This window comes from Novipirellula rosea (assembly GCF_039541335.1).
Lineage (GTDB): Bacteria > Planctomycetota > Planctomycetia > Pirellulales > Pirellulaceae > Novipirellula > Novipirellula rosea.
Genome location: NZ_BAABGA010000031.1, coordinates 42,265 through 141,204, shown reverse-complemented (window position 1 = coordinate 141,204; position 98,940 = coordinate 42,265). Strand labels below are relative to the sequence as shown.

83 protein-coding genes and 1 tRNA gene are annotated in these 98,940 nt (G+C 54.3%); 49 read left to right on the top strand and 35 right to left on the bottom strand.

The window, feature by feature from the left end; all coding sequences use genetic code 11:
* Window positions 1-294: 294 nt before the first annotated feature.
* The 8 genes from ABD971_RS12680 to ABD971_RS12645 all read right to left on the bottom strand — a co-directional run bounded on the left by ABD971_RS12680 (window position 295) and on the right by ABD971_RS12645 (window position 13,073).
* On the bottom strand, window positions 295-996 hold the full coding sequence (locus ABD971_RS12680; RefSeq protein ID WP_339942975.1) for a GntR family transcriptional regulator: 702 nt from the start codon (window positions 994-996) through the stop codon (window positions 295-297).
* A gap of 851 nt (window positions 997-1,847) precedes the next feature.
* A complete protein-coding gene (locus ABD971_RS12675) occupies window positions 1,848-3,476 on the bottom strand; it encodes a sialidase family protein (protein WP_345322549.1) in 1,629 nt (542 codons plus the stop codon).
* A 125-nt stretch (window positions 3,477-3,601) separates the two neighbouring features.
* The gene (locus ABD971_RS12670; protein ID WP_345322547.1) at window positions 3,602-4,816 is read right to left on the bottom strand and encodes a DUF1559 family PulG-like putative transporter; all 1,215 of its coding nucleotides are present in this window, start codon (window positions 4,814-4,816) and stop codon (window positions 3,602-3,604) included.
* A 753-nt stretch (window positions 4,817-5,569) separates the two neighbouring features.
* Window positions 5,570-6,271 carry a GntR family transcriptional regulator gene (locus ABD971_RS12665; RefSeq protein WP_345322545.1) on the bottom strand — a complete coding sequence of 234 codons (702 nt, stop codon included), beginning with the start codon at window positions 6,269-6,271 and terminating at the stop codon, window positions 5,570-5,572.
* Between the two features lie 164 nt (window positions 6,272-6,435).
* The gene (locus ABD971_RS12660; RefSeq protein WP_345322543.1) at window positions 6,436-9,438 is read right to left on the bottom strand and encodes a CRTAC1 family protein; all 3,003 of its coding nucleotides are present in this window, start codon (window positions 9,436-9,438) and stop codon (window positions 6,436-6,438) included.
* A gap of 579 nt (window positions 9,439-10,017) precedes the next feature.
* Entirely contained in the window at window positions 10,018-10,203 is a 186-nt protein-coding gene (locus tag ABD971_RS12655; RefSeq protein WP_339942985.1) for a hypothetical protein, read from the bottom strand.
* 95 nt (window positions 10,204-10,298) lie between these two features.
* Window positions 10,299-11,471, bottom strand: coding sequence for a DUF1559 family PulG-like putative transporter (locus ABD971_RS12650; RefSeq protein ID WP_339942987.1), 1,173 nt, complete (start codon window positions 11,469-11,471; stop codon window positions 10,299-10,301).
* 900 nt (window positions 11,472-12,371) lie between these two features.
* Window positions 12,372-13,073, bottom strand: a complete 702-nt coding sequence (locus ABD971_RS12645; protein WP_345322540.1) for a GntR family transcriptional regulator — start codon at window positions 13,071-13,073, stop codon at window positions 12,372-12,374.
* A gap of 408 nt (window positions 13,074-13,481) precedes the next feature.
* Between ABD971_RS12645 and ABD971_RS12640 the strand changes: the two genes are divergently transcribed.
* Together ABD971_RS12640 and ABD971_RS12635 are read left to right on the top strand one after the other, a co-directional pair.
* Window positions 13,482-14,501, top strand: a complete 1,020-nt coding sequence (locus tag ABD971_RS12640) for a serine/threonine protein kinase (RefSeq protein WP_345322538.1) — start codon at window positions 13,482-13,484, stop codon at window positions 14,499-14,501.
* 325 nt (window positions 14,502-14,826) lie between these two features.
* Window positions 14,827-16,656: an SLC13 family permease gene (locus ABD971_RS12635; protein WP_345322536.1), complete on the top strand. Its 1,830-nt coding sequence runs from the start codon at window positions 14,827-14,829 to the stop codon at window positions 16,654-16,656.
* Here the strand turns inward: ABD971_RS12635 and ABD971_RS12630 are convergent.
* The gene (locus ABD971_RS12630; protein ID WP_345322534.1) at window positions 16,653-16,928 is read right to left on the bottom strand and encodes a hypothetical protein; all 276 of its coding nucleotides are present in this window, start codon (window positions 16,926-16,928) and stop codon (window positions 16,653-16,655) included. The two genes, ABD971_RS12635 and ABD971_RS12630, sit on opposite strands and share 4 nt — an antisense overlap.
* A 455-nt stretch (window positions 16,929-17,383) precedes the next feature.
* On the opposite strand from ABD971_RS12630, the gene ABD971_RS12625 reads away from it, so the two are divergent.
* Together ABD971_RS12625 and nhaA are read left to right on the top strand one after the other, a co-directional pair.
* Window positions 17,384-17,710: a hypothetical protein gene (locus tag ABD971_RS12625; protein WP_345322532.1), complete on the top strand. Its 327-nt coding sequence runs from the start codon at window positions 17,384-17,386 to the stop codon at window positions 17,708-17,710.
* Between the two features lie 353 nt (window positions 17,711-18,063).
* Window positions 18,064-19,386, top strand: a complete 1,323-nt coding sequence (gene nhaA, locus ABD971_RS12620) for a Na+/H+ antiporter NhaA (RefSeq protein ID WP_345322530.1) — start codon at window positions 18,064-18,066, stop codon at window positions 19,384-19,386.
* A 434-nt stretch (window positions 19,387-19,820) separates the two neighbouring features.
* Here nhaA and rnk read toward each other — a convergent pair whose 3' ends face one another.
* The 6 genes from rnk to ABD971_RS12590 all read right to left on the bottom strand — a co-directional run bounded on the left by rnk (window position 19,821) and on the right by ABD971_RS12590 (window position 24,886).
* Window positions 19,821-20,264, bottom strand: coding sequence for a nucleoside diphosphate kinase regulator (rnk, locus tag ABD971_RS12615; protein ID WP_345322528.1), 444 nt, complete (start codon window positions 20,262-20,264; stop codon window positions 19,821-19,823).
* An 87-nt stretch (window positions 20,265-20,351) separates the two neighbouring features.
* Window positions 20,352-20,771 (bottom strand): GreA/GreB family elongation factor, encoded by a 420-nt coding sequence (locus ABD971_RS12610; RefSeq protein ID WP_345322526.1) that lies wholly within the window; start codon window positions 20,769-20,771, stop codon window positions 20,352-20,354.
* A 467-nt stretch (window positions 20,772-21,238) separates the two neighbouring features.
* Complete coding sequence (locus ABD971_RS12605) at window positions 21,239-21,520, bottom strand: GreA/GreB family elongation factor (RefSeq protein WP_345322524.1); 282 nt, start codon at window positions 21,518-21,520, stop codon at window positions 21,239-21,241.
* Window positions 21,521-21,557: 37 nt separating this feature from the next.
* On the bottom strand, window positions 21,558-21,719 hold the full coding sequence (locus tag ABD971_RS12600) for a hypothetical protein (protein WP_339943006.1): 162 nt from the start codon (window positions 21,717-21,719) through the stop codon (window positions 21,558-21,560).
* A gap of 487 nt (window positions 21,720-22,206) precedes the next feature.
* Window positions 22,207-23,589 (bottom strand): sigma-54-dependent transcriptional regulator, encoded by a 1,383-nt coding sequence (locus ABD971_RS12595; protein WP_345322520.1) that lies wholly within the window; start codon window positions 23,587-23,589, stop codon window positions 22,207-22,209.
* Window positions 23,590-23,665: 76 nt separating this feature from the next.
* A complete protein-coding gene (locus ABD971_RS12590) occupies window positions 23,666-24,886 on the bottom strand; it encodes a two-component system sensor histidine kinase NtrB (RefSeq protein WP_345322518.1) in 1,221 nt (406 codons plus the stop codon).
* A gap of 408 nt (window positions 24,887-25,294) precedes the next feature.
* Here ABD971_RS12590 and ABD971_RS12585 point away from each other — a divergent pair, with 408 nt between their 5' ends.
* Entirely contained in the window at window positions 25,295-26,821 is a 1,527-nt protein-coding gene (locus tag ABD971_RS12585) for a gluzincin family metallopeptidase (RefSeq protein WP_345322516.1), read from the top strand.
* A gap of 91 nt (window positions 26,822-26,912) precedes the next feature.
* Window positions 26,913-28,709: a hypothetical protein gene (locus ABD971_RS12580; protein ID WP_345322514.1), complete on the top strand. Its 1,797-nt coding sequence runs from the start codon at window positions 26,913-26,915 to the stop codon at window positions 28,707-28,709.
* Window positions 28,710-28,810: 101 nt separating this feature from the next.
* Here the strand turns inward: ABD971_RS12580 and ABD971_RS12575 are convergent, their stop codons facing one another.
* Both ABD971_RS12575 and ABD971_RS12570 read right to left on the bottom strand, forming a co-directional pair.
* On the bottom strand, window positions 28,811-29,806 hold the full coding sequence (locus tag ABD971_RS12575) for a DUF1573 domain-containing protein (RefSeq protein WP_425571300.1): 996 nt from the start codon (window positions 29,804-29,806) through the stop codon (window positions 28,811-28,813).
* Between the two features lie 180 nt (window positions 29,807-29,986).
* On the bottom strand, window positions 29,987-30,640 hold the full coding sequence (locus ABD971_RS12570; RefSeq protein ID WP_345322554.1) for a Maf family protein: 654 nt from the start codon (window positions 30,638-30,640) through the stop codon (window positions 29,987-29,989).
* Window positions 30,641-30,911: 271 nt separating this feature from the next.
* Between ABD971_RS12570 and ABD971_RS12565 the strand changes: the two genes are divergently transcribed.
* Entirely contained in the window at window positions 30,912-31,781 is an 870-nt protein-coding gene (locus ABD971_RS12565; RefSeq protein WP_345322512.1) for a hypothetical protein, read from the top strand.
* Between the two features lie 49 nt (window positions 31,782-31,830).
* On the opposite strand, the gene ABD971_RS12560 is transcribed toward ABD971_RS12565, so the two are convergent.
* From ABD971_RS12560 to ABD971_RS12540, 5 genes are all read right to left on the bottom strand, one after another.
* The gene (locus ABD971_RS12560; protein ID WP_345322510.1) at window positions 31,831-33,288 is read right to left on the bottom strand and encodes a peptidylprolyl isomerase; all 1,458 of its coding nucleotides are present in this window, start codon (window positions 33,286-33,288) and stop codon (window positions 31,831-31,833) included.
* A 118-nt stretch (window positions 33,289-33,406) separates the two neighbouring features.
* Window positions 33,407-34,282: a hypothetical protein gene (locus ABD971_RS12555; RefSeq protein WP_345322509.1), complete on the bottom strand. Its 876-nt coding sequence runs from the start codon at window positions 34,280-34,282 to the stop codon at window positions 33,407-33,409.
* Window positions 34,283-34,347: 65 nt separating this feature from the next.
* On the bottom strand, window positions 34,348-35,976 hold the full coding sequence (locus tag ABD971_RS12550) for a di-heme oxidoredictase family protein (RefSeq protein ID WP_345322507.1): 1,629 nt from the start codon (window positions 35,974-35,976) through the stop codon (window positions 34,348-34,350).
* Window positions 35,973-37,229, bottom strand: coding sequence for a hypothetical protein (locus ABD971_RS12545; RefSeq protein WP_345322505.1), 1,257 nt, complete (start codon window positions 37,227-37,229; stop codon window positions 35,973-35,975). Before ABD971_RS12545 ends, ABD971_RS12550 begins: the two co-directional genes overlap by 4 nt.
* A gap of 230 nt (window positions 37,230-37,459) precedes the next feature.
* Entirely contained in the window at window positions 37,460-38,128 is a 669-nt protein-coding gene (locus tag ABD971_RS12540; RefSeq protein ID WP_345322503.1) for a hypothetical protein, read from the bottom strand.
* A 587-nt stretch (window positions 38,129-38,715) separates the two neighbouring features.
* Between ABD971_RS12540 and ABD971_RS12535 the strand changes: the two genes are divergently transcribed.
* From ABD971_RS12535 to ABD971_RS12465, 15 genes are all read left to right on the top strand, one after another.
* A tRNA-Pro gene (locus tag ABD971_RS12535) sits at window positions 38,716-38,789 on the top strand.
* A 273-nt stretch (window positions 38,790-39,062) separates the two neighbouring features.
* On the top strand, window positions 39,063-39,860 hold the full coding sequence (locus ABD971_RS12530; RefSeq protein WP_339943026.1) for a phosphatase PAP2 family protein: 798 nt from the start codon (window positions 39,063-39,065) through the stop codon (window positions 39,858-39,860).
* A 478-nt stretch (window positions 39,861-40,338) separates the two neighbouring features.
* On the top strand, window positions 40,339-40,857 hold the full coding sequence (locus tag ABD971_RS12525) for a response regulator (protein WP_339943028.1): 519 nt from the start codon (window positions 40,339-40,341) through the stop codon (window positions 40,855-40,857).
* Window positions 40,858-41,057: 200 nt separating this feature from the next.
* Complete coding sequence (locus ABD971_RS12520; RefSeq protein ID WP_345322500.1) at window positions 41,058-43,124, top strand: AI-2E family transporter; 2,067 nt, start codon at window positions 41,058-41,060, stop codon at window positions 43,122-43,124.
* The gene (locus ABD971_RS12515; protein WP_345322498.1) at window positions 43,114-45,873 is read left to right on the top strand and encodes a response regulator; all 2,760 of its coding nucleotides are present in this window, start codon (window positions 43,114-43,116) and stop codon (window positions 45,871-45,873) included. The genes ABD971_RS12520 and ABD971_RS12515 overlap by 11 nt, the downstream gene beginning before the upstream one ends.
* 226 nt (window positions 45,874-46,099) lie before the next feature.
* Window positions 46,100-46,462, top strand: a complete 363-nt coding sequence (locus ABD971_RS12510) for a response regulator (protein ID WP_339943033.1) — start codon at window positions 46,100-46,102, stop codon at window positions 46,460-46,462.
* A 54-nt stretch (window positions 46,463-46,516) separates the two neighbouring features.
* On the top strand, window positions 46,517-47,365 hold the full coding sequence (locus tag ABD971_RS12505; RefSeq protein ID WP_345322496.1) for a transglutaminase-like domain-containing protein: 849 nt from the start codon (window positions 46,517-46,519) through the stop codon (window positions 47,363-47,365).
* A 363-nt stretch (window positions 47,366-47,728) separates the two neighbouring features.
* Complete coding sequence (locus ABD971_RS12500; RefSeq protein ID WP_339943037.1) at window positions 47,729-48,187, top strand: CsbD family protein; 459 nt, start codon at window positions 47,729-47,731, stop codon at window positions 48,185-48,187.
* 112 nt (window positions 48,188-48,299) lie between these two features.
* Entirely contained in the window at window positions 48,300-48,533 is a 234-nt protein-coding gene (locus ABD971_RS12495) for a hypothetical protein (RefSeq protein WP_339943039.1), read from the top strand.
* A gap of 479 nt (window positions 48,534-49,012) precedes the next feature.
* Complete coding sequence (locus ABD971_RS12490) at window positions 49,013-49,639, top strand: class I SAM-dependent methyltransferase (RefSeq protein ID WP_339943040.1); 627 nt, start codon at window positions 49,013-49,015, stop codon at window positions 49,637-49,639.
* Between the two features lie 378 nt (window positions 49,640-50,017).
* A complete protein-coding gene (locus ABD971_RS12485; protein ID WP_345322493.1) occupies window positions 50,018-50,296 on the top strand; it encodes a hypothetical protein in 279 nt (92 codons plus the stop codon).
* A 264-nt stretch (window positions 50,297-50,560) separates the two neighbouring features.
* A complete protein-coding gene (locus tag ABD971_RS12480) occupies window positions 50,561-51,979 on the top strand; it encodes a DUF2254 domain-containing protein (RefSeq protein WP_345322491.1) in 1,419 nt (472 codons plus the stop codon).
* Between the two features lie 103 nt (window positions 51,980-52,082).
* Window positions 52,083-53,186 (top strand): baeRF3 domain-containing protein, encoded by a 1,104-nt coding sequence (locus ABD971_RS12475; RefSeq protein WP_345322489.1) that lies wholly within the window; start codon window positions 52,083-52,085, stop codon window positions 53,184-53,186.
* Window positions 53,187-53,237: 51 nt separating this feature from the next.
* Window positions 53,238-54,542, top strand: coding sequence for a hypothetical protein (locus ABD971_RS12470; RefSeq protein ID WP_339943047.1), 1,305 nt, complete (start codon window positions 53,238-53,240; stop codon window positions 54,540-54,542).
* A 267-nt stretch (window positions 54,543-54,809) separates the two neighbouring features.
* Window positions 54,810-55,175, top strand: a complete 366-nt coding sequence (locus ABD971_RS12465; protein WP_345322487.1) for a hypothetical protein — start codon at window positions 54,810-54,812, stop codon at window positions 55,173-55,175.
* A 73-nt stretch (window positions 55,176-55,248) separates the two neighbouring features.
* Here the strand turns inward: ABD971_RS12465 and ABD971_RS12460 are convergent, their stop codons facing one another.
* From ABD971_RS12460 to ABD971_RS12450, 3 genes are all read right to left on the bottom strand, one after another.
* Entirely contained in the window at window positions 55,249-56,100 is an 852-nt protein-coding gene (locus ABD971_RS12460; protein ID WP_345322485.1) for a cysteine peptidase family C39 domain-containing protein, read from the bottom strand.
* On the bottom strand, window positions 56,090-56,275 hold the full coding sequence (locus ABD971_RS12455; RefSeq protein WP_339943054.1) for a hypothetical protein: 186 nt from the start codon (window positions 56,273-56,275) through the stop codon (window positions 56,090-56,092). Before ABD971_RS12455 ends, ABD971_RS12460 begins: the two co-directional genes overlap by 11 nt.
* Before the next feature lie 229 nt (window positions 56,276-56,504).
* A complete protein-coding gene (locus ABD971_RS12450; RefSeq protein WP_339943056.1) occupies window positions 56,505-57,005 on the bottom strand; it encodes a YciE/YciF ferroxidase family protein in 501 nt (166 codons plus the stop codon).
* Between the two features lie 354 nt (window positions 57,006-57,359).
* Here ABD971_RS12450 and ABD971_RS12445 point away from each other — a divergent pair, with 354 nt between their 5' ends.
* From ABD971_RS12445 to ABD971_RS12410, 8 genes are all read left to right on the top strand, one after another.
* Window positions 57,360-58,631: a mechanosensitive ion channel domain-containing protein gene (locus ABD971_RS12445; protein WP_345322482.1), complete on the top strand. Its 1,272-nt coding sequence runs from the start codon at window positions 57,360-57,362 to the stop codon at window positions 58,629-58,631.
* A gap of 369 nt (window positions 58,632-59,000) precedes the next feature.
* Window positions 59,001-59,432 (top strand): CsbD family protein, encoded by a 432-nt coding sequence (locus tag ABD971_RS12440; RefSeq protein WP_339943060.1) that lies wholly within the window; start codon window positions 59,001-59,003, stop codon window positions 59,430-59,432.
* 2 nt (window positions 59,433-59,434) lie between these two features.
* Window positions 59,435-59,854, top strand: coding sequence for a hypothetical protein (locus ABD971_RS12435; RefSeq protein ID WP_345322480.1), 420 nt, complete (start codon window positions 59,435-59,437; stop codon window positions 59,852-59,854).
* Complete coding sequence (locus ABD971_RS12430; RefSeq protein WP_339943062.1) at window positions 59,851-60,051, top strand: hypothetical protein; 201 nt, start codon at window positions 59,851-59,853, stop codon at window positions 60,049-60,051. Before ABD971_RS12435 ends, ABD971_RS12430 begins: the two co-directional genes overlap by 4 nt.
* Window positions 60,052-60,056: 5 nt before the next feature.
* A complete protein-coding gene (locus ABD971_RS12425) occupies window positions 60,057-60,581 on the top strand; it encodes a phage holin family protein (protein ID WP_345322477.1) in 525 nt (174 codons plus the stop codon).
* 5 nt (window positions 60,582-60,586) lie between these two features.
* On the top strand, window positions 60,587-60,829 hold the full coding sequence (locus ABD971_RS12420) for a hypothetical protein (protein ID WP_339943067.1): 243 nt from the start codon (window positions 60,587-60,589) through the stop codon (window positions 60,827-60,829).
* Between the two features lie 39 nt (window positions 60,830-60,868).
* Window positions 60,869-61,228 (top strand): Hpt domain-containing protein, encoded by a 360-nt coding sequence (locus ABD971_RS12415; protein WP_339943069.1) that lies wholly within the window; start codon window positions 60,869-60,871, stop codon window positions 61,226-61,228.
* A gap of 9 nt (window positions 61,229-61,237) precedes the next feature.
* Complete coding sequence (locus ABD971_RS12410) at window positions 61,238-62,302, top strand: CNNM domain-containing protein (protein ID WP_345322474.1); 1,065 nt, start codon at window positions 61,238-61,240, stop codon at window positions 62,300-62,302.
* Window positions 62,303-62,377: 75 nt separating this feature from the next.
* Here the strand turns inward: ABD971_RS12410 and ABD971_RS12405 are convergent, their stop codons facing one another.
* A complete protein-coding gene (locus tag ABD971_RS12405) occupies window positions 62,378-63,064 on the bottom strand; it encodes a hypothetical protein (RefSeq protein ID WP_345322472.1) in 687 nt (228 codons plus the stop codon).
* 13 nt (window positions 63,065-63,077) lie between these two features.
* Window positions 63,078-64,205: a mechanosensitive ion channel family protein gene (locus ABD971_RS12400; protein WP_345322470.1), complete on the bottom strand. Its 1,128-nt coding sequence runs from the start codon at window positions 64,203-64,205 to the stop codon at window positions 63,078-63,080.
* A gap of 302 nt (window positions 64,206-64,507) precedes the next feature.
* Here ABD971_RS12400 and ABD971_RS12395 point away from each other — a divergent pair, with 302 nt between their 5' ends.
* The 10 genes from ABD971_RS12395 (at window position 64,508) to ABD971_RS12350 (ending at window position 73,724) form a co-directional block, all read left to right on the top strand.
* Window positions 64,508-64,675 (top strand): DUF1328 domain-containing protein, encoded by a 168-nt coding sequence (locus ABD971_RS12395; RefSeq protein WP_339943077.1) that lies wholly within the window; start codon window positions 64,508-64,510, stop codon window positions 64,673-64,675.
* A gap of 159 nt (window positions 64,676-64,834) precedes the next feature.
* A complete protein-coding gene (locus ABD971_RS12390; RefSeq protein ID WP_345322468.1) occupies window positions 64,835-66,409 on the top strand; it encodes an MBL fold metallo-hydrolase in 1,575 nt (524 codons plus the stop codon).
* Complete coding sequence (locus ABD971_RS12385; RefSeq protein WP_345322466.1) at window positions 66,406-66,963, top strand: YeeE/YedE thiosulfate transporter family protein; 558 nt, start codon at window positions 66,406-66,408, stop codon at window positions 66,961-66,963. Before ABD971_RS12390 ends, ABD971_RS12385 begins: the two co-directional genes overlap by 4 nt.
* A gap of 45 nt (window positions 66,964-67,008) precedes the next feature.
* Window positions 67,009-67,602, top strand: a complete 594-nt coding sequence (locus tag ABD971_RS12380; RefSeq protein WP_339943082.1) for a DUF6691 family protein — start codon at window positions 67,009-67,011, stop codon at window positions 67,600-67,602.
* Window positions 67,603-67,689: 87 nt separating this feature from the next.
* Window positions 67,690-68,049 (top strand): hypothetical protein, encoded by a 360-nt coding sequence (locus ABD971_RS12375; protein ID WP_339943084.1) that lies wholly within the window; start codon window positions 67,690-67,692, stop codon window positions 68,047-68,049.
* Window positions 68,050-68,097: 48 nt separating this feature from the next.
* Window positions 68,098-69,006 carry a cytochrome c oxidase subunit II gene (gene coxB, locus ABD971_RS12370; RefSeq protein ID WP_345322463.1) on the top strand — a complete coding sequence of 303 codons (909 nt, stop codon included), beginning with the start codon at window positions 68,098-68,100 and terminating at the stop codon, window positions 69,004-69,006.
* A 77-nt stretch (window positions 69,007-69,083) separates the two neighbouring features.
* Window positions 69,084-71,567, top strand: coding sequence for a cytochrome c oxidase subunit I (ctaD, locus tag ABD971_RS12365; RefSeq protein ID WP_345322552.1), 2,484 nt, complete (start codon window positions 69,084-69,086; stop codon window positions 71,565-71,567).
* Between the two features lie 113 nt (window positions 71,568-71,680).
* Window positions 71,681-71,968, top strand: coding sequence for a transmembrane prediction (locus tag ABD971_RS12360; protein WP_345322461.1), 288 nt, complete (start codon window positions 71,681-71,683; stop codon window positions 71,966-71,968).
* Window positions 71,968-72,603 carry a cytochrome c oxidase assembly protein gene (locus tag ABD971_RS12355; RefSeq protein WP_345322459.1) on the top strand — a complete coding sequence of 212 codons (636 nt, stop codon included), beginning with the start codon at window positions 71,968-71,970 and terminating at the stop codon, window positions 72,601-72,603. The genes ABD971_RS12360 and ABD971_RS12355 overlap by 1 nt, the downstream gene beginning before the upstream one ends.
* On the top strand, window positions 72,600-73,724 hold the full coding sequence (locus ABD971_RS12350) for a c-type cytochrome (RefSeq protein WP_345322457.1): 1,125 nt from the start codon (window positions 72,600-72,602) through the stop codon (window positions 73,722-73,724). The genes ABD971_RS12355 and ABD971_RS12350 overlap by 4 nt, the downstream gene beginning before the upstream one ends.
* 244 nt (window positions 73,725-73,968) lie before the next feature.
* On the opposite strand, the gene ABD971_RS12345 is transcribed toward ABD971_RS12350, so the two are convergent.
* The 3 genes from ABD971_RS12345 to ABD971_RS12335 all read right to left on the bottom strand — a co-directional run bounded on the left by ABD971_RS12345 (window position 73,969) and on the right by ABD971_RS12335 (window position 77,587).
* Complete coding sequence (locus tag ABD971_RS12345; protein ID WP_339943094.1) at window positions 73,969-74,208, bottom strand: hypothetical protein; 240 nt, start codon at window positions 74,206-74,208, stop codon at window positions 73,969-73,971.
* A 428-nt stretch (window positions 74,209-74,636) separates the two neighbouring features.
* Complete coding sequence (locus ABD971_RS12340; protein ID WP_339943096.1) at window positions 74,637-76,229, bottom strand: glycoside hydrolase family protein; 1,593 nt, start codon at window positions 76,227-76,229, stop codon at window positions 74,637-74,639.
* A gap of 245 nt (window positions 76,230-76,474) precedes the next feature.
* Window positions 76,475-77,587 carry a hypothetical protein gene (locus ABD971_RS12335; protein ID WP_345322454.1) on the bottom strand — a complete coding sequence of 371 codons (1,113 nt, stop codon included), beginning with the start codon at window positions 77,585-77,587 and terminating at the stop codon, window positions 76,475-76,477.
* An 88-nt stretch (window positions 77,588-77,675) separates the two neighbouring features.
* On the opposite strand from ABD971_RS12335, the gene ABD971_RS12330 reads away from it, so the two are divergent.
* From ABD971_RS12330 to ABD971_RS12315, 4 genes are all read left to right on the top strand, one after another.
* A complete protein-coding gene (locus ABD971_RS12330) occupies window positions 77,676-77,804 on the top strand; it encodes a hypothetical protein (protein ID WP_345322452.1) in 129 nt (42 codons plus the stop codon).
* 341 nt (window positions 77,805-78,145) lie between these two features.
* A complete protein-coding gene (locus ABD971_RS12325; RefSeq protein ID WP_345322450.1) occupies window positions 78,146-79,168 on the top strand; it encodes a hypothetical protein in 1,023 nt (340 codons plus the stop codon).
* A gap of 313 nt (window positions 79,169-79,481) precedes the next feature.
* Window positions 79,482-80,852, top strand: a complete 1,371-nt coding sequence (locus ABD971_RS12320; RefSeq protein ID WP_345322448.1) for an NAD-dependent succinate-semialdehyde dehydrogenase — start codon at window positions 79,482-79,484, stop codon at window positions 80,850-80,852.
* A gap of 121 nt (window positions 80,853-80,973) precedes the next feature.
* The gene (locus ABD971_RS12315; RefSeq protein ID WP_345322446.1) at window positions 80,974-81,999 is read left to right on the top strand and encodes an NADP-dependent oxidoreductase; all 1,026 of its coding nucleotides are present in this window, start codon (window positions 80,974-80,976) and stop codon (window positions 81,997-81,999) included.
* A gap of 167 nt (window positions 82,000-82,166) precedes the next feature.
* On the opposite strand, the gene ABD971_RS12310 is transcribed toward ABD971_RS12315, so the two are convergent.
* The 4 genes from ABD971_RS12310 to ABD971_RS12295 form a co-directional block, all read right to left on the bottom strand.
* Window positions 82,167-82,853 carry a hypothetical protein gene (locus ABD971_RS12310; protein ID WP_345322444.1) on the bottom strand — a complete coding sequence of 229 codons (687 nt, stop codon included), beginning with the start codon at window positions 82,851-82,853 and terminating at the stop codon, window positions 82,167-82,169.
* A gap of 40 nt (window positions 82,854-82,893) precedes the next feature.
* Entirely contained in the window at window positions 82,894-87,372 is a 4,479-nt protein-coding gene (locus tag ABD971_RS12305; RefSeq protein WP_345322442.1) for a chemotaxis protein CheB, read from the bottom strand.
* 211 nt (window positions 87,373-87,583) lie between these two features.
* On the bottom strand, window positions 87,584-89,869 hold the full coding sequence (locus tag ABD971_RS12300) for a CHASE3 domain-containing protein (protein ID WP_339943108.1): 2,286 nt from the start codon (window positions 89,867-89,869) through the stop codon (window positions 87,584-87,586).
* A 60-nt stretch (window positions 89,870-89,929) separates the two neighbouring features.
* Entirely contained in the window at window positions 89,930-94,189 is a 4,260-nt protein-coding gene (locus ABD971_RS12295) for a PAS domain S-box protein (RefSeq protein WP_345322441.1), read from the bottom strand.
* A gap of 389 nt (window positions 94,190-94,578) precedes the next feature.
* Between ABD971_RS12295 and ABD971_RS12290 the strand changes: the two genes are divergently transcribed.
* The 5 genes from ABD971_RS12290 (at window position 94,579) to ABD971_RS12270 (ending at window position 97,437) form a co-directional block, all read left to right on the top strand.
* Window positions 94,579-95,145 carry a type 1 glutamine amidotransferase domain-containing protein gene (locus ABD971_RS12290; RefSeq protein ID WP_345322440.1) on the top strand — a complete coding sequence of 189 codons (567 nt, stop codon included), beginning with the start codon at window positions 94,579-94,581 and terminating at the stop codon, window positions 95,143-95,145.
* A 122-nt stretch (window positions 95,146-95,267) separates the two neighbouring features.
* Window positions 95,268-95,750 (top strand): pyridoxamine 5'-phosphate oxidase family protein, encoded by a 483-nt coding sequence (locus ABD971_RS12285; RefSeq protein ID WP_339943112.1) that lies wholly within the window; start codon window positions 95,268-95,270, stop codon window positions 95,748-95,750.
* A gap of 206 nt (window positions 95,751-95,956) precedes the next feature.
* Window positions 95,957-96,604 carry a hypothetical protein gene (locus ABD971_RS12280; RefSeq protein WP_345322436.1) on the top strand — a complete coding sequence of 216 codons (648 nt, stop codon included), beginning with the start codon at window positions 95,957-95,959 and terminating at the stop codon, window positions 96,602-96,604.
* Between the two features lie 123 nt (window positions 96,605-96,727).
* Entirely contained in the window at window positions 96,728-96,952 is a 225-nt protein-coding gene (locus tag ABD971_RS12275) for a zinc ribbon domain-containing protein (RefSeq protein ID WP_345322434.1), read from the top strand.
* Entirely contained in the window at window positions 96,949-97,437 is a 489-nt protein-coding gene (locus ABD971_RS12270; RefSeq protein ID WP_345322432.1) for a DUF1269 domain-containing protein, read from the top strand. Before ABD971_RS12275 ends, ABD971_RS12270 begins: the two co-directional genes overlap by 4 nt.
* A gap of 99 nt (window positions 97,438-97,536) precedes the next feature.
* On the opposite strand, the gene ABD971_RS12265 is transcribed toward ABD971_RS12270, so the two are convergent.
* Window positions 97,537-98,940 (bottom strand): sigma-54-dependent transcriptional regulator (locus tag ABD971_RS12265; protein ID WP_345322430.1); only part of this gene is annotated, 1,404 nt, incomplete at its 5' end.

Here is a 98,940-nt window from a genome sequence, read left to right as displayed (position 1 = left end):
ATATATCAACGGCAAGAATCCTCGCCAAGAGAGCCGCATGAGTGCTAGCTTGAAAGGGCTCCCTCCGGTAGGCGTGGGGGCATCTCCTTGTATTCTTCCACGGCGAATGTCAGCACCGATGTGATGCCAGCGATCTTTCGCCAGGGATGTCAAGTTAGATTTTTCCATTAAGTGGATTTCAGCTCGACGCAGGCGTTACCCCCAGCAAAAGAGGTCCGTCAGCTTAAGAGAGCTGGCAGAAGACGCGTTTCGCACGGGTGTTGAACGCCGCGAGTCACGCTAAACGAGGCGAGACTAGATTCGGTCTCGCCGTTGCTGGTTAAGAAAGCCGATGACCGTTTTTCGGCCACGACAGATTTGATCACTCATCAGCTGTCGCGCTCGATGGGGGTCACGGTCTCGCAAAGCCTGCAGCAGCTCCGCCTTTGATTCGCACGTCTCCTGAGCGACCTCCGTCGTTAACAATCGCGGATCATATCGCTGGGCTGCAAAGACCATTGCGATTGCCCGATTATCTTTGATGACCTTGGCAAGCAACGGATTTCGCGACGCCTCGACCAACCGTTGATGAAACTGCTGCTCATCATTCATCCAACGCTCTAATTGACGTTTGTTGCTGTAACCTTTGGAAGAAACGCGAATCTGCATGGCGGTTTCTCTGGCTCGATCAAGAATGTGTGCGAGTTCATCCAGTTGATCCTCCGTAATATATTGCGCGGCTTCTGACGCGGCGCAACTTTCGAGTGCGTCACGCAGAACATAAATATTATTAAGGTCCTGGCGATCGGTTTTGCGAACATAGGCACCGGCACCGGGAACGTGTCGTACCACCCCCTCGCTGGACAACCGATTGATCGCCTCGCGAACAGGAATCACACTTACCCCGATTTCGACGGCAAGTGTCCGATTAACCAACTGTTTTCCGGGCGGAAACTCACCACTGGCGAGCTTCTCTCGAATGTAATCATACGACTTTTCAGCAAGGCTTCGGTCCACGGGTTTGCTCGCTTGCATGGCTTGGCGAAAGGGAAGACAGTTACGGTCAATAGACGCTGCACCTACGTTATAACGTAAAATAATGTGATGTCCAGCGAAATGGTGATCAGACGTCTGTTCGGGCGAGTCCAATGTCTGCGGTGTAAGGATTTGTATAGCCATTGGGGCGGCGACACCGAGGGTATTCGGGAGCGTAGGCAAAATCTCCACCTTAAGCAAACTTGCATCTCTGCTTAGGACTTTTAGAAATACCGCCAGCAGAAGTACGACAAGATTCGTGGAGAAACTGCTTAGTGATGCAAATCGACATGGGGGCTACCATCCCGATAGCATTCTCCATTGCGTTCATGTCTTTTGGCAGATTCCGTTAAGACGCCACATGAGTATTTGCGTCTCCGCGAACGCGCTCGCTGTAATTGATGAATCTCAACATTCGGCACGAACGCGCGGCGGATTGGCTTCGGTCGGCGTGATGGATGGTAATCGCCTCGGGGACGATCAAATCGCCGTGGCAGGCCGGCATGGAGATCTCAAAGTTACGGACTTGTTCCGTTGGGAAGTCGACGATTTCTTGACTAAGCCAAAGCGTCTGCGTGCGTACGTGCAGTCGCATACCACTTTGATGCGCCCCCCTGCGAAACGAACAAAGCCATTTTCCTCTTCGACGTGATCGAGTGCGAACCACATAGTAACTGCTTCGCAAGGATCGATCAGGAACTAGTCCTGGTCCATCTCCAAGCATTGCTAGAACTTGTGGGTTAGAATCTACCCATTTCTATTAGCGATGGACGCCGGGCAAGTGAAGTGCGCGGTCGCGAAGTGATTCCTAAGCCGCTAATGATTTGAGTTGATTAGCTTCCAGCTTTGTAGGCGCGGACATAGGGTTTGTTCAATCGGTCCGTCCCGTCTGTCAGTGCATCGAGCGAGAAGCGGACGAAACGGACTTCGCTGTAGCCGGGTTCGTACAAGACGCCGAAACTTCCGTCTTTCAGTATGGTCATTTCCGAGTACGCAGCGGCCCCCTTATCGATCACCTTACCAGCACTCCAGGTCGCACCGTCATCGTAGCTGATTCGGACCGCCAAGTTCTGACGTTCTTGGTTAGAGGCAGCGTTGCAGAACAGTAGCCGATTTTTGGAATAGCCATCCGCTTTGGCCGTATACTGGATGATGCTGGCGTTACAACGCGGGTCGGGTAGACTGACATCGTTGAGGCTGTCCCAGGTTTTTCCGCCATCGGATGACCTGTGTACAAGCCGTTTTCCCGGGGCGATCCGCGAATTGACCATCAGCGTGCCGTCTGACAATTCTACCACTTTGGATTCATCCCCTGGAGTGACATCTCCGAATGTTTTCCATGTCCTGCCATGATCTCGGCTGGCGAATAATGTGACGCCTTGGCCGACGCGAACGTAATTGTGGATCAACGTTCCATCGCGGGTTTGGATTCCTCGGCCCGATGTGATGAACTTGAACGCATCCTTTAACTCGGGCGGGGCGACCTGATCAGTGAAGTCATCCGGCTTTCCCCAGCTCTTTCCGTGGTCCGAGCTCTTTTGCACGTAAAAGCGAAATTCTTTGCTCGACTTATCATTATTCATAAAGTTGTAGAAACAGAAAATGTCGCCCGTGATTTCGTCGACTAGCAACGATGGGTCGCTGCAGCCTCCATCATCGGACTGATCCATTACTTCCATTGGTGTCCAAGTCTCGCCGTTGTCGGTGCTCCGACGAAACACAATGTCGATCGTACGCTGGGGAAGTAGGTCACCCGATCCAGTGCGCCGGGCATCACATGCGGCGATCAAATCACCGTTGGTCGCGGTAGCAATCGCAGGGATGCGAAACGTGTGCGTGTCTTGTGTGCCTGACACGAACAGGGACTGGCTGCCGATTAGCTTTAGCGGTTCGCTCGGCATCACATCGATCGGAATGGTTGTTGGCCGTTTTGGAACCGAAGAGTGCAACGACAGATCGTCGATCAGCAATCCTGAGCTGGACGCGGCTTCGGTGCTGAAACGAATGGCATCCGTTTTTGCGTTGCCCGTGACCGGAAGTTGGATATGTGAACGGAAACGCGCGCCCACGTCGATCACACTGTCCAGTTGTGCAACATCGCGCCATGTCCCGTCCTGCTGTACCTCGACCTTAAATGTGAACGGACCTTTGACTGTCCAGCGCTCAGCATAAAACCGGATTCCCTTGACGCCGGATAATTCTGGTGGAAGAACGAGCGTCACCGTATTGTTTGCGTCGCCAAGCATGTGCAGGCTTGTGTCGCCGCTGTGGGCAAACCGTGAGGTGATGTTTGCCGTACCGGTCGCATTGATCTCGACCGAGCCAATTTTTAACTGCTGGAACGTTGCTTGCGGTGGGCGTTCAAACGAAGTGCTGAACAGAACGTCATCGGCCGGCTCAGCACAATGCGCGGGCGCGTAAAACAGGAAAATGCACAGGCTCAGGATAAGGCAGCGGGTCATATTTATCACCGGAATATCGACGTGGTCAAAAATTTTCAACCTAGCTTGGTTGGGCGTGGGAACATTTGCGAAACCGGGCAGCGCGACAGGCCCCTGTCGCGCCACCCCGACTTGCAGATTGCAGGCTAGATCTCCTCGTTGATAATCTCTCGGCTGGCCTGCGTACCTAGACTACCCCACAACCCATAAGGACTTGCGGAGCCGGGTGGTAGCGTGGCACCATTTCCGTCGTGGGAAACCATCGCCCCTCCACCAGCTTCGATCGAATCGGTAACGAATTTAATCGCCCCGTCACCCATCAACACGTGACAACCACCTTGGTGCCGACTACTAGGTGAAAAAATTCCCCATCGGAAAATGTCAGTGGCGGTGGTGCTTGAAGTGTCGTAGACCACAGGAGCATTGGGAGGAAGAATCGTCGTAATGCCGGTAAAGATGGCTAACCCGTATGCCCATTTGTAGCCTCGCATCTCTTCGGGGCTTCCATTCGTTGGGGCAGTCGAAAGCCAAAACCTTGGTCGCTCTGGATCGATCTGCTGGTAAGCCTTTTTCGGGTCAAGGTGGTGACCATTGATGCCACTGCGTGGTTGAGTGGTGACATCTCGATCGCCCAAGTCCGTATTGAACTCGCCAGCCATAATTGTGTTGGAAAGCCCGTCTAGGACATTACGGAACTGCGGTTTGAGGCGACCGTGCGCAAAAATTCCACGCGCCGTTTTCTTCGCGTTGACATTGTTTGGCGACTGCCTACCGTGCTGATCTGTGATGCAGTTGTACTGCCAATAAAGCGAGTCGCCGAGACAGACGCCATAGTTCGTCCGGCCTTGCCCTGGCAGGCCGGTGCCTGGATCACTTGGGCAACGGAAGGAGGGAATGTTTGTCAACCAAGGTGTGTATTCGCCCTGAGCCGTGTGGTCGGCGAGTAGCATGTAAGGGCTTGGACCCATCGGAGCATACCGATCACCCGAGGCGACCTGAAACGGGTTACTGATCTGCTCCCAAAGTGCCTGCTGCTCAATGAATGGCGTGATGCCGACCAGCGCACTGAGCTGGTTCATGTTTGATCCGCCTCCGCCAGCGGTTGGTGTGTAAGTATCAGCCCAGCCCATGCTAAGCGCTCGGTAGGTACCACCCGCCTGCGCCGGCAACTGATTGTAGGCAGAATGGTAGTTGTGGAACGCTAGCCCAATCTGCTTGAAGTTGTTGCTGCAACTCATTCGCCGAGCCGCCTCGCGAGCCGCCTGCACAGCCGGGAGCAATAACCCTACTAGGACGCCGATGATGGCGATCACCACCAGCAGCTCAACTAACGTGAAACCACGATTACTTCTGACATTCATAATGCACCTCTGTAAATTGAAACTAGGAAGAAAGCGAAACATGAGAAACTGATCGTCTTAACTGAGAGCTCCAGTCGGCCCATCGATACCCGCCGGTTCAGCTTGGCCGCCGCGCGCTGCCGCATCAGGGTTTTGCTCCAGGTAGCGTTCCAGCTCGCGAGGCTCCGGTGACTGTGCGGCCTGGGTGCCACATCCCGCAGCGACTATGTAGAGGGGAAGAACAAAGAACGTTAATAGGCTCGACCGCATTGAAGAAATCCTGAGTAGGGGAGAACTGATTAGCCAATAGCAACGACGGAGATATGGCATGTTATAACATGGCATGACGCAGGGTGTGTCGACAAAATGCAAAATTTACTGTTTTATGGGGGTGAGTCCGGTAGAAGGCCTTGGGGACGGGGCGAGACGCCCGTTGAATCGCACCGTGCCTGAGAGAACTGGCAGAAGAAACACAATGAACTGGTTCGACTGTCCCGATTGGTGAGCCAAACGTACTAACGCTAGAAGCGATTAGTTTCGTCTATTCTTGTGAGCCGAGGTCGCTAGCCGCGAGCCTGTTTCCAACAACATTGACGAACCCCGCGGCTAGCGGGCTGTTGATTTAATCGAGATGCAAATCGCTGTGGTGAGCCGCGGGCCGTAAGGCACCGGGTGATGCGTGGCACCCGGCTGCTCACTCGCGAGCGGCTCATTAAATCAACAAGCCGCTTGCGCCGTCCGCTCACAAATACGGCACGAACGAAAAAAACAGCACTAGCTTCGCTCGTGCCCTTGCTGGTTAAGGAAATTAATGACAGTTTTTCGGCCGCGTTGAATTTGAAAACTCATCAACTGTCGTGCTCGTTCCGGGGCGTGGTCGCGTAAGGCTTGCAGCAACTCCGCCTTCGATTCGCACGTCTCCTGAGCGATCTTCGCCGTTAATATTCGCGGATGATAGCGTTGGGCCGCAAAGACCATTGCGATTGCCCGATTCTCTTTGACGACTTTGGCAAGTAACGGATTTCGCGACGCCTCGACCAACCGTTCGTGAAACTGCTGCTCACAATCTAACCAGCGATCCATTTGACGTTTATTGCTGTAACCATTGGAGGAATCGCGAATCTGCTTGGCGGTCTGTTTGGCTAGATCAAGAATGAACTCAAGCTCTTCCAGTTGATCCTCTGTAATATACTGCGCGGCTTCTGCCGCTGCGCAACTTTCAAGCGCATCTCGCAAAACGTAGATGTTGTTGAGATCCTGGCGATTCGTCTTGCGAACATAAGCACCCGCACCGGGGACATGTTCAACCAACCCCTCGCTGGACAACCGATTGATCGCTTCGCGAACCGGGATCACACTCACCCCGATTTCAACCGCAAGGGTTCGATTTACCAACTGTTTCCCAGGCATAAACTCACCGCTGGCGAGTTTCGCTCGAATGTAATCGTATGAAATTTCAGCAAGACTTTGATCCACTTGTATGCTCAGCAATGTTTACGGGCGAAAAGGATTTCAGCAGCAGCTAATTCATGTTAGAACATGTTATAACTAGGCCTTGCATCGTGTCCAGCGGAATGGCAGTCGGATGTCGGTCGTGGCGAGTGCTCTGCCACCCTCCGTAAGCGAGCAAATCGCTTTTGTCAGCGGATTTGGAACGATTCTCCGCTTCCTTCGACGAGCAAAATATCTTCGCCAATCAAGATGTTTCCAAAGGACTCGTGGTTCCCTGATGGCCAATCGACTTGGACATTCTGAATTTCGGTCGCAGTGCCCATTCCGATTAATAGCTGCCGTTGATTGGAACACATGTAGCCATCTCCCGCTAACAATTGAACGGTTCGTTTCTGTCCGCCGACTTCCAATGTCACGACGGCTCCGATAGCGTCTCGTTGGCCGATCGTGGCGACGAGAACGATCCCCTGCGAGGTCCCTGTGGATTCAGTGTGATTGATCGGCAGGGAAACAGGCTCGAACAAATGCGTGATCAGGCTATCAACTCGCCCATCACGATTTGCATCGAGCGTCAATAAGGCGCGGCCCACATGAGGATTCGAAAAATATTCGCCCAATTCTTTATTCACAAGCTCCTTCCAAATACCACCGGGATCCCGATGGTAGATTTGAGGTGGCATCGCCAAGGCGATTCCGTAAGGATCATCCTCCTTGACGTCGTTGACATGGCCATTGGTGATAATCAATTCTACGGTGCCGTTATTATCAAAGTCGGCCCATTCGGTACCGAATCCCATGACGTTCATGGATGATTCACCTAGCCCCAGACGATGAGAGCGATCCGACCAAATCCCAGCTGCTTCCTGTTGGTAAAACGTGTTGTGTTCGCGTGCGAAGTGGGTGAGGAAGAAGTCAATGTCCCCATCATTGTCTGGATCCCCGGCGGCGATGCCCATCGACGCCTGAGCTTTCGATGCGCCGCTGACAGCGAGGCCTCTTAAGACGGCCAGATCCGTGAAACGGAACTCTCCGTCATGATGGGCAGATGACCAGAATTGATTCGCCGACATGTCATTGGCGACGTACAGGTCCATGCCTTCGTGTTCATCAAATTGACCGACTGCGAGACCTAAACCTCGCCCGGGGCTGACCTGACCGAGCCAGCGATCAGTTGTTTCCGAAAATCTGCCGTTGGCAGCCCCCTGCCAAACACGGTCGGGTTCCGCTGCGAACAGTAGCGGTGAGCAGCTACCAATCCGGTCATTGTCAGTGCTGCTGGGGCATTGCTTTGTATAAGGGGCTTCGCTGGCGCAGTACTGAACTTCGAACAGATCGGCAAGGCCGTCGCCAGTGAGGTCGGCGATCGCAACGGAAGTGGTCCAGAATTCACCCTGCAGTCCAACTTGATCGGAAGCGTCACTGAAGGTGCCGTCACCGTTATTGCGATACAGACGGTTGCGGCCAATGTTAGCGTCGAAGACATCTGGGAATCCATCGTCATTGAAGTCGCCCACCGTGATTCCTTGCGCAAACCCGGTGTCACGCATTCCCGCAAGTTCGGTTACGTTTTTAAAATGTCCTGCTAGATTCAGATACAGCTGGTTCGGCTGCGAATTGGACTTCATCGGATCACCATCGAGCATCGCGATGGCGAGGTCAGGCCAGCCATCTAAATTGAAGTCAACCGCGGCCGCGCCTCCACCACTTGTCTGAAAGATTGCGTATCCCGTTTCCCTTGCTTCCGGCGAGACCTCGCATGTGTGAATCAAGCCTCGCTGGATTGCTTCATCCTCTAATCGGATATCGCCTTGTTTCTGCGATTGCGACATTTCGATTGTCGGACGTCGACTTGCTGTCCAGGCAACCTGCGGCAGGTCCTCAAGCTTTATTTGATTGCCGATAATCCCCTGGGGAAGCTGCCAAGGTGTATCCGCACTCAGTTTTTTGCGGATGGCGAGATAGGCCGCTTGGGCGTCGGCGGTTTTGTCATTGCTCAGGCCCAAGGCCAGACGTGCCCAGCCTTCAGCCTCCCACAGGCGCCCGAGTTTCTCCATGTTTTGAGCAACCGTGATCGCCGCACTTTGGGATTGGCAATCCCTCCAATCAAACGTATCCAACGCGTCGCTGAGTTGAGCGAATTGCTGGACACGTTGAGTGAGTCGGGCGGACGCATCGCCTCTGCCGATACGCGTCAGGTTGACGACGAGTTTTTTTAGCGTTTCGGGATCATTCGAGTCATCTCGCTGAACGGCTTCCCAGAACGCTCGCGCAGCCTGCTCGAAATTTCCCTGTTGTTCAGCCCAGATTCCGGCGACCGCCCAATAGTCTGCAGACTCTTCGATGCCCGTAGGAAGCTGATCATGCCACTGCTGAACATCATCGTTTCGATTGAGTTCGATCAATGCTCGCCCGTACAGAAGCTGCGCTGGAATAAAATCACGGTGCTGTTTAACAACGCCTTCCAATCGCTGGGCAACCTCAAGCCACTTTAGATTGGCAGCGTCCAAGCGGGCGAGTGGATAGTGATTGCGTAAGTCATCAGGGCAACGCTCCAACGTCTCCTTGCAGATCGATTCGTCCGGTTGGATGCGTCGAGGAGCCGCTAGCGCCATCAGACCTTCGGCGTTACCCTGATTGTGTTGCGCAAGCCATTTCAGTTGTTCGGTAGATACCTGCTCCATTCCTATCAATGTTCCCAATCCCGCCAAATCGAAGCGGAATTGTGGGTGCGATGGATATTGCTTGATTGCATGCTGTAAAACGGCCAAGCTCTCAAACAAACAGCCCGCGACTGTCCATTGCTGAGCCAATTTATCAAATAATTCAATGGAAGCTCGGGGATGCTTGTCGACCGCCGCTTGATAGAGGCGGGCCGATTCGTGCATCTTGCCACGGGCCGACGCGACATCGCCTGCCATTTCCAGAGCGAGAACATTGTCAGGGGTTTCAACGAGTTGCGATCGCAATTCAGTCTCTGCGGATACCCAATCTTTCGCGGCGATCGCGCGACGGGCGAGCGCAATGTGGTCGAGTCGCAATTCGCTCGCGTGTTCTTGCCTCGTCGGTGGCTGATCGACCGGAGTGTTCGACGGTCCACAACCGATGGCACTGCTGAACAGCATCGCAAACAGTATCGCGACAGCCTCGCGCACCTTCCTTGTTGGACCGTAACGATTTTCAATGAGAAGCATGTGAAAAAACGAAAACGTGAGACGAGAGCAAGATTCAGATTTTATGAGATTGTACGTCCGACCACGGTTTCAGACACCATGTATATTGCCGCTTGCGTTTTGTTTCGCACAAGGTTGTTCGATCTTGATGCCGACACAGCGGCAAGGCGGCCGAGCTCTAGGCAGGCGTGGCAGAGATGATTTTGTAAACGCAGATGAATGACGCTCGCTCTGTCGGTAGTCCGAGACTGCGGATGTGGTGCAAAATCACAGCCGTAAAGTTTGCGGTTTGGACTAACGCTGTGAAGCATTTCGCGACTCGAACGTAATGTTCGTCAAGGACGAAATGTTTGTCGAGATAAGGAAGAGAAAAAGGGGGCGCGATCGATAGTCAAACGACCGCACTCACCCTAATCTGATGCTCAGGTTGATGGCCACAGCTGCTTTCGGATAACGCTTTCGTGTCAACCGAAAGATTACAGTTATCTTGTAACTCGTCCTTAAATGTCCTAGCGACCGACGAGTCGTCATGGATCGTAGATCCATGCGACTCAAACGCAGTCTCGGAACACCGCGAACGACGAATCGCCGAGCATCAACTTACTGCTTAGTGTAGTCGACATTCTCAGGGGCTGACCCAGCCGCCTCTTTGGCTCGTTCAGCATCGACATTCACGGAAGTGGTTTCGGGCGGAGCACTCACCACGTTGTCATCTTGTCCACCGCAACCTGGCAAGAGAGCGAGGCACATCAATGTCATTGCGGTAAAAGCGAATCTGCGAATCATTGGGGGTTTCTCAGTTGATGAAAGGAACGGTTGATGAAAAAAAATGACAGGTACAGCCAATGACTGTACCTGTCTTTAAACGACTCGATTAAAGCTTAGGGAATCTCTGCATTCGTTTCCTTACAATTCTTGGTTCCCAGTGCTCCCCAGACTCCGTAAGGACTTTCTCTGCCGTTCAAGGCTTCACCGCCGGGACCCCCCGTACCTTGACAGCCTCCCGGAGGGATGATGCTTTGGTCACCCGTATCAATGGATTCAGTGACAAATCGAACGGCTCCATCGCCCATCAATACGTGGCAGCCACCTTGGTGTCGGCTGCCCGCGGTGAACCAGCCAAACGCATTGTTGGTTGGCCAAGAACGAGCCTGGCTGTAGCTATTAGGGGGTCGGATCGTATTGAAACCGGTGAAGTGAGGAAGACCGTGATGCCAGCGGTGTCCTCGTTGAAACAGAGCATTGCCTTCGATGGTAGCCGATGCACTATAGAACTGAGGCCTTTGCGGGTCGATTTTGCCCGTGTACTCAACATCGTTAGGGGCACGGCAGGGATTCACACCGTGGACCCAAGCACCGATGATTTCCCGCCGATTTGCATCAACGACCATTTCGCCTGCGGCAATCGTATTCGCGGTCCCGTCCAAAATATCGCGGAATTTGGTGACACGCCGTCCACGGAACATTCCACGGTCCCAGCGAGATTGCTTTTGGTAATCCCATTGTTGGCTTCCGGTGCGAATGGTCCCGTCGTCGTTGATGCCACAATCTTGCTCTTCGTACCCCGAATCACCGAGAGACGCGGCATAGTTGCTGTATCCAAAATTGCCAGCGACACTTTCGGTCGGATCGCTGGGGCAACGAAATCCTTTCACCTGTGTTCGCCAGGGGATGTAAGCCGTATTCCCGAGGGCCGGCCCCATGGCTGGGAACGTGCCTCCATCATTGTTGGGGTTACTGATTTGCTCCCATAACGCCTGCTGTTCGATGAACGGCAACAGGCCGACAAGCCAACTCAATTCAAAGTTGTGGTTCATGTTTGGGGTACCACCCGCATAGGTTCCACCCATTTGCATCGGGAACTGATCATAGGCAGCATGGTAATTGTGCAGCCCCAGACCAATCTGTTTGAAGTTGTTGCTGCAACTCATGCGTCGGGCCGCCTCGCGCGCCGCTTGTACGGCTGGAAGCAACAAACCAACAAGGACGCCGATGATGGCGATCACCACCAGCAACTCGACTAATGTGAAACCAGATTTATGTCTGATCTTCATAATCCACCTCTGTAAATGAAAACTAGGAAACATAAATGAACAGACGTTTGCCTGTTCTAACGCAGAAGCTTGGTCGGGCGATTTACACCCGCCGGATCTGCTTGGCGGCTAAGTACCGCCGCATCGGAGATTTTTTGCAGATAGCAATCCTGCTAGCTTGGCTCTCATCCAGCCAAGCCCCAGTTGGCCCGATTCCGGAAACGGTGCGTTCGGGCTGCCGCAGCCAGACGCAGGAGGCTAAGTGAAAGAACGGATAAGCGTAGTAGGTTCGACCGCAATGCAAACCCCTTTAGAGAGTTTCTCAACTGGCCCTCGTAACGTCAATGCTATGTCATGGTATAACACGGCATCTTTCGAGAGAGAAGAGAAAAGCTAGGATTATTTCCCTGTTTCATTGGTGGTTTGATACACCCACGAGGCCAAGCTCCGAGGAAAAACGTCTTACAGAGCACAGCGAGGCTGAATGAACCGGCTCAAAAAAAGCATCGAACTCGAGTTCGATGCCGCGAGTCACGTTAGGTAAAGCGAAACGCATGTTGCGTAAAAGCGAAATTTCGGGATAGTGGAGCTCGCGTGAGAGTTCCAAATCGTTTGGCAGACAAAACGTGGCCTGGCCCCCTGATCGCTGTAGGCGCTACCAGTGCCATCTACTGCGTGTAGCGGTACGGCGCGAGCCGTCCGGTTGCGTCGAGTGAAGCGTTTGATTTCGGCCGGGCGGTCTGCGCCGCTTCGCTACAAAAGCCCCCTGTGTAGCGCCAAAGTCGATGAGATTGGGCTAACGCCAGCGACTCAGATGTGAAGGTCTCGTCCACGTCCTTCACGGCGCAGCGAACCTGAGCGAGCGGTCAGGAGAAACACATTGAAACTTGAGCTCCCTGCTTGAGTTCAATGGTGGCGAAACTAGGATTTTGCTCGCCGCTGCTCGTTGAGAAAGTCTAGAACTGTCTTTCGGCCCCGTTGGATTTGATCGCTCATCAATTGACGTGCTCGCTTGGAGTCGCGGTCTCGCAGGGCTTGTAGCAGTTCCGCCTTCGATTGGCATGTCTGCTGGGCGACGTCGGCCGTCAATAGTCTCGGATCGTTGCGTTGGACCTCAAAGACCGTGCCGATCGCCCGATTGTCGCTAACAACTTTGGCAAGCAGCTGATTTCGCGACGCCTCGACCAACAGCTCATGAAACTGCTGCTCATCATCCATCCAGCGATCCAGCTGACGTTTGTTGCTATGGCCTTTAGATGAATCGCAAATTTGCTTGGCGGTCTCTTTGGCTCGATCAAGAATGTACTCGAGTTCTTCCAGTTGATCCTCCGTAATATACAGTGCGGCTTCCCCTGCGGCGCAACTCTCCAGTGCATCACGCAAAACGTACAGGTTGTTGAGATCTTGGCGATTTGCTTTGCGAACATAGGCACCCGCACCGGGAACGTGGTCAACCAAGCCTTCGCTGGCCAATCGATTGATCGCCTCGCGAACCGGAATCACGCTCACCCCGATTGCTTCTGCAAGCGTTCGATTCACCAACTGTTTCCCCGGCGGAAACTCACCACTGGCGAGTCTCTCTCGGATATACTCGTACGATATTTCAGCAAGACTTTGATCCACGGATGTGCTCGGTTGCGTAGTAAGGCGAACAGGAAAGACAGTGATGGGACATGGGTTCATCGATGGTTCAGCAGAGCCAACGGTGGAAACATCGCGGAGGCTTATCAAAGACAAGTTTCGGAGGTTCTTCGCAGTCCATGCTTGCCGTCGATACCCGCGGCTATCATGTTATAACATCAGACATTTTTATGTCCAACGGAAAACGGTCCGACTCCCGTTCCCGCGAGTCGGTTTGTCGGTGCTGTAGGGTTTTGCATGCCCATTTGTACGCAGTCATTCTTGTACGGCGATTTTCACGCGGCGATTGCGTGGTTGGAACGACGTTTGCCAAGCTGTTGCCGTGGCGACGATGTTTGAGATCGTAACCACTATCGTCCATTCCTATTTCCTCATCAAAGTGAGACTCAATTGCTCTCGATTTCCACCACGGACATTCATCTGCCCAGCCCCTTGCCGGTGGGGCTCTCTCGCTACGTCGATCGCAAGGAGATGGCTCGTGGCGGAAACGGCGTGTTGTATTCGGCATTCGATCAGGTCATTGGGCGAACGGTCGTGATTAAGGTGCTGCTACAAGAATACCGATTGGATCGCTCGTTTCGTCGTCGCCTGCTCCGCGAGGCGCGTGTGACCGCACAGCTCGAGCACCCGGGGACCGTTCCGGTCTATGAAATCGGCGATGACAGCGAGCTGGGCATCTATTACGTGATGAAGCGAATTTCGGGTGAGAACTTTTTCAACGTGTTGCGAGCAATCGCCAAGGGAGACAAGGAAGTGGAAGAAGCGTTTCCGCTGCGACGTCGAATCGAAATCATCGAAGCTGTGTGTCAGACGTTGGCATCGGCACATGCTCGCGGCGTGATCCATCGTGACGTCAAGCCCGAAAACATCTGGGTGGGAAACTTTGGCGAGGTCACTTTGCTGGACTGGGGCGCAGCAAAAGTATGGGGCGAACCAGCGGCGGCCTCGTTACAGGATGGGAACACGAATCAAACTCGTCGACGTGTGGTCGCCGACTCGATGAGTACCGAGTTGGTCAAGCATGACGTCGGCGACTTCGATCTGCCTAACTTGACGCCGGTTCAACAGTTGATCGGAACACCGACTTACATGTCGCCCGAACAGATCGGCAACCGAGACATCGACGACCGCTGTGACGTGTTTTCGGCAGGCGTTTGTCTGTACGAAGCGATGGCGATAGCAGAGCCTTTTCGCGGTCGTGATCAAGAGGAAACATTCGACAACATTTGTTCGCGACGACCAACGCCACCAAGCGAGCGATCGCCAAGCCGGAATATTCCCGAACTGGCCGATGAAATCTTTGCGAAGGCGACTCGAAAACAACCGTCGCACCGTTATCAAACAATGCGTGAATTCATCGACGATCTCCATCGCTTGCTGCTCGTGACCAGCACGTCAAAACAACGTTAGGTACTGTTCGGAAATAACGTCGTGATTCCAGTTTTGTTACAAATCGCGCGGGAAGTGCTTTCTCGGAAGTGGACGAGGCTACGAGTCCCGTCGTGCCCCAAAGTCGCTGGGACTCGTAGCCTCGTCCACTACATCCAAAGCTGGGACTCGTTGCCTCGTCCACTACATTCAAAGCTGGGACTCGTAGCCTCGTCCACTACATTAAAGTTCATGTCGTTCGGGTAACATCTTGAAATGACGAAGTTATTTCCGAACGGTTCCTTCACGATGGCGACAACCTGTGGTGACGCTTACGCGAATCAATCAATCTCGTTAATCTTTGGAAATGACTACTGACATTTGGATCGTGATTTGCATCTTGCTGGCGACGATCATCGCGTTCGTGCTGGACCGTTTCCGGTTGGACGTGATTGCGTTCGTCTCTTTGATGGCACTGCTGCTGACAGGGATCCTCACGCCCACCGAAGCCACCGCGGGATTTTCGAACTCGCTGGTCCTAATGATTGTCGGACTTTTCGTCGTGGGTGGTGCGATCCTAGAGTCCGGTGTCGCTGATCTTGCGGGCAGGTGGCTGGGCCGACTTGGCGGCACGTCCACGATCCGGCTAACAGTAACCGTGATGCTCGCTTGTGCGTTGTTATCGGCATTTCTTAGTTCAACGGGGACAGTCGCGGTGATGTTGCCGGTCGTTCTGAGCCTCTGTCGCCGCGCCGAAGTCTCGCCAACAAAGCTGCTGATCCCGCTCGCATTTGCCGCTTCACTCGGAGGCATGCTGACGCTGATTGGTACTCCACCGAACATGGTTGTCAATCAGGAACTACGCGATGCGGGGCTTGAAACCTTTCGGTTCTTTTCATTTGCTCCTGCCGGAATCCTGATGCTGACCCTTGGCATTGTTTTCATGGGTACGATTGGCACGCGTCTGCTGCCGAAACAGCGGAAAGATGCTGCGGATGCGACGCAAAGTCAAGGTTTCGTTTCACGTCCAGAACTCATTCACAGCTACGGCGTGGACGGACAGATTCGCGAAATCAGAATCCCGCACGGATCGACCTTCGCGGGCCGCACGTTACGCGAGCTGCAGCTTCGCACCACGTTTCACGTCAACGTGCTCGCCGTTTCCACGCCCGGTGCGCGGGGCTCGGTGGTGCGCAAATGCAACCCCGATACTCTTCTGCAACCCGGTGACACCTTGTTTATCAAGTCATCGAATGAGGAATCCACTGCGAACTTGATCCGCGAAGGCCAGATGGAATTGGTGGCTTCACCAGCGGAACTACCCAAAGAGGTTCATCTAGCGGAGCTCATCATTCCTCCGCGATCAGAATTTGTCGGACGAACGGTACGGGACGTTGATTTTTTTCGTGTGTATGGGGCGATGGTGCTCGCTTTGCAGGATCGGAACAAGCCGGTCCGCACTCGGACGTCGGACACTCCACTGGGGCCTGGCGACACATTATTGATCGCCGCCAATGCAAGTGCGTTGAAGCGGCTAAGGAAATCGCGAAACAATGTATTGCTGGTCAGCGAACAAGAGGAACAAAGAGAGTCGCCGCTTACTCCCGCTGCTCGCTGGGTCGTCGTGATCCTGATTGGGATGCTGATTGCCATGAGTGCCGGGATCGTTGCGAACGTGACTGCGGTGCTTGTCGCTGCCACGATGATGGTGATAGCCGGAGCGTTTCGTGGCTCCAACGCCTACGAAAGTATTAATTGGGAGAGCATTGTGATGATCGCATCCATCATGCCGCTCGCAACTGCGCTGGAAAAGACCGGGGCACTCGACTTGGTCGTTGGTGCGATCGTGGAAAGTCCTGGACTGACGAGTCCGAGAACGCTGTTGCTGCTGCTCTTTGCGGTCACGTCGCTGCTGAGCCAAGTCATCTCAAATACCGCGACCAGTGTGTTGATTGCTCCCCTTGCACTCGAACTGGCCCAGCAGCTTGAGATTTCTCCCTATCCTTTATTGATGGGAGTTGCTTTGGCGGCGTCGACGGCATTTTCCACGCCCGTTGCATCTCCAATCAACGCATTGGTTACTGGAGCCGGAGGCTATCGTTTTGGTGACTTTTTGAAAGTAGGCGTGCCGCTTCAACTGCTGATCCTATTTGCGACGCTCGCCATCGTGCCGTATCTGTTTCCATTCGATCTCTAATCGGTTGTTGCAAAGCGAACGGATCGTTGGCTAGCAACTCGATGACATGATTGTGGATCGTTGCTGCGGTCATCATGGCAACGCTGTGGATGCGATACCGCAAGCGAATGATGGCCATTGGCGGCAACATTCATCGATGATCCCTGTCGGTGCTGATAGACCGACGGTTTGGCAATGTCCGACGCGGTGTGTAGACAATTCCCGCCTTCGTTTTCCCAGCGTTCGTTGTCCCAGCGTTCGATCTCGTATTCGAGCATCCTATCGACGTTCATTGCAACCTCCTCGGATTGTCTAAGTCTGTGCGAAATGCGTCGCCGTTTCAGCACTTATGAGTGTCGTAACCAATCCCGCTGGCAAATCAGCAACGCAATCGGCGCACCAACGAGCCAGTCTTCGCGGTTGTTGTTCGCGGTTGTAACGACATGACGATGGCGAATGCCTCCAAACGAGTGGTCTACCTTCTGGCGTCGAGCGTAGAGAATCGCAAAAAGCGTCAACCTGAGTTGTCTTGCTGTAAACGGCGGTGACGTTTTCGAGGCAAAACAGGCTTGCTGAGCCATCAAAGGCGCTCTCAGGCTCGTTGGCGCACTCGTTGCATTGTTCTGGCCGGTAGTGAAAGTCGCTTAGCGTTCCGGTGCATGATCCCGATCCCGCCCCCCCGAAGGCCTTTCTGGAACAGCTGCTTTTGGGCACCGCTTACTAACTGGCACAACTGGAGGTATTCGCCATGCTCTTGTGGAAGACATCGCCGTCACCAACGGCCAGTGACGAATTTGTGCACCCGCCGAAATCAAGAATCCGAGCTGCACCGCGAAACGTCAACCAAGTTTCACGGACCGCCAAGCCAAGTTTCTCCACCGACTCTGAGTCGGATGTCTACCGCAGAATGGGCCATGACGAGCGGCGCTACATCTTTAAGATGGTGTTAATGATGCTGCTAATGTTCGTCTTGCCCGCAACCCTGATGCTGCTCTACCTTTTCTTCAACTCGGAAGCTTTTCATTACGACATCACTCCCAAACAGGAGTCCTCGTCATGGCTTCCCGGCAAATGAATGTGACCGATGAAGATTTCAACCGACTGGTCGAACTGTTGAAACACGAGTGACTCGGCGCGATAGCGGATTCGACAAAGAACAGAAAATCCACCGATTCATATCTTTGCCGTAATCGACCTTTTGCCGTATTCCAAGTTTGCCTTGGATCGTTTGCGGCAACTCCCGAATCGAGACGAGCTTGATCTCTCGCTTGTCACGGTGTCGGCGACAGGCAAGAGACGATCATTGCGAGATGGTAGCTCGGCAGCACGTCGCGGCACGTTTTACGTCAGGCCCTGTGCAGTGTATTGATCGCGCGGTGATACCGAGTTGCGTTACTGAATATCCGTTACTGAATAATTGAAAACTGAATGAATCACATCGAAAAACCACTACCGCTGCCACTACAACCGATCGACAAGTGGTTGCGTCCGCTGGCTCGATTCTTGCATATCGAAGCGACCAGTGGCTTCGTGCTGGTGGTCTGCACCGCGATCGCTTTGATCGCGGCTAATTCTCGCTGGGCTGCGACCTACTTAGCATTCTGGCAAACCGACATCACGCTCGGTGTCGGCGAATATGTTTTTCATCATTCACTGCACCACGTCATCAATGATGGCTTGATGGCGATCTTCTTTTTCGTGATTGGGCTTGAAGTGAAACGCGAAATCGCTCACGGGTCGCTGTCAGATTTCAAGCTGGCCTCGCTGCCGATCGCCGCTGCGATCGGCGGGATGATTGTTCCAGCGGGACTGTATCTGTCGATGCAGTACGGCGAACCAGGCATGCGTGGCTGGGGGATACCCATGGCCACGGACATCGCCTTTGTCGTTGGCTGCTTGGCGATTCTCGGCTCGCGAGTACCGCACAGTCTCAGAATCCTGCTGCTATCGCTGGCAATTGTCGATGACATCGGTGCGATACTGGTGATTGCAATAGGCTACACCGAATCACTCGACGGTCGCTTCTTGGCGCTCGCGGCCGTTGCGATTGCAGTGGTGCACGTATTCTCACGCATCGGGGTGCGTCGGTTTCCTCCCTACATTGCCGTCGGTGCCGTGGCATGGATCGCACTTCACGAATCGGGCGTGCATGCCACGCTGATTGGGGTGATCCTGGGGCTGATGACGCCCGCGAAATCAACGTTGGTGCCTGAACGGTTTCGCGAATATTTGCATGAGAAGAAGGAAGATTTTCAGGAACAACGTTGGGCCAAGCGAAGTCATCGAGCCGAAGTGGTTCAAGAAGTGCAACGACTGTCGCGCGAGACCGTCTCGCCGCTGGAGTATCTTGAAATGACGCTTCATCCTTGGACGGCTTACGTCATCATGCCGGTCTTTGCACTTGCCAATGCAGGCGTGCTCATTGAACCGGCAAACTTGAGCGATTCGGTCGCGATCGCGGTCGTGTTGGGCTTGGTCATTGGCAAGCCGATTGGAATCGTGTTGTTCAGTTGGTTGGTGATTCGTTCGGGGATGGCCAAGCTGCCTGAGGGAATCAGTTGGCCTGTACTGATTTCGGGCAGTTGTCTTGCGGGTATCGGATTCACGATGGCGTTGTTTATTGACGGGTTAGCGTTCGGAGCCGAGGGGCTGGACACCGCCAAGACCGGCGTTTTGGTCGGTTCGGCTGTGAGTGCGGTTGCAGGCGTCGGTTTACTGTTGTGGACATTGCCGAAACGATCGGCGAATTGAACGACACGCCAGTGTCGCAGTACTCGCAGACGCGAGTGGCTGGATTTGGCATGATGGAGAACATGGACTGTACACTGGTAAGAAACAACCGATTTACCGTGCCACGACGACCATCGACTCGCTCGATCTGCATGACGTGTTCCAAGCGATTTTCATCCCCGAACATTCGGCGTCCCATCAGCAACGTTTTGTGATCGCAGACAGGCGGCTTACCTCATAGGAAGAATTGGATGTAGAGGTTCTTCAGTCGCTGTGAATTTTTGTTCGCGAGGCGAGTTAGGAATGGAGCAGCGAGGCTGGATTCTGACTTAGCACTCTTCGCCGCTGCGGCTTGGACGACGATTGGTCTGCCATCGCTGCTTGTTCCGAGGCCGATGGCGATGATCCACCCGAAGCAGCGGATCAAACGATCGTAAAAGAACGCACCTCTCTAATTATTTCTGGTAGTGTTCTGGTTGATAAAGAATGCTTTCGATCTTCATGCGCCGCACGCCGATCGGGACCGGCCATGACACGCTATCTCCGACGTGATAGCCCAGGATTGCAGTTCCAATTGGCGCAAACACCGACAGCATGTTTTCTTTGGCGTTTTCGGCGTCAGGGTAGACAAGCGTAAAGACCTCGCTCTCGTTGCTGTCTAGGTCCGTGAGCTCGATGACAGAGTCCATGGTGACGACGTCACGGGGCACGTCCGCCGGGTCGACCACACTAGCGCGGTGAAGTTCCTTTAATAGATCGTAGAGGTGAGACGCACATCCAGTGATTTCCTTGATTTCACGTTGCAGCAACTGCAACAGTCGCTGGTGATCTTCGGCCGTAATGATCACTTGATGTTGGTTTTCGGCGGTGATGACGACGTGATGACTTGCGATGGACATAATCATTCGTGGAAAAAGATGGGAACTGAAATGACAGCGATGGCGGATTTCGTACAGCCCGATCAATGCAGCACGACACCATGTGTTTTAGAGATCGAACGCTCCGACTCGTTCCGGTTGAAACGACATTTTCTCGACTCGCTTTCGTGTCTCGCGATTCAAGACGTGCAGTGTCAAACTATCGCCGACGCACAGTCCGAAGATTCCTGCGCCTAGTGGTGACAGAATTGATAGTTTGCCTTCCGCGATGCAAGCCTCGTCGGGATACACCAACGTGAACGTGTCCGCCTCATCGCGATCTAGGTCGAAAAGATTGAACGTCGAATTCATCGTCACGATGTCGGGCAACATATCGCGAGAATCGACCACGGTCGCTCGCTCTAGCTTGCTTTTGAGTTCTTTCAAGTGTGTATGGTCGCTGCCGATTGCTGCAACGAAATGGCTGTCTAGTAGAGACTGTAGCCGAGCGAGGTCGGTCCGACTGACGACAATGGTGCGAGATGACATGATGGCGTACCGCGAAGAATGGTATTTGTTTTACACGTGAGAGATAGGAATAACGTTTCTAAGGGGATCGAACGGCAGCGGCGCTTAGCCGCTGCGGATCAATCATCGCCGCGAGCGTGTGGCCTGTCCACGATGCGGGACTTTGCTAGGTTGGTTACTCATTTATCAATGCCGGCGTGGTGTCGAGCCCTGGATGACGCTTCGTTCGCTGACGCATTCGCAACGAGCTTGGGCGTTTCAGTTTTGTCACGACGATCCGTCGATCGCGGCGTGCTGTATCGCTAACGGCGGCCATCAAATTCTCGTGACGAGGGACTTCGTGACGAGGGACTAAGGTGTTCAATCGACGAAGTGACTGAAATAGGCATGGGATACTCTTCAAAGGAAATGAGGACAAAATCGGATGTCGCGAAACTTGCCAAAGGAATCGGCATCAACAAAAGTCTTGGCGGCTTCCGCTGCGTGAATCAGGCTGCAACGCTTTCACGTTCGGGTTGGAACAAGATTTCTTTGACTCGCCAACGACCAACGCCGCTCGGCACTTTCCACCGCACGATGTCGCCGACTCGGTAGCCGAGGATCGCGGTTCCGAGCGGAGCCAAAACCGACAGTTTTCCCTCGGCGATGTTTGCTTCGTCAGGGGATACCAGCGTAAATATTTCACTTTCTTTGGACTTCATGTCCTGCAGGCGTTTGTGATCCGCTTTGGTGACGATGATTTGTTTTCGAGCCATGTTGATGACTTTCATCAAGAATGATTGTGAAATTGACTTGGAAGGAGCGACTCTATGCGATTGTCCGCAGCAGAATCGCAATGACAAACAACAAGATCAACGCGATCTGGCCGACCATCATTTCACGAGGCGTGTGATCGATGAATGGTTCATCAAGCCCGCACTTGTTCTCAACTTGGTCTTGGACCGGATATTCGGGAATGCGCATCAACATGACTGAACCTCCTTATGAGTGAGAAATGTAGCGAGTCACGTGACGTGGATAATCACTTAATGCAACGTTCATACCAGCAGGCCATTGTTTGCCGCCGAGTGGACATTCCGTGTGAAATTTTGGCTGTTGCGTTGCTCAATCGCGTCAAACCACGTTGCCAAAGACAATCAGAGTTGACGCACTGGAGCGGGGCGATCTGCTGATTTCAAAATATCCCGCCTTCTGCTTCGGCGACGCATGCCGCCAACGGACCAATGTTTGCATCAGGACAATTGCAAGGGTTGTTCTCTTATCACCTTGGAACGCAATTCATCCGATAACCTAACAAGGCCTGGATTATGCGAACATGTGAAGAACATACTGCCGTGCACCGACCCAGCCGCCGATGAAACGGCGCGCTTACGAGCAGTGGAACTCGCTTCAGAGAACCAAGCTAGTCTGACCCTGATCAGCGTAGTCAAACCGCTGCTTCGACTGTCCGTGATTGTTACCGATAATCGTTCGCTTCGATGCCATGTCGTTTCAGCAGTTTGTTTAATCCTTGACGCGACAGACCGGCTTGTCTTGCGGCGCTGGCGATGACACCGTTGTGTTTCTTGAGTACGGCTGTTAAGTACGCGCGGTCTGCATTGTCGATCGCTTCGTCGCGTGATATTTCCGAAAGCACGGCGACATCACTGCTGCTGGCGTCGGGCGCGCGAAGTTGTGGTGGCAAGTCGTCCACTTCGATCGTTTCGCCGCGACCCAGCGTGATCGTGCGTTCGATGACGTTGCGCAATTCACGGATATTGCCAGGCCAGCGGTAGGCTCGGAAACAATCAATCACCTCGTTCGAAAACCCGGTAATCGTGGAACTCGTCGGACGTAGTTGTTCGAGAAAGAATTCTGCCAACTTCACCACGTCGTCACCGCGATCACGAAGCGGTGCGAGCTCAATCGGAATGACAGCGAGACGATAGAACAGGTCCTGGCGGAAACGGCCCGCATCGACTTCGGTTTGTAAGTCTCGATTGGTCGCACAAATAAATCGCGTGTCGACTTTCACGGGTGTGCTTTCGCCAACCGGAGTGAAGGTTTGCTCTTGCACGGCCCGCAGCAGTTTGGCTTGAGAAGCGGCAGGCAGTTCCCCCAGTTCGTCAAAGAATGCGGTGCCGCCATCACAGTGACGAAGCAATCCTTTCTGGTCCTTGATCGCTCCGGTAAAGGAACCCTTGACGTGCCCAAACAGAACCGACTCGAACAACGCGTCGGGAATTGCGGTGCAGTCGATGATCTGAAACGCATGATCCCGGCGAGCACTTTGGTTATGGATCGCGCTGGCAACCACCTCTTTGCCGGTCCCGCTTTCGCCTGTAATCAAGACATTCGTGTTGCTCGCGGCTACTCGATTGACGATGTCCAGCAGTTCTGTCATCGCGGGGCTGTCACCAATGATTTTGGGAAACTTTCCACGCCGCTCCGTTTGGGATGCTAATTCCATTTCGGGTGTCGGTGGCGCGCTTGGATGAAGCAGTGCGCGCTGGACCGCCATGAGCAGTTCTTCAAACTTGACCGGTTTAAGCAGGTAGTCAGCGATCCCCAGCCGAACACTTTCGATGGCGGTGGGAACCGACGGCACCCCGGTGACGACAATCATTGGGATGTGCGAATACTTGCTGCGGCCCTCTTTGAGCAATTCCAATTTCAAGTTTCCGGGCATGTTCAAGTCGGACAGGATCAAGTCGAACGAGTGCTCGAGCAGCAAGCCAATCGCATCGTCAGCATTCTCGACGCAAATGCACTCGTAACCTTCCTCACGCAACAATTCCGCCGTCGTATCGCGGTACAGTGGCTCGTCGTCGGCGATCAAGATTCGTTGTTGGTTTGCCATGGGATCTTATTCAAAGTAGCGAAAATTCGCTGAGGATTTCGGGTGGTGCTAAAAACAAACGTCCTGGCGACGTTTGCTAGGGGGTGGCCGTGTCTTCACCCAGTCGTCTTGGCAAACGCACGACAAATTCGGTGCCTTTGCCCGGTTCACTTGTCACATCAATCGTTCCGTTCATCGCTTCTACGATGCCTCGCGTGACCGACAGCCCCAATCCCATGCCCTGGCCGACCGTTTCGGTTTTGGTACTAAAGAACGGGTCAAATATCTTGCTGATCAGATTCGGCGAGATTCCGTGCCCTTGATCGGTAACCGTCAAAACGGTATGCCTCGCATCTGTCCGAGCGGTAACGTCCACCTGACCGCCTACGTCGGAGGCTTGGATCGCGTTGTGAACCAAATTCAGCAGCACTTGCTTCAGTTCGCCTTCTCGCAAAACGACCTCGTCAGCAGCAAGACCCTTGGCCTCGGACGATGAAGCAAACGAGGCTGTCACTTTCACGTTCGCCTTTCGCGACATAGGAAGTGCCAGCACGATGACTTCGTCCACCGACTGCTTGAGCGAGAAGGTCGTCGCCCGCTGCTGGCTAGGACGGTAGAGCTGATACATTTGGTGAGTGATGCCGCTGATACGTTCAATTTCACCATCAATCAAGTCAAGCTTGTCGTAATGTTTCACATCAACGGGGATATGCCGCTTCAGCAGCGCAAATGCATTTCTTATACCGGCTAATGGATTGTTGATCTCATGAGCGACACCTGCCGCCAGTTCACCGAGGGCCGCGAGTTTTTCCATTTTCAAGCGATGCTGTTCCAATTCCGCAACTCGAGCGGTGCGTTCTTGCACGAGCTGCTCGAGATGCTCGTTGTGCAACCGCAATTGTTCACGCATTTGCCGCTTCTCTGAAATGTCTCGCATGCTGGCCCGAAATCCAAGCGAGTGACCATCGGAATCGGTCATTGGTTGCCAAGACACGGCTACCCAACACTTCGATCCATCACGATGAAGCGTTTCAAATTCGATATTGTTTTCCGAGCTACCGCGACCCGCTTCTGCAAAGTAGCGAGCGATTCGTTTACGATGTTCCGGCGTTATGAGCGGCAACGGATAGTCCGGCATCGCCAAACACTCCGTTGGTGTATAGCCCGTAAATCGCTCGACAGCCTCGTTCACCCATAAGACTTCCCCCTCACACGACAACCAACTTTCCCAGTCAACGGTGTGTTCGGCGATCGAACGAAAAAAATCAGCCGCGATAGGTTCGCCGCGTTTCGGGACGTTGGGGGATGATCGGTTCATGCCATGATTTTAGCTTCGTCGTCGCTGATTTCGCAGGGGGCACATTCCGTCGCCGACGCAAACGCACGTTGTCACCGAGGTTAACTTTGGGCGACGTTTCCCTGGTTGGGCATGCCCTTGTTCTGACAAATCACGCCGTTTCGAGATCGCCGCCACCGATTCTGGAAGGGGGCGACACCGATTGGCATCTCGCGTCGGGTCCGATAGTGTAAAGACCCAGTCCGCTGTCGTCATTTCACGTCGGTACCGCTGCTTGGTCGGCAGCATCGCAATTGGCATTTTGAGCACTTGTCACTGACTTCACCGTTTAACGTGAGCGGGCTTGCACCGACCCTTGACTAAGTTCGTGAGCTGGGCGGCTGACGAACGAGTTGCTTCACATTTGTACCTTCGAACAGGAAAACGCTCGTGACATTCTCAACGGATGATTTTGACTTCGTAGCCGAACATGCTCGCGACGCGATGCTGTTACAAACGATTGCTGATACGCTGGAGTGGGACGAACGGACCGGGATGCCGATCGATGGAGGTGACTATCGCGCAAATCAAGTTAGCACGCTGCGGGGGATGGTCCATCGCCGCCGGACCGATGCGAAATATGGTGAAACGCTGCAGTCGTTATCGGAAAACCTGGGCGACGAGGATCCAGCCGGTGATGTGGCCGCGACTGTCCGCGGGTTGCTGAGAAATTGGAAACGCGACCACCGGTTGCCCGAGGAACTGGTCCAGCGGACTTCGCGAGCAACGGTCAAAGGGCAACAACGCTGGGACGCCGCCCGTCGTGCTGACGATTTTAAAATGTTTCGCGACACGCTCGCCGAGATCATTGACCTGAAACGCGAAGCAGGCCAGCGGATTGCCGAAGGGACCGATCGATCGCCCTATGAAGCGTTGCTTGACGAATACGAACCCGATGCTCGAGTCAAACCGCTGAACCAAGTTTTTCAGGATCTGCGTAAGCCGCTTGTAGAACTGATTGATTCGATTCGCGAAGCGCCACGGCAACCGAACCGAAGTTTGCTGGAGCGTGATTTTGCGATTGCAGTACAACGCGATCTGAGCCGCTTTGTCGCCGAGCGTGTCGGCTTTGATTTTCAAGCAGGACGGCTGGATGAAACGTCGCATCCATTTTGTACAACGCTGGGCCCGCGAGATTGTCGAATCCTGACTCGCTACGATTTAAATTGGTTGCCAGCCGGATTGCTCGGTACGTTGCACGAAGCGGGGCATGGGATGTACGAGCAAGGGATGCGGTCGGATTGGTTTGGCTTGCCGCCCGGATCGTATTGTTCGCTAGGGATCCACGAGTCGCAATCGCGATTGTGGGAAAACCAAGTGGGACGCAGCCGACCGTTTTGGAAGTGGTTGTTTGATCGAACCCAGAAAACATTTGCCCCCACGCTGGACGATGTTTCGCTCGACGATTTTCACTTTGCGATCAACCAAATTCAGCCTTCGTTGATTCGAGTCGAAGCGGACGAGGCGACCTACAACTTGCACATCATCATTCGCTTTGATCTCGAGCAACAGCTGATCGGGGGGACGTTGTCAGTGGATGATTTACCTGCGGCGTGGGATGCACGCTACCAAAGCGACCTGGGGGTCTGTGCACCCTCACCTGCAAATGGAGTGCTTCAGGATGTCCACTGGAGTGCTGGTTTGATTGGCTATTTCCCAACGTACACGTTGGGGAATTTGGCAAGTGCCCAACTGTTTGACGCGGCCCAGGCAGAGTTAGGTGGTTTTGACGAAATGTTTGCTCGTGGCGAGTTCGAGCCATTGTTAAGTTGGCTTCGCAGTCGGATTCACGAGCGAGGTCAATGTGAGTCCGGGGACGCGTTAATATCACGCGCCACCGGGAAATCGTTGTCCGCGGACGCGTTGATCGGCTATCTGAACGGAAAGCTGCGACCGCTGTACGGCCTCGAAGCTTGATTTCTGATTTATCCGGCACTGTTTGGCCCCTGCTTTTCGCATCATTGCGGGTTACAATCAGGCGGTCTTTTAATTGAATTGGGGTTATTGAATGTTGACGTGCAATTGTCCTCGCTGTGGTGAAACGATTGGATTGCCTACCGCTGCTGTGCCTGCGGATGCGACCGCCCAGTGTCCGTGGTGTGGCGAACTTTACCCCGCGAGCGAAATCATTGAGAAGTTGCCTCCGATGGTGGAGTTAATCTCGGCGGACGGACAACCGCTGTTTCTTGAATCGGTCGGTGATGCTGCAGCGGCGTCGCCCACTCTGGCTGCCGCCCCGATCGCGGCTGCGGCCAGCGGAGCCGATTCGTTCGAATCGTCGTTCGCGTCCAACGCCCAAGCGGATCAGTTAAACGAGACTTGGGACGACAATACGGAATTGACGATCGAAGCCGATGGCGATGCCGGTTTCGATTTAGGGGGATCGCTCGACAGCGACTTGGAACACCCTGAGGACAATTTTGACGACGCCGGGCAAGATGGCGACGAAATGATGGATTTCCTTTCCAACAGTGAAGCGGAAAAGGAACCCAGTGACACTGCGGCGCCGCTGATGCCGATGAAAGTCAAATCGGTACCGGTGAACACTTACAAACGCAAAAAATCTTCGCCGATCAAAACGTTGATTGGCGTGGCGATGGGCCCGCTGGTCGCGCTTCCCTTGGCTGGCGGCATCCTGCTATGGCTTGGCAAGGCTCCGGACCTCGGGTTCTGGCCGTTTGACGGCTCGTTCAATAACGGTTCTTCGTCGCGAGTCAGTGCGGCGCCACCGATGGCCCAAAGCAATCCAGTCAACCCCCTTGGCGATGAAACGCAATTGACCGGTTCGGAAATGATGGTCCCTGCCGCCGAACCGTCGGACGAACTCGATCGCGCTCAGCAAGAACTGGCGAACTTGGGCGCTGAATCGAATCCAGCCGAATCGGCGGATGAGGCGCCGGGCGGTTTAGATATGCCGTCTCTTGGGACCTCGCTCAAACCAAGCAGCGACGATGTCGAAAACGAGCTCGCCACGGGCGAAGTCGAATACCCCGATGACATCTCCGTCAACAACGACGTGGTTTCGCAAGACGTCGTGGCGGACAAGGTGCCGATGGAAATGCCCGAGGTAGAGTTGACGGATGTGGCTGGGGAAATCGAATCCATCTCAGCGGACGACACCACAGTGGACACGCCGTCCATCGATGATCAAGCATCCGTCGTCCAAGAAGCACCCGTTGCTGAGGAGGTAATGGAACCTGCAATCGAAGAGGTGGCTGAGCCCGATACCGACGCCGCGATGGTGGCAGCAGAGCCCGCCGAAGCAGCGGAGCCCGTCGAAGCAGCGGAGCCTGTGGCCGCGGCAGAAACTGAGCCAAGCGACGAGCTTGCGTCTGCGGCAGAATCGTCCGAAGTGGAGGCTGCGGTTGCAAAGGCCAACAAATTGTTAGCGAGCTTGATGAAGTTCGAGGGGGCCGAGGGAGATCGGCGTCGTTTGTTAGCGAAGGCCTATGCCTCGGTTTCGGCCGTGGCGATTGAGTCGGATGCAGGAGACAACGCGGCGGTTCAGAAACTGTTGAACGCGTTATCCCGATCCCCGTTGGTCAAAGATCTCGGCGATGCCGCCGATCTGTGGCTGGACTATGGCAAGCGTCCCACCGACGGTGTCTTGATTATCGGGGCGCCTGCGACGAATGCATCGGGATCGGCGATTCGCATTCCGAGTTCTTCGGGGGACATACGAGAGGTATCGGTTTCCGGTTCGTCGCTGCCCGAGGCCGAGCAGGTTATCGCGTTAGGCCGTATCGTTGAGAAAAACGATGCCCGCACGGTCGAGCTGATTGCGGTCCAGGACATGAATCCCTGAACGCAAATCTAGATAGGATGTGACGAAAGTTCGGAAGCGACTTCCGCTACGCCGTTCTGTCGCAACGACCAGCTCTTAATCTTAATCCCGTCCGCACGCTCTTACTTGCTCTCGGCAAGCGTTCCGGTGACGATGCAGGAGGCCGATTTGTCGCCAGGCAGATCGGTCACGATGCGAATTTTTTGAGCGATATTGCCAGCCGTGCCGTCACCTTTGAAACGCACTTTGACGAATTGCACTTTCTTGCTGCCGACGGGAATCTCGAATTCGAAACGCTGATCGCTGCACACGATGTCTTTGATCTCAAACGGCTCGTCGCCTTTGACGATCAAGCGTTTTTCGATCACTGCGTCGGCGGGTTTGCTGCCTAGATTGACCGCGGCAGGCGACACGCTGATCGCCGAACGCACTCGGCCTGAAATGTCCATCTCGGTGGTCGGGAACGCACGGTCGTTGCTGATCAGCGTCAATCGTTCGTGAATTTCGCCTTCTTCCATCGAGTCTTTCATGCTGACTCGCATTCGGTAGCGAACGATTCCCGGCGTCAACTCGGGAGCACTCAAACGGACTTGCAAACTTTCGCAGTGGCTTCGCACGTCGCTGATTCGCCAGTTCGAATTGCCACTGTGAGTGATCACGATTTCACGTTCCGGAGCATCACCCGAGGCGAACTCGCCAAAGGCAACTTCGGGAGGATCAAAGGTGATGTCGGTGCGAATGAATCCACTGACCTTGAGCTGCGTTTCCGCATAAAACGGTTTGTCAAACACGACCGTAATCGTTGCGGACTTTTGACCGATAAACGAACTGGTGTTGAATGTCGCGACCACCGCTCCGGTTTCATGCGTCTTCAGTGTGTCTTTGGTGATCGACGGGCTGGTGCATCCACAGCTCGATCGGACGGCGGCAATGTGGACGTCTTCTTCGTATTTGTTGGTCAGCTCGAAATGGAATTCGCATTTGGTTCCGCGACCGACAGTGCGAAAGTCGTGACTGGTCTCGGCAAACATCTTGTCAGCCCAGTTCTCTGCATGGACCTTCGCAGTCGAAACGAGAGAGAAAACGACAATACTGGCGAGCAAAACAGAATAACGCACCATGACATCCAGGCCATTTGAAAGCGGAAATTGGAAACACGGGAAAGAGGCAACGCGCTTCAGTCGAATCTGAAAATCCAGATGCATCGCCACCGTCGCCCGACGTCGCTGCTTGCATCATCGGGACCGCACTAAACCCTTTATCGGGAATAAACCGCCCCTGAACCTTAGAAAGATTGGCTAGTTCGGGAAAGAAGGTCCATCTTTCTCGATTGCGATCTCAGTTGCTAGCAAGTCAAAGTCTCGAAAGACCTCCGCTAAACGCTCCATCGGCAAACCGACCACGTTGGTTTCGCTGCCGCCATCGAGGACTTCTAACCAATCATTGCCGTCCTGGAAACCGAACGCGCCTGCCTTCCCTTCCCACAGCATCGAATCGAGGTACTCGGCCAGCATTTCCTCGCTGAGGGTTTGCATTTGCAGTTCGGTGCGGACGACTTCGACGACACAGCGGTTTTGGCTGACCGACCAAACACAAAATCCGGAAAAGACGTCGTGGCGGCGACCGCTGAGTTGTCGTAGCATCGCTTCGGCATGCTCGATATCGTGAGGTTTACCCAATATTTGCCCGTAGCACGACGCCACGGTGTCGGCGGCCAGGATCAATCCGCCATCGTTCTTCGACGCCACATCGGCTGCTTTTCGATAGGCATAGCGTGCTACCAATTCGGGAGCCGTCTCGCGACTGCACATCCCACACTCCGCTTCATCGCTGGCGGGTTGCACAGTGAACGAATATCCCGCGGCCTTCAGTAGCTGCGATCGGCGAGGCGATCCGCTGGCGAGGATCAGTGATTCATCGGTCGGCAAATCGGCTCGTGGCAAACCACTCATCAGAGGCAGATTGTCTGTGAATTTCATCCGGTCCTACTGCGGGTTGGGGGGAATGACTGCAATAACGAAGCTGACTGCAATAACGAAGGCTGCCCTATCGTTTTACGGGTTCGTTGCCGGATTGGGAAGCAAGCGGCGGTTTTCTCTTGACGGTTCCGAGGCCGACTTTGTAGTGTCCGCACAGCCCTCGGAGCCCATTGGCGTAAAAAGGTCCCGATTTCAGCGCCGTGCAAAATTCCACGCCGTCCAAAAAGCGATCCGCTTGAACACCATGAACCGCCGACAGTTTTGCTCACTGATTGCCGCTAGCTCGCTAGCGTCTTCGGTTGCTGGCTGCGCGACGTGGATCGATCGTTCGACGGCGGATGCCGTGCTGAATCATACCAACAGCAATCCCTTGGCTGCGGTCAAACCGAGTTCTCAGGCGATGGTGCTGTCGGTCGATTTTCATCCGATTCAGCCCGAGGCCGTGACTGCAGACCGGGTCGCATCCATGTGGCAGTGGGTCGATGAAATGATCATCGAACCGGCGCATCGTAGCGAGCTCGCAGAGAACGGGATCCGGGTCGGCAAGGTCATTCGTCCTGACCAGTTTCGTCAACGGCTTGCCGAAATGGCCGGTCCGCGTGACGTGGTCGACGTCTTCTTGGGCGAAGCCGATGTGGCGAGCGAAGTTTCCGTCGGTTCGCGAAAGATTCCAATGCGATTGGCAAAGCGATACGAGTTGCCGCTTCGTCAACCTCGCAGCGGTGCCCATGTGACGCTGCTTCGCACGCAGGGACAAACAGTCGGACGAACACTGCAAGACCCACAATACGTGTTGGCCATCACGCCCACGCAATCCAAGACCGCCTCGCAAATTCATTTGCAGTGTCGTCCTGAGATTCAGCACGGTGTGATGCGTCAAAAATGGATCAGCAGCGATTCGGCCATGCGGATCGACAGTCGCCGTGACGCATGGTCGCTGCCTTGGCTCGATATCGATCTCGAAGGTGGCAAGGGCGATCTGTTTGTGATCGCGGCAAGTCAGCCTGCGTTTGGGCTCGGCAAAGAAATGATGTCGGGGGTTTCCGCCGACAATATCGAAGAACAAGTCGTGGTGTTGATCCAAATTGAACGGCTGGCCGAGTCGAAGTTGTAAGTCAGCTGGCTTCCTTGGCGACGCTCTGCTCTCTTGGCGATGCTATGCTTTACTGGCGATACTCAGGTTCGGGCAACTCGTCGGGGCGACGGATCACCTCGGCTTCGATGATGCGGTCCGGTGGGTAGACCACCTGCCCTTTCTTTTTCTCTTTGTGAGGATCGACTCGCCGAAGTTCGGTGAACAAGTCCATTCCCTCGATCACCCGTCCGAAGACCGTTTGTTCTTTGCTGACGGTAGGAACCGGTGTAAAGAAAATGGCAAATTGGCTACTGGCACTATCGGGGACAAAGTCGCCAGTTTCCCCTTTGGGAAGCTTGGCCATCGCCAGTGAGCCGCGGAACGCATTCCGCGCCCCGTCGCGTTGATGCTCGTCGACGATGAATTGCCCGCTGTTGCCGGATCCCGTGCCTGATTCGTCACCGGTCAGTGCCAACAGATCGTCGATCACTTGATAGAAATCAAGCCCGTCGTAGAAGCCTTGCTCGACCAATTTGATGAAGTGGGCCACCGTCGACGGCGCTTGGTCCAAAAACAATTCGATGACGATATCGCCATGCGTTGTGTTTAGTTTGACGCGAGGAAGTTCTTTCTCGGCATCCTGTTCTCGCCGTTTCTGCTCTTCGGCCCATTGCTGTTTCAGATCATCCATTTGGTAGCTGAAACGCTTGTCCAGATCGCCATAGTCTTCGGGTTTTAGGTACTCGTAGATTTTCTCGGCGGTTTCGAATTCGCCCGCACACACCGAGGATCGAGCCGCGGATTGAAAGAGGAACACTTGGTTGAAACCCAGGTCAATCAACAACGCGCTGGCACGCATGGTCGACAAAGAGTAATTCGAATGCTTGAAGCGGTGTTCAAGCATCGTTAACAGATATTGGGCGGCCTCTTGATCCGGAGCCAACAACAAATACTCGTACGCGGCATCAAAGACTTCTTCAAACAAGGCGTAGCTCTGTTCGCGTAGTTCGCGGTATCGATCAAGTGCCGCCGGAGTCTGTTCCTCGCCATTCATATACAACGTATGAACCGTTCGCATGTCGATCAGCACATTGACGAGCTGCTCTTTAGCCTGGACGTAGGTGGCCTTGGCTTGTTTGCCCTCTTCGTTCAATTCGAACGGCTTTCCATCCGGTCCCTTGCCGAGCAGATTCGCGGGCTCTCGCGTCGGGCCTTTGGAGGTCGGGCCTGTGGAGGTCGGGCCTGTGGAGGTCGGGCCTGTGGAGGTCGGGCCTGTGGAGGTCGGGCCTGTGGAGGTCGGGCCTGTGGAGGTCGGGCCTGTGGGCGTCGGGCCGTTTGACGATGCGGATTCGTCGTGATGGGAATGGGACTCCTCAGCGTGTGCATCCTCTGGGGAAGCATCATCCGGGGTGGTTGCCGCAGGGGAGGTGTCTTGGGCGGGGGAGGTGTCCTGGGCGAACGACACTGCCACAAAGGGGGCCGGCAGCGAAAGTCCCGCAACCAATCCGAGGGTCGAGAGGGTGAACAGGAAGACGCGATCAATCATCAAAGACTCAAATGGCTCAAAAACAAACGGAAAATCCACTGCACGAGTAGCTACGCAGCGGCTGCCAGATTGGATCGCGAAAAACAGCCGATTTTTAGCTGCCCGCCTGCCTCTTGGACTACGGAGTGTCGACTACGGCGGTGAATCGATAGGTGAACGCACCCAATAAGTCGCCTGCATTCCCAGTGTGGCAAGCCAAACAGTCGTTTGTAGCCAATATCGCGCCCACCATTCGCAATGTGTGGCCGCTTCGCTCGGTCTGCAACTTTGCACCTATACGTATTTGATTGATTGCGTTGGTTTCAAAATCATTGAGTGGACGTGTTTTCAGCACACCTGATGCGATTGTGTTCATCGAGGGCAGCTCTTTTTCGACATACGCGACGGGTTCATCAAATCGATCAAGACTGACAAGTTCGATGAAATCTAGTGTCCAGATTTTAGGGGACTGGGCGGCAATTTGATGCGACGAGATTTGTTGTAACTCATGATCAGCCAACGCAATTTCTGTTTGGCGGAGGGCAAAGTCCCCAGACGGTGTGTGTGGCACATCAGCGATGAAGGCCGAACTGGCGGTTTGGTCGTCACCTCGCTTTTCTTCGGATACACGCGTCCCCAAAACGCCCCATAATCCATAGGGGCTGGTTTCGAGCAAGCCCGTCTCATTGCTTGGAGGCGTTTGAGCGATAGCATCGTTTATAAAGCGAACAGCTCTTTCATCCATCAGCACGTGTGAACCACCACGATGACGCCCGTTGCCCGGCGCTTTACCGAAGCCGTCCTCATTCTGGACATGCAATTCGTAGGGAGATAACTCCTGCACCGGAACAATCGTTCCAGCCTCTGGCGTCGATTCTGGGTTAGGGATCTCAATTTCGTTCAGAGCCGGCGTTAACCGAGCGGAATCAATACCTCGCACGCTGTTGCTAAGTTGCGGTCCGTCTGTGATCGGGGGATACGAAAGTCGCAAAATCGCAGTTGCTAATAGCGACATGACTAGAAGCGTTATAAACGATCGCATCACAATACCTTTGGTTTGACCACGACGAAGCCTCTACTCTACATCGCTGGCTGCGGAACGTTGCTGGGCGCGGCGAGCGTTTCAAGGAACGCCAAAACCGCTCGGCGATCGGCCAGCGGTAGTTTCAGGAAGCGATCGCGTGTCGCAGAGGCTTCTCCCTCATGCACGGCGATCGCTTCTAGTAGCGTTTCCGCTCGCCCGTCATGCATGTAGGGAGCCGAGTCACGCACACCCCACAGCGGTGGTGTTCTCCATTCCTGATTGAAGTTTGTCGGCTCGAAAATAAGTCGAACGTACTTGGTTTCTTTGACCAGGACCTGTCTTGTTTCGCCCTCACCAAGCGACGATTCCTCGTCGTCGGATTCCAATTCGATGTACCGTTCTCGGGATGACACGTCCACAATTTTCATCCGTTCGGTTGGCTGGTACGGCGGCACGAACAGATACTGCTTATTCGTTGCAGCTCTGTTGAAGATCGGAGTGGTCGCTCCGTAGTACCCAGGCTCACCCGGCCGTGGTGGTCTGGCCACGGTCGATTCATACCGAGTCAGCGGGATGACGCGAGCAATCTTGGGCTCGGCATGATTCGGATCCAATGATTCGTATCCCATGTCATGCAAAAGCAAATCGCTATAGATTCCTTTGGCAGGGCCGAGATCTTGAAGATGACAGTGGATGCACCCGAGCGAAGCGAACACCTGTTCGCCTCGCTCGATCTGCTGTGCATGCCGCGAATTTTTGGGCGGCATCCGTGTGGGGGCCGGAAGTGCGGCAATGAAGTCCCGCATCGCCATGATCTGATTGTCGGAAACATCAATCCCAGGGTTGTTGTAGCCTGGAGTCATTGGGTCACTCGGTTGCGATTGACGTCGCGTTTTCAGTCCGACTTCGTTTGCGCAAGCCATATCAATAAACTCGGCCAAGGACCCCACGTTGGCCCGCCAACCGAACTTGCCAAATCGTCCATCGCTGAGCGTCGAAGGTCGCCCGCTGATTTCGGGATGTCGCTCTTGTATTTTGGCCTGAATCGCCAAATCACGATTGCTGACCTGATCGATCAAACCGGCTCCGAATAACGAGGTGGTGTTTCGCTGGAACAATCGAGCATCGAGCGTGATGTTCGCATCGCCATGTTGCCAATTCATCTTGATCGGGGTGGCTGAGACGTAACGAACCTCCGCAGAATTCGTGGGGCCGCCAGATTGACTGAATTCGACCGGGACTTGCGACAGCAGCGTCTTGCGTTTGAGTGCGTAGGCGTCCGAACCGCCCCGATGCGGAAGCGGCAAGGTGTTGTTGATGGTGCCATCGCTTTGAATAAAACCTGGATGCACCGATCGAACAATATCAAGCAGTTCACGATTGTCGAGCGGCTTGTTTTGCGAATGGATTCGCTCGATGGCAAGTGTCAATGCGTTGACCGAAGCATCGCCAGCACCGCCCACGCCTCCCTGGAAATGGCATCGCACACACGACGTGCTATTAAAGAGTGGCCCAAGTCCATCATTGCCCGTGATCGGGTTTCGCGGCGACCAATCTTGCTCGAACAGACCACGCCCTTGCGTGACCGAGTCGGGCTGAACCGCTTGGCAATGGAACACGCCCAGCGTGGCCATCGTAAGGATGCTAGAGAGCATCGTGATCCCGTTTCGATACAAGCGTTTCATTTTTCTTGATCCGGTTGAAGGTTGGCGAGGGAACTTGGTTTGGATCGTTGCAAGACGGATGCGAATCGCCCTGGTGAATCCGTGAGATGAACGACAAGCGGTGTCGGCTTTTGTGCGTCAACAAAGATGTAACGAGCGATGCTAGGGCGTTGGATGTCAATCGCAGGCCATTGTTGCGCCCGGCTCAGCAAGGCAAGTTGTTGCAGATCGACTTCGCGATTAGGGAACTTGGCGACCTGTGCCGCAACACGATCCCATGCTTTTGCAACGCGGCTTTGCTTGGCTTCGTTCTTGCCATCACCCTCTTCTTGAATCGGGGCCATTGCACTAGCGATCGGGGATTGAAGCAGCAGCACAAAGACGCCTTCCTTTTTGGTTGTTGCGTGATCGCTTTGGGGCGCCGCCCAATCGATCACTTCAGTGGCGTCGGCGTCGGCGTTGACCAGGGGATGGCCCCAAATCGGTTCGATTAGTTTGCGATAGTGTTGCCGGAAATCCGTATTGGCGACCAAGGGCATGATCGATTCGCACCAAGGTTGCCGTGTGCAGACGTGCTGTTCCAGCAGTCCAAGTCGCGTCGCGTCTTCGGGATCCGACAACCCAAATCGCAATTGCGATTCAGCCAAGTACGACTGTTCCAATCGCGGCACGAGACGGGCGATGCGATCCGCCGCTGCCTCGTCCGCCGGATTGTTTTCAATCTCGGTCACCGCCTGGACCATCCACTGCTGCCAACGACGCCCCACGCGGTCGGCACTTCGCTCGGCTAATTGACGGATCAATTGTTTGGGGGCTTCTTGGTGGATGCCCGCCAACGTTTGCACTTCTTCGGCGTCTTCAATCAACGTGACAAGTTCGTCGGTGTCAGGAATGCCGACACAAAACGAAAGCAACCGGTAGTCTCGATTGCAAATCGCGACGATTGCCCGCGCCGGAACGTTTCGCGATTCGCCTGCGGTCAAAGCGGAAGGGATGCCGGCGGGCAGAAATTGAGTCGTGACTCGCTCTGCGAAACCCATTCGCTGCTGAGCGAGTTCCGCGAGAGGTTCCTCGATCAACTCTCCGGCCCATCCGCCTGCATCCACATCGAACGGATCATCGTTGGTGACCAGTATCAAAATCAGCGATTTGTCGGCAGCGGATTCCGATCGAGTTTGGAACGGTTTCTCCCAGAGGATCGTCGACGAAGGGACCTCTGCCGAAGCGGCCACAGCGATGAGGCTGAGTATCGTCATCAGCAGCAGTTTTCGCATGGATGCACCAGGGGTGTGGGGCGGCTGAAACGTTTCGGCGACTCCGCTCAACCGATCAGTCTAGAGCGTGCCGAGTTCGCCCGTCAAGCAAAAGGTTTAATCGGAGCATCGGTTTTCGTGTTTTTGTCGCTGCTAAGCCGCGGGTAACTCGTTTTCATCACTCGTCAAGAGTTTTGTCGAGCGATTCCCATGAAGCCGGGCCGCTCGCGGCACGAACGCTACGAGAGCTGCTACGAACTTGTTTTGCCCGTCTGCATCGCGGTTTCGATCTTTCGAAGCAAACTGTCGATCTGTTCGTGAGTTTCCTCCGTTGTCGAGACGACCAATACACTTTCAATGGCTACAATCGTACTTGGGCCGCCGAGGACTTCCCATGTATCCGGGATGACCGTGGAGGTCACGGCGCGGATGACTTTTGCGGCCTTGTCTTTCAGCGGATCCGCTAATGCATAGACTTTTGTCACCAAATGATTTTCTGCGTGCTCCAGCGTCGTGATTTGTATGACTTCATCTTTGATCATGTAGGTCAGATCAAGTGGTCTCAGCGAAATCTTTAGTACCGTTCGCAGGCTGGCGTTTTGAAGCGAAACGCGAACGGGTTGTTGGGGCGACAATCCAATTTCTTCGAGCGCCCGAGTATCGAGCACCATCGGCGTGTTGGTTTTTTCAGACAGTAGGTGTAGGAATTCGTTGAGAGACGCTTCGTTGACGTGGATCGATGTCTTTTCTGATAACTTGCCGCGAAGTTGTTGCTCTATCGCATCCGGCCCAGTGGTCATCGAGGGCGGCGTGTCTGGCGTCGCGGCAGGTTTCGTGTCGCTGCCGAATGGATCTTGTTGAGCCTGTGCGAAGTGCATTGGCATCAATCCCAGTGGGATCAGTAGGGTGAGGATCGACATCACGCAATTTCGCGATCGTCCAAAGTACCGGGGAGCTGATGGCAGCAGTGAGACTTGCATGCGAATTTGTCCGTTCGAGGGAATGGCAAGAGAAGAGACTGGGGCCAGGATGATTGGGGCCAGGATGACGGGATCAGCTGCCCGGCGAGGCGACCGCTTGAGTCGCCGTCATGATCTCGCATGCCACGATGGCGGTCAAGCAAAATCTGTGCATCGGTTCGTTACAGAGTACTGCCATGGATTTTCGATCCGTTTTGGCAACCAACGACTTGAGCTTTCGCTGATGGTTAGAGACGCTTCCTGCTTCCCGCTGCTCGATTGGCGAACGATCGAGGGGTGGGCAAATCGGACGTCTCGTTCCGGGGTTTCCCCATTCTGCTTGCAGTGCCGGCAGGAATCTGCTGGAAACAGTGGACATGGGGTGAAAACCAATTCAAAAAATCTATGAAAAATTGGTGTTAAGTGGGGTTGCAGAAAACCGATAAAAACACGACAACCTTCGAACCTTCAAGTGGCGGGCGATGTCTCGTTTCTTGGTAAGGTATCCGGCTGCAGAAAGAGTGGTTTTGTCGCTCTTTTTACCGCACCGGGGCGTAGCTCAGCCTGGCAGAGCGCCTGGTTTGGGACCAGGAGGTCGCATGTTCGAATCATGTCGCCCCGATCAATGAGAAGCCCGTGTCTTGCAGTGCAAGACACGGGCTTTTTTTGTGGATTGCTCCACCCTGGTCGCGGGTTTTCTCGGTTTCGGCGTGCGAAAAGGCTGGCGATTGGGCTTCACGGCGTAAAAACGGCATACCCCCTTAGTCCAGAGACGGCGGATTGAGTTAGCCGTTTTGGCCAACGTTATGAAGCATTTTTTGCTCTGGCTGCTTCGGGGGGCAAGGCGTTTTCAAAAGGGCGGGCGTCCTCGCTTTTTCGACGCTCAACGCTCCAGATGGCTATTTTGGCATGCAGCATGCTGTTAGGCGGCGATATGATCCAATTGAAAATCCACGAGATGCACCGGCCCGTTTTCCGCCTCATTCGATTTTTTTGGGGACGCGAACCGATCCTCTTGCTCGCATTTTTGGCGGTCGTACTCGGTACCTGGGGATTCATCGAACTCGCCGACGAGGTGCTTGAGGGGGGGACCAATGCGTTTGATCGTTGGGCGGTTCGCAGTTTGCGCGCCGCGGATGACCTTTCGCGTCCGATCGGTCCTCCTTGGATGGCCGAGGTGGGGCGTGATTTGACAGCACTCGGAGGAATGGCGGTTCTGCTGTTGGCGATTGCATCCACGGCCGGCTTCTTGGCGATCAATCGCGTTTATCGAACGATGGGGTTCCTGTTGGTCTCGACGCTCGGGGGCATCGCCGCCAGTCTGCTGATGAAACATTTCTTTGCCCGTCCTCGTCCTGATCTCGTACCTCATCTGTCGCTCGTCTACACCAGCAGTTTTCCGAGTGGACATTCGATGATGGCTGCAGTGGTCTATCTAACGCTCGCCGTATTGGTGGTGCCGGTGCTACGTCATTTTTGGGTGCGGTTTTATGTCATCGCCGTGGCGATGGCCGTGACCGTCTTGGTTGGGTTTAGCCGCGTCTATATGGGGGTGCACTACCCGACAGACGTGCTGGCGGGTTGGGTTGCGGGTTTAGTATGGGCGTTATTGTGTTGGTTGATCTCGCGGTCGTTGAAGCTGCGTGAATCGCATCTCGCCAAGCCACCCGCTCTGCCTCCGCCAGAAGAGTAACCGCCGCATGTCGGAACGGCCGGATGAGAACAAAGCCGGTTCGGGGGCCCTCGCCCAATGCCAGCTACAGACGCCACCCGTTTAGTGCCAAAGTATTCGGCAAAGTATTCGGCATTGAACCCTCACGTGCGATCAAGGACATCGTTGCGGCCGCTGCGTCTGTGTGACGGTCGCTGATCGACGAACTGTAATCTGCCAACCGGTTGCCATACGAACGATCACACCCGTAGCACGAATTGTTTTTGTATGAATAATTCGCGAGGACTCAGGCCGCTTGGTGATGCAGCGTCGTGGGAAAATGGGCGTGTACGAAACGATTTTTAGGGATCTTCCGTAGCGAACGATCGCACATTTGGGGGGACGAACGATTGAGTCGGTCGAGGCAGCAGTCGGCGGAGGTTGGCCCGCCAATTGCTTCTAAAGACGGAATGGAAGCAGACGCCAACCAAGGCGAATTTAATATTGTGGTAAGCATTTTATGAGCAACGTCGCCGATCCTATTTCTCCTCAGTGCGTGATCGCGGATGATTTACGCGCATCCCGTGAATTGCTGCGCAGTTGGATCGCGGAGTGTGGCTACGCATGCACGACGACGGCGAATGGTGAAGACGCGTGGGACGCAGTCAAAAGGTTGCAGCCCCAGCTGATTGTCACCGATATCGAAATGCCCGTTGCCAGCGGACTGGATTTGTTGTGTTCACTGCGGCATCACCGATCCGAGCAGCTAAAATCCATCCCCGTGATCGTAATCAGCAGTCTGCAGGACGACGACATTCGATCGTTCGTACAGAGTGCTGGCGGAACGGTGTTCTTGACAAAGCCTTTGGACAAAATTCGCACTCAACAGGTCGTCCAGCGATTAGATCAGGTCGCCAGCGTTGCGAACCGCGATTTCCAGTACACGGTGCATGAGCAGCCGTGGCCGAACAAGCGGATTTCACCGACCCTTCGCCGTCTGTATCGCGAAGTCCAAGAGAACGGCCCCAAATTCAGTTGACGTCGTGACGCGATAACGGTGCCTCTGAAAAAAGCTTGTCTTCTCGGTTACTCAGAGAACCCAGCGTACTCAGAGAACCCAGCGAGCCCAGAGGATCTTGTCACCTGCATCGCCATCGTGTTGGGATGAAATCTCACTCGCTCTCTGGCCCCTTCGGGGACGCTGAAGCAGCAATCTGTCGCAGTATTGCGTAGCACGGCATGGTAAATGCGTTTGCTTGCTCGCCACGCAACTTTGCCAATTTTCTACCAGGCAGCGAGTTGCATGTTCTGCAATGTGTTCTTCTCTTCAATAGGGCATGGCGGTTGACCAACCAACGTGATCGCGAATCGGCCACCGGCCGAGTTTTCTTTAGTCTCGGCACCGTGTTGATGGTGTTAGCGTTGCTGTATTTCGGCAAACCGGTGCTCGTGCCGATCGCCTTGAGCGTGCTGTTGGCGTTCATTCTGACGCCCTTGGTCGTTGTATTGGAAAAATGGAAATTGGGGCGTTTGGCTGCAGTGTTGCTGGCCAGCGGACTTGCATTCGCGATCATTGGATTGGCGACATGGGCATTGGTGTCGCAAGTTCAGACGTTGGCGGCCGATTTGCCTAATCATCAGCACGAGATCAAGACGAAGCTCGAAGCGTTTCAGCTTCGCGAAGATTCGACGGTCAGCCGACTTTCCAACATGTTCAACGAATTGTTTCCCCAGCAAGGTGCAGTGGCGGAACTCGGATCGTCGGATGATGAGGTTGCGGTGGTTGAAGAGATCACGGCCCCGCCTCCGCAAATCGTGGTCGCAAGTGAACCCGAAAGTCCGTTCACGGCGGCCACCGAGATGTTGTTGCCAATCGTAGAGCCGATCGCCAACGCAGCGTTGGTGATTGTGTTGGTCATGTTTCTGTTGTTGCGACGCGAGGACATTCGCTACCGATTGATCTCGTTGATGGGGGATGCGGCGTTAACGGGTACCACGCGGTTGATGCGAGACACCGCCGAACGCGTTAGCAAGTATCTACTGAACTTGTTGTTAGTCAACGCGGGCTTTGGGCTTTGGTTCGGGGTGGGGTTGTATTTAATGGATGTTCCCTACGCTCCGTTGTGGGGATTTTTAACGCTCTGTTTTCGGTTTATCCCCTTTCTTGGCAGTCCCGCATCGGTATTGTTTCCGTTGTTGGTCAGCGTTGCCACGTCGACGGGATGGACGCAGCCCATTGCGGTTCTGGTGTTCTTTACCGTCAGCGAACTCGTGACCGGCAACGTGATTGAACCTGTGTTGTTCGGCAAGACCACGGGGCTTACGCCCATCGCGTTATTGGTTGCGGCCCTTTTCTGGGCGTGGGTTTGGGGGCCGGTTGGATTGTTGTTGTCGACGCCGTTGACGGTCTGTTTGGTCGTGCTCGGTCAACATTTGCCGCATCTCCGTTCGCTCAAGGTATTGCTTGCCGAGCAGCCCGTGTTGGATGCGCGTCTGCAATTCTTTCAGCGTTTGTTGGCTCAGGATTTTACTGAGGGGCGACGGGTTTACAAGCAATATGCCAACGAATTTGGTCAGGAGCGAGCGTTTGACGAAGTCTTGATCCCTGCGCTCAGTTGGACTCGGATCGAGCGAGGCAAGGATTCGATCAGCGCCGCCGAGGAACAATTCATTTGGAAGGCGACACGTGAATCCTTTGCTCTCGATGAGAGTGAGCAAGCGGATGCGACGGAGAGTGCCGCTGCGAAGGACGCCCAGCAGGTATCGTCCGAGGATCGAGGCGACGACTCGGTGACCGGTTGCGACGAGAGCGCTCTGTGCACTCCTCCGCGTCGACGTCTGTTTGGCCATCCCATTCACCATGAATCCGAAGAAATCGCGTTGGCAATGTTGTCGCGGTTGATCGACGGTGAGTGTGAAGTCGATCTCAGCACCACCAAAGAGTTGCCTTCAAAAGTGGTCGGGAAAATTAGCGAGAGCCAGCCTGATATCGTGGTGCTATCGGTGTTGCCACCAGGCGGTTTGCCCCAGTTGAAATACATGTGTAACGAGATTCGCGCGAGCCAGCCATCGGTGCCAATTGTGGTCACGTATCTCGGCAAAATAAAAGACTATGACGAGTTGTTGGTTCGCGTTCGGGAAGCGGGGGCAAGTTATCTGACCACTTCGTTAGCACAAACCAAGCATCAAATCGATGTGCTGCTCAAAGAGATGAATCAAGCGACTGTAAATAACACGACACCCGATCCTCCGAAATCGTTCGATCCCCCCAATTCCAGCATCGAAGAGGCCAGTCATGTCTCGTGATGACATTCTCGATGTCGTCTCCAAGTGGGAACGCTGGTTGGCTCCGGCGGGTCTGATTGCCGCTTTAGCGTTTTTGATCGGCACCTCATGGATGACTTATCGCAACGTGCAACGAGCCGCTGAGTCGGCGGATTGGGTGTCCCAGTCGCGGCAAGTGCTGGCGGTGACGCAGGAAATTCGTGCCGAGTTGAGCCAAGCTGAATCGGCGGGTAGAGGCTTCTTGCTTTCGGATGACGAGATCTATCGCAACCAATTTGATCGTGCGATTGCCGCAGCGGAACGGCAACAATCCAAGCTGATGCAATTAACGCTCGATAACCCGGAACAGAAAAAGCGAGTTAAATCGCTATCGAACTTGATCGAACCTAAGATCGAGCTGATGCAACAATTTGTGTTGTCCTATCAAAATCCTGAACCTGACTCGATCGCAGCGGCAGCGGTGCTCCGGGTGGGGACACAGCAAATGGCCGACATTCGCGAATTGGTTCATGAGATCGAGCAAGCCGAAGACGAGTTGCTGACGCAGCGCAGCGACGCACTGCAGAATCGTCTAGCGATCACTCGGATCTCGTTACTGCTGTCGACGCTGCTCGCGTCGTTGCTGGTGTTGGGGACCTATTATCTGCTTCGTCGACACTGGAATTTGAAGACATCGTCCGCCGATATGTCGCGACGCCATGTTCGTGAAAAGGACGAGCTGGCACGCTACAACCAACGCTTGTTGGAATCGACTGGCGAGGGCATTTACGGAATTGATACCGAAGGAATTTGCACGTTTATGAATCGTGCAGGCGCGTTGATCCTGGGTGGCAAACCGAATGACTTCTTGGGAAAAAATATGCACGATTTAGTGCATCACACTACCTCGGACGGCGATCCCTTTCCGGTTACCGAGTGTCCGATTTACAAATCGTCTCGCGTGGGCGATGGTTGCCGCGTGGATGATGAATTGTTTTGGCGACTCGACGGCAAGTCAGTGCCTGTTGAATATTCATCGTTTCCACTGAAAAATAACGATGTTGTCGAAGGGGCTGTGATCACGTTTAACGACATCACATCGCGGTTGCGGTCACGCCAAGAATTAGAGCTGGCCAAAGAGACAGCCGAAGCCGCCAATGAGTCGAAGAGCCAATTTTTGGCCAATATGAGTCACGAGCTGCGGACGCCTCTGAATGCCGTGATCATGTACAGCGAACTGTTGGCCGAAGAGGCCGAAGATCAACAGGTTCCCGATTTTATTCCTGACTTGAAACGAATTCGCTCCGCAGGAAAACATCTGCTCGAACTTGTTAACGGCGTGCTGGATCTGTCAAAAGTCGAAGCCGGGAAAATGGAATTGTTCCCCGAATCGTTCGAGGTCGCCGATGCGATCGATGAGGTCGTTTCCACGGTCGAAGCCCTCGTTGAGAAAAATCACAATCGCTTACAAGTCGAGATCGATGACGATGTTTCGACGATGGTGGGGGATGTGATGAAGCTGCGTCAAGTTCTTTACAACCTGTTGTCCAATGCAAGTAAGTTTACCGAGAACGGGCTGATCCGATTACACGTTTCGCGAGTCGCTGGCGATGACGACGACAGCAATAATCACGCTGGCAACAACATGCTGCGTTTCGAGGTGATTGATTCCGGAATCGGGATGACGCCCGAGCAAGTGTCGCAGCTGTTTCAGCCGTTCGTTCAAGTCGATGCCTCGACCACGCGAAAATATGGCGGGACGGGATTGGGGTTGGCGATCATCAAACGTTTCACCGAATTGATGTGCGGCAGCGTTGAGGTGTCGAGTGTCCAGGGCGAAGGAACAACGTTCACCGTGTCGTTGCCTGAAAACTTGAACAAGGTTGATACAGCCAAGGCGGCGGAGGAGCGTGACGAATCCGCTGCGGCAGAAACGATATCGGCACGTCGTGCCACACCGCTGGCCGAGAGTGCGAGTGTGGTCTTGGTGATCGATGATGATCCCGCGATTCGTGATATTTTAACGCGTGTGTTGGTGGCCGAAGGGATTCGCCCGGTTACTGCTGCCGATGGAGCCGAGGGTTTAGCCCGCGCCAAACAGTGCCATCCCGATTTAATCATCTTGGATGTGATGATGCCCAAGGTGGACGGGTGGTCGGTGTTGGCGTCGCTGAAAGCGGACAACGATTTGGCGGATATTCCCGTGATCATGCAGTCGGTCAAAGACGATCACGATTTGGGGTTCATGCTCGGCGCGTCCGAGTATTTGGTCAAGCCGATCGATCGACAAAAACTCGTTTCGATGCTGCGTCGCTACATGCAGAGCGACCAATCGTATGTGTTGTTGGTCGAAGACGATGAAACCACGCGGCGAGCGGTCGCCCGTACCCTGGAAGACCAAGGTTGGCGAGTGATCCAGGCCGGCAACGGCCGCGAGGCGCTGGATTGTGTGCGTGGTGAAATTCCAGCCGTGGTTTTGCTCGATTTAATGATGCCGGAAATGGATGGTTTCGAGTTTTTGGAAGTGGTGCGAGCGGATCCCCAGTGGATTTCCATTCCGGTGGTGGTGCTGACCGCGATGGAACTGACGAGCGAGGATCACGCTCGACTAAATGGCAGCGTCGAGCGGATTTTGGCAAAAGGTTCGCTGAGTCGCGGAAAGTTGTTAGACGAAGTGCGTCATTTAGTGACCCATTTGACTCGGCGACCCGCCAAGGATTCGACGGAGTCCGAGGCGACCAAGACCGAGTCGAGCAAAGAAATTGAAAAACAACAATCAACGGCGCAGTAGTTGCCTATCCCTAGTTCCCTGTCAAAAGAATGTTCTGATGGATTCAGTGGCCTGCAGGAATCGGGCGTGCAGGATCATGGCTGCAGGTTTGACGGAAGAGCTAGCCTGATCCGCGGTAACGCGATCTGCATTCCTGATGCGGAAAACGACAGAGTAGACGATATGGGGGCGAAACCTGTGACTTTGCCGGTCCGCCGCAAAACAAAATCAATAAAGGAACACACCGATGCCTCGTATTTTGATCGTTGACGACAACGACGATAACCGTGATGTCTTGAAACGTCGACTCGAGCGACGCGGCTTTGACATTGTCACTGCCACCGGCGGGAAGGATGGGATTGAACATGCCCAAGCCGATAGCCCCGACGTGATCCTGATGGATATGAATATGCCCGAGCTCGACGGTTGGGAGGCAACGAAGCAGATTCGCGAACAAGGGATCACCGTGCCGGTGATCGCATTGACTGCCCACGCGATGACGGGCGATCGCGAGCGAGCGATCGAAGCTGGGTGCACCGAATATCACACCAAGCCGGTCGAGATGGACAAATTATTGTCGCTAATAGAACACCTGTTGAGCGTTTCTTGATTCATGGCAACGGTTGCCAATTGAAATTTTGCATAAATTTATTTCTTGTATGAGATGCTTGCGATGATACGAGTGGATGTGGGAAGTGACCTCGTTTATGACGTCCGTTCTCCGAGTACCTTTCTGCTGCAGATTGCTGCCGCGACCACGGCACATCAGAGCGTTGTTTCCGAAGATCTCAGCTTTGACCCTGCGCTCAACGTCGAGCAATATCGTATTGGCGGTGAAGGCAATCGCATGCACCGGATTGTTGTCGAGCCATGCACCCTGAAAGTGAAATACCGAGCGACGGTTGAATTGACGCCCGAAGTCGATCCATCGACCGAAGTGACCGAATCCAATGTCTCGGATATGCCGCCTGATGTGCTGACCTATCTGAATCCAAGTCGGTATTGCGAGAGTGACCTATTGTTGCGTTTCGCATTTGAAGAGTTTGGCACTCTCGACCGTGGGTTCGCGCGAGTCCAGGCGGTTTGTGATTGGGTGAACCATCATCTCGATTACACGCCCGGCAGTACCAATGCGACGACGACCGCGGCCGATGTGTTGGTGCAACGAACGGGCGTGTGCCGTGACTACGCCCACTTAACCATCGCACTGTGCCGTGGCATCGGGATTCCGGCACGTTACGTTGCGGGGTATGCCGTCGATTTGCAGCCACCCGATTTCCACGGATTCGTGGAAGCTTATCTCGGTGGCCAATGGTATTTGTTTGATCCCACGAAATTGGCTCCGGTTAGCGGGTTGGTACGCATCGGCGTCGGGCGTGATGCCGCGGATGTTTCGATCGCAACCATTACCGGCAACACCAATTTGACGTCTCAAGGCGTGTGGGCAAACACCGCTGCGGACGTCCAAAAATCGCCCAACAGTGAGCAGCCGCCCGCAGTCTCGACCGCCTGAGCGACGGGCGAGCCTCGCGCGATATAGCGGGCGCGATATAGTGGGGATGTGCGGCGGACGCCCAGTTTGATTGTTTTTCACACATGCGGCTTCAATCGGCGGATCGACCGATTCGCCGCGGCAGCGGATCTCGAATGAATCTTTTTAGAATTGATTCACCCGAATTGATTTGACTGTGCCCACCCGTCCCGTTCATCGGTACGCCAATTGCATCGGTTACTGCTTTCGTCAACGACAGCGAGCTCGATGGTTTTGATGAACGTCAATCGTTTCAAACAACATCGTGGCGAAATGTTAGCAATAGCGACGGTGTTTGCTAACGCTGGATCTACAAAACACCCACTTTCTCAACACAGGTGACTCATGGTTACGAAGCAAGAAATTAGCGGCAAATGGAATTCGATTACTGGTGCAGTCAAGAAAAAGTACGGCCAGATCACGGATGACGAACTGAGTCAAGTCGAAGGCGATACGGACCAATTGATCGGGCTGATCCAACAGAAGACAGGCCAGGGACGCGAGCAGGTGGAAGCATTTCTGAGTGAGGCATGTGAAAATTGTGATTCGCAGAGTGGCCAGTTCTCGGAAATGGCATCCAACTATGCTGAAACCGCCAGTGAATCGATGCGTGAAGGTTACGAGCAAGTCGCTCGCCGAGCACGCGAAGGATACGAGCATTCCACCGAAGTGCTTTCGCAGCGACCGCTTGAATCAGTGGTGGCGGCGTTGGGAGTCGGCTTAATTACCGGGATCGCCATCGGGTTATCGATCGCAGGTCGCCGGCAACCCGAACCCACGTGGCGTGACCGCTGGTCGCGCTAGGTCCGGCCGGATTGCTCGATCGGCGATTAGCGAAACCGCGTAATCGCGAATCCTTCTATCTCGTTACCCAAACATTTTCTCACAAACAAAATCTACAAAAAGGAACTGATTCATGAACTCACCCACGATGCGTAGCGAAAAGTCGGGCCAACGTACGGGCTCGACTGCCTCTCCGACCACCCAGGCGGCTGCTGAAAAATTGCAAGAGTGCAGCACTCATTATGTCACCGAGCCAGCCAAGGATATCATGGGACGGCTTAGTGAATACGCGCACGAAAAGCCGGATGTCGCGGCGATGTGGTGCTTCGGGCTCGGTTTGATCGTAGGCTGGAAGCTGCGAGGTTAAACTTCGAATCGCTCCCCTGGGTCGTGCGGCCATCGTTGCCGCGCGACCTACTTCTTTTTTTAAACAACGCGTTAGCTCGCAGTGTCATCGACATTGGCGCTACGCGAGTGTTTTCTTGCCGACGCGTCGTGGGCTACGACGATTTCCAGCGTCGCAGCTGACTTGCGTGACGCGTCTTTCCCTTTTGCCTGATTCTGGCAACCTGCAATTTCTTGCACGCCTCACTGCGTCCCACGCCTTCATTTTCAACTCTTGATTGCGGTGGCACAACGTTTGCTTTTCGACTTGCTTTTAGTCGCATCGTGCCCATTCGTTCGGCGGTGTCCGAGGTCTTTCAACCTAGCTTCGTCCGGTTCATGGCGAATGGGGTTGGCAGCGATGGTAGGGCGTTTGATCCCCAGCGAAGGGTCGCGATCGATGAATTCCGAATCCATTTACACCCATCGAAAATACATCAGCAACCAACGCAGGATTAGCAAATGCCTCTATCAATCGGACAACCGCAGACGACTTCGTTTGCAAAGCGGGCGTTTCATGTTTTCAGGGCTTGGATGAAGCAGCCGAGCCAGGTTGCCACGATTTGTCCAAGCTCGCCCTTCTTGCTGGACAACATTGCGGATCGCGACTGTGTCCGCCGAGCTTCATCGGTGGTCGAACTTGGCCCAGGAGCCGGGGGGACCACACTGTCGCTATTGTCACAAATGCGTCCGGACGCTCGCCTGCTTGCGATTGAGAAAACCGATGCCTTCCGCGAAGCGCTGGACGAGATTGCTGATCCACGATTCACACCTCAGATCGGGGATGCGACCGATCTGCTGGCGTTGCTCGAGCAACATCAATTTGGACGCCCCGACGTGATCGTGTCGGGGGTGCCTTTCAGCGCGATTCCACCCGCAGTAGCGAAAGACCTCGTTCACGCGATTCATCAAGTGCTAAAGCCTGGGGGTGAGTTTATTGCCTATCAAGTTCGTTCGGATGTCGAACGTTTTGCACGTCCGCTGTTCGGTCCCGCCGAGACCGAGTTCATCCCGATCAATATCCCACCATTGACCGTGTTCACATGGCGAAAGATCGAATCGCCATCGATGGTACGGGACATCGCCTAGCGCCCGGTGCCAGCGCGTTTGACGCCGAGCGAGAGTTTTCTGTAGCGGAGCGGCGCGAGCCGCCCGGTAAATTTTGCACGTTTCACTCGCCGCGACCGGGCGAGTTCCAAGGCCAGGTCGCTCTTCTGTTAGCCGTCCGAGATAGGCCACAAACGTCATCCGAGCTTCGCAATCTGAATTGCAATCAACCATGTTGAGGGATGATTGAGCAGAGATGAGGTTGTTTTGCCAAGATTTGGACGAAATTGGCAATTTATTGCATGTCGGTCAAAGTTGGCACGGTGCTTGCAAATGGTGGCCTGTTAACCGGACTGTTGCTTGTCGAATCACCGTTTGTTTGTGCTGCCGGTCACCAACGAACTGTTGGATAAAAAAATCATGATCAAGAAATTTGCGAGTCTTACTGCGGCTTTGTTGATGGCGTTTGTGACCGTCGGTTGCGACGTCGATAAGACCGAAGAGGGGCGGATGCCCAACGTCGATGTGGATGTCGATGGCGACCCAGGGAAATTGCCTGCCTATGATGTCGACGGCCCCGATGTTGACGTTTCGATGGAGAAGAAGAAAGTCGACGTGCCTGACGTTGACGTCAACATGAAAGAAAAAGAAATTTCGGTTCCGGACGTCGATGTCAGCGTTCCTGACGACGAAGAATAGTCAACATCGATTGCTTCGTCGTTGATGCCGCCTGCTTCCCAGTCGGGCTTGATTGCAAGTAAGGATGCAGCGGGTTGAATCCCGAAACCTCTGACGGCGGTTTGGACGCAATAACGAATGAACGCTGACGCGTGAATCGATCGAAGGATGGATTCACGCGTCGGTTGTTTTAGGGTGTCTGCGATTTGCTGTTGCGATCGGCGGCCGGTCATCGAGGGCTCATCATCTTTTCTACCGAGGACCTATGCAGCGTGACTGCGGCTCATGAAAGCTCTCATCATCACATGGACATCACGCATTCGCGATAGCTACTGGTTTATCCCTTCGTTGTTGGCAATCGGAGCCCTTGTGTTGTCGTTCGTCACGACCGAAATGGACAACCGATTGGGATCGGAATGGTTAGAGAAGATTGGTTGGTTGTACGCAAACGAACCCGCCGGAGCCCGTGCCGTTTTGTCAACTGTCGCAGGGTCGATGATCACCGTGGCGGGAGTGACGTTTTCGATGACGATCCTGTCGATCTCCTATACAACATCGCAAGTCGGGGCGCGGCTGCTGAATAACTTTATGCGGGACCGAGGAAACCAAGTCACCTTGGGCGTGTTTATTTCGACGTTTTTATATTGTTTGATGGTGCTGCGAACCGTTCGTAACGCCGAGTCGGCGCCGCACGGTGACGCGGGGCAGCAAGAGTTAGCGTCGGCGTTTGTGCCTCATATTGCCGTGATCGTCGGGATCATGCTGGCGATCCTCAGTGTTGCGGTGTTGATCTACTTTATTCACCATATTCCCGAGAGCATTCACATCTCGAATATCGTCGCGGGGATCGGAGGCGATTTGAACCGACAAATTGACGATCAATTTCCCGCGCGTATCGGCAAGCCACACGACGATGTCACGGAGCGGCAAGTCGAGTCGAATCTTCCGAAGATGTTATATGAGACCGCAAAAACGATTCGCTCCAAAGGTTCCGGGTATGTTGAGTTTGTTGATACCGACGGCGTAATGAAAATCGCGGTCGATAACGATCTGACGATCCGCATGCGTTTTCGCGCGGGTGATTTTATCACTCCAGGCAATGTATTGATGTTGGCATCGCCGGATTCACGCGTCAGCGACGAGATTGTCGAACAATTAAGAGCAACCTTTGTATCGGGGGCTCAGCGGACTGCAAAGCAAAACCTGCGGTTCGTGTTCAACCAGCTGGTCGAAGTGGCCGAGCGAGCGCTTTCACCTGGAGTCAATGATCCTTTTACCGCCATCAATTGCATGGATTGGCTGCAATCGGCACTCGAGCATTTAGCCGAGCGTGAGATGCCTGATGCTTATCGCTACGATTCGGGCCATCAACTGCGGATCGTGGCGGAACCCGAAACGTTTAGCGATTTTGCCTCGCTCGTTTTTGATCAGCTACGGCCTTATGTCGCCGCCGATCGCAATGCTTCGATCCACATGATGGAAATGATGGCGAAGGTGGCATTGTCAACGAAATGTGATTCGCATCGCCGGTTATTGGTGCGGCACGCCGGAACGCTTCGACGCCAGTGCAAGCGAGCGTTGAACGATCAAAGTGGTATGAAACTGTTGTCGGATCGTTTTCGCTCGATGGTCTGGTTGCTTCGCGATCCACTGTATCGCCAACGCGTTCTCGATACCGGCAATTGGGTTGGCGGTCGAGCCTAGCCGATCTCGATAAACCACTGGTTTTGCCGATCTCGGCATCCCGTTTGCACGGTTGGGGTGATGACAGACTAAAACGCTCCTCACGCTAAAAAGGGAACGCCCGATGGCTATGACAACCAGCGAAACAATACTGCAAACACTGAAACCTGGTGACCTCGAAGAACTCGCCTCTATCACTGCCAAGCCATGCGTTTCGATTCTGATGCGTACCCACCGCTCGGGGCCGGACACTCAGCAAGGATCGATTCGGCTCAAGAATCTACTTAACGACGCCAGCAAAAAGCTGAAGTCGCTGGATCACGACGATGCAATTCTAGATCAAGTTAAAGAGGCGGTCAGAGTAAGCAATTTCTGGCAGCATCAAGGCGAAGGGCTCGCGATTTTCGTAACGCCGGATGAGTGTCAAATGTTTCGCTTGAATCGCGAAGTGGACGAAATCGTCCATGTCGGTGAAACATTTTTGTTGTTGCCGCTGATTCGCGAACAAGGCAACCGCGATCGCTACTTCGTGCTTTCGCTGACCTGGGATGAAGCAAAATTGTATCAGCGTCGCGGTGAGTCGCTTGAACTGATTGAAACCGATTCGCTGCCAGCCAAGTTCAACGATTTGATTTTGCCGCGAGATCCCGAGGTGAGCTTGCAAAACCGAAGTCACCAAAGTATCGGTAATGCCGGAGGGTCATCGACGGCAATGTTCCATGGCCACGGCCAGGGTGAAGACAAAATCGAAGCCGATCGTGAACATTACTTGTCATTGGTTGGCGAGGAAGTTGTCGGCGCGATGTACAACACAGGCTTGCCACTAGTCGTGGTCGCAACCGAAGAGGTCAACGGTCATCTGCGGGCGGTCAGCGACGTCAGTGTGGACGCGAAAGTAGGGGCCAGTCCGTCGCAGTGGAGCGAGGTCGAGCTTCGCGATCACGCTCACAAAGCGATCGCTCCGATATTGGGGGCGCAGCACGACAAATTCGAAGACCGGTTCGGAACCGCGGTCGCGCAGTCGAAGGGGTCCAGCGATATCGCAGACGTCTTGGACGCAGCGAAAAATGGTCGGATTGATACCGTGATGATTCGCGATGGCGCACGTGAACTGAATCGCGTCAACCAAGTCGTGATCGAAACACTGCGAAACGGCGGAGATGTTTTCAGCAAGCTGAATGATGGTTCAAGCGAGGCAGCTGAAGTTGCCGCGATCTATCGATTCTAAGTTGAAATCATTGAATCGTTTTCAACTTCACTAACCCCTTGGGTGACCCAAATGCAAAATCAACGAACGCTTGTATTCTTCTTTGCCTATCTGGCCTTGGCGATCGCGACCTTGGTCACGGTCCGTGCCGATGAACCGTCTCAGGCTCGTTCCGCCGTCCCCGATGGATCGCCTGGTCAGATTAGTGATTGGGCACTGGCGGGAGTGATCTGGAGTGACGCCAGTCTGACGGAGCGGTTGGCGATCGAAGCCGCTAAACAGGCCGAGACACCGGCACAAGCCGAAACGTTCAAAGCGATTGCTCGCCAGTCATCGCAGTTGATCGACGCATTGGAAGCATTTGGATGGCGGCATGTGGATCGCGCGACGCAGACGACGAACCGCGAGTCTGCTCGGAATCAAGAAAGCGACTCGGAATCAACATCGTTGCCAAGCCCCGAAGCGGTGGGCCAAGCGATCGCAAGTTCGCTTGATCCTGTGGTTGGAAATCAAGCGTCGATGGCGGCACAGAGGGCCGCCAGACAACGCGAGCAACGACGTGACGTCGCGGCCGGTGGTGAAGCAAGAACCGCTGCGGAGGGGCTAAAACGTTTCGATACGGAAACGCCGTCCGGTCGTGACGACCCAGGGCTTGATGATGAGCTGATTGCCCCCGCGACCCGTTTGGAAGTGGCACCCTATCGCGTTGATGATTACATCGACGAGACGGCAAGGGAGTCACGCAATCGGGCGGACGCGATCGAAGATGGTGTCGAAGGAGCGATCGCTGCCGCGGCGGGCCAGCGTGGGTTGCAGCCGCCCGCGTCCGATCGCATTAGCAAACGGGAAGTGATGACTCGCTCCGCCACATTGCCGTATGCCGAAGATTCAATCTACGACAGCAACGACTTTGACCCCGACGTGGACTACAACATCAACAACCCGCGCCCCCTGGATCCGCCCGGCACCGAAGGGGATACGTTGGGGGATCGCGATGACGATATCGATTTGGATGACCCCGCAGTGGTGGTGGACGGTGAAGACGAATTTATTGCCAACAGCGCGCGACGCAATGCGAGTAACGGAGCGGTCGCCCGCGAAACAGGTGCCCGCGAAACAGGTGCTGCACCGACCACCGCAGGACGAATCGACCTTGATCGCTACACCAGCCAGCGAATGGAGCATCTGTCGGATGCGAATTGGGTGCAGTTTCATCTCGAAGCAAACCAAGCGGTGTGGCGCCAGTTCACCAACGCAGACAACGTCGTTCGCCGAGCCAATGACGCGATGGTCAAGCTAAAAGCTGACGTCAGTGTCGCAAAACGGGCAACAGGTGACCCTCGACTGCGCGAAATTCTCGAAGCTGTCGCCGACTAGGTCTGCGTTACTCAATCAAGGTAGCGGAGCTGGCGCGAGAGTTTCGGGGCAGTCGGAAAATACAACAAAAGTCGTGACGACTTCCGCTACGACCAAGCCGGATGCTTCGCTCTGACAAAGCTCTGGCAAAGTGCTAACCCCATCATCGGCTAGCCCGCGTGGGCACCACCGATGATCACGTTCCCCAAAGGTTACCTAATCGACCTTTGTTTCCTGTTCCTCCAATCGCGACGGGGATCGTCGCAATATTCAATTCGAAAAACTGCCATGAAAATGATTACCCTTGCTGCCACCGCGGCGTTGACTGTTTGTTGCGTGGGCTGTCAAAGCGAACCGACCACACCGCGTGAAGAAGCGGAACAAGCTCAAGAGAATCTCGAGTCCGCGCGTGAGCGTGCCGCAGAACTTGTTGCGGAATCCGAAGAAGAAGCGGTCGATATCATCGCCGACGCACGCGAGGAAGCCGCGGCGGAAGTTCGCGAAGCGAAACGCGAGGCGGAATCGATTGTCCAAAACGCCGAGGAAGAGCTGACGTTGAAGCTAAATGATTTGAGTGATCCTAATGTCGTTCGCGACAAGCAAGAGCCCAAAGGCGTCGAAGACATCCAACCATCCGTGCCGGCACCTGAGTAAACCAGTCACTCGAGGAAACCATTGATTGAAAAGTCATCGATCCACGATCATGCAAAGAACGTGGATCGATGATTTATTTGACTCGCATTCCGCTGCCATGCCAGAGCACTTGCAGATCGCGTTGGTTCCATAATTCGAGTCCAACGGATGGGTCGGCGATCAGCAGGCTGCCGTCGGGACGTTTTTCCAACGCAACGACGGAATGCCCCAGTCCTGGGATCCAGCCCCATTGGTCGGCATAACGACGATCTTCGACGCCATAAGGTAGCTCGACCGCCAGCAGGACCGGCCAATCATCTTTCGCAAGCATTTCCTCATGCGTTTCATTCAGCACTTCAACCGCTTGGTTGTGTTGTTGCGAAATCAACTTCACACCGCGATACAATCCTAGCGTCGGAGTGCCACTCGAATCGGTTAGGCACAAAGGAATCATTTGCGATTCCGTAACATCGATCCCCTCGGCGCGAAACAGGGTCGCGGCGGCGGCTGGGCTACATGTGGCCCAAGACGTTTGCATCGCCACCCCGTTTTCCCAATCATCACCGCCTTGCGGTGGTGGCCGGACTGCGATTGAAAGCAGGGGCCAATTGATCGCAGCCAAGGAACTGAGGGCCAACAGTGTGGCGAGTGTTCCACGACGCCACCTAGGTGTGTTGGGTAACCGCCATGCCCATCCCGCTGCCAACGCCGCAAAAATGGCTGCAAAGTTGGTGTAGATGATCGCCGCCGAGAATGGGACAAGTTTGGCCCAGAACAGTTGGCCGGATCCATAAAACAGAAAATAGACCATCGCAAAGACGGCCAGCGTCAGGCACAGGATCGTGCGTTGCCCCTTGCTCGAATAAGCATAGGTGGCGGCAAACATTCCACATGCGATTGCGATCACCGTCATGACCGCGATCGCGACCATCAAGTCAATTGCCATTTTGATCTCGAGCCGCTTCGTTATTCTCAATCAATCGCTCGGCTGTTTCTTCGCGATACATTTGCGTCGAGGTTTCATGAGGCGGTTCGGCGGCATCGTCCGGGCTATTTTTAATCGCCTCGTCACGGGTGGGATGCGAAACACCATGGACAGTTTGGACATTTGGCGTGGTCATTGTAACAGTCAATCCTTGTGATGAAAGCTTGTGGCGAAAGTCAGATCCAGTGATGCTGACGTTCGAGTCATGAAATGGAGAGCAATGGTTGTAATCCGAGTGAGTACAACACGAAAAAGATTGAAGCAAAGGGCATGCCAGTTTTCAGCGAGACGATCGCGAGTTGGGAAACAACTCGCGAGATTCTTTGTCACGTCTGGTTGGCACGAGGGGGCGTGCTGTGCTTGAGTTAACCGATCGCGCCCAACGCCAGGAAATTGATTTTGCGTTCGGCTAGTCGCGTCAATTTTTGATCGGCGAGCCCTTCTTCGTTGAGCGTTTCTTGCAGCGTATCAGCTGCCGTTTGGCTGCCAAGCTTCTCAGCGTACGTACGCGCCGTGCCATAGCCTGCCATTTCGTAATGCTCGATCCGTTGAGCTGCAGCGATCAATGCGGCATCAAGCACTTGAGCGTCAATGTCGCTCTTGATCAATTCTTCGCCCTCTTCGATCAAGCCTTCCATTGCCGCGCACTTGTGTCCGCCTGGCTCGAAATCAAGTTCTTTAAAGATCGATTCCAAGCGAGTAACGTGAGTTTTGGTTTCTGCCAAATGATCCGCAAACGCTTGCTTCAAGTCGGCATTGCTGGCGGCTTCCTGCATTTTCGGAAGTGCTTCGACCAATTGAGTCTCCGCGCTGTACAGGTCCTTCAGCTCGTGAATGTACAGTTTGTTCAGTGAGTCAAGTTTCATGATCATGACGCCTTCTATCAGTAGGGATGTATTAACAGGTAATGGGACGCAATCCATTCGCAGCGCGTCACCGCAGAGCATGACCAAGATGAGCATATTGTGTACCGCAAGCATTTATCTCGCTCTCTCTCTCCCTGCTCGGCGGCGTAGCTTCATGCGATGCATTCCGCTGCGGGGGTGACACGGCGTGGGGTGACACGACAACGCAATGGCATGCCGAATGCAGGCCGAATGCAATGTGATCAAAGAGAATGTTGGCAAAATTGTTTTGCATCGGACCACTCCGATTGATCATTGCCGCGGGTTCGCCGTGTCGATCGCCTCTTTTCTGCTTCTCGCGTAATCCAATCCAAAATGCAAACTCATCATGTACCCAGCCGATTGATTCGCGATTTCGCACTCCTCCTGGGATTCGTCATCGTTTTCGCATCGCGGACGTTCGCTCAAGACGCCTCTTTAGTGGATGCCGACGACAAGGCTGAGTCACAGCCAACGGTCGAGGTTGAAAATGTGGTCGAGGATTCCGCGATTGCATCGCGGTTGCGGCGGATCTTCGAATCATCAGGCTGGTACAGTGATCTCGAGATCGATTCGGACAACGGCATTGTTACCGTCTCTGGCATGGCGGATACCGAGGAGCATCGCGAATGGGCGGGAAGTACGGCGCGACGAACGCAGGACGTGATCGCCGTCATCAATAAGCTGGACGTCAACAGTGCGGTCGAACTCAGTTCCAGTAAACAGGTCATCGGCGAAAGTTTAAATGAATTGTGGCGTGATCTGCTGGTGCGATCGCCTTTGTTGATCGCCGCTGCGATCGTGTTGGTGGTCACCGCGCTGTTGGCAAAATTCGTTGGTTGGTCGATTGTCCGAATTCTGACTAATCGAAAACTGCGAACGAGTTTAAAGGATTTGGTTTACCAGCTCGTTTCAATCGCGGTGTGGATCGTCGGAGTGTTAACCGCGACCGTGGTTGCGTTCCCCGGTATGACCCCATCCAAGGCGTTGACCGTATTGGGGTTGGGGTCGGTCGCGGTGGGTTTCGCCTTTAAAGACATCTTTGAAAATTTCTTCGCTGGGATTTTGATCCTATGGCGGTATCCGTTTGACCGCGGCGATTTCATCACCTGCGAAGATCTCACGGGCCGGGTCGAAAAAATCACGATTCGCAACACGTTGATCCGGCGACTCGACGGCGAATTGGCGGTCGTGCCAAACGCGAATCTGTTTAAAAGCACCGTGGACGTGTTGACCAACCAACCCCAGCGACGCGTTCGCATCATCTGTGGCGTTGCCTATGACGAGGACGTGGACAAGTCGCGTGAAGTCATTCGCAAAGCGGTTCAGGGATGTGAATCGGTCGAAGGCGTTCGCACCGTCGAGATCTTTGCCCAAGACTTTGCGAGTTCGAGCATCAATTTCGAAGTCGCATGGTGGACGGGATCCAAGCCGCTTGACATTCGTCGCAGCCGCGACGAAGTAATTGCGGCGATCAAGCGGGAACTGGATGATGCGAAAATCGAAATTCCGTTTCCATACCGCACGTTGGTCTTCAAAGACCCCGAGGCCAGGATCAGGCTCGAGGAGCAAAGTTCCGCTCAGGAGGCGACTGGACAGCGTCCTTAGAAGTAAAAACGCGAACGCTACTAAAGCAGATGCCATTTGCGGGAACGCACGTTGTCCGTTGTCCAGCAGGCTCGGGGCGTGGTCGCTGATCGCACAGCTTGGCCGGATGGGGTGCAAGTTCTGGGGGGGGCTGTTTCAAGTTCCATGTTCGGGTGGTCAGAAATCAAGCTGGATCGCTAGCGGTCGGCGAGACGGCAGTATTGTCACCGGGAACGAGTGCCGACGGTTTGGCACGTGATGTGCTTCATCTGGCCTGCTAGCTGCGAATGGGGGCGAACGGTTGCTTCGCACTTCAAGACTTTGCCGAACGGCAGGGTCAAGACGCAGATAAACAAAATACATGTGTGCTGACAATCGAGGGAGAGACTCATGCCAAATCGAGAACAACTTAGAGGTCACTGGAACGAAGTGAAGGGGCGTCTGAAAGAGCACTGGGCGCAACTGACCGAAGATGATTTGCGTCGCGCCGAAGGTTCGGCGGATCGATTGGTCGGCGTGGTCCAGCAGAAAACCGGAGCGACACGCAGCGAAGTCGAACGGTTTCTCGATAGCTTGTTCAGCAACGGCGTCCGCGACCAAGCGGCCGAAACGGTTCAGCAATACAGCGATGCCGCTCAAAAGATGGCTGCCGAGGCGAGTCAGTTTGCCAAAGAGCAAGCACAGCGTTTCGCGGCTCAATCCGGTGATTACTCAGCCAAGGTGGCCGAGCGAGTACGCACACGACCAGGCGAGACATTGGCGATCGCCTTTGGTTTGGGGATCGCTGCGGGTGCATTCTTGTTCTTGGGTCGAAAGAAATAGACATGGCCACTACGCTTGCAACCGAAAAACAGTCCGAGGCGATTCGTTCGCGGATGCGTGAGATCCGCACCGACTTGCCCTACGATGTCGATGACGCGCGGCAACGGGTCAAACAATTGTCGGATTGGCGATACCACATGTCACGTCGACCGCTGCCTATCCTGGCGGCCGCGATGGTCGTCGGTTATTGGTTGGTTCCCGCCAAGCAAAAGCAGCGAGACACGGTTGTGGTTCACCACGAAGGTGTCTCGCAGCCGAGTGCTCCCGCCAAGCGAGGCATGTTAGGCGGGATCGCCGGTGCGGTCGCGACGTTGTTGCTAAGGCAAGCGACGACGATGGCGGCGAATCACTTCACTAACGCATTTTCGTCAAAGTATCCTATCGACTCGATTCTTAAAGACAGGAGTCACCGCGTATCATGATCGCCCCTCTAGAACATCGTCGCCGCACCGAGCCGAGTGGGCTGCAGCGAGAACACATGCTGGCGATCGAGGAAGAAGAAAATCGAATTCCTCGACGTCTTCAAAACGCCATCGAAGCCCAGCCCGCGATCGCTGTTGCTACCGCGATGGCCGTCGGAGTCGTGATCGGTTGGCTCGTCAAACGAAAGAATTGGTAAATCTAATGACTGAACAATCACGCGATCAACAGTCCAGTTTCCAGCGGGTGACCGAAGACGTCCTCGACCTGTTTGAACTGCAAATGCAGTTGTTGTCGGTCGACAGCCAGGCGGCCAAACGCAAGCTTTCACAAGCTGTCGCCTGTGGCGGCATTGCGATTGCGTTGGCAGGTTCCGCCTTGACAGTGCTGATGATCGGTGGCGGCTTTTTGCTGTCAGAATTCACTGAGCTAACAGCGGGCGCTTCGTTGTTGATCGTTGGAGCGGTGTTTTTTGCAATCGTCGCACTGCTCGGCTGGATCGCGCTGAAAGCGGTCAGCGCTGCAGCGGCGGCGATGAGTGAAAGCAAGTCCGAGTTTGCTGAAAATTTGCGGTGGTTAAAGGCCACGTTGGTGTCGCCGAAAACCTCACCTCGAAACCAGATTCGGCGTGATTCGTTCTCGGACGATGATCCTGATTTACGTCGACCGTCAGCGTGGAGCGGTTCCACGCACGACTCCGACCAGCGTCCCCCGGTTTACCCAAGGTAAAATCAATGTCAAATATTCCTACTGAAAATAGCAAGTCCCCGACACGATCGGATCAGGCAAAAGAGACGGCCAGCCGGATTGCGGCCGGGGCGGGTGAGGCTGCCCAGGGTGCAGCAACGCATTACGTCAAAGAACCTGCTCAGGATGTTTTTAGCTTGGTCAAAGCGTATGCCAAGGATAATCCCGATGTCGCTGCTTGTTGGGCATTTGGAATCGGCGTCATCGTCGGATGGAAGCTGCGACCCTAAAATCTGGTTACGATCCCAAAATCAAGGCGTGAATGAATTATGTCAACATTAAGCGAAGCCGAGCGAACTCAATTTTCCGATGCCCTTGAACGTGTGGGGGGGGATGAGGAAATGTTCATCGAGCTTGCTGAAATCGTATCCGAGGATGCTCCAGGGATGCTGGCAGAACTCGAGAATCAGTTGCAATCGGACCAGCTTGGTGAGGTGGCTCAGACAGCTCATGCGCTCAAGGGGCTGCTGAGCACCTTCCAAACAGGCCCCCCGGTTGCCCAGTTACAACCCTTCATTGACGAGGCTCGTCTGGGACACACGGAATCGGCAACGATGATGTTTCGCGACCTGATGCCGTCGCTGAAATATTTGGTTGGGCAAGTCCAACAGCTCAACGACAAATACTGATTCATCCTCATGGACTATTTCCTGCTCATCACGTATTTGTGCATCGCGATTGGTTTCTCGTTTCTGTGTTCGATCGCCGAAGCCGTTCTGCTTTCAATCACACCAAGCTTCATTGCCGAGCGTCGGCAAGACAAAACGAAATCCTCGAAGCGAATCATCCAGCTCAAAGAAAATATTGATCGGCCGCTAGCGGCGATCCTCAGTCTTAATACGATCGCGCATACCGTCGGGGCGGCGGGCGTCGGGGCACAAGCGGCCAAGATCTATGGCGATCAATACCTCGGAGTGATCAGTGCGCTACTGACGCTGATGATCCTGGTGCTTAGCGAAATCATTCCCAAGACCGTGGGGGCATTGCATTGGCGCCGGCTCGCTGGCAGTGTTGCACTGCTGGTTCAAGGCTTGATCATCTTGATGTTGCCGCTGGTTTGGATGTCAGAGTTTTTAACACGATGGTTGTCAGGCAACAAGAAACAGCAACTCGTCACGCGAGCCGAGATCGCTGCTGTCGCCGAATTGGGGACTCGCGAGGGGTTGTTGAAACAGCACGAATCTCGCATCTTACGCAACCTGTTGAAGCTCGAATCGATCACGGTCGAAGACGTGATGACGCCCAGCACGGTGGTGATCTCGTTCGAAGAATCGCGGCATTTATCCGAAATGGTAGAGGAGCTAAAGACGCTGCCCGTTTCTCGGATTCCGATTTACCGAGAACGACGCGATATCGTTACGGGGTTTGTATTACGAAGTGATTTGTTGGCGTCCGTGGTTTCGGGGGACAGCGACAAGCCTTTGAGCGATTTTTCGCGTCCCATCTTGCGAATCGGCGAAGACGAAAGCATTACCGTCGCCTTTGACCATCTGCTCGATTCACGTGCCCACATCGCAATGGTGATGGACAAATTTGGCGGCGTCGAAGGATTGGTGACGCTCGAGGACATCATCGAAACGCTGTTAGGGCTCGAGATCGTCGATGAACACGATGCGACGGTCGATATGCAAGAACTCGCACGCCAACGCTGGGAAATGCGACGCGAAAAGCAAGGAATTGCAGCACCGTCGTCCCGCGAATAACCCCCGTCGTCCCGCGAATAACTCAGCGGGGCGTAAGTGATGCTGGTCGCTGCCGAGGCTGCAGACCCCGCTGGCTCAGCCAAGTTGCTCAAGCGCACTATCGAAGCGGCGATCAAACTCGGCGAACAATTCGAGGGTTTCGGGGCGTTCCAGCACCTCGGAAACGCGTTCCGCTCCACTGTCGACCTTGGGGTCGGATTGTAGATCCTCCTCTGAGGCCTCTTTTTGTCCTGCGACGCGAGTGGCAACGGTGATCGCCGCAGACTTCCATCCGTTGACGCTCGATAGGGCATCAGCCAACGCGGCACGCAGCACGCGAAAATCCATGTGGGCAAACGTGTCCTCAAACGCCAACCGCATTCGATTGGCATTTGCGGAATCGAGTGTCACGTGATCTTGTTGTAGATACCGGTCCAACGTGCGACCAAGCAGCACCGTTCTCATGATTTCAAGCGGCACACCGCGAATCGAAGTGACCATGGCGACGATTTTGCGAAGCGGAAATAACAGGATTTTCAGCGGCGCTTTCGCCAGTAACCCCAAACATCCTGTCAAGCAACCGCCACTATTGGAGTAATAGGGTTTTAGGTCACCGAGTAAATCGCTGCGGTTGTGTGCCGACAATGTACGTGATACGACGAAACGCCGACATTGATCGCGGACGATGTCATCGACGAATGGAACCGGGATAAACCGCGCGGTCGAAGATACGATTCCAGCGACCACCCATTGATGGGCCAACCAAGATGAAGATTCGGGCATCGGATAATCCTTTTTATTCGGCATGGGGGCGATCGGCGTTCATTGCCTGAGTGTCGCCGGCATCACTTGGGGACTTACTTTTGTTTTCATTGCGTTGGCTTCCAATGGGGCGAGGTTTCGGAGGGTTCTCGCCCGCGGGCCAGCCCTCACGTTGACGCGTTCGGTCACCATCGCGATCTTCGGTTTGATCGTGTAGCAACGTCACATTGGTAGGATACGGCATATCGATGCCCGCATCGTCAAGGGCTTCTTTGATATCCGAGATGACTGAATTTCCGACGCGAACGACGTTGGCACGTTCGGGAGCCGTCCACCACCGTGCTCTCAACACCACACTGCTGCCGCCAAGTTCCGTTGCGACCACATCGGGCGCCGGATCGCTTACCACGCCCTCGGCCGATTCGAGAGTTTGCAGGATGATTTTCGCTGCTTGTCGCAGATCGTCCCCATAGCCGACGCCGACGTCGTATTGTGTTCGAATCGCATCGTAGGCGGTGTTGACGACAACGGGGTTTGTATAGATCTGGCTGTTGGGAATCACCACCCGCTTGCCATCGTATGTCTTGATCAGCGTCGCTCGCGTCTCGATCGATTCGACGGTCCCTTCGTGGTCACCCGAAGCAATTTGGTCCCCGATTTTGAACGGTTCATTCAGCAGGATCAGCAAACCGGCCATAAAGTTCTGCAAAATGTCCTTAAAGGCAAATCCAATCGCAACGCCACCGATGCCAAGCGAGGTCAGCAATTTTCCTGGCGTGATCGAAGGAGCCATGATCGCGACCGCGAGGATCAGCCCTACGAAAATCAACACCCACTGAGCGACTCGCCCCATCACTCGTCCCAGATTCGCTGAGCTTTTGTCTTTCGTTGCGCGTCGGACAAACCGCCGTACTAGCTTGGCAATAAAGTAGAAAATGGCAAACACGACGACGCCAACGAGTAGGAACGGCAACCGGTCCATGAAACTGTCGACCATATTGTCAACCGTTCCCCACACCGTATCGATGCTGACGTCCACTTCGCCTGGGACGTCGTTTGGGTTAGCGACTTCATTAGCCGCTTCGGATGTTGCCGCATCCGTCGCCGCGTCGTCTTGGGGCACTGCGAGAGCGAAGGAAAGAAGATTTAAAGGAGTAGCCATTGGTTTGCCTCGCGTGTTGGTTGATTATCCATCACAAGCGGGAACGCAACTCTTATGCCTTTACTCTGCTTTGGGTTTTGCTTGCACAACGGACTCATTTCCTGGCTTGCCGCCGACCATGCTGCGTGGTGCTCAGTCAAATCTAGATCGGAACGAACGGTTTTGAGGCATTTTCAGGATTCGCTTACGTGTGGCACGAGAATCGCAATATCAATCTCCTTCGTAACGTAACCCGTGGGTGACTGTCGCCGACGGATCGATCGTATACACACACTCACTTTCTGTTTCGATTGGAGACTCCGATGTTAGGTTGGGCAATCACGTTTTTGGTAATCGCGTTGATCGCGGCGGTACTTGGTTTTGGTGGGATCGCAGGTTCAGCCGCGATGATTGCCAAAGTGCTGTTCGTCGTGTTCCTTGTGCTGTTCATTATCAGCTTGGTCATGGGACGACGTGGACCGACGGTCTAAGACGGAAACTGGCTAGCGAACGCCGCGAAATCCCAATGCCATCTACTTTGGCGCTAACCGAGTGGCTTTTGTAGCGGAGCGGCGCAAGCCGCCCGGTAAATCTCGAATGTTTTACTCGCTGCACCCGGGCGGCTTTCGCCGCACCGCTAGCCAAAGTAGATGACATTGAGCGCAAGTCGCCCGGTCGCCGCGAGTAACCGCTTCGGCAAAACACCGGGGCGGCGAAAGCCTCGCTACGGGCGGTGCTGTGTCACCACGGGTCTGTTTATCGCAGGCCTGCTTGTTGTTTTCAAAAACTCATTAATCAAAAAGGATGTCGTGATGTTTTTTCTCGAACCTCTTCTGACAGACGGTATTGCTCAGTTGTCTTACTTGGTGGGTGACACCAGCACGGGGCATGCGGCGGTAATTGACCCTCGAACCGATGTGGAAGTCTACGAAACGCTCGCTCGTAAACATGGCGTTTCGATCACGCATATTTTTGAAACCCACATTCACGCGGACTTTGTTTCAGGCAGTCGTTCGTTGGCCGAGCGAATTGGTACCGCGAAGATTTGCGTCAGCGGTGTCAGGGCGGACTACAAATTCGAAGGCGAGCCGATCAAAGATGGGCAGGAGTTTGATTTCGGTTCGTTTCGGCTGACCGCGCGGCATACACCGGGGCATACGCCAGAGCATATGTCGTTTGAACTTCGCGAATCCAAGCACGCCGAGATGCCTTGGGCGGTTTTCAGCGGAGACTCGTTGTTTGTCGGTTCGGCGGGTCGGCCCGACTTGCTAGGCGAAGCCGAGACCGAGGGGTTGGCCAAGGATCTGTACAAAACTCTTTACGACTATTACTTGAAACTCGACGATTACGTGACGATCTATCCCGGGCACGGGGCAGGGTCGGCGTGCGGAGCTGATATTGGAGACCGGATGCTCAGTACGATCGGTTATGAACGACGTACCAATAAATTCCTGCGATTTCCTGGCTTCGACGCGTTTCGGGCGTTTGTCGTTGATGATGCCCCGCCGGCACCATGGCACTATCCAATGCTAAAGAAGGTGAACGCCGCCGGTCCAGAAATTATGGATCGGTTACCTACTATCCCTGCGTTGCCGCCAAGCGAGTTCCGCAAGGTTGCACGTGAGCCGGGAGTCACGATTATCGATACGCGTTCGATGTTAGCGTTCGGCGGAGGCCATGTTCCTGGAGCGATCAATATTGGTGCCCGTCCAGAAATGTCGGCTTGGGTTGGTCAGATGTTTGATCTTGATCAGCGATTGCTATTGGTCGTGGACAACGACGATGATGTCGAATCAGTGCAGCGATTGATCGTGCGTACTGGGCACTCGCAATTTGCTGGCTATTTGGCCGGTGGCATGAAGGCTTGGGAAGTCTCGGGGTTGCCATTGCAAAAGCTCGAGCAAATCAGTGTCGAAGAGGTGCATCAAGATCAGAGCAATGGTTCTCATCTGAACTTGGTAGATGTTCGGTCTCCCGGCGAATGGGAATCAGGCCATCTGCCGGGTGCGGAGCACCACTTCATCGGTGACATGCGAGAACGAATCATGGGACTCGATAAATCGAAGCGTTACGCCACGTATTGCGCAAGCGGCTATCGAGCCAGTATTGCATCGAGTTTGATGCAGTCGCGAGGCTTTCAGCAAGTCGCCAATATTCCCGGCAGCTACGGTGCTTGGACCGCAGCGGGTTACGAGGTCGAACACGATAAAGGATCGCAGTCATGATCGGCGAATTTAGTCTGCTGGCGGCGGATCAGGTGGACGCGTTGCAGTACGCGGGGCCTGCTTGGTCGCCTTACTTGGTCGGTGCCTTGATCGGCGTTTTGTCGATGTTGACTTTCTATTTTTCGAATAAGCCGCTCGGAGCCAGCACGGCGTATGCGCGAGTGGCTGGTTTGATCGGCGAGAAAGTCGCACCGGCGCACACGCATTCGCTTGCCTTTTTCAAAAAGAAATCTCCCAAAGTGGGATGGGAAGTGATGTTGGTGTGCGGCGTGGTGGTGGGGGCCTTCGTGGCCGCATGGACAGGCAATGAATTGACCGGGCGATTGCTGCCCGCGATGTGGCAAGACCGTTTTGGCGCTGACAGCGGATTGTTGCGGATCGTGGTGGCGCTAGCAGGCGGCATGATGATGGCATTCGGAGCACGAATGGCCGGTGGATGTACCAGCGGACATGGGATTAGCGGCACGCTGCAGTTGGCGGTCGGTTCCTGGGTCTCTGCGATCTGCTTTTTCATCGGTGGGATCATCACCGCCATGTTGGTTTATGCGATTTAGTGACGGAAAGAAACCTATCCAGCGGTCCTAATGACGGAGAATATGATGGCAACCACGGTTCACCCATCGTCGGAATCGAAACTAAAAAAAGAGACAGATGCAGCCGGTGCACAGACGCTCGCCCTGGGAATGGTGTTTGGGATCGCCTTTGGCTTTCTGCTACAAAAAGGGGGCGTTGCAAAGTTCAACGTGCTGATCGGTCAGTTGTTGCTTCAAGACTTTACTGTTTTGAAAGTGATGCTGTCCGCAGTGATCGTCGGCATGATTGGGATTCATTTGCTTCACCGTGCTGGAAAAGTCGAGCTGCATATTAAACCGACGCGTTTCGCATCGAACATCCTCGGTGGTTTGCTGTTTGGTGCCGGATTCGGATTGTCTGCCTATTGTCCGGGGACCGGTGCTGCCGCACTCGGGCAAGGCAACTACGATGCGATCGCGATGATGATTGGCATGGTGGGTGGTTCGTATCTGTTTGCGGAGTGCTCGGGATGGATCGGCCGCAAGATCGATCCGATCGGTGACCGTGGAAAGTTGACGCTCCATGATTGGTTGCCGATCAACCGCACGGTCGTGGTCGTCGGCAGCGCTATCATTCTGTGCGTCGTGTTGGCGATCATCGAAACGATGACGGTCCGGTAAAGGCCATGACGGGAACGAGGGGGCAATGCGTTTCTAGGCTGGAGCCTAGGAACGAGCGGTTTACAACATTTTTTTAAGAGATGACGGATGAGCGATACAAACCCACAAATCAACGAACAACTCAACAAGCTCGCGGCGATTTGCTGCGAGCAACTCGAAGGCAACGAGCCTACAACGGCGATGGACGAAGCTTCAACCAAACCGCTGCTGAAGTCGCTATTGATGAGTGGCTTTTCACGTAAAGAGGGAGCCTCGCTACAAGTCGAGATCGAAAACCGTGTAAAAGACCGCTGTCGTGATACGTCGATGCATCGCGGCGGAGCCCTCTCGAGTATCACTGGCAAGTTACAAAAACAATTCGACGATTTGGCACGTTGGGAATCAAAGCAGCCCGGGGACGACAGCAAGGCCAAAGCGGCAAATATCAGTTCGGCAACCGACGCTTGATCGTGATTCTGCACGGGGAGAGGGATCATCGACACGCCGCAATCGACTTTGAATTCCGCAGGCCGAGCGTCTGAGGACATTGCGATTCTGTTTTACTGGATGAGTGCCGGCGCAGTTGCGATCTGGTTGATCGTGATTGGCGTTGCCGTTTACGCTATCTACCAACCAGGACGACATCATCCCCGCACCACCAAAATGTTAGTCATTGGCGGCGGCGCGGTGTTTCCCACCATCGTGTTGACCGGTCTACTTTGTGTCGCGCTGCCGATGTTACCCGAGCTGCATCGACCTGCACCGCCCGGAAGTCTGCAGATTCACGTCAGCGGAGTGCTTTGGTGGTGGCGTGTCGACTACCTGACCGCCGACGGCGATACAATCGCATCCGCCAACGAAATCCGAATCCCCGTCAATCAGCCGGTCGAATTCAAGCTGAATAGCGAAGACGTAATCCATTCGTTTTGGATCCCTTCGCTTGGTGGCAAAGTCGATATGATCCCGGGACGCCAAACGCGGTTACAGCTATACCCGACGCGGGTGGGGACTTACCGCGGCGCATGTGCCGAGTTCTGTGGCACCGCGCATGCGCAGATGAATTTTGACGTCGTTGTCATGCCTGTCGATGAATTTAACGATTGGCTGGTCGGGCAATCTGCATCAGCCAAACAACCTGTCGAACTTGATGCAATCGCAGGACAGCAACAATTCCTCAAATACGGCTGCAGTGCGTGCCATACGATTCGCGGCACTGTGGCGGAAGGAAAGGTCGGCCCCGATCTAACCCATTTTGGTAGCCGGATCAGTATCGCGGCCGGCGTGTTGAAGAACAATCCCGAGAATCTGGCTCGCTGGATCACGCAGACTCATGATGTCAAACCAGGAGCCGACATGCCGGAATTTGATTCGTTGCCTGAGCATGATTTGAGGCAGATGGTCGCTTACCTGGAGCAATTAAAATGAGCCAGGACGATCTCGCCGACGATCAATTGACCTCCGACAACCGTTCGCTAGACTACGTCCCGGTATCCGATGACGGCATGACCGCGCAAGCCAAGCGGTTGCTTGCACCGTGGCGGACGCCCACGGGGTGGCGTTATTGGTCGGCGGTGAATAATTCCGAGGTCGGATTGTGGTATACCGTCACTGCGTTCGCCTTCTTTTTGTTCGGCGGCGTGCTCGCGTTGGTGATGCGGATCCAATTAGCACTGCCCGACAACGACTGGTTAACACCCGAACAGTACAATCAGGTCTTCACGATGCACGGCAGCGTGATGATGTTTTTGTTCGCGGTGCCGATTCTCGAAGCGATTTCGATCATGTTGCTGCCGCAGATGTTGGGAGCTCGCGATTTGCCGTTTCCACGCTTGTCGGCGTACGGCTATTGGTGCTTTTTGATCGGCGGAATCTTCGTTTGCGGGTCGCTATTTTTCGGGGTGGCGCCGCGCGGCGGCTGGTTTATGTACCCACCAATGACGACCGAGTATCAATCCGGTGTCGGAGTCGATATTTGGTTGTTGGGACTGTCGTTCATCGAAGTGGCCTCGATTGCCGCGGCGGTGGAATTGATCGTCGGCGTGCTGAAGTGTCGACCGCCAGGAATGCGGCTGAATTTGATCCCGCTGTATGCCTGGTACATCCTTGTGGTCGCCGTGATGATCCTGTTTGCATTCCCACCGCTGATCGCGGGCGACTTGTTGATGGAATTGGAACGGACGCTGGATTGGCCGTTCTTTGATGCATCCCGCGGTGGTGATCCGCTATTGTGGCAACATCTGTTTTGGATCTTCGGTCACCCCGAAGTCTATATCGTGTTTCTGCCGTCGATCGCATTGGTGGCGATGATCGTGCCGACGTTTGCCCGTGTTCCGATGGCTGGCTATGGATGGATCGTATTGGCGGCGGTGGGGACCGGTTTTTTGAGTTTTGGATTGTGGGTTCACCACATGTTCACGACCGGATTGCCGGGGCTGACGATTGGGATTTTTTCCGCGGCGTCCGAAGCGGTTGCGATCCCCACGGGCATTCAAATTTTTTGCTTTATTGCCACGTTGTTGATCGGCCGGATCACGCGGTCGGTTTCGCTGCTGTTTGTGCTGGCGGGTTTGGCGACGTTTATCATCGGCGGGTTAACGGGCGTGATGGTTGCCGTGGCTCCGTTTGATTACCAGGCTCATGACACCTACTTTATCGTCGGACATCTGCATTATGTTTTGGTCGGCGGCACGATCTTTCCAATCATGGCTGGCGTTTATTACTACTATCCCCTTGTCATGGGAAAACAGTTGTCCGAACGCTACGGACGTTGGGCATTTTGGTTGACGTTGATCGGATTTAACGTCAGCTTTTTTCCAATGCATTTGACCGGGTTGTTGGGGATGCCGCGGCGAGTCTATACGTATCCCGCCGACATGGGATTTGACACGTTGAATCTAATTTCGACCGTGGGCGCATTCGTGTTGGCAGCCGGGTTTGTTGTGTTTCTGTGGGACGTGCTGCGACCGAAGAAACACGAACCGCTTGCCGCTCGAAATTGCTGGAACGCCGGAACGTTGGAATGGTTGGCCGAGGTTCCCGATCAACCATGGGGAATACGATCAATTCCAATCATCAAAAGTCGTTATCCCCTTTGGGATCAAGAGAACTTTGTTGACGACATCGACCAGGGCAAATTTTATCTGCCGGACGCCGAAGAAGGACTGCGAGAAACATTGGTGACGTCCACGATGGATGCCAAACCGATTCAATGTCTACGCGTTCCCGGACCCACGTTTCTGACCTTTTACGCGGCGTTGTTTACCGGAGGCGTGTTTATCTTTTCGACCTACCATTGGTGGACTGCGTCGGTGATCAGCGGCGTGTTGGCGCTGGCGACGGTGATCGCTTGGCTGTGGACCGGAACGGCGGTGATTCCCGAAAAATCGCACAAGGACGTGGGGTTGGGGTTAAGCTTGCCGATCTACGTATCGGGTCCGCGAGCGGTCGGATGGTGGGCGATGTTTATTACCATGCTCGGCGATATGACCGCGTTCATGTCGTTGGTGTTTGGCTACTTTTTTTATTGGACCATCCACGAAGATTTTCCTCCTCAGGATGCGGCGGGACCGGGCACGCTGTGGCCGACCGTCTCGCTTGTCGCCGCCGGGATCGCTTGGGGATCGATAGTGGCAGCTCACAAATTGAATCGAAACGACAAGGCATTCGGATTTTATCTCAGCAGCGTGATTGCGATTTTAGCGTCGCTGTGTGCCGCAATCGTACTGGGGGGAACACCCATGCTGACTCAGATGGATCCGAGCCGTCATGTTTATCCCGCCATCGTTTGCGTGTTAGTACTTTGGACCGTTGTGCACTTGTGTGTCGGAGCTCTGATGCAAGCGTACTGTGTCGCACGCCGATTGGCTGGGAAGATGACTGCTCGTTATGACGCGGACATCACCAACGTGATGTTATACTGGCATTTTTTGGCGTTGACGTCGCTGATCACGGTTGCCGTGATTGCTTGGTTCCCGTGGGTGGCGTAAGCAAAGGAGCGTATCCCGTGATTTCGAACGAGCCGACCCCTGTGCGACGCAACCATATTCTCTGGTTGGTAGTGCCCCCCGGCGTCTGGGCAGTCCACTTTTTAGCGAGTTATATGACAATCGCAATTTGGTGTGCCAAGTTTGCTGATGACAGTGCCGACGCGACCCCGGTGCGAATCGCGATTGCCGTTTATACCGTCCTCGCACTCGCGATCATCGTCGGGATAGGATTCCTGAGTTATCGGCAACACCGCAACGGGGGCAACGCACCACATGACGAGGATACCCCCGAGGACCACATTCGTTTCACTGGTCAAGCCACCTTTTTGTTATCGCTGTTAAGCGGAGTCGCGGCGATTTTCACCTCGCTGGTGGTCGTGTTTGTGGGGAGTTGTGACTGATGCAACTCGCGTGTTGGAACCTTGGTTGGATCTTTTTGGCAGCGGCATGGTTGGGGCCGCTTCCCGACTTGGCGACCGCGTCGTTTGCTGCACACATGACGCTGCATATGGCGGTGGTTGCGGTAGCGGCACCGCTGCTTGCGATTGCCATTGCGGGGAAAGCATGGGATCCAGTGATCCGGTTTCCGCGTCCCTTTTCTCCGGTTCCTGCCTCCGTGGGGGAACTGTTGATTGTGTGGGCCTGGCATGCGCCGGGACTGCATCATTGGGCTCGGCATTCCGCAGTGGGGTTTGTGATCGAACAAGGCATGTTTTTAGCCGCGGGTTTGTGGGTGTGGATGTCCGCGTTCGGCGGCACCGCCCCACGTGATCGTGGCCGCAGTGCCGCTGGGGTGATCGGACTGCTGTTAACTTCGATGCACATGACATTGCTCGGAGCTTTGTTGGTGATGTCACCACGATTGTTGTACATGCACCATGGCCGCAGCGAAATGTTGACGCCGATCATGGATCAGCATCTCGGTGGCGCTGTCATGTTGGTCGTTGGTGGGATCGCATTTCTTGCTGGTGGATTGTGGTTAACGAAAGATCTCGTGTCGCTCGGTCGACTCGAAATGGGGACGAATGAGGGATGAACAACTCACGAACAAATTGGCAACGTCTCAAAGAGCTCACGATCCTGTTGGTGGGCTTGGGCGTGATCGGCATCGTCGTATTGGTCTCGGGTGTATTTCCGATCAAAGCCAGCAGCGGACACTGGCCGATCACCGCTTGGATACTCGATTTCGCCAGTGATCGATCGGTCGATTTTCATAGTGCGGGGATCGAATCGCCGCCACTGGACGAACCGGGCATGATTCGATTAGGCGCGGCAAGCTACGACGCGAATTGCCGTTGGTGTCACGGACGCCCTGGATTGCCTGTGCCGCGTGTGCCAGCGGAGATGACGCCAGCGCCTCCCTACTTTCCCACGGCAACGTTCGATCAAGAGCCACGCGAGTTGTTTTACATCGTCAAGCATGGAATCAAGTTCGCGGGGATGCCGGCTTGGCCGTCGCGGCAGCGAGATGATGAAGTTTGGCCGCTGGTGGCGTTCTTGAAATCGTTCCCAGAAATGGACGTGGCGACCTATTTAGGCCATGTTCAGGTGTCGATGGAGACCGATTCGGCGACGAAGCAACTTGTCGCAGACGCCTGTGCGTCATGTCATGGAGCCCACGGTCACGGCCGCGCCGGAGATCGCGTTCCCGTAATCGCGGGGCAAAACCGCGAGTATCTCGAGATGACGCTCAAGGCATTTAAAACAGGGCATCGACACAGCGGGATCATGGAACCAATCGCAGCTCGGCTGGACGCAGCGGAAATTCGAAAGCTTGCGGAATACTTTTCAATACAGCCCGCACATCCGTCGGAAAGCGGTGCGGACGAGCCGTCATCGCACCCTGCGGAAGCCAAATCACGTGAATTGAATGAATCCGAACAAACGCTGTACGAACTCGGAAAATCGCTTGCCAATCATGGTGACGGACCGCAGAAGATCGCATCGTGTGTCGAATGTCACGGCCCCACCCCGATCGACCGCAGTGTCGAGTATCCTCGATTGGAAGGACAACCGGCAGCATACCTGCGTCAGCAGTTGCATCTGTTTGCCGATCAAGCTCGCGGCGGCACTGAAAATGCGGACTTAATGCATGGGATCGCCAGCAAGTTGTCCGACGAACAGATCGATGCGTTAGCGTTGTACTACTCACACTGAAAGCTTGGTTTCCGATGCTGTCAACTTGGAACGTCGATTTTTCTCGTGACCGGTAGAGGTAGCATGAATTTTGTGTAGGGACCTTCAGCCATTTTTTTGCAGTGCTTTGGTGGATGAATTATCTCATCCCGGAGGGATTTTTAGACATTAGCCGGTGGTAAACGCAGCGACACCAGCTAATACCGTTGAATTACTCACCAATGAAGGTGGCGGCCGACTGCCATGGGCAAAGGCGGGGGCTAAATCATTTGGGCGAAACGACCAAGCGATTGCGGAGCGTCATGCCACGCAGGTGCGGGCGGAGCGACTCCTGGGCAATCTGCTTCAAGACATAGGTGTCAACTCGCCCTTCGATGATAACCGCTCGGCCATCCACGATGACGCCCACCTCTCGCAGTTGCCGACGTCCGGTTTCCCGAAGTACTGCTTCCAACCGACGACCTTGCAAGCGATGTGCGGCATGAACCACCGCCGCAGGATTCAAAGTTGGTCCGCTCGTCGGGGCCGCAGAAGAAGGGTTTGCGGGGAGGCGACGAGCGGAGCTTGGCGACGAAATCATGAGCGAGCCTTTGGCGCAGAGAAGTTGGATGGGGGCAATCGGTCAAACAGCAATTTTTAGACCACGCAAATGTGATTGGCGTCGCCCAGATCTGGCTTGCACTGCTGGCACACAAATTGCCTCGCTGAAAATCGGCGTGGCTTTGTCGGATTTGATTTGACTCGGACACGAACCGTTGGCCGGTACTGCCATCGGTGTCGCGGAAACAAAAAAGAAATCCAATAATGAGGCAACCCATTGCTGGAAAAATTTGAGCCAACTAGGGTCAAAAACGCTCAGACCGTGCGTTGCTTTGCTTGCAGACTGCGCACTATTCGATCGAATAACCCAAACGACTTTTTCAGCTCAATCGCTCAGCCACTGGCGAGATGGTCATCAGTCTGGCTCGGTGAGGCTAATCGGTCGAGTTCCACTTCGGAAACGCGAACTTCAGCAGCCTCCAGATAGATGCCTAATTGGCCGGTATCGAACGTTTGGTCTGCCAGCGACAGCACGACTCGGCCATCGACAGACAATTCCAGATAGCTACCAAAAGCCAGTAGTTGGATTGATGCCTCGCTGCGTGATTTGGAATACCAAAAACCTGTTTGCAGCGATCGGAATGTCATCATGTGTTCACCGCTGCCATCGGCTCCGGTACCCCAGGCGCGAAGCTGGGCGACTCCCTTCAAAATGTCGAGCGACAGGTAATATCCGTCACGTGTTTCGGGATCTAAGCGAAAGACGATTCCACATTTACCAAGTCCTTGCATTTCCAATTTGGCCTGAAAGCGAAAACAGTCCAGGGTGCCGTCAAAGACAAACGCCTGGAAACCACTTTCACAGGCGAGGTCCAAATGACCGCCGCCGACTCGGCACACCTGAATTTGCGGGCCGACATCTTCAATCAAACTGTGGATACATCGGCAATCGATACTTTCGCGAAGGTAGTCATCGATCCCCTCGAACGTCACCGCTCGCAGCAACCCCGAATCGCTTCGCACCAAACGCTTTGGCGGCGGCATCAAGTTTTCGGCCGTCCGATCAGTCAAGTTCATCGAATAGAAATTCCAGAGCAGCCAACCGTGGTCATCACGGCACACCCGTCCGGCGTAATTGCCTTGGGCCAACAGAACGTTGTCGTGATAACTTTGCCACGGGTCGCCGATCTTTTTTGTGTGCCAGTAACGGATTTTGGCATCTTCGCGGATGCTGCCGATCAAATAATAGTCGTCGTCAAAATAGATCAAATTTGGTACTTCGACGTCATCGTAAAGACGCGGGTGGTGCAGTGCCGGTTGGGCTTCGAAATGATGCGGGGCAACCTCCTTCATCAACGCCACACAACCACGGCGGACAATCGGACCCTCCTTCACCCGACCGGCGGCTAACAACCAACCGTGTTCTCCATCGTGGTAATAGAACGGATCGCGAAAACTAACCCAGTGTCGTCCCTCGCTTAGCGAGGACTCGTAGTAGCGCGAGTCCGGTTCAAGTGGCAGACAGCTTTCCGAATCATACTCGGCATGCAGGCAATCAGCGACTTCACGCCTACTCTGCCGTACCGCTTCTTTGACTCGTGAGGGGTCTTTGGGGCCACGATGGTCCTGCCAGTGGACGGGCGATTTTTGCCAATGGTACAGATCATCGCTGACGGCCATTCCCAAACGTTGATAGCGGCCCTGATCACGCCGCGACAAACCGGTGTAGAACATCCTCCATCGCCCAGCCTGGTGCGGATCAGGCGACACATGCATCGTCCATAGCATCAGATCGTCCCAGCTGCCGGGATCACCGATGAACAAGGCGTTGCTGACGCGTCGCCAATTAATCGCGTCGGTGCTGACCGCGTGGGCGATGAAATCGTGATTGGGCAGCACCAGATGAAACAGATGGTACAGCCCGTTGTGGAATAGAATGTCGACGTCGCCAATCGTTTTCCTACTGCCATCGGTTTCGGAAAACATAATCGACTCGCTCAAACGTAAAGGATCGGTACTCGAAATCTGATAGCAAAATACTAACGCAACCGCCATCGAAATGCCACATTGATCGGAGTGTTTCTTGCAATCGCGATCGTTCCGTGGAATTGGGGCCACATGTGGCGTTTTGCGATTTGAAACCATGCCTCGGGCGGGGCAAAAAAAATGCCCCATCGAAACGATGGGGCATGTTCGCGAGGTGGAAAATCACCTCGGTCGGTTACGCAATATTAGCTCTTCGATTTCGCTTGTTTCCGCTTAATTTCGCTTTGATTTTCGCCTTCACCCAAGGTGCGGGCCATCAAAACGATTCGGTCGTTTACTTTCACAGGGACGCCTTGGACCGTTACCTTATCGCCTTGGCGAGGCGATTTTGACAATTGGTCCTTGGGACCGAGATCGACCATCATCGATTTACCGTTGTCGGTTTTGACTTTTGCCAGCAGGTGTTTTTGTCCTTGCACGGTGACCTCGCGAGTGCTGGCCACGTTGCCGGTGTATTTGCGACCATTGCGGTCAATAGTCAAGTCCGACGACTTCGTTTTCGCCTTGGTTGCGATCAAGATCGACTTGTCCCCGACCTTCATGCGGTGTCCGCTCGCCGTCAATTTGTCGCCTTGAGACAACGAGTTCGATTCTTGTTTGACCCCGAGATCGACCACGGTTGCTTTGCCATCGTTATTTTTGACAAATGCGACGATGTGGTCACGACCTCGAACGTCGACCGTTTTGATGCGGTCGATCTCGCCCGCTACTTGCTCGGTCTTGGAACTCAGGTCCTTCTGTTTACTTTGTGCTTCTGATTTCGCTTGCTGGTTTTGGTCTCCTGCGGAATCAAAACTGTAGTACGTGAACGCGTCGTAGATGCCATCATTGTCGGTGTCACGATAACGGGTATAGCTATCGTAGACGCCATCGTCGTCCGTATCTTGGTAGAGCGAAAACCAAGTCATTCCATCTTGGTTTGACTGTTGGCTCGAGCCATCGTCATAGTAGTCGTAAAACCAGCGATCATCCGACGATGCGTTGGATTCCGATGACGTGTTGGACCGATTTGTATCGTTGGCGTAACCGTAATCGCCGTAATTTGTTTCCCGGTCGTTGATGTCATCGTTGTCTTGATCTGTGCTGGATAGGTTGTCGGCGTATTCAAACGTCTCGTTATCCCACCGCCCGATCGCTTCGTCGGTTGGGTTGTAGTCGTTGCCGTCGAACCACTCGCTGACGTCATACCAAGCGTCGTCTTCGTAGAACCGAGACGCGTGTTCGTCGGCATTGGCGACTGGCATCGCACAATAACTCGCTGCGATCAAACTCGCCAATAACATTCGTTTCTTACTCATCAATGTTTCTCCTGTGAAGAAGGTTAAGGGGACGTGATCGCGAAGATCACTTCGGGACTTCCGATGCTTGGAATAAATTGCAACGATCATGCCGACCACTAGCCCGTTTGCGAGAAAAACATCGTTTTATGCCGTGAAAACGGTATCGGCAGCGAGGCGAGGCGGATTGCTTGCCGAGAGTTCCGAGAGTTCACTGCTGACCTTTCTAAAGGGATGACAGTGTCAATCGTCGCCATCGAAGGTGATTCGTCGCTGGTATCCCGGCGAAAAGATGCGGGGAATGGAAAACGTCTCGGCAAAGGGGGACGGGCAGCGAATGTGTGTGGTGCAGTTGCAAAACAGGAGGTCGTTTTGATCACCCTGGTCGGTCATTGAACAGACCCCCGCCATGATTCGAGAGATGCATTGCAGCTCGGCTCGAGATCCTCCTTCGGCACGTCATTTGCCAGCTATTTACTTCGCGACTCTTCTTCACTTTGTGACTCGTTTCTCAAGTGGAGCAGAACCAGCTCTTCATGCACTGCGAAAACGCTACCCTTCTCACTGGAGTTCAAGACAATGACAGTCCGCAAACTAGCCGCCTGCTTGCTGCCGATGCTGATGATCTCATCCGCCCCCGCGCAAAACGCCTCTGCACTCACCGATCGCGAAGCTGGCGACACGGGGTCTCGCTATGAGGATGATGCGTGGTATGACGTCAGCGAGTGGTTCGATGGCAACGACTACAATCCGACCGACGAAGCGATCGGACGGTGGGATGACGAGCGTTTTGATTTTTACGATAAACAAACCAGCTCGGACAACGATAACGACGACGAGACCGTGTCGGCCGAAGAGTTCTATGGCGACGATTTCGATGACGGCTACGCCACCTATCAAGACAATGACCGCGACGGCAATTACGAAACCATGTCGCGATACCACGATACCGATGGCGACTATCTGCACGACAGCTATGCGACCTACCGCGACGATGATGGCGACGGTATGTATGACACCTACGACTTTAGCCAGATCGCGGGGCAGAATGCGGTGCATCGAAGCAATGTTGCCCAGACGACTCAAAAAGGACTGAGCGGCAAGGCGTACAAGCTATCGGGGACCGTCGAGGAAACGAAGATGATCAAGCGGCTTGGTGCAATGAGTCTGTTGGTCAAAGCAAAGACCGACGAGGGCAAATCGATGTGGGTCGACTTCGGCGACGCTGGCACATCGCTGCAGTTGTTCGATGGCGACGCGTTCACCGCTTACGGTCCGGTTGTAAAACGAGGCGACAAGGATGTGTTGGTTGCAACCACGATCGAGCAACAAGGCAAACAACGCGAGATCAAACGTACAGGCCGTCGGTTCAGCGGAACCGTTCAATCGACTCGCAAGGCGACGGTGAAGGGAAATGAGCATTTAGTGGTGAAATTGGACACCGAAGACGGCAAAAAGCTGACCGTCGACATGGGGGATCCTGCAAATGCCAAAAATCTTAAAGAAGGTAGTCAGGTGACCGTCACTGGTGTTCCCGTTAAAGTCGGCGACCGTGTGATTTTGATCGCGGATTCGAATCAAACCAAGAAACAGAACAAATAATTGTATCTGAATCTTTGAAATGCGACCGGCTTCGGTATGCCGATCGCACCTGATAAGCGTGCCCAATTGGCAGTGATCCTCGTGCCGGTATTGAATCCGGGAACTGACGGGGACCGCAAGCGAATGGGGCACGTTTTCATTTGGGACGAGACATGTGGGACAAGGCATGCCGGCAGGCGGTTACACGAGTCCGCAGGTCCCAACCCCAAAATCGAGTTGCATGTCGACGGAGGCACACGCTCCTGCATTTCAGCATCACCGTGTGGATTGGCATCCGTACCGTGCTCTTCCCCTTTCTTTGGAGATGAAATCAATGACGATCACCAGCGTTAATCCTGCGACCAGCGAAACACTGAAAACGTTTACACCGCTGACCAAAGACCAAACGCTTGATGCGATTGGCAATGCCGACACGGCTTTTGACAGCTGGCGGAAAACTTCGTTCGCACAACGAAAAAAGGTGATGTTGAAATTTGCGAACCACCTTCGTCAGCACGCGGACGAGTATTCGCGGTTGATCACGCTGGATATGGGAAAGCGGATTTCGGAAAGCCAGGGTGAAATCGAATACTGTGCGAATATCGCCGAGTTCTACGCCAACGGTGCCGAGTCCTTTCTGGCCGACCAGCCGATGGAAGTCGAAAATACCCATGCCTATATCCAATACGCGCCGCTGGGGGTGTTGATGGGAGTGATGCCCTGGAACTTTCCGTTCTACCAAGTCGTCCGCTTCGCGACTCCGAACATCATGGCGGGCAATACTGTGATGGTGAAACACGCTAGCAACGTTCCGCAATGTGCGGAAGCAATCGCAGAGGCGTTTGCCGATTGTGGGTTACCCGACGGGGTTTATACCAACTTGTTTATCCCGTCTGAATTCGTGGAGGTGATTGTTTCAGATCCGCGAGTGCAGGGAATCTCACTTACCGGAAGCGAAAAAGCTGGAGCGGCGGTGGCTGCATTGGCTGGCAAAAATCTGAAGCGGTCCGTGTTAGAACTCGGTGGCAATGATCCATTCATCGTGCTCGAGGACGCCGATCTCGAGAAGACAGTCGAGTTGGCGGTACAAGGCCGAATGGTGAACGCAGGGCAATCGTGTGTCGCATCAAAACGCTTCATCGTGGTGGAGTCCGTCGCAGATGAATTTTTGTCGGCGTTCAAAGAAAAAATGGGTAACATGAAGATGGGGGACCCGATGGACGAAGACACCACACTCGCCCCGTTGTCCACCGAAGCGGCAGCGGTCCAGTTGCAACAGCAAGTGCAAGCATCCATTGACGCCGGAGCCACGGTGGTGCTCGGCGGAGATCGTCCAGACCGAGAGGGTGCCTTCTTTAATCCAACCATCTTGACAGGCATTACCCCCGATATGCCCACCTTCGATCAAGAGTTGTTTGGCCCCGTGGCGACTGTTTACGTGGTCAAGAACGAAGAGGAAGCGATCGAGTTGGCGAATCATTCGTCCTACGGGTTGGGAGGCAGCGTCTACACGAAGGACATCGCTCGGGCACGCCGCGTGGCCGAGCGGGTCGAGACCGGCATGATGTTTGTCAATCAGCCGACCAAATCACAAGCCGAGTTGCCCTTTGGAGGAATCAAGAATTCGGGATACGGCAGGGAGCTGTCACACCTGGGGATTCTCGAGTTTGTCAACAAAAAACTGATTCATCTGGGAAAAGATTAACACAACACACTGACGGTCGGTTCACAGCACCACTTCGCCGCCGTCATGTATCGCCGTGGCGCAATAAACCAATCAAAAGGTCGTCACAATCAACTGGTCGACCAATTAAGAGGAACAAACGATGGAAACTGAAACAGCAAAGAAGATTGAAAGCCGCCAGATCCAACTCGTCTCACGTCCGGCGGGAGTGCCAACGGTTGACAATTTTGAATTGGTCACCGTGGAATTGCCGCCGCTGGCAGATGGCGAATTTTTGGTTAGGAACGAATGGATGTCGGTTGACCCCTACATGCGAGGGCGAATGAAGGAGGGCAAAAGTTACGTGCCTCCCTTTGAGATCGGAAAGCCACTCGAGGGTGGATGCATTGGCAAGGTGGTCGAATCACGGCATGAATGTTTTTCCGTTGGCGATTACGTGCTGGGCAACAGCGGTTGGCGAGAATACTGGATTTCCAACGGCAACAGCGTTACCAAAGTCGATCCCGAGGTGGCACCGATTCAAAGCTATTTAGGAGTGCTGGGGATGACGGGGTTCACTGCTTGGGTCGGACTGAAACGGATCGCCAATCTGCAGTCGGGGAACACCGTGTTTGTATCCGCCGCCTCCGGCGCCGTGGGGTCGGTGGCGTGTCAAATCGCAAAAGCGTATCACTGTCGCGTGATCGGCAGTGCTGGGTCCGATGAAAAAATCCTCTGGCTTCGCGAGAAAGCGAATGTAGACGAGGTGATTCACTATAAAGAGACGGACGACCTTTCGGCAGCTTTGGGCTCGCTCGCTCCTGACGGAATCGACATCTACTTTGACAACGTCGGTGGCGAACACTTAGAAGCAGCAATCGAACATATGAATGATTTTGGATGCTGTGTCGAATGTGGCATGATCTCGACCTACAACGCCACGGAACCTCCGGCGGCGCCTCGCAATTTGTTCAAAGTCATCGCCAAGCGAATCCGCATGCAAGGGTTTATCGTTCGCGACCATTTTGCCGATCACGACGAATTCCTGCGTGACATGTCTGCGTGGATCCGATCGGGACAAATCGATTGGGAAGAATCGGTCACCGAAGGACTCGATCATGCACCGGAAGCTTTCATTGGGCTTTTCCATGGAAGCAATCTAGGCAAGGCGTTAGTACGAATCGGCTAAGAAACTGAAGAGGCGAAAGAGCGATGCGTGGCGAAACTCGCCATGTGTTTCGAAGTGGCGGCGAGAATGGACCGCCGATGCACGCGATGAAATGTCTTGCAGCGTTGGGCAAGGGGGCCGCGAATCTTCATTGACGCTGGTGCTTGGCTCACATCGCCTTTGGTACACTAGCGATTCAGTTCGGGCAAAATCAGAAGTTCGTCCGCATGCCGGGCGATAAATGCCTCGATCGCTGCCGCTTGACCGTTGATCGCATCATCCGCCGCCTGCTGAACTCCCGCGTCGGCGCGGTGCTTAAAAAGACTTGGCACTTTGACGAGCACGTCCAATTCGACGGTCAAAACCACGCGAGTGCCCTCAGGATCCGGTTTCGCGTCGAGCGTGGTTTGATAATGTTTCAGGCGACCGGCCGCACGTTTAGAAGCGGTGATCACGTCGATGTGATCGGGTTGGATGTCGGCATTCTGTTCCAACACCAGTTCGTTCGCTTCGAGCGTCGGGTCTTCCAACTGTACCGTCAATTCCTTGACTGCAGCAACCTCGGTCTTCGACACGCCGCGAATGGCGTTCAGTAGCGGACGGTCGTCTTGGGACGTGTCAAGCATCACGCCTTCGACCTGCTCGCCAATCAACCGCATGCCGGTGTGCCCCACGATCGCGGCGGTTGCGTTCTTGCGTACCATAATTTGACGAAACTTGGCAAAATCGCAGTCGATTACGAAACTGTGTTGCTGTTGTCCCGTCGCGAGATGTTCGATCGAGCGAAACTGCCATGCGATCAACGCAGCTAGCACAAGCACAACGGCGAGTGCGATGATGATGATCGTTCGACGCAAATGATTGGAATGACTCAACGAAGTTTACTTTTAGTATTGGACATGGGAACCGAAACACCTAGCGAGTTTCGGCAAGGTAAAATGCCACCAAATTCATCAGCTTCACCCCATCGATCGGTTTGGGAAAGTAGTCGTCACAGCCCATCGCGATACAGGCTTCGCGTTCGCCTTCCATCGCATCGGCGGTCAAAGCGATGATCGGCGTTTTGAAACCGAGTTCACGAATTTCCGCGACCGCTTCCTGTCCGGTCATGACCGGCATCTGCATGTCCATCAGGATCAAATCAAAGGGGCGTTGTTCCTTATGAGCACGCTGTGTTTCTTCGACCGCTTGCAACCCGTCTTCGACAACCGTGACATCAGCGCCGCACTTCTCAAGAAAATATTTACCAATTCGCCAAATGTCACGGCGATCGTCCGCCAATAAAACCCGCGCACTAAATTTGGGAAAAGTGCCGCGTTTGGTTTCAGCGTGTTCGGTCGCCGGTTCCTCAGACGCAAGCGTTCGAACATTGAGGGCTTGGTCGGGGGTCAGCGGCAACGTGAACGTGAAACAGCTGCCCACCCCAAGTTCGCTTTCGACGGTGATTTGGCCTCCCATTCCCTCGGCCAAGCGTTTGCTGATGCTGAGCCCTAATCCAGTGCCACCGTATCGCCGTCGCCGCGCTGCCCCTGTGTTACTAAAGGGGGTAAATAGTTCGGCCAAATGACTTTCGTGGATGCCGATTCCTGTATCGCGAACGGCGATCGCAATCGTCGCTGGCGTGGTCTCCTCGTTCATACTAATCTCGACACGAACGTGTCCTTCGTCAGTGAATTTGAGCGCATTGCTGATCAAATTCACCAGCACTTGGCGAACCCGAACCGCGTCCGCCGTGATTTCGGCGGGGCTATCGAGGCTCCAATCAAAGGTCAACGGTACACCTTCCTCCGAGGCCCGGACCTGCATCAGCTCCTGAACCTCGCCCAGCAGTTTACGGACACTCAATGTTTGCGGATGAATTTCCATCTTGCCCGATTCGATTTTGGACAAGTCAAGGATGTCGTTCAGCAGCGCCAACAGGTATTCCCCATTGCGTTTGATCGTGGTGACTTTTTCCAGCGACGGTTCGTCGTTAAGTTCCTCGCTCAGCATGTCGGCGAACCCTAGCATGGCTGTCATGGGAGTCCGCAGTTCATGGCTCATGTTGGCCATAAACGAATTCTTTGCTTCGCTTGCCGCTTTCGCTTCTTGGTTGGCGAGTTGCAACGCTTCCTGAACTTTCATGCGGTCGGTGATATCGTTTTGCACTCCGACAAAGTTCACCAAACGGTCGCGTTCATCAAACACCGGGGTGATCTGTAGATCGTTCCAGAACGGTGTGCCGTCTTTGCGGTAATTTCGCAGCGTGACGTGACAGGATTGTCCTGCGGAAATCGCCGCACGCAGTTGTGCCCGAATGTCCGGATCGCTGTCATCGCCTTGCAAGAAACGGCAATTGACGCCCACGACCTCTTCGCGGTCGTAGCCTGTTAAGTGCAGAAAACCGGGGTTGGCATAGGTGATCGGGTTGTCTTCGGCGGTGGCGTCGGTAATCACGATCCCGTTCTGTGTCGATTCGATGGCAAGATGTTGCAAACGCATCTCTAATTCAGCGGCGCGTCGATCGCTAATATCTCGAGCGTTGGCGCAGAGATAGCGTTGGTCTTCGATTTGCAGACTTGCCACACTGATCTCCATCGGAATCAGCGAACCGTCGCTAAGTTTCCAATCGGATTGGAATGGTTTTAGATGTTTGTTACCTGCGTCGGCAAACAACTTTTGGTAATCACTTTCTTCCAGATCACACTGCACATCCATCAGTGTCATCTTCAGCAGTTCGTCTCTGTCGCTGCGGAGCGTATCGCACATCGATGGATTGACGTAGTGGAATTGACCTTGCGGGTCTGCCAAAAAGACGAGGTCGCTCGCCGTTTCGGTCATGAATTTAAATCGTTCCAATTGGGCTTCCGCGGCACTCAGTGAGGTAATGTCGATCAACGTCAACACCACTCCCTGAACCTCGTTGTCCGACAGATACGGGACCGCTCGCAACAGCAATGCGTGCCCTGCTGGGTCAGACACCTTGGCTTCCAATTCCTGTTTGGTTTGCAGAACTTGGTGCAGGTCTTCAATCAAATTGTCGCGTCGCAATCGGTGCGAGAAATCTTCGATTGAACGGCCGATGTCTTGTTCCTGGATACGGAGTATTTCAGCGATTTGCGGCGTGTACCGCCGAATGCAAAAATCATGGTCCAAGAACACCACGCCAACGCGAGTCGTCGCCAACAAATTATCCATGTCCGCATTGGCTTCGGCCAATTCGACCACGCGGCGTTGATGTTCCGCGTTCACGGTGTACAGCTCTTCATTAACGCTGTGCAGTTCTTCGTTCGTGCTTTGCAGCTCTTCGTTCGAAGCGACAAGTTCTTCGTTTGCGGCTTGCAGTTCCTCGTTGGACGTTTCCATCTCTTCGATGGTAGCTTGCAAATTTTGTTGCGACTGCTGTAGTTCCGATTCCAACACCGTGACCCGGTCGCCCTGATGATCGTTTGGCGAATCAACGACGTGCTCGGCAATACGGTTCTGCCACGTCGCAGAGAGTGGTGATGCTTCCTCGGTGAACGAGATTAAGAAGTTGTCAAAACCAGAAGGCTGGTCCCGAATCGGTTCGACTGCGATGACCAATTCGGTGGCGTTTTCTTCGGCTTGCAGCGGCGAGACTTTGAATTTGACCGTCTCCTGCTTTTTTGCGGTGTGGTGCAGCGCCGCGGATAACGAAGATTTGATCCTTGGGACAATTGCATCCAGCACATGACTGCTCGGGCGTCCCGAACTGTACTGTAGGTATTTCTCGGCGCCTCCAAATACATGCAGGATTTGACCATTGTGTTCGATCAGGATGCTGCAACCCATTTTTTGATTCAGCAGGGCATCGTAGATGCCTAGCAATTTAGAATCGACACGATTGCTTTGCCGCATTGTGGGCGCGAGCGAGATGCTGGAAAACTTTTCGGTTCGCGGGGTCAACGGCAAATCGCTGCCGGGTGGCATTCGTAAATCACGGCGTTTGGAATAGATTCGCCAATGAGTGTTGATCACCTGAAATTCGTCGCTCAGGTCGCCCGGCGATTCGCTCGGACCCAAAAACAGAGTGCCGTTGGTCTTTAACGCAAAATGGAATAGGGACAGCGCTTTGGCTTGTGCCGGCGACTGCAAGTAGATCAATAGATTTCGGCAAGTCACCAAATCCATCTGAGTGAACGGCGCATCGCTGATCACATTGTGGGGAGCAAAGACGATCATCTGACGCAGTTGAGGGCTGACCTGATAACGGTCATGATCGCGGCGGAAATACTGAACGCGGCGCTCTTCGGACATGTCCGCGAGTGCATCCGCCGAGAAAATACCGCGTGCTGCGGTTTGTATCGAAGAGGGGTGGGCATCGGTAGCAAAAATTTTGATGTCGAACGTCGCATTACGTTTGCGGCGTTCTTCGTCCAACAAAATCGCGATCGAATATGCCTCCTCACCCGAGGCGCAGCCTGCGACCCAGGCACGGACCGTTTTGGTTATTGAATTGGCATCAAAAATCTTGGGAATCACCTTCTTGGCAAGCGTCTCATACGCTTCGGGGTCACGAAAAAACTGGGTGACCCCGACCAGCAGGTCACGATACAGGTCGCTTAATTCGTTCGGATGGTCCTCGATATAGGCCACATAGTCTTCGAATCGACGAATCTGCAGCATGTCGAACCGGCGTTGTAAACGACGACCGACCGTCGATGATTTGTATTGCGAGAAATCGATCCCAAATGCTTGATTGAGCAGTTGAAAGATGCGATCGATGCCGGCTAAGGATGACGTCGGAAGTTGGTCTTCGCTGAGATCATCGCGAGTGATGTCGCCTTGGACATATCGCACCAAGGCCTTGGCCATCCCACTGGGCGGCAAGACGAGATTGACCAAGCCTGTTTCTTGAGCGCTGATTGGCATCCCATCAAACTTGGCGGACGCCTGATCCTGGCTGATCACCAAGCCGCCCGATTCGTGGATGTCACGAATCCCCCGGGAACCGTCGCTGCCGGTGCCCGAAAGCACAACGGCAACCGCGTGCTGCTGTTGGTCCTTGGCCAATGAACAAAAGAATTTGTCGATCGGATGCGAAAAACTGCGTTCTGGATTTCGCTTGGTCAACCGTAGTCGTCCGCCCGAGATTTCCATCTCCATTTTTGCAGGCAGCAGATAGATCGAATCGGGCTGGACCTGAGTGCCATCTTCGACCTCAAGCACCGGAATTCCCGTTTTTCGCGAGATCAATTCGCCCATGTGGCTTTTGAAATCGGGCGAAAGATGCTGGATGACAACAAACGCCATCCCGCTGTGAGCGGGCATCTCCTGAAAAAATGACTCCAAAGCTTCCAATCCGCCCGCTGAGGCACCAATCCCGACGACGTAGCACTTTTTTGTTGGCACAGAATCGGGCTGCGGCGACAAACGAGATGAGATTTCTTCCATAACTTCAAGCGGGCAGACCGAATCGAGGCAAACTGCAAACGTGTTTCTTCTACTATCTTTTATTGCCAAGAGGAACGAGCCGAGCAACTTTTATGCCAAATAGCCGATTGGCCAACTAAGCCGCGCGGTGGCATTGAGCTACGGTCCCGATCGCAACATGGTTGTCGGGGCCACTGCGTGAACCTAACGACGACCAACCTGCCTCGGCACGTCAACTTTGTGCCTGCTGCCGTTCCGCCAGTCGTTGAAATAGCGACTGCAGCTTGGTGATGTCGACCGGTTTGATCATGTGCTCGTCGAAACCCGAGTTGTGGGCCTGTTCGCGGTCTGCGGACTGGCCATACCCGGTCATTGCAACCAAGTAAATTTTCGCGGTCGCATCCCGTTCACGCAACTTGCGAGCGAGATCGTAACCGGTCATCCCCGGCATCGAAATGTCAGAGAAAATCACGTCCGGAATCGACTCGCTCAGTTTCTCTAGAGCACTTAGTCCATCTTCGGCCACCTCGACTTCGTGTCCGAGCTTGGTCAGCAAGCGAGCCATGATGGTCCGCAGTGCTTTCATGTCTTCGACGACCAGCACCTTGAAGGGTTTTGTGACTCCGATCGGCTCGGTCGCGACATGTTTCATTGTTGTCTCGTCGGTGGGATCCGCAAGCGGGATGCGAACCGTAAACGTGCTGCCCATACCGATCCCTTCGCTATGCGCGGTCACGCTGCCGCCATGGATTTCGACCAACGTTTTCACGAGCGTCAGTCCGATTCCCAAGCCGGCATTTCCGCGCCGCAGCGAGTCATCGACTTGCGCGAACATTTGAAAAATCTCTTCAATCCGGTCGGTCGCGATGCCAATACCATTGTCCCGCACAACGATCACGGCCGAACCGCGATCGCCATCGTTTGCTTGGACCGACAACGATAGATCGATGGTGCAATCGCTGTCGCTGTATCGCGATGAGTTGTTCAGCAGATTGCACACAACTTGCGTCATTCGGGCCGGATCGGCTCGGACGAACACGTCCTGTTCACATGAATCAAGTCGTAGATGTTGATCTTTCTCGTTGATGAAAGTGCTCGAGGCTTCGACCGCGGCTTTGATCACCTCGCTCAGGTTGACCACTTCTTTGTTGAGCTGGATTTTGCCACGTCCAATCCGCGATACGTCGAGCAGATCATCGATCAAACGAATCAGTTGCTCGACTTGGCGTGCCATGGTTTGACGCAGTTCTTCGGTATCCGGTGGCAATTCGGACATTTCCATCAACTGGATTGCATTTTTGATCGGAGCGAGCGGGTTGCGAAGCTCGTGAGCCAGCGTGGCAAGAAACTCATTTTTGCGACGATCGGCTTCCGATAGTTTCGCAGCAAGTTCGGCAAGTTGATCTTGGTCGTGTTTCCGCTCGGTCAAATCCCGCATCACCTTGCTGTAACCGACAATCTTGCCATCGGTGTCTTTGACAACGCTGCTGATTCCCGAGGCCCAAAAGCGTTCGCCATCGGCCCGCATCATCCAGCGGTCATCGCTAGCACTGCCGAGCATCGCCGCCGTAGCAAACTCGGAGTCGGGAATCCCCATCGCAATCGCTTCGGGGGTAAAGATCAATTCGCGAACGTCTTTGCCAACAAAATCTGCCTCGTTAAACCCGAGCACTTTCAACACGCCGCGGTTCCACGTGGTGGCTCGACACTCGGCGTCCATGGCAAAAATCGCATAGTCTTCGATCTGTTCCAGGAACGTACGCAAGTACTGGTTCATCTTGACATTTTCAGACTCCAACCGCCCTGCGCGATCGAGTGTTTCCTGCAACCGGTTGCGCTCGACCTTCAGTGCGATGGCATATTTTTCGGCCCGATGTCGATTGTGCTGAACCAAATACAGCACGCCAACGACAAGGATCAACCCGGCGACGGTCGAGATCAGTCCCGTGGCCAGAGCCGTCCAATACGTGGTTGCCGCCGTCTGTTCTCGGAGCGCAATCGAACTTTCCTCGCTACGCCGAAATTCGGCAATTTGATCGTGGATGCTATCCATTGTTCGTTTGCCAATATTGGTGGCGACCAAGGTCTGTGCCGACTCAAATCCGGCCTGCCGCCGCAACTCTAACGTCGTCGAAAGTTCGTCGAGTTTCTGGTCGATCAAGTCCTGCAAGGGAGCGATTTTTGCATGCCGGACGGGATCCGATTCGGTGGTCGTCGCCAATTCGTGGATCAAACCATCGATTGCGGTAATCGCCTTGTAATACGGTTCAAGATACGGCTCTTGGCCAGTGATCAGAAAACCGCGTTGGCTGGTTTCGGCCGACTTTATCGTCGATTCGATGCGTTCGAGCAGCCCCAAAAGTTTGTGGGAATGACCGACCAAATCGGTGTGCGCACGCAACCGCCGCGTGTTATGAAAAGTGACGAACCCGGTGATCACCAACAAGGTGACGACTGCGGCCACGGCAAACGGTTCCGCCATCCGTTGCGGGCGGCGAATCGAATCAGGTTCCTTCACTGGGTTTCCATGCAAAATACTTCGAGCTGCAGTGCCTGCTCGAATAAGGTGCGGCATAATTTATTTCGACATTGAACCAACATAGCGGCTCACCATCTGTAACATCGTTGCTTTATGTATCGGTTTGCTGAGATAGTCGTTGCACCCCTGCTCGATACAACGACTCATGTCTCCCTGCATCGCGTCGGCGGTCAATGCGATAATAGGCGCTGAAAAACCCATCCTGCGAAGTTGCTCGGCGGTTTGGTAGCCATCGAGTTTTGGCATTTGCATGTCCAGCAGAATCAAGTCGTAGGATTCGCCCTTGCCAATCAACGCTTTGACTTTCTTGATCGCAACCTCGCCGTCTTCGGCTTCGTCAACGGTCGCTCCCGCTTTGGTTAACAATGATTTCGTCAGAAAGCGAATGTCACGGCGATCGTCTACCACCAACACCGAGCAGTCAAGCGTGATCGAAGCGATAGGTGCCTCGTCCTGGTTGGGCTGGATCATCGCCATTGGCTTGATCATGTCAACGCCTTGAATATCCCCCGTCGCGATCGTCAACGAAAAGGTGCTGCCTTGACCTTCGGTGCTGTTCACCGTGATCGTTCCGCCGAGCATTTTCGCCAGTCGTTGGCTAATCGCCAATCCGAGTCCCGTTCCGCCAAAGTGCCGCGTGACGCTCGAATCGCCCTGCGTGAATGGTTTGAACAATCGTGCCTTCTGCTCGGGTTTCATGCCGATTCCGGTGTCGATGATATCGATTCTCAATCGCCGATCGTCGGGTTGGTAGCCGATTCGCAAACGCACTTCGCCGCTGGGAGTGAACTTGATCGCGTTACCCACCAGATTGATCAGGATTTGCTTGAGCCGCTTCGGATCCGAAACGACTTCGGAGGGGATTTTTCCGACATAGTCGACGTCAAGATTCAAGCCTCCCTCGGTGGCTCGCACTTCCATGATCGAGCGGACGTCTTCGATCAACCGATTCGGCGCAAAGCGTTCTGGAGCAATATCCAGCTTGCCAGCTTCAATTTTTGACAAATCCAAGATGTCATTGATGATGTCCAGCAAAAAATCTCCGTTACGACGGATCGTACGAACGTGTTCGAGCGCCTCGGGGTGTTTGATTTGTTCTGCAATCAGATCAGTGTAGCCTAGAATCGCCGTCATCGGGGTGCGGATTTCGTGGCTCATGTTCGCCAAGAATTCACTTTTCGAATCGCTGGCGGCTTCCGCTTGAGCCCGAGCTTCTTGTAGCGAGTCCTGTAATTCACGCTGCTCGGTGATGTCCCAGATCAAACCGAGGATCCGTTTCGGTTCGCCTTTGTCGGTGAGCACTTGTTCGCCCACCCCGGCGATCCAGCGTACGGACCCATCGGGACGCAGGATGCGGAATTCTTCATCGAGACTGGCGTTGCCGTTGACCGTTTGACGCCACGCGTGGATCATCCGTGGCAGATCTTCTCGATGAACGATTTGCATCAACGTGCTGGCGTTGCGTCGGCAGTTAGGTGAAAGTCCGAGCAGGTCGTACATCGAATCTTCCCAAAACACCCCTTCTTCGCTCCATTCCCAGACCGCCATTCCTCCGGCACGCAGTGCCATCGTCAACCGTTCTTTGCCCTCGGCAAGTGCCAGTTCAGTTTGTTTCCGCTCGGTGACGTCGCGCGTGATACTGGTCACCAATTTGGCGATGCCCGCTTTGTTACGCGAGATGAGGCCTAGATTTTCCACCCAACTGGTTTTTCCGTTGTCCTCGCGGACGATCCGGCAATCAAACCGGTAAGTCGATTCGTTGCCCCGCACGGTCGAACGCAAGTGATGGGCCGCTTCCTCGCGATCATCCGGGTGAACGATCTGCAGGATGTCGTCAAAGGTGATGTCAGTGCGAGGTTCGCTCATCCCGAAAATCGATTGCAGTTCTTCGGACCATTGAATTTTCCCTGTGATTGGATTCCATTCCCACGTTCCCAAACGCCCCGCTTGGAGCGACAATTTCAAATGTTGTTCGCGTTTCCGCAGCTCTTCTTGTCCGCGTCTTACTTCGGTCACATCGCTGCCATTGGCGACAAGAAACACCACCTCGCCGTTCTGGTCGCGTGCGGGGGTGAAAATGAAGTCGGTGATTCGTTCGGTCCCATCGGGTAACCAAAACGGCAAGTCCTCGCGATAGACTTCGCCTGCCGTCGCTAAAGTCAAGCCGTCGCGGAGTTTCCGTTTCACCTCTTCATTGTTTCCCCACCAAGGGCAGTCCCAGAACAATCGATCAATCGTTTCTTCACGAGTTGCACCAAGTTGTTTCAGGGCAATCTCGTTGATGTCGGTCGTGGTTCCGTCGAGTTCAATAATGCCGGTGTAGTAATAACCGTTGTCGAACAACACTTGTAGTTTGCTCTCGGCACGTTCGTAGTCCGCGAGCAAGGCGATCAGTTTGGCTTGTTTGTCTGCCAATTGTTCGGCATTTTGCCGAACCAGGTCCTCGGCGGCCTTGCGGTCCTTGATGTCCACGCCCGACGGGATGACATAGGTGATCTTGCCATCGGCATCCCGGATCGGAGCCAACATGAAATCGATCGTCGTTCGATCATCTTTGCCAATACGAATGACGACGTCGTGGCGAATGGTTTCGCCGTTGATCGCGCGAGCGAACTCTTGTTGTAGTTGATCGGCAATGTCGTTGTCGTAGTTCCACCAATGACATTCCCAAAACGGTTTGCCGATCACGTCGTCGCGTTGCAATTGGCCTGCACGCAGCGCGGTCTGGTTGGCTTCGAGCAAGTTGCCCTCGTGATCCAAAACTCCGATGAACGCAACCGTATTATCGATGACTCGCCGGAGATGATTTTCCCGGTCCGCTAACTCGGTTTCGGCTCGGGCACGCTCGATGCGGACACAGACACGATTGGCAATATCCTGGAGCAAGTCCAATTCGTCGCGACGCCAGCGATAGGGGTGGGATTTTAGTGCCGAAACCACAAAGCGAATACGCTGTTCGGTGACGTAGGCCGAATTGCAAAACGCACCGATTTGGTACTTCCGAAAATGACTCGCAATCTTGGGGTCTTGGTCATGGTGCTGTGTATCGCCCTGATAAAATTGTTTTCCGGCAAGTAGGCTTTGTCGCTCTGCCGGAGAATGAAAACTCGTGACCAAGTGCTTGCCCAGCAGCGAGGGTTGCGAATCTCGAAGATATTCATGCACGATATCGGCATACTTTGCTTGCTCGTCAAATTCGACCAACAAACAACGCGATAGCCCGAGGTACTCGGCGGTTTGCTGCGTCGCCAATTGCATTAGCTCCGAGACCGACGAGAGCGAATTGAGCCGTGATTGCAATTCAGAAAGAAACGCCAGGTTTAACTCGGCACGCTTGCGGTCGGTGATGTCCTGTGCCGCCAAGATTGCCGTCATCGGGATCGGCGGCTGCACAGAATCATCGAACGATACTTGTTTTCGCGCGTTGATCCATCTCACTTCACCACTGGGTAACACGATGCGATGTTCAAGGTCGCAATGGCCGTCGCCGTCGGAATCCAAGCAAGCTTGAACCCGTTGGATGATTTCATCACGGTCCTCGGGATGATAGGTCCTATGGAAATCATCCCGCGTGATCACAATCGCTTTGTCGCTGATCCCATACATTGCGGCGGCTTCCGCGGTCAGCGCGACGCTGTTGCTGCGGAAATCGACACGGCCCAGCCCTAGCTTGGCCACTTCGACACCCACCGCAAGCTCTCGACGTGATTCTCGTAATTCCTGCTCGGTTCGTTTTCGTTCGGTGATGTCCGTCAGCACGACATGGCAACCCCCGATGCTGCCATCGGGATTTTTCTGCGGGACATACGTCACCTCCTTGATCCGTTTTCCGCGGACGCCTGGGAAGTTTAGTTGCAGTTCGTAGGTTTGTTGGAGTCCGTTGAATGCATCGAGCAGATAGGGTTCGATCGTCGCGAAAACTTCAGGGCCGATCACCTCGGTCACCGTCTTGCCCACGATTTGTTCAATCGGTTGCTGCCAATGCTTAGCATGCGCGGCATTGGAAAATCGGTACCGCATGTCACGATCGACAAACGCAAAGGCGGGGGGGATCGCATCGGTAATCGTCCGCAGTTGGGCCTCTCGCGTGGCGAGTTGTTCTTGACTGACATGCAGCTCTCGATTGGCCGTCTGCAGTTCCTCGTTCATCGCCTGCAGTTCTTCGTTGGAAGCCCTTAACTCCTCATTGGCCGATTCCATATCCTGGATCGACCGTTGAAGGTCGAGACGGGTCGCTTTGAGTTCACGCTGCAAATCCGCAATTACGGATTCCATGTCCGCTCGGTCGCTCTGCTTCATGGTTAATATTCTCCCGCCAAAGTTTAGCGGGTCCGTTGCAAAATGTAGAGGTCGACGCCGATCGGTGCAGACGAAATCATCCAGGTTTTGTTGCCGAATTCGTTGTCCCCATGCGGCTGGCCCGGGTGCAAATCATCCCCCCTTGGTCTCTGTCTATCGACGCCTCACTTGGGTTGGCGTGAAATCGGTCAGCCTGGTTGGTTCGCAGTCAAATTAGACCCTGTCTCGCGGTCACTTAGAGTGTATCTGCAAGGGGCCGCCAACTCTATTGGCTTGTGGTTCTACCGTTTGTCGGCATGCAATCTGCATCTCTTTTCAATTGTCCTCGACGGGGGATTTCGATTGAAAAATCGTAACTCGAATAATCGTAACTCGATACGGAGATAGAAATGAGCAAACAGACACTCAGCGGCAAGCGGATCGCGTTCCTCGCCACCGATGGTTTCGAACAAGTGGAGCTGACCAAGCCTTGGGATTCCATCAAGGACGCCGGCGCCGAAGTCGTGCTGGTCTCGCCAAAAACGGGCAAGATTCAAGGCATGAATCACGACGAGAAAGCGGACACATTCAAGGTGGACAAGGCCGTCGATTCTGTTTCGGCCGAAGACTTTGACGGACTGGTCCTGCCGGGCGGTGTTGCCAACCCCGATGCGCTTCGCATGTGCGAGGACTCGGTTAGCTTCGTCCGTGATTTCTTCAAGCAGCACAAACCGGTCGCCGCGATCTGCCACGGCCCTTGGACGTTGATCGAAGCGGACGTGGTTCGCGGTCGCCGCGTGACGTCGTGGCCGAGTCTAAAGACAGATCTCAAAAACGCTGGGGCCAATTGGGTTGACGAAGAATGTGTGTGTGACGAAGGACTCGTCACCAGTCGTAACCCGGATGACTTGCCCGCTTTCTGTGACAAGGCAATCGAAGAGTTTGCCGAAGGCAAGCACGCCGAGCAAACGGCATAGCGAATACGGGATTTTAGTCAACATTGTTAACGATGCAGTGCGTGCAGCGTGAATGATCATGCTGCACGCATTTGCATCGGAATCGAAATCATGCTTCGCAAACTAGGAATGAGATAGACCCCATGGATAAGCACGAAAAACTAATTGACCTAATTTCTGACTTTGATCACGCGATGCTGGTGACCCGCGCGGCAAACGGAGCGCTCGGCTCGCGGCCAATGGCTGTAGCACAGATCGAAGACGACGGAGATTTGTGGTTTGTCACCGATCGAAATTCCGGCAAAATCGCCGATCTGATGCTCGATGATGACGTCGCGGTGACCATGCAAGGATCCAACAAATTTGTTTCGCTGTCGGGCAAAGCCCACGCAGTGGATGATCAAGCAAAAATCGACGAGCTGTGGAACGAGGCCTGGAAAGTATGGTTTCCCGAGGGCAAATCGAGCCCATCGCTTGTACTGCTGCGAGTCGAACCGACACGCGGCGAATACTGGGATAACGCGGGAATGACCGGCTTAAAGTACCTTGTCAAAGCCGGCAAAGCCTACTTGCAGGGCGATCGGCCGGAAAAAGATGCTTCGATCAATGCATCGGTATCGATGTAGCCCGTATCGATGTCACTCTCGACTTCGCTCGAACCGCGATCCGTGTTGGAAACGACGCCTGCGATCGTTCGCTGGAACGCGGTTTGCGTCAATAAAAGGTATCTGTGAATGCAGAGTCCGCTGCGAGAGCAGGCTCTCTGCTGCTCTCGCAGCTGCCGCTCGCGTCGATTTGTTTGCCTTTTCACCCTTTTAACGAGTTCCCGATCATGTCTGTTTTACGACTAATTCCCCTCGCGCTAATCCTGTTTTTAGTCGCACCAGCTTTCGCCGACGACGGGTTGTTTGATGATGGTGCCGCGACGGCCCAAGGGGATATTTTGGAATCGAGTGGCGACTATGCCCGTGGGCTCGGTAAAGGCGCGTTGCTGCGGTCGATGTCTGCAGTGCAGTTGCAAAGAGCTCTCGAATTGCGTTTGCAAAATCGAGAGGAGAGTGTCGAACAGTATTACGAATTGCAAGAGCTGCGAGATGAGTCGCAGACGGATGCAAGGGGCGAGATTGATGACGAAAAGGCACGCCGATTGGCGAAACAGGCCGCGCCGGACCGCTTGACGGGCAACCAAATCGATCGTCAAACCGGCCAGCTCTATTGGCCCAAACCTCTCGATCATGAGGCGCTAAAGCCTTATCGAAAACCGATCGAAGAAACGTTGGCAAAACGGAGTAGCCCCGGACATACCTATCGCCGCATGGATTACTTGAAAGTCCAGCGGATGGTCGACCTGATGCGTGAATCGGTCGAGTCGATTCAAGACAAACTCGACAGCAACGAAGTGGTCGCTTTGAAAAACTATCTCGCTCAAATCGCTTACGACGCACGGTTCGATGCGGCTGATGAGCGTGTGGACTACTAAAAAGCGTGAGTTTGCAACGCGCTGGCGGAAGTTTGGTTACGTTCCCGCTGAGCTGTCATCACAAGGCCGTCATACAAAGGCCGCCATAAAACGGCCGTCATCACAAAGAAACGAGAGACAATGATGGATGCTAACACCGATCACGCACCGCTGAATCAAGTGCCGTGTCCTCATTGTGGAAAACACGTCGATGATCGCGCCGTCGCGTGTCCACGATGTGGCGAAAAGATTTATGTCGAACACCCTGCTGATATTACCCCAACGCGGCACTCGCAAGTCGACTTTCCGGGCGAGTCCAATGAGTCGCTGCAGCCCAATCCGCCCGAGATAAAGGATGACCGTCGATGAGTGAGAAGTGTTTGATCGCCGAGTTTCGCAACACGGAAAAATTTCGGACCGCAATCGAAGTGCTCGAAACGGGCGATTTCACGATGGACGAAGTCTCGATCGTGACGCATGCCGAGGATAAAAATCTTGCCGAGCTGCGGCAGGTGACCGAAGCGGATGAGAACGCGTTGTCGTCGGAAAAGACGACGGCGGCGTCCACGCTGGCGGGCGGAACCTTGGGGGCCGCACTGGGCACGATGACCATGATGGGACCGATGTTGGTCGCCGGACCGATCTTTGGCATGGCCGCCGGCGCGGTGGGCGGCAGCTTGTTAAGTGCGATCAATCGCTGGGGCGTCGAGCACGATGTTGCCGCCCAATACGAGGCAAAAGTCCGCGATGGCTCCGTGTTGATCATCGTCACCGGAGACGCGATTCGCGTTGACGAAGCGGCGGCGATGTTGCGAACGGTGCCGCCGACATCGCTCGAACAATTCGATAAATAGCACAGCTAAAAAAACAGCACAGGCTGTCTCCGGCCTGTGCTGATTTGTTTTCGTGCTGATTTGTTTTTAGTGCAGGCTCGCAGCCTGCACTACTACGGGCTAGCCGATTTGCACGTTGCTGGTCAACGAGATGTCGAACGTCGTGATTCGGTCTCGCAGTTTGCCACGCGTGATTCCCAGGATCTCGGCCGCTTGGCTTTGGTTGCCACCGGTCGATTTGAGCACTTCGGTGATCACGTACTTTTCCATGTACTGAGTCGCTTCGGCATAGACATCGGTCGATTTTTCCGCGAGCAGGCGTTTGACCAACTGTGGCAGCCCTGCGCCGTCGAGCGTCTCATTGGACACCGGGACACCACCTAGAGCGTTGTCCGCGGCTTTGATCCGCGTGATCTCTTTGGGCAGCCCGTCGGGGGTGATGACCGGCATCACTGTGTCGAGCACGCAGCGGCGAATCACCGCTCGTAATTGTCGTACGTTGCCGGGCCAATGATAGCCTTCGAATAACTCGGCCGCCTCGGGGGACAAGCCTTCCAAGTCGGGTTTGTTGAATTCCTTCTTCGCTTGCGCCATAAAGAATTGCACTAGCGCTGGTACATCGCTGAGTCGTTCGCGAAGCGGCGGCAATTCGATCGTGACCCCGTTCAAGCGATACAGCAGGTCTTCGCGATAATCGCCGTCCGCGACCATCTGTTCGAGCGGCCGGTTCGTCGCGGCGATGATGCGTACGTCGGTCGTCAATTCCTTGTTGCCACCAACCCGCTCGAACCGCTGTTCCTGCAGCACTCGCAACACCTTGGCTTGAACCGAAGGAGCCATGTCGCCGATTTCGTCCAGGAATAACGTGCCACCGTTACACTGTTCAAACTTACCGATCCGTCGCGACTCGGCGCCCGTGAACGCACCCTTTTCATGTCCAAACAATTCGCTCTCGAGCAAGTTGTCTGGAAGGGCCGCACAGTTGACCGCCAAAAAGATTTCATCACTTCGGTGACTATATTGGTACAACGCGCGAGCGACCAGCTCTTTGCCCGTTCCACTCTCACCACGGATTAAAATCGGCACGTCTTGCTTGCTAACTTTTCCGATTGCCTTAAAAACACCCAGCATGGCTGGCGATCGGCCAATGAATAGCTCGCCCGATTCACCAGGCGACTTGTCGTCGGCACTGATCGCCACCGGAACGCTGCTGATTTGACGCTGTTCGATCGCTTTTTCGATCAGATCGCGGAGCGGGTCGACCGAGAGCGGTTTGCCGATGTAATCGAACGCGCCTAGTTGCATTGCTTCAATCGCCGTGCTGCTGGCGGCCTCAACCGTCATAAAGACCACGGGGATGCGGCGATCAAATTCGCGAATCTCGCAGTAGACGGCCAATCCGTTTTGGTCCGGCAATTGAATGTCAAGCAAGACCGTGTCGAACGCGCCGGCACGTAATTTCTCGAGACCTTCCTTGGCGGTGGCGGCGGTCTCTACATCCGCAATCGTGGACAGAGCTTTTTC

Coding starts and splice junctions, on each gene's coding strand:
- ABD971_RS12285 (WP_339943112.1), top strand. CDS start 95,268: ATGGATAAGCACGAAAAACTAATTGACCTAATTTCTGACTTTGATCAC.
- ABD971_RS12335 (WP_345322454.1), bottom strand. CDS start 77,587: ATGAGTAAGAAACGAATGTTATTGGCGAGTTTGATCGCAGCGAGTTAT.
- nhaA (WP_345322530.1), top strand. CDS start 18,064: ATGAATCACATCGAAAAACCACTACCGCTGCCACTACAACCGATCGAC.
- ABD971_RS12325 (WP_345322450.1), top strand. CDS start 78,146: ATGACAGTCCGCAAACTAGCCGCCTGCTTGCTGCCGATGCTGATGATC.
- ABD971_RS12495 (WP_339943039.1), top strand. CDS start 48,300: ATGAACTCACCCACGATGCGTAGCGAAAAGTCGGGCCAACGTACGGGC.
- ABD971_RS12655 (WP_339942985.1), bottom strand. CDS start 10,203: ATGATTCGCAGATTCGCTTTTACCGCAATGACATTGATGTGCCTCGCT.
- ABD971_RS12480 (WP_345322491.1), top strand. CDS start 50,561: ATGAAAGCTCTCATCATCACATGGACATCACGCATTCGCGATAGCTAC.
- ABD971_RS12630 (WP_345322534.1), bottom strand. CDS start 16,928: ATGAACGTCGATAGGATGCTCGAATACGAGATCGAACGCTGGGACAAC.
- ABD971_RS12270 (WP_345322432.1), top strand. CDS start 96,949: ATGAGTGAGAAGTGTTTGATCGCCGAGTTTCGCAACACGGAAAAATTT.
- ABD971_RS12635 (WP_345322536.1), top strand. CDS start 14,827: ATGACTACTGACATTTGGATCGTGATTTGCATCTTGCTGGCGACGATC.
- ABD971_RS12465 (WP_345322487.1), top strand. CDS start 54,810: ATGAAAATGATTACCCTTGCTGCCACCGCGGCGTTGACTGTTTGTTGC.
- ABD971_RS12435 (WP_345322480.1), top strand. CDS start 59,435: ATGGCCACTACGCTTGCAACCGAAAAACAGTCCGAGGCGATTCGTTCG.
- ABD971_RS12280 (WP_345322436.1), top strand. CDS start 95,957: ATGTCTGTTTTACGACTAATTCCCCTCGCGCTAATCCTGTTTTTAGTC.
- ABD971_RS12330 (WP_345322452.1), top strand. CDS start 77,676: ATGCCGACCACTAGCCCGTTTGCGAGAAAAACATCGTTTTATGCCGTG.
- ABD971_RS12540 (WP_345322503.1), bottom strand. CDS start 38,128: ATGTCGATCCTCACCCTACTGATCCCACTGGGATTGATGCCAATGCAC.
- ABD971_RS12545 (WP_345322505.1), bottom strand. CDS start 37,229: ATGCGAAAACTGCTGCTGATGACGATACTCAGCCTCATCGCTGTGGCC.
- ABD971_RS12580 (WP_345322514.1), top strand. CDS start 26,913: ATGTTGACGTGCAATTGTCCTCGCTGTGGTGAAACGATTGGATTGCCT.
- ABD971_RS12670 (WP_345322547.1), bottom strand. CDS start 4,816: ATGAATGTCAGAAGTAATCGTGGTTTCACGTTAGTTGAGCTGCTGGTG.
- ctaD (WP_345322552.1), top strand. CDS start 69,084: ATGACCGCGCAAGCCAAGCGGTTGCTTGCACCGTGGCGGACGCCCACG.
- ABD971_RS12375 (WP_339943084.1), top strand. CDS start 67,690: ATGAGCGATACAAACCCACAAATCAACGAACAACTCAACAAGCTCGCG.
- ABD971_RS12505 (WP_345322496.1), top strand. CDS start 46,517: ATGCTTGCGATGATACGAGTGGATGTGGGAAGTGACCTCGTTTATGAC.
- ABD971_RS12565 (WP_345322512.1), top strand. CDS start 30,912: ATGAACCGCCGACAGTTTTGCTCACTGATTGCCGCTAGCTCGCTAGCG.
- ABD971_RS12525 (WP_339943028.1), top strand. CDS start 40,339: ATGAGCAACGTCGCCGATCCTATTTCTCCTCAGTGCGTGATCGCGGAT.
- ABD971_RS12520 (WP_345322500.1), top strand. CDS start 41,058: ATGGTAAATGCGTTTGCTTGCTCGCCACGCAACTTTGCCAATTTTCTA.
- ABD971_RS12275 (WP_345322434.1), top strand. CDS start 96,728: ATGGATGCTAACACCGATCACGCACCGCTGAATCAAGTGCCGTGTCCT.
- ABD971_RS12390 (WP_345322468.1), top strand. CDS start 64,835: ATGACATTGAGCGCAAGTCGCCCGGTCGCCGCGAGTAACCGCTTCGGC.
- ABD971_RS12550 (WP_345322507.1), bottom strand. CDS start 35,976: ATGAAACGCTTGTATCGAAACGGGATCACGATGCTCTCTAGCATCCTT.
- ABD971_RS12470 (WP_339943047.1), top strand. CDS start 53,238: ATGCAAAATCAACGAACGCTTGTATTCTTCTTTGCCTATCTGGCCTTG.
- ABD971_RS12350 (WP_345322457.1), top strand. CDS start 72,600: ATGAACAACTCACGAACAAATTGGCAACGTCTCAAAGAGCTCACGATC.
- ABD971_RS12430 (WP_339943062.1), top strand. CDS start 59,851: ATGATCGCCCCTCTAGAACATCGTCGCCGCACCGAGCCGAGTGGGCTG.
- ABD971_RS12405 (WP_345322472.1), bottom strand. CDS start 63,064: ATGCCCGAATCTTCATCTTGGTTGGCCCATCAATGGGTGGTCGCTGGA.
- ABD971_RS12400 (WP_345322470.1), bottom strand. CDS start 64,205: ATGGCTACTCCTTTAAATCTTCTTTCCTTCGCTCTCGCAGTGCCCCAA.
- ABD971_RS12610 (WP_345322526.1), bottom strand. CDS start 20,771: ATGTCATCTCGCACCATTGTCGTCAGTCGGACCGACCTCGCTCGGCTA.
- ABD971_RS12515 (WP_345322498.1), top strand. CDS start 43,114: ATGTCTCGTGATGACATTCTCGATGTCGTCTCCAAGTGGGAACGCTGG.
- ABD971_RS12530 (WP_339943026.1), top strand. CDS start 39,063: ATGGCTATTTTGGCATGCAGCATGCTGTTAGGCGGCGATATGATCCAA.
- ABD971_RS12395 (WP_339943077.1), top strand. CDS start 64,508: ATGTTAGGTTGGGCAATCACGTTTTTGGTAATCGCGTTGATCGCGGCG.
- ABD971_RS12555 (WP_345322509.1), bottom strand. CDS start 34,282: ATGTCGCTATTAGCAACTGCGATTTTGCGACTTTCGTATCCCCCGATC.
- ABD971_RS12650 (WP_339942987.1), bottom strand. CDS start 11,471: ATGAAGATCAGACATAAATCTGGTTTCACATTAGTCGAGTTGCTGGTG.
- ABD971_RS12425 (WP_345322477.1), top strand. CDS start 60,057: ATGACTGAACAATCACGCGATCAACAGTCCAGTTTCCAGCGGGTGACC.
- ABD971_RS12445 (WP_345322482.1), top strand. CDS start 57,360: ATGCAAACTCATCATGTACCCAGCCGATTGATTCGCGATTTCGCACTC.
- ABD971_RS12560 (WP_345322510.1), bottom strand. CDS start 33,288: ATGATTGATCGCGTCTTCCTGTTCACCCTCTCGACCCTCGGATTGGTT.
- ABD971_RS12355 (WP_345322459.1), top strand. CDS start 71,968: ATGCAACTCGCGTGTTGGAACCTTGGTTGGATCTTTTTGGCAGCGGCA.
- ABD971_RS12440 (WP_339943060.1), top strand. CDS start 59,001: ATGCCAAATCGAGAACAACTTAGAGGTCACTGGAACGAAGTGAAGGGG.
- ABD971_RS12510 (WP_339943033.1), top strand. CDS start 46,100: ATGCCTCGTATTTTGATCGTTGACGACAACGACGATAACCGTGATGTC.
- ABD971_RS12475 (WP_345322489.1), top strand. CDS start 52,083: ATGGCTATGACAACCAGCGAAACAATACTGCAAACACTGAAACCTGGT.
- ABD971_RS12460 (WP_345322485.1), bottom strand. CDS start 56,100: ATGGCAATTGACTTGATGGTCGCGATCGCGGTCATGACGGTGATCGCA.
- ABD971_RS12570 (WP_345322554.1), bottom strand. CDS start 30,640: ATGAGTGGTTTGCCACGAGCCGATTTGCCGACCGATGAATCACTGATC.
- ABD971_RS12625 (WP_345322532.1), top strand. CDS start 17,384: ATGCTCTTGTGGAAGACATCGCCGTCACCAACGGCCAGTGACGAATTT.
- ABD971_RS12605 (WP_345322524.1), bottom strand. CDS start 21,520: ATGAAAGTCATCAACATGGCTCGAAAACAAATCATCGTCACCAAAGCG.
- ABD971_RS12290 (WP_345322440.1), top strand. CDS start 94,579: ATGAGCAAACAGACACTCAGCGGCAAGCGGATCGCGTTCCTCGCCACC.
- ABD971_RS12295 (WP_345322441.1), bottom strand. CDS start 94,189: ATGAAGCAGAGCGACCGAGCGGACATGGAATCCGTAATTGCGGATTTG.
- ABD971_RS12420 (WP_339943067.1), top strand. CDS start 60,587: ATGTCAAATATTCCTACTGAAAATAGCAAGTCCCCGACACGATCGGAT.
- ABD971_RS12450 (WP_339943056.1), bottom strand. CDS start 57,005: ATGAAACTTGACTCACTGAACAAACTGTACATTCACGAGCTGAAGGAC.
- ABD971_RS12660 (WP_345322543.1), bottom strand. CDS start 9,438: ATGCTTCTCATTGAAAATCGTTACGGTCCAACAAGGAAGGTGCGCGAG.
- ABD971_RS12600 (WP_339943006.1), bottom strand. CDS start 21,719: ATGTTGATGCGCATTCCCGAATATCCGGTCCAAGACCAAGTTGAGAAC.
- ABD971_RS12455 (WP_339943054.1), bottom strand. CDS start 56,275: ATGACCACGCCAAATGTCCAAACTGTCCATGGTGTTTCGCATCCCACC.
- ABD971_RS12410 (WP_345322474.1), top strand. CDS start 61,238: ATGGACTATTTCCTGCTCATCACGTATTTGTGCATCGCGATTGGTTTC.
- ABD971_RS12380 (WP_339943082.1), top strand. CDS start 67,009: ATGGCAACCACGGTTCACCCATCGTCGGAATCGAAACTAAAAAAAGAG.
- ABD971_RS12595 (WP_345322520.1), bottom strand. CDS start 23,589: ATGGCAAACCAACAACGAATCTTGATCGCCGACGACGAGCCACTGTAC.
- ABD971_RS12315 (WP_345322446.1), top strand. CDS start 80,974: ATGGAAACTGAAACAGCAAAGAAGATTGAAAGCCGCCAGATCCAACTC.
- ABD971_RS12415 (WP_339943069.1), top strand. CDS start 60,869: ATGTCAACATTAAGCGAAGCCGAGCGAACTCAATTTTCCGATGCCCTT.
- ABD971_RS12590 (WP_345322518.1), bottom strand. CDS start 24,886: ATGAACCGATCATCCCCCAACGTCCCGAAACGCGGCGAACCTATCGCG.
- ABD971_RS12385 (WP_345322466.1), top strand. CDS start 66,406: ATGATCGGCGAATTTAGTCTGCTGGCGGCGGATCAGGTGGACGCGTTG.
- ABD971_RS12340 (WP_339943096.1), bottom strand. CDS start 76,229: ATGTTTTCCGAAACCGATGGCAGTAGGAAAACGATTGGCGACGTCGAC.
- ABD971_RS12320 (WP_345322448.1), top strand. CDS start 79,482: ATGACGATCACCAGCGTTAATCCTGCGACCAGCGAAACACTGAAAACG.
- ABD971_RS12485 (WP_345322493.1), top strand. CDS start 50,018: ATGATCAAGAAATTTGCGAGTCTTACTGCGGCTTTGTTGATGGCGTTT.
- ABD971_RS12490 (WP_339943040.1), top strand. CDS start 49,013: ATGCCTCTATCAATCGGACAACCGCAGACGACTTCGTTTGCAAAGCGG.
- rnk (WP_345322528.1), bottom strand. CDS start 20,264: ATGTCCATCGCAAGTCATCACGTCGTCATCACCGCCGAAAACCAACAT.
- ABD971_RS12500 (WP_339943037.1), top strand. CDS start 47,729: ATGGTTACGAAGCAAGAAATTAGCGGCAAATGGAATTCGATTACTGGT.
- ABD971_RS12305 (WP_345322442.1), bottom strand. CDS start 87,372: ATGGAAGAAATCTCATCTCGTTTGTCGCCGCAGCCCGATTCTGTGCCA.
- ABD971_RS12675 (WP_345322549.1), bottom strand. CDS start 3,476: ATGACCCGCTGCCTTATCCTGAGCCTGTGCATTTTCCTGTTTTACGCG.
- ABD971_RS12360 (WP_345322461.1), top strand. CDS start 71,681: ATGACAATCGCAATTTGGTGTGCCAAGTTTGCTGATGACAGTGCCGAC.